This is a genomic window from Streptomyces sp. NPDC048606 (assembly GCF_040650855.1).
Classification (GTDB): Bacteria; Actinomycetota; Actinomycetes; order Streptomycetales; family Streptomycetaceae; genus Streptomyces.
The window spans coordinates 171502-282595 of record NZ_JBEZIB010000003.1 but is presented as its reverse complement, the minus strand read 5'-3'; the positions used below and the strand labels follow the sequence as shown (position 1 = coordinate 282595).

109 protein-coding genes and 1 pseudogene (2 of these 110 running past the window's edge) are annotated in these 111094 nt (G+C 73.6%); 58 read left to right on the top strand and 52 right to left on the bottom strand.

Features of this window, described 5'->3' with window-relative positions; translation table 11 throughout:
• Positions 1-705 carry the 3' portion of an RNA polymerase sigma factor SigJ gene (sigJ, locus tag AB0D01_RS05435; protein ID WP_363053690.1) on the top strand. The gene continues 252 nt to the left of window position 1, outside the view, so 705 of the gene's 957 nt are visible here — the last part of the coding sequence; its start codon lies off the left edge, out of view; the stop codon is at positions 703-705.
• A 279-nt stretch (positions 706-984) separates the two neighbouring features.
• On the opposite strand, the gene AB0D01_RS05430 is transcribed toward sigJ, so the two are convergent.
• Complete coding sequence (locus tag AB0D01_RS05430) at positions 985-1863, bottom strand: NAD(P)-binding domain-containing protein (RefSeq protein ID WP_363053689.1); 879 nt, start codon at positions 1861-1863, stop codon at positions 985-987.
• A gap of 153 nt (positions 1864-2016) precedes the next feature.
• On the opposite strand from AB0D01_RS05430, the gene AB0D01_RS05425 reads away from it, so the two are divergent.
• From AB0D01_RS05425 to AB0D01_RS05400, 6 genes are all read left to right on the top strand, one after another.
• Entirely contained in the window at positions 2017-2601 is a 585-nt protein-coding gene (locus AB0D01_RS05425) for a TetR/AcrR family transcriptional regulator (protein WP_363053688.1), read from the top strand.
• 36 nt (positions 2602-2637) lie between these two features.
• Positions 2638-3096, top strand: a complete 459-nt coding sequence (locus tag AB0D01_RS05420) for a DUF5990 family protein (RefSeq protein WP_363053687.1) — start codon at positions 2638-2640, stop codon at positions 3094-3096.
• A gap of 86 nt (positions 3097-3182) precedes the next feature.
• Positions 3183-4832, top strand: coding sequence for a histidine kinase (locus AB0D01_RS05415; protein WP_363053686.1), 1650 nt, complete (start codon positions 3183-3185; stop codon positions 4830-4832).
• On the top strand, positions 4829-5512 hold the full coding sequence (locus AB0D01_RS05410; RefSeq protein ID WP_363053685.1) for a response regulator transcription factor: 684 nt from the start codon (positions 4829-4831) through the stop codon (positions 5510-5512). Before AB0D01_RS05415 ends, AB0D01_RS05410 begins: the two co-directional genes overlap by 4 nt.
• 197 nt (positions 5513-5709) lie before the next feature.
• Positions 5710-6513, top strand: a complete 804-nt coding sequence (locus tag AB0D01_RS05405) for an ABC transporter ATP-binding protein (protein ID WP_363053684.1) — start codon at positions 5710-5712, stop codon at positions 6511-6513.
• 125 nt (positions 6514-6638) lie between these two features.
• On the top strand, positions 6639-9239 hold the full coding sequence (locus AB0D01_RS05400) for an FtsX-like permease family protein (protein ID WP_363053683.1): 2601 nt from the start codon (positions 6639-6641) through the stop codon (positions 9237-9239).
• Between the two features lie 100 nt (positions 9240-9339).
• On the opposite strand, the gene AB0D01_RS05395 is transcribed toward AB0D01_RS05400, so the two are convergent.
• The 4 genes from AB0D01_RS05395 to AB0D01_RS05380 all read right to left on the bottom strand — a co-directional run bounded on the left by AB0D01_RS05395 (position 9340) and on the right by AB0D01_RS05380 (position 11687).
• Positions 9340-9795 carry a DUF1801 domain-containing protein gene (locus AB0D01_RS05395; RefSeq protein ID WP_363053682.1) on the bottom strand — a complete coding sequence of 152 codons (456 nt, stop codon included), beginning with the start codon at positions 9793-9795 and terminating at the stop codon, positions 9340-9342.
• A gap of 149 nt (positions 9796-9944) precedes the next feature.
• The gene (locus tag AB0D01_RS05390) at positions 9945-10220 is read right to left on the bottom strand and encodes a hypothetical protein (RefSeq protein WP_363053681.1); all 276 of its coding nucleotides are present in this window, start codon (positions 10218-10220) and stop codon (positions 9945-9947) included.
• Positions 10221-10239: 19 nt separating this feature from the next.
• A complete protein-coding gene (locus AB0D01_RS05385) occupies positions 10240-10653 on the bottom strand; it encodes a VOC family protein (protein WP_363053680.1) in 414 nt (137 codons plus the stop codon).
• A gap of 92 nt (positions 10654-10745) precedes the next feature.
• A complete protein-coding gene (locus AB0D01_RS05380; protein WP_363053679.1) occupies positions 10746-11687 on the bottom strand; it encodes an alpha/beta hydrolase in 942 nt (313 codons plus the stop codon).
• A 114-nt stretch (positions 11688-11801) separates the two neighbouring features.
• Here AB0D01_RS05380 and AB0D01_RS05375 point away from each other — a divergent pair.
• Positions 11802-12395: pseudogene (locus AB0D01_RS05375) on the top strand (TetR/AcrR family transcriptional regulator); the annotation flags it as partial.
• A 121-nt stretch (positions 12396-12516) separates the two neighbouring features.
• Here AB0D01_RS05375 and AB0D01_RS05370 read toward each other — a convergent pair.
• From AB0D01_RS05370 to AB0D01_RS05340, 7 genes are all read right to left on the bottom strand, one after another.
• Entirely contained in the window at positions 12517-13788 is a 1272-nt protein-coding gene (locus AB0D01_RS05370) for an ATP-grasp domain-containing protein (protein WP_363053678.1), read from the bottom strand.
• On the bottom strand, positions 13781-15052 hold the full coding sequence (locus tag AB0D01_RS05365) for an MFS transporter (protein ID WP_363053677.1): 1272 nt from the start codon (positions 15050-15052) through the stop codon (positions 13781-13783). The genes AB0D01_RS05370 and AB0D01_RS05365 overlap by 8 nt, the downstream gene beginning before the upstream one ends.
• On the bottom strand, positions 15042-15611 hold the full coding sequence (locus tag AB0D01_RS05360) for an alpha/beta hydrolase (RefSeq protein ID WP_363053676.1): 570 nt from the start codon (positions 15609-15611) through the stop codon (positions 15042-15044). The genes AB0D01_RS05365 and AB0D01_RS05360 overlap by 11 nt, the downstream gene beginning before the upstream one ends.
• 3 nt (positions 15612-15614) lie before the next feature.
• Complete coding sequence (locus AB0D01_RS05355) at positions 15615-16502, bottom strand: arylamine N-acetyltransferase (RefSeq protein WP_363053674.1); 888 nt, start codon at positions 16500-16502, stop codon at positions 15615-15617.
• 50 nt (positions 16503-16552) lie between these two features.
• Positions 16553-17485, bottom strand: a complete 933-nt coding sequence (locus AB0D01_RS05350; RefSeq protein WP_363053673.1) for an iron-sulfur cluster-binding domain-containing protein — start codon at positions 17483-17485, stop codon at positions 16553-16555.
• The gene (locus AB0D01_RS05345) at positions 17482-18483 is read right to left on the bottom strand and encodes a diiron oxygenase (RefSeq protein WP_363053672.1); all 1002 of its coding nucleotides are present in this window, start codon (positions 18481-18483) and stop codon (positions 17482-17484) included. The genes AB0D01_RS05350 and AB0D01_RS05345 overlap by 4 nt, the downstream gene beginning before the upstream one ends.
• Before the next feature lie 433 nt (positions 18484-18916).
• Positions 18917-19522 carry a hypothetical protein gene (locus tag AB0D01_RS05340; RefSeq protein ID WP_363053671.1) on the bottom strand — a complete coding sequence of 202 codons (606 nt, stop codon included), beginning with the start codon at positions 19520-19522 and terminating at the stop codon, positions 18917-18919.
• A gap of 491 nt (positions 19523-20013) precedes the next feature.
• Between AB0D01_RS05340 and AB0D01_RS05335 the strand changes: the two genes are divergently transcribed.
• The 3 genes from AB0D01_RS05335 to AB0D01_RS05325 all read left to right on the top strand — a co-directional run bounded on the left by AB0D01_RS05335 (position 20014) and on the right by AB0D01_RS05325 (position 23284).
• Positions 20014-21396 carry a beta-ketoacyl-[acyl-carrier-protein] synthase family protein gene (locus tag AB0D01_RS05335; RefSeq protein WP_363053670.1) on the top strand — a complete coding sequence of 461 codons (1383 nt, stop codon included), beginning with the start codon at positions 20014-20016 and terminating at the stop codon, positions 21394-21396.
• A complete protein-coding gene (locus tag AB0D01_RS05330; protein WP_363053669.1) occupies positions 21393-21797 on the top strand; it encodes a MazG nucleotide pyrophosphohydrolase domain-containing protein in 405 nt (134 codons plus the stop codon). The genes AB0D01_RS05335 and AB0D01_RS05330 overlap by 4 nt, the downstream gene beginning before the upstream one ends.
• Before the next feature lie 98 nt (positions 21798-21895).
• Positions 21896-23284 carry a hypothetical protein gene (locus AB0D01_RS05325; RefSeq protein WP_363053668.1) on the top strand — a complete coding sequence of 463 codons (1389 nt, stop codon included), beginning with the start codon at positions 21896-21898 and terminating at the stop codon, positions 23282-23284.
• On the opposite strand, the gene AB0D01_RS05320 is transcribed toward AB0D01_RS05325, so the two are convergent.
• On the bottom strand, positions 23266-24114 hold the full coding sequence (locus tag AB0D01_RS05320; protein ID WP_363053667.1) for a YhjD/YihY/BrkB family envelope integrity protein: 849 nt from the start codon (positions 24112-24114) through the stop codon (positions 23266-23268). The genes AB0D01_RS05325 and AB0D01_RS05320 overlap by 19 nt on opposite strands.
• A gap of 111 nt (positions 24115-24225) precedes the next feature.
• Positions 24226-25260, bottom strand: coding sequence for an aldo/keto reductase (locus AB0D01_RS05315; RefSeq protein ID WP_363053744.1), 1035 nt, complete (start codon positions 25258-25260; stop codon positions 24226-24228).
• A 124-nt stretch (positions 25261-25384) separates the two neighbouring features.
• Between AB0D01_RS05315 and AB0D01_RS05310 the strand changes: the two genes are divergently transcribed.
• Positions 25385-26029, top strand: a complete 645-nt coding sequence (locus AB0D01_RS05310; protein ID WP_363053666.1) for a TetR/AcrR family transcriptional regulator — start codon at positions 25385-25387, stop codon at positions 26027-26029.
• Between the two features lie 21 nt (positions 26030-26050).
• Here the strand turns inward: AB0D01_RS05310 and AB0D01_RS05305 are convergent, their stop codons facing one another.
• Complete coding sequence (locus AB0D01_RS05305) at positions 26051-26443, bottom strand: TOBE domain-containing protein (RefSeq protein WP_363053665.1); 393 nt, start codon at positions 26441-26443, stop codon at positions 26051-26053.
• A 10-nt stretch (positions 26444-26453) separates the two neighbouring features.
• Positions 26454-26885 carry an ATP-binding protein gene (locus AB0D01_RS05300; RefSeq protein ID WP_363053664.1) on the bottom strand — a complete coding sequence of 144 codons (432 nt, stop codon included), beginning with the start codon at positions 26883-26885 and terminating at the stop codon, positions 26454-26456.
• Positions 26886-27295: 410 nt separating this feature from the next.
• Between AB0D01_RS05300 and AB0D01_RS05295 the strand changes: the two genes are divergently transcribed.
• A complete protein-coding gene (locus AB0D01_RS05295) occupies positions 27296-28657 on the top strand; it encodes an aspartate aminotransferase family protein (RefSeq protein ID WP_363053663.1) in 1362 nt (453 codons plus the stop codon).
• A 273-nt stretch (positions 28658-28930) separates the two neighbouring features.
• Positions 28931-29848, top strand: coding sequence for a factor-independent urate hydroxylase (gene pucL / locus AB0D01_RS05290; protein WP_363053662.1), 918 nt, complete (start codon positions 28931-28933; stop codon positions 29846-29848).
• A 17-nt stretch (positions 29849-29865) separates the two neighbouring features.
• On the opposite strand, the gene AB0D01_RS05285 is transcribed toward pucL, so the two are convergent.
• Positions 29866-30387, bottom strand: a complete 522-nt coding sequence (locus AB0D01_RS05285; RefSeq protein WP_363053661.1) for a histidine phosphatase family protein — start codon at positions 30385-30387, stop codon at positions 29866-29868.
• A 243-nt stretch (positions 30388-30630) separates the two neighbouring features.
• Between AB0D01_RS05285 and AB0D01_RS05280 the strand changes: the two genes are divergently transcribed.
• The 6 genes from AB0D01_RS05280 (at position 30631) to AB0D01_RS05255 (ending at position 33913) form a co-directional block, all read left to right on the top strand.
• A complete protein-coding gene (locus tag AB0D01_RS05280; RefSeq protein ID WP_363053660.1) occupies positions 30631-30846 on the top strand; it encodes a CbtB domain-containing protein in 216 nt (71 codons plus the stop codon).
• 39 nt (positions 30847-30885) lie between these two features.
• Positions 30886-31641: a CbtA family protein gene (locus AB0D01_RS05275; RefSeq protein WP_363053659.1), complete on the top strand. Its 756-nt coding sequence runs from the start codon at positions 30886-30888 to the stop codon at positions 31639-31641.
• A gap of 43 nt (positions 31642-31684) precedes the next feature.
• Positions 31685-31930 carry a hypothetical protein gene (locus AB0D01_RS05270; protein WP_363053658.1) on the top strand — a complete coding sequence of 82 codons (246 nt, stop codon included), beginning with the start codon at positions 31685-31687 and terminating at the stop codon, positions 31928-31930.
• A gap of 115 nt (positions 31931-32045) precedes the next feature.
• Entirely contained in the window at positions 32046-33164 is a 1119-nt protein-coding gene (locus tag AB0D01_RS05265) for a helix-turn-helix domain-containing protein (protein WP_363053657.1), read from the top strand.
• Positions 33165-33300: 136 nt separating this feature from the next.
• Positions 33301-33636: a hypothetical protein gene (locus AB0D01_RS05260; protein WP_363053656.1), complete on the top strand. Its 336-nt coding sequence runs from the start codon at positions 33301-33303 to the stop codon at positions 33634-33636.
• Positions 33637-33691: 55 nt separating this feature from the next.
• The gene (locus tag AB0D01_RS05255) at positions 33692-33913 is read left to right on the top strand and encodes a hypothetical protein (protein WP_363053655.1); all 222 of its coding nucleotides are present in this window, start codon (positions 33692-33694) and stop codon (positions 33911-33913) included.
• 128 nt (positions 33914-34041) lie between these two features.
• On the opposite strand, the gene AB0D01_RS05250 is transcribed toward AB0D01_RS05255, so the two are convergent.
• Complete coding sequence (locus AB0D01_RS05250) at positions 34042-34449, bottom strand: hypothetical protein (protein ID WP_363053654.1); 408 nt, start codon at positions 34447-34449, stop codon at positions 34042-34044.
• A gap of 162 nt (positions 34450-34611) precedes the next feature.
• Between AB0D01_RS05250 and AB0D01_RS05245 the strand changes: the two genes are divergently transcribed.
• From AB0D01_RS05245 to AB0D01_RS05230, 4 genes are all read left to right on the top strand, one after another.
• The gene (locus tag AB0D01_RS05245; protein ID WP_363053653.1) at positions 34612-35439 is read left to right on the top strand and encodes a hypothetical protein; all 828 of its coding nucleotides are present in this window, start codon (positions 34612-34614) and stop codon (positions 35437-35439) included.
• Positions 35440-35525: 86 nt separating this feature from the next.
• Entirely contained in the window at positions 35526-37523 is a 1998-nt protein-coding gene (locus AB0D01_RS05240) for an FUSC family protein (protein WP_363053652.1), read from the top strand.
• Between the two features lie 156 nt (positions 37524-37679).
• Complete coding sequence (locus AB0D01_RS05235) at positions 37680-38393, top strand: hypothetical protein (RefSeq protein WP_363053651.1); 714 nt, start codon at positions 37680-37682, stop codon at positions 38391-38393.
• Positions 38381-39640, top strand: coding sequence for a HAMP domain-containing sensor histidine kinase (locus tag AB0D01_RS05230; RefSeq protein ID WP_363053650.1), 1260 nt, complete (start codon positions 38381-38383; stop codon positions 39638-39640). The genes AB0D01_RS05235 and AB0D01_RS05230 overlap by 13 nt, the downstream gene beginning before the upstream one ends.
• A gap of 79 nt (positions 39641-39719) precedes the next feature.
• Here AB0D01_RS05230 and AB0D01_RS05225 read toward each other — a convergent pair whose 3' ends face one another.
• A complete protein-coding gene (locus tag AB0D01_RS05225; RefSeq protein ID WP_363053649.1) occupies positions 39720-41807 on the bottom strand; it encodes a PhoX family phosphatase in 2088 nt (695 codons plus the stop codon).
• 295 nt (positions 41808-42102) lie between these two features.
• Between AB0D01_RS05225 and AB0D01_RS05220 the strand changes: the two genes are divergently transcribed.
• Positions 42103-43704: a VWA domain-containing protein gene (locus AB0D01_RS05220; protein ID WP_363053648.1), complete on the top strand. Its 1602-nt coding sequence runs from the start codon at positions 42103-42105 to the stop codon at positions 43702-43704.
• 97 nt (positions 43705-43801) lie between these two features.
• On the opposite strand, the gene aspS is transcribed toward AB0D01_RS05220, so the two are convergent.
• A complete protein-coding gene (aspS, locus tag AB0D01_RS05215; protein ID WP_363053647.1) occupies positions 43802-45631 on the bottom strand; it encodes an aspartate--tRNA ligase in 1830 nt (609 codons plus the stop codon).
• Between the two features lie 136 nt (positions 45632-45767).
• On the opposite strand from aspS, the gene AB0D01_RS05210 reads away from it, so the two are divergent.
• Both AB0D01_RS05210 and AB0D01_RS05205 read left to right on the top strand, forming a co-directional pair.
• Positions 45768-48074 carry a SpoIIE family protein phosphatase gene (locus AB0D01_RS05210; RefSeq protein ID WP_363053646.1) on the top strand — a complete coding sequence of 769 codons (2307 nt, stop codon included), beginning with the start codon at positions 45768-45770 and terminating at the stop codon, positions 48072-48074.
• Positions 48075-48151: 77 nt separating this feature from the next.
• Complete coding sequence (locus AB0D01_RS05205) at positions 48152-49228, top strand: AI-2E family transporter (RefSeq protein WP_363053644.1); 1077 nt, start codon at positions 48152-48154, stop codon at positions 49226-49228.
• A gap of 69 nt (positions 49229-49297) precedes the next feature.
• On the opposite strand, the gene AB0D01_RS05200 is transcribed toward AB0D01_RS05205, so the two are convergent.
• A complete protein-coding gene (locus AB0D01_RS05200) occupies positions 49298-50269 on the bottom strand; it encodes a pirin family protein (protein WP_363053643.1) in 972 nt (323 codons plus the stop codon).
• A 172-nt stretch (positions 50270-50441) separates the two neighbouring features.
• Between AB0D01_RS05200 and AB0D01_RS05195 the strand changes: the two genes are divergently transcribed.
• Positions 50442-50936 carry a hypothetical protein gene (locus AB0D01_RS05195; protein WP_363053642.1) on the top strand — a complete coding sequence of 165 codons (495 nt, stop codon included), beginning with the start codon at positions 50442-50444 and terminating at the stop codon, positions 50934-50936.
• Here the strand turns inward: AB0D01_RS05195 and AB0D01_RS05190 are convergent.
• From AB0D01_RS05190 to AB0D01_RS05170, 5 genes are all read right to left on the bottom strand, one after another.
• Positions 50920-51303: a hypothetical protein gene (locus AB0D01_RS05190; RefSeq protein ID WP_363053641.1), complete on the bottom strand. Its 384-nt coding sequence runs from the start codon at positions 51301-51303 to the stop codon at positions 50920-50922. The two genes, AB0D01_RS05195 and AB0D01_RS05190, sit on opposite strands and share 17 nt — an antisense overlap.
• A gap of 139 nt (positions 51304-51442) precedes the next feature.
• Positions 51443-52402, bottom strand: a complete 960-nt coding sequence (locus tag AB0D01_RS05185) for a winged helix-turn-helix domain-containing protein (protein ID WP_363053743.1) — start codon at positions 52400-52402, stop codon at positions 51443-51445.
• 31 nt (positions 52403-52433) lie between these two features.
• The gene (locus AB0D01_RS05180; RefSeq protein WP_363053640.1) at positions 52434-52892 is read right to left on the bottom strand and encodes an SseB family protein; all 459 of its coding nucleotides are present in this window, start codon (positions 52890-52892) and stop codon (positions 52434-52436) included.
• 48 nt (positions 52893-52940) lie between these two features.
• Positions 52941-53144: a DUF397 domain-containing protein gene (locus AB0D01_RS05175; protein ID WP_363053639.1), complete on the bottom strand. Its 204-nt coding sequence runs from the start codon at positions 53142-53144 to the stop codon at positions 52941-52943.
• Positions 53125-53982, bottom strand: coding sequence for a helix-turn-helix transcriptional regulator (locus AB0D01_RS05170; RefSeq protein ID WP_363053638.1), 858 nt, complete (start codon positions 53980-53982; stop codon positions 53125-53127). Before AB0D01_RS05170 ends, AB0D01_RS05175 begins: the two co-directional genes overlap by 20 nt.
• Positions 53983-54094: 112 nt before the next feature.
• Between AB0D01_RS05170 and AB0D01_RS05165 the strand changes: the two genes are divergently transcribed.
• The 5 genes from AB0D01_RS05165 (at position 54095) to AB0D01_RS05145 (ending at position 58910) form a co-directional block, all read left to right on the top strand.
• Positions 54095-54310, top strand: coding sequence for a hypothetical protein (locus AB0D01_RS05165; protein WP_363053637.1), 216 nt, complete (start codon positions 54095-54097; stop codon positions 54308-54310).
• The gene (locus tag AB0D01_RS05160) at positions 54307-54714 is read left to right on the top strand and encodes an ATP-binding protein (protein ID WP_363053636.1); all 408 of its coding nucleotides are present in this window, start codon (positions 54307-54309) and stop codon (positions 54712-54714) included. Before AB0D01_RS05165 ends, AB0D01_RS05160 begins: the two co-directional genes overlap by 4 nt.
• Before the next feature lie 117 nt (positions 54715-54831).
• Complete coding sequence (locus tag AB0D01_RS05155; RefSeq protein WP_363053742.1) at positions 54832-56658, top strand: acyl-CoA dehydrogenase; 1827 nt, start codon at positions 54832-54834, stop codon at positions 56656-56658.
• A 113-nt stretch (positions 56659-56771) separates the two neighbouring features.
• Positions 56772-57512 carry a hypothetical protein gene (locus AB0D01_RS05150; RefSeq protein WP_363053635.1) on the top strand — a complete coding sequence of 247 codons (741 nt, stop codon included), beginning with the start codon at positions 56772-56774 and terminating at the stop codon, positions 57510-57512.
• A 102-nt stretch (positions 57513-57614) separates the two neighbouring features.
• Complete coding sequence (locus tag AB0D01_RS05145; RefSeq protein ID WP_363053634.1) at positions 57615-58910, top strand: M18 family aminopeptidase; 1296 nt, start codon at positions 57615-57617, stop codon at positions 58908-58910.
• A 78-nt stretch (positions 58911-58988) separates the two neighbouring features.
• Here the strand turns inward: AB0D01_RS05145 and AB0D01_RS05140 are convergent, their stop codons facing one another.
• The 3 genes from AB0D01_RS05140 to AB0D01_RS05130 form a co-directional block, all read right to left on the bottom strand.
• Positions 58989-60827 carry an NHL domain-containing thioredoxin family protein gene (locus tag AB0D01_RS05140; protein WP_363053633.1) on the bottom strand — a complete coding sequence of 613 codons (1839 nt, stop codon included), beginning with the start codon at positions 60825-60827 and terminating at the stop codon, positions 58989-58991.
• A gap of 66 nt (positions 60828-60893) precedes the next feature.
• On the bottom strand, positions 60894-61595 hold the full coding sequence (locus tag AB0D01_RS05135) for a class I SAM-dependent methyltransferase (RefSeq protein ID WP_363053632.1): 702 nt from the start codon (positions 61593-61595) through the stop codon (positions 60894-60896).
• A gap of 92 nt (positions 61596-61687) precedes the next feature.
• Positions 61688-62146 (bottom strand): hypothetical protein, encoded by a 459-nt coding sequence (locus AB0D01_RS05130; RefSeq protein WP_363053631.1) that lies wholly within the window; start codon positions 62144-62146, stop codon positions 61688-61690.
• A gap of 205 nt (positions 62147-62351) precedes the next feature.
• On the opposite strand from AB0D01_RS05130, the gene AB0D01_RS05125 reads away from it, so the two are divergent.
• Positions 62352-63131, top strand: coding sequence for an XRE family transcriptional regulator (locus AB0D01_RS05125; RefSeq protein ID WP_363053630.1), 780 nt, complete (start codon positions 62352-62354; stop codon positions 63129-63131).
• A gap of 120 nt (positions 63132-63251) precedes the next feature.
• On the top strand, positions 63252-64454 hold the full coding sequence (locus AB0D01_RS05120; protein WP_363053629.1) for an acyltransferase: 1203 nt from the start codon (positions 63252-63254) through the stop codon (positions 64452-64454).
• Here the strand turns inward: AB0D01_RS05120 and AB0D01_RS05115 are convergent.
• Positions 64393-65199, bottom strand: coding sequence for a hypothetical protein (locus AB0D01_RS05115; protein WP_363053628.1), 807 nt, complete (start codon positions 65197-65199; stop codon positions 64393-64395). The genes AB0D01_RS05120 and AB0D01_RS05115 overlap by 62 nt on opposite strands.
• Before the next feature lie 32 nt (positions 65200-65231).
• Between AB0D01_RS05115 and AB0D01_RS05110 the strand changes: the two genes are divergently transcribed.
• Positions 65232-65735, top strand: coding sequence for an LURP-one-related family protein (locus tag AB0D01_RS05110; protein WP_363053627.1), 504 nt, complete (start codon positions 65232-65234; stop codon positions 65733-65735).
• A 16-nt stretch (positions 65736-65751) separates the two neighbouring features.
• On the opposite strand, the gene AB0D01_RS05105 is transcribed toward AB0D01_RS05110, so the two are convergent.
• Positions 65752-66096, bottom strand: coding sequence for a hypothetical protein (locus AB0D01_RS05105; protein WP_363053626.1), 345 nt, complete (start codon positions 66094-66096; stop codon positions 65752-65754).
• Positions 66093-66893, bottom strand: coding sequence for a carbon-nitrogen family hydrolase (locus AB0D01_RS05100; protein WP_363053625.1), 801 nt, complete (start codon positions 66891-66893; stop codon positions 66093-66095). Before AB0D01_RS05100 ends, AB0D01_RS05105 begins: the two co-directional genes overlap by 4 nt.
• Positions 66894-67030: 137 nt before the next feature.
• On the opposite strand from AB0D01_RS05100, the gene AB0D01_RS05095 reads away from it, so the two are divergent.
• Positions 67031-67858, top strand: a complete 828-nt coding sequence (locus tag AB0D01_RS05095; RefSeq protein ID WP_363053624.1) for a maleylpyruvate isomerase family mycothiol-dependent enzyme — start codon at positions 67031-67033, stop codon at positions 67856-67858.
• Positions 67859-67913: 55 nt separating this feature from the next.
• Here AB0D01_RS05095 and AB0D01_RS05090 read toward each other — a convergent pair whose 3' ends face one another.
• Together AB0D01_RS05090 and AB0D01_RS05085 are read right to left on the bottom strand one after the other, a co-directional pair.
• Entirely contained in the window at positions 67914-69206 is a 1293-nt protein-coding gene (locus AB0D01_RS05090) for an MFS transporter (RefSeq protein WP_363053741.1), read from the bottom strand.
• A 125-nt stretch (positions 69207-69331) separates the two neighbouring features.
• Entirely contained in the window at positions 69332-69994 is a 663-nt protein-coding gene (locus AB0D01_RS05085) for a GntR family transcriptional regulator (RefSeq protein ID WP_363053622.1), read from the bottom strand.
• 145 nt (positions 69995-70139) lie between these two features.
• On the opposite strand from AB0D01_RS05085, the gene AB0D01_RS05080 reads away from it, so the two are divergent.
• Complete coding sequence (locus AB0D01_RS05080) at positions 70140-71396, top strand: DUF418 domain-containing protein (protein ID WP_363053620.1); 1257 nt, start codon at positions 70140-70142, stop codon at positions 71394-71396.
• Here the strand turns inward: AB0D01_RS05080 and AB0D01_RS05075 are convergent.
• Both AB0D01_RS05075 and AB0D01_RS05070 read right to left on the bottom strand, forming a co-directional pair.
• Positions 71374-71709, bottom strand: coding sequence for a protease inhibitor I42 family protein (locus AB0D01_RS05075; protein WP_363053619.1), 336 nt, complete (start codon positions 71707-71709; stop codon positions 71374-71376). The genes AB0D01_RS05080 and AB0D01_RS05075 overlap by 23 nt on opposite strands.
• A gap of 18 nt (positions 71710-71727) precedes the next feature.
• Positions 71728-73632 carry a C1 family peptidase gene (locus tag AB0D01_RS05070; protein ID WP_363053617.1) on the bottom strand — a complete coding sequence of 635 codons (1905 nt, stop codon included), beginning with the start codon at positions 73630-73632 and terminating at the stop codon, positions 71728-71730.
• Between the two features lie 174 nt (positions 73633-73806).
• Between AB0D01_RS05070 and AB0D01_RS05065 the strand changes: the two genes are divergently transcribed.
• Together AB0D01_RS05065 and AB0D01_RS05060 are read left to right on the top strand one after the other, a co-directional pair.
• Positions 73807-75012 carry a DUF1266 domain-containing protein gene (locus AB0D01_RS05065; protein ID WP_363053616.1) on the top strand — a complete coding sequence of 402 codons (1206 nt, stop codon included), beginning with the start codon at positions 73807-73809 and terminating at the stop codon, positions 75010-75012.
• Between the two features lie 73 nt (positions 75013-75085).
• Positions 75086-75499 (top strand): PPOX class F420-dependent oxidoreductase, encoded by a 414-nt coding sequence (locus tag AB0D01_RS05060; RefSeq protein ID WP_363053615.1) that lies wholly within the window; start codon positions 75086-75088, stop codon positions 75497-75499.
• A gap of 39 nt (positions 75500-75538) precedes the next feature.
• On the opposite strand, the gene AB0D01_RS05055 is transcribed toward AB0D01_RS05060, so the two are convergent.
• The 5 genes from AB0D01_RS05055 to pdhA (AB0D01_RS05035) form a co-directional block, all read right to left on the bottom strand.
• The gene (locus AB0D01_RS05055; RefSeq protein WP_363053613.1) at positions 75539-76303 is read right to left on the bottom strand and encodes a hypothetical protein; all 765 of its coding nucleotides are present in this window, start codon (positions 76301-76303) and stop codon (positions 75539-75541) included.
• Positions 76304-76322: 19 nt separating this feature from the next.
• Entirely contained in the window at positions 76323-77261 is a 939-nt protein-coding gene (locus tag AB0D01_RS05050; protein WP_363053612.1) for a GNAT family N-acetyltransferase, read from the bottom strand.
• 149 nt (positions 77262-77410) lie between these two features.
• Positions 77411-78886: a dihydrolipoamide acetyltransferase family protein gene (locus AB0D01_RS05045; RefSeq protein WP_363053611.1), complete on the bottom strand. Its 1476-nt coding sequence runs from the start codon at positions 78884-78886 to the stop codon at positions 77411-77413.
• 12 nt (positions 78887-78898) lie between these two features.
• Positions 78899-79879: an alpha-ketoacid dehydrogenase subunit beta gene (locus tag AB0D01_RS05040; RefSeq protein ID WP_363053610.1), complete on the bottom strand. Its 981-nt coding sequence runs from the start codon at positions 79877-79879 to the stop codon at positions 78899-78901.
• Positions 79879-81087: a pyruvate dehydrogenase (acetyl-transferring) E1 component subunit alpha gene (gene pdhA / locus AB0D01_RS05035; protein ID WP_363053609.1), complete on the bottom strand. Its 1209-nt coding sequence runs from the start codon at positions 81085-81087 to the stop codon at positions 79879-79881. Before pdhA (AB0D01_RS05035) ends, AB0D01_RS05040 begins: the two co-directional genes overlap by 1 nt.
• A gap of 325 nt (positions 81088-81412) precedes the next feature.
• Here pdhA (AB0D01_RS05035) and AB0D01_RS05030 point away from each other — a divergent pair, with 325 nt between their 5' ends.
• The gene (locus AB0D01_RS05030; protein WP_363053608.1) at positions 81413-82072 is read left to right on the top strand and encodes a response regulator transcription factor; all 660 of its coding nucleotides are present in this window, start codon (positions 81413-81415) and stop codon (positions 82070-82072) included.
• 312 nt (positions 82073-82384) lie between these two features.
• Positions 82385-82810 (top strand): pyridoxamine 5'-phosphate oxidase family protein, encoded by a 426-nt coding sequence (locus AB0D01_RS05025; protein ID WP_363053607.1) that lies wholly within the window; start codon positions 82385-82387, stop codon positions 82808-82810.
• 84 nt (positions 82811-82894) lie between these two features.
• On the opposite strand, the gene AB0D01_RS05020 is transcribed toward AB0D01_RS05025, so the two are convergent.
• Positions 82895-84502, bottom strand: a complete 1608-nt coding sequence (locus AB0D01_RS05020; RefSeq protein WP_363053606.1) for a protein kinase — start codon at positions 84500-84502, stop codon at positions 82895-82897.
• Between the two features lie 227 nt (positions 84503-84729).
• Here AB0D01_RS05020 and AB0D01_RS05015 point away from each other — a divergent pair, with 227 nt between their 5' ends.
• The 8 genes from AB0D01_RS05015 (at position 84730) to AB0D01_RS04980 (ending at position 93868) form a co-directional block, all read left to right on the top strand.
• Positions 84730-86403, top strand: coding sequence for a protein kinase (locus AB0D01_RS05015; protein ID WP_363053605.1), 1674 nt, complete (start codon positions 84730-84732; stop codon positions 86401-86403).
• Between the two features lie 115 nt (positions 86404-86518).
• Entirely contained in the window at positions 86519-87400 is an 882-nt protein-coding gene (locus AB0D01_RS05010) for a helix-turn-helix transcriptional regulator (RefSeq protein ID WP_363053604.1), read from the top strand.
• 205 nt (positions 87401-87605) lie between these two features.
• Positions 87606-88175 carry a hypothetical protein gene (locus tag AB0D01_RS05005; RefSeq protein WP_363053603.1) on the top strand — a complete coding sequence of 190 codons (570 nt, stop codon included), beginning with the start codon at positions 87606-87608 and terminating at the stop codon, positions 88173-88175.
• Between the two features lie 114 nt (positions 88176-88289).
• Positions 88290-88829: a bacterial proteasome activator family protein gene (locus tag AB0D01_RS05000; RefSeq protein ID WP_363053602.1), complete on the top strand. Its 540-nt coding sequence runs from the start codon at positions 88290-88292 to the stop codon at positions 88827-88829.
• A gap of 735 nt (positions 88830-89564) precedes the next feature.
• Positions 89565-90500, top strand: coding sequence for an NTP transferase domain-containing protein (locus tag AB0D01_RS04995; protein WP_363053601.1), 936 nt, complete (start codon positions 89565-89567; stop codon positions 90498-90500).
• Positions 90497-91792, top strand: a complete 1296-nt coding sequence (locus tag AB0D01_RS04990) for a molybdopterin molybdotransferase MoeA (protein ID WP_363053600.1) — start codon at positions 90497-90499, stop codon at positions 91790-91792. Before AB0D01_RS04995 ends, AB0D01_RS04990 begins: the two co-directional genes overlap by 4 nt.
• Positions 91780-92880, top strand: coding sequence for a potassium channel family protein (locus tag AB0D01_RS04985; protein ID WP_363053599.1), 1101 nt, complete (start codon positions 91780-91782; stop codon positions 92878-92880). Before AB0D01_RS04990 ends, AB0D01_RS04985 begins: the two co-directional genes overlap by 13 nt.
• Positions 92881-92890: 10 nt before the next feature.
• On the top strand, positions 92891-93868 hold the full coding sequence (locus AB0D01_RS04980) for an NAD(P)H-quinone oxidoreductase (RefSeq protein WP_363053598.1): 978 nt from the start codon (positions 92891-92893) through the stop codon (positions 93866-93868).
• A gap of 63 nt (positions 93869-93931) precedes the next feature.
• Here AB0D01_RS04980 and AB0D01_RS04975 read toward each other — a convergent pair whose 3' ends face one another.
• From AB0D01_RS04975 to pdhA (AB0D01_RS04965), 3 genes are read right to left on the bottom strand one after another with little or no spacing between them, the layout of a single operon-like run.
• The gene (locus tag AB0D01_RS04975) at positions 93932-95287 is read right to left on the bottom strand and encodes a dihydrolipoamide acetyltransferase family protein (protein ID WP_363053597.1); all 1356 of its coding nucleotides are present in this window, start codon (positions 95285-95287) and stop codon (positions 93932-93934) included.
• Complete coding sequence (locus tag AB0D01_RS04970; protein ID WP_363053596.1) at positions 95287-96303, bottom strand: alpha-ketoacid dehydrogenase subunit beta; 1017 nt, start codon at positions 96301-96303, stop codon at positions 95287-95289. The genes AB0D01_RS04975 and AB0D01_RS04970 overlap by 1 nt, the downstream gene beginning before the upstream one ends.
• Positions 96300-97436: a pyruvate dehydrogenase (acetyl-transferring) E1 component subunit alpha gene (gene pdhA / locus AB0D01_RS04965; protein ID WP_363053740.1), complete on the bottom strand. Its 1137-nt coding sequence runs from the start codon at positions 97434-97436 to the stop codon at positions 96300-96302. Before pdhA (AB0D01_RS04965) ends, AB0D01_RS04970 begins: the two co-directional genes overlap by 4 nt.
• Before the next feature lie 177 nt (positions 97437-97613).
• Between pdhA (AB0D01_RS04965) and AB0D01_RS04960 the strand changes: the two genes are divergently transcribed.
• Positions 97614-98186, top strand: coding sequence for an Lrp/AsnC family transcriptional regulator (locus AB0D01_RS04960; protein WP_363053595.1), 573 nt, complete (start codon positions 97614-97616; stop codon positions 98184-98186).
• A gap of 54 nt (positions 98187-98240) precedes the next feature.
• On the opposite strand, the gene AB0D01_RS04955 is transcribed toward AB0D01_RS04960, so the two are convergent.
• Together AB0D01_RS04955 and AB0D01_RS04950 are read right to left on the bottom strand one after the other, a co-directional pair.
• Positions 98241-98843 (bottom strand): TetR/AcrR family transcriptional regulator, encoded by a 603-nt coding sequence (locus AB0D01_RS04955; RefSeq protein WP_363053594.1) that lies wholly within the window; start codon positions 98841-98843, stop codon positions 98241-98243.
• On the bottom strand, positions 98840-100432 hold the full coding sequence (locus AB0D01_RS04950; RefSeq protein WP_363053593.1) for a 3-hydroxyacyl-CoA dehydrogenase: 1593 nt from the start codon (positions 100430-100432) through the stop codon (positions 98840-98842). The genes AB0D01_RS04955 and AB0D01_RS04950 overlap by 4 nt, the downstream gene beginning before the upstream one ends.
• A gap of 167 nt (positions 100433-100599) precedes the next feature.
• Here AB0D01_RS04950 and paaN point away from each other — a divergent pair, with 167 nt between their 5' ends.
• A complete protein-coding gene (paaN, locus tag AB0D01_RS04945) occupies positions 100600-102282 on the top strand; it encodes a phenylacetic acid degradation protein PaaN (RefSeq protein WP_363053592.1) in 1683 nt (560 codons plus the stop codon).
• Here paaN and AB0D01_RS04940 read toward each other — a convergent pair.
• Genes AB0D01_RS04940 through AB0D01_RS04930 form a run of 3 tightly spaced genes read right to left on the bottom strand, consistent with a single transcriptional unit; the run spans position 102279 to position 105079 of the window.
• The gene (locus tag AB0D01_RS04940; RefSeq protein WP_363053591.1) at positions 102279-103043 is read right to left on the bottom strand and encodes a TrmH family RNA methyltransferase; all 765 of its coding nucleotides are present in this window, start codon (positions 103041-103043) and stop codon (positions 102279-102281) included. The two genes, paaN and AB0D01_RS04940, sit on opposite strands and share 4 nt — an antisense overlap.
• A gap of 48 nt (positions 103044-103091) precedes the next feature.
• Positions 103092-104312 carry an HTTM domain-containing protein gene (locus AB0D01_RS04935; RefSeq protein ID WP_363053739.1) on the bottom strand — a complete coding sequence of 407 codons (1221 nt, stop codon included), beginning with the start codon at positions 104310-104312 and terminating at the stop codon, positions 103092-103094.
• The gene (locus AB0D01_RS04930; protein WP_363053590.1) at positions 104300-105079 is read right to left on the bottom strand and encodes a DUF5819 family protein; all 780 of its coding nucleotides are present in this window, start codon (positions 105077-105079) and stop codon (positions 104300-104302) included. The genes AB0D01_RS04935 and AB0D01_RS04930 overlap by 13 nt, the downstream gene beginning before the upstream one ends.
• A gap of 64 nt (positions 105080-105143) precedes the next feature.
• Between AB0D01_RS04930 and paaA the strand changes: the two genes are divergently transcribed.
• The 6 genes from paaA (at position 105144) to AB0D01_RS04900 (ending at position 110206) form a co-directional block, all read left to right on the top strand.
• A complete protein-coding gene (paaA, locus tag AB0D01_RS04925; protein ID WP_363053589.1) occupies positions 105144-106199 on the top strand; it encodes a 1,2-phenylacetyl-CoA epoxidase subunit PaaA in 1056 nt (351 codons plus the stop codon).
• The gene (gene paaB, locus AB0D01_RS04920) at positions 106196-106480 is read left to right on the top strand and encodes a 1,2-phenylacetyl-CoA epoxidase subunit PaaB (protein WP_363053588.1); all 285 of its coding nucleotides are present in this window, start codon (positions 106196-106198) and stop codon (positions 106478-106480) included. Before paaA ends, paaB begins: the two co-directional genes overlap by 4 nt.
• Positions 106481-106524: 44 nt before the next feature.
• Positions 106525-107250: a 1,2-phenylacetyl-CoA epoxidase subunit PaaC gene (gene paaC / locus AB0D01_RS04915; protein WP_363053738.1), complete on the top strand. Its 726-nt coding sequence runs from the start codon at positions 106525-106527 to the stop codon at positions 107248-107250.
• A complete protein-coding gene (gene paaD / locus AB0D01_RS04910; protein WP_363053587.1) occupies positions 107247-107762 on the top strand; it encodes a 1,2-phenylacetyl-CoA epoxidase subunit PaaD in 516 nt (171 codons plus the stop codon). Before paaC ends, paaD begins: the two co-directional genes overlap by 4 nt.
• Positions 107763-108896 carry a 2Fe-2S iron-sulfur cluster-binding protein gene (locus tag AB0D01_RS04905; RefSeq protein ID WP_363053586.1) on the top strand — a complete coding sequence of 378 codons (1134 nt, stop codon included), beginning with the start codon at positions 107763-107765 and terminating at the stop codon, positions 108894-108896.
• A gap of 170 nt (positions 108897-109066) precedes the next feature.
• Positions 109067-110206 (top strand): acyl-CoA dehydrogenase family protein, encoded by a 1140-nt coding sequence (locus AB0D01_RS04900; RefSeq protein WP_363053585.1) that lies wholly within the window; start codon positions 109067-109069, stop codon positions 110204-110206.
• A 7-nt stretch (positions 110207-110213) separates the two neighbouring features.
• Here the strand turns inward: AB0D01_RS04900 and AB0D01_RS04895 are convergent, their stop codons facing one another.
• Positions 110214-110561, bottom strand: a complete 348-nt coding sequence (locus AB0D01_RS04895; protein ID WP_363053584.1) for a rhodanese-like domain-containing protein — start codon at positions 110559-110561, stop codon at positions 110214-110216.
• A 196-nt stretch (positions 110562-110757) separates the two neighbouring features.
• Positions 110758-111094, bottom strand: the 3' end of a protein-coding gene (locus tag AB0D01_RS04890) for a hypothetical protein (RefSeq protein WP_363053583.1). The gene runs 497 nt beyond the window's last position; only the last 337 of its 834 coding nucleotides appear in the window; its start codon lies beyond the right edge, outside the window; it ends in the stop codon at positions 110758-110760.

The window sequence follows — 111094 nt, the reverse complement described above, 5'->3', positions numbered from 1 at the left end:
GTCGGCGCGTGGATACCCGAGCCGCTGCCCGACCGTACGGAGTGGTCCGTCGGAGCGGCGGGCGGCGGCGGGGCCGAGCCGGCCGACCCCGCCGACCGGGTCACCCTGGACGAGTCGGTGCACATGGCCTTCCTCGTCGTACTGGAGTCGATGACCCCGGCCGAACGCGTGGCGTTCGTCCTGCACGACGTCTTCCGCTACCCCTTCGCCGAGATCGCCGGGATCGTCGGCCGGACGCCGGCGGCCTGCCGGCAGCTGGCTTCGTCGGCCCGTCGGCGCATCGGCGCCGCGCGGACCCCGGCGGCCGCGACGGCCGGGCAGGCCGGCCTGGTGCGGGACTTCAAGGAGGCGTGGGAGGCCAAGGACATCAAGGCCCTCGTCGGCCTCCTCGACCCCGGCGCCACGATGACCGCCGACGGCGGCGGCATGGTCGGCACCGTCCTGCGGCCGGTCGAGGGCGCCGAGCAGATCGCCCGGTACCTGATCCACATCGCCGACAAGGTGCCCGGGATGGCGCTCCTGGAGCGTACGGTCAACGGCCGGCCGGGCCTGGTCGCGCAGCGCGCGGGCCGCACCGTCACCGTGGCGGCGTTCGACCTCGCCGGCGACCGCATCGCCCGCATCTGGGCGGTCCGCAACCCGGAGAAGCTCCGGGCCTGGACCGAGGACGAGGAGGACGAGGAGGGCGAGGGCGAGATGGGCTGAGCGGGGAATCTCGCCGCCGCCTGTGTCCTGCGTACCGTCATCTCGGGCCCCGCGGCGAGCGGGTGACGTGATCAGAGGGGTTCCGGAGGGTGGCGGTGCGGGCCCTAGGGCCTGTCGTCAAACTTCCGTCGTCGCCCGTAGGGCGGCCCCGCGGCGGCTGGTGCGTGCTCTCGGCGTGCCGGGCGGAAGCCCTTGTACTGGACGTACTCGGTCTTCCGCCCGGTGCGGCGAGAGTGCGTGCCAGGCGTCGCGGGGCAGGCGGGAGTTTGACGACAGGGCCTAGGCGGGCTTCGTCATGAGCTCCGCGACGGAGGAGAAGCTGTCCGCGGCGTGGCCGGCCTCCATGCCCCGGCGGAAGAGGTCGACGACCGCGGTCGGGAGGGTGGTGTCGACGCCCGCGTCGGCGTGGGTGTGCAGGACGTGCTCGACGCTGGCCGTGCCCATGGCCAGCCGGTCCACGTCGCCGGTGTGGACGCCGGCGTCGATGCGCTCCGCGTAGAAGGAGAGGAACCCGGGGAGGGAGTTCGCCGTGTCGACGGCGTGCTCCAGGATGTCGCCGGCGGTCAGGCCGTTGGCGCGGGCGAGGGCGGTCGCCTGCCAGTAGCTCAGCATCGAGGTCCAGAACATGGTCATGCCGATCTGGTAGAAGAGCGCGGCCAGTCCCGGGTCCTCCCCCTTGTGGTCCGCCCGACCCGTGACGACCTCCAGCGCCGGCCGGTGGGCGTCGAACGCCTCGCGGGGGCCGCTGTAGAAGGTGGACGACTCGGCCTTGCCGATGCCGGAGGGCGGGACGGTGACGCCGCCGGTCAGCTGGACGGCGCCCCGTTCGGCGGCCCAGCGGGCGGCCTTGCGGGCCTCCTCGGGGGTGTCGGAGCTGAGGTTGACGAGGACCTTGCCGGTGAGCCGGGTGGTGGCGGGCTCCAGTACGTCGTACATCGCCGCGTAGTCCGTGAGGCTCAGGATCACGAGCTCGTTCGCGTCCAGGGCCTCGGCGACGGTCGGCGCGAGGTGGGCGCCGCGGGCCACCAGGTCGGCGGCGCGGGCCGCGGTGCGGTTCCAGACGGTGACCTCGTAGCCGCGGTCCAGGAAGACCTCGACCATCGCGCGGCCCATGGGGCCGAGGCCGATGACGGTGACGGACTGACGGGTGCTGCTCATGACTGATCCCCCATGTGTGGTTGGCGACGTGGTCGCCGACGTGGTCGTCGGCTCGACCGCTGGACTAGAACGAGCGCTCTATCCAGCGGCTGGACAGAAAGTAGCACAGATCTAGAACGAGCGCTCTACTCAATCGCCGGGTACGGTGAACCCATGCAGAACACCACCCGCGACCGGATCGTCGTCGCCGCCGCGCGCCTGCTCCAGCGCCAGGGATACGTCGGTACGGGGATCAAGCAGATCGCCAACGAGGCCCAGGCGACGCTCGGTTCCGTCTACCACTTCTTCCCCGGCGGCAAGGAGACCGTCGCCGTGGCGGCCATCGCGCACAGCAGCGCGGAGTTCGCCGCGCTGCTGCGCGGGGCGCTGGCCGGCGAGGAGGATCCCGCCGAGGCCGTGCTGGCCTGCTCCCGCCAACTCGCCGAGGAGCTGCGCCGATCCGGCTGGATCGACGGCTGCCCCGTCACGGCGGCGGCCCTGGAGACGCTCGGCACCGACTCGGAGATCCAGCGGGCCTGCGCCGACGCCCTGCGCGACTGGACCGCCCTGGTCCACGACAAGCTCCTGACGGCCGGCTTCGACGCGGCGACCGCCCAGGAGATCGCCGGCACGGTCATCAGCACCCTGGAGGGCGCCGAGGTCACCGCCCAGGTCAACCGCAGCGAGGAACCCCTGCACGCGGCGGGCCGGCAACTGGCCCGCCTGGTGCGGTCGTACGAGCTCCGGCCGGCGGGCTGACGGACCGTCCGGGGCGGGTCGGGTGAGGATGGGCGCATGCGGATTCGGATCGAAGCGAACGACCTCCCCGGCCGGGCCTGCGCCGCGCGCCCCGGCTTCCCCGGCTACGGCAACATCCACGTCGCGGTCCAACGGCGCACTCCCCCGGGCGAACTCCTGGACCCGCGGCCCGCGGACGCCGACGCGGCGACGTGGACGCTGGAGTGCACGGCGACGGCGACCGACGCGGGCCACGACCTGCGGGGCCCCTGCGTCCAGGGCCGCCCGGCCGGCCGGTTCATCTACCTGACCTGGGGCGACGTCGACGAGGCCGGGAACTTCGCGATGTTCCGCCGCGCCAAGCTGATGCTCGACGCCATCGACCCGGACACCGTCGCGGCCGCAACGCGCTCCGGCACCCTCCTCGCCCGCCTGGGCCTCACCGACGCCCAGGGCCTCCCCCTGTGTGCCGCCGTCCGCCCCCCGCTCGTCACCTGGTCCGCCCCACCCGCCTGAGCGCCCGGGCCTCTGCCTTTCGGGAGAGGCGGGGTTCGGTCCGTGGGCGCATGTTCCGGGGCGGGTGGGCGTCGATACTGGGCAGCGTGCCGGTCATCAGCGTTTTGCGTCGTTTCGCCCCCGGCCGCGCGGTCGCGGAGACGATCGGCGTGGCCCTCGCCGGGCTGGGGGTGTACGTGGCGCTCGGGCTGCTCCACTGCCTGGAGCATCCGCGGGCGCAGCTCGCGCTGCTCGTCGCCGGGGTCGGGCTGTTCGCGCTGCGGCGCCGGGTGCCGGGCGCCGCCGTGCTGCCGGTGCTGGCCGCGCTGGCCGGGGTCGCGCCCGTCCTCGGGCCCGTCACGGCCGGAGCGGCGTACGCGGTGGCCCGCCGGTCGGTCCGGGCCCGGCTGCTCGCGGGGTCCGGCGCCGCGCTCGTGGCGGCGGCCACGGCGGCCGGGAGCGAGTTCGGGCCCGGTTCCCCGGCGTACGGGCTGGCCCTCGGCCTGGTGCTCGCGCCGACCGCCGTGATCGTGCCCGGCCTCGTCGGCACGGCCCGGGGGCAGCAGGAACGGCTGGTACGGGCGCTGCGCGAGCGCGGTGACGCCGCGGAACGGGCCCGCAGGCTGGCGGACAGCGAGGCCCGCACCCACGAGCGTTCCCGGATCGCCGCCGAGATGCACGACCTGGTGGGGCACCGGCTGAGCCTCGTCTCGTTGCACGCCGGCGGGCTGGAGCTGGCCCTGGAGCGGGCCGCGCCCGAACTGCGCGAGGAGGCGGTGCTGGTACGCCGCACCACCCGGGACGCCATGCGCGAGCTGCGCCAGGCCCTCGGGGTGCTCGGCCCGCTCGGCCGGGACACGGGAGCGCACGCGCTCACCGACGCCACGGGCACCCGCGCCGACGTCGAGGCGCTGCTGGCGGAGTCCCGCGACGGGGGGATCGCCGTACGGCTCGACTGGACCGGGCCGGACCTCGACGCCCGGCCCGCGCCGGTGCGCCGGGCGGTGCACCGCGTCGTGCGGGAGGCGCTGACCAACGTGCACCGGTACGCCGCCGAGGCGCACGTCGCCGTGACCGTGGAGCACGACGCGCGGCGGGTACGGGTCACCGTGTACAACGGCGCCCCGCCGGGGCCCGCGCCCGCCGGGGAGGGCCTCGGCACCGGGCGCGGGCTGGCCGGGCTGCGGGAACGGGTGGAGCTGCTCGGCGGGACGCTGGAGGCCGGCGCGCTGCCGTCGGGCGGGTTCCGGGTGGCGGCGTCCGTACCGGCGGAACCGGGCGAGGGCCCGGAGCCGGGCGGGGACCCGGTACCGGCGGCCCCGCGAGGGGTCGTGGCCGGGACGGGGGCCGGTACGGGGGACGGCGCGGCCGGGCGTCGTACCGCCGGGGCGCTGCTCGTCTGCGGGCTGCTCACGCTGTGCGTGCTGATGGTCCTCGGGGTCGCCTTCGTCTTCGCGGTACGGCCGACCGGTCCCTCGGGGCCGGCTCCGCTGCCGCGCGTCGGCATGACGTACCAGGAGGTGGCGGCGACGGGCGTCCTGGACAACAAGGCCGTGCGGGCCGCCGCCACCGGGCACGAACCGCCGCGCCCGGCCGGCACGGCCGGCTGCGTGTACCCCTTCAACGGGGCCACCGAGCCGGGCCCGGACGGGCTGGTCGTCGCCCGCTACTGCTTCGACGCCGCACAGCGGCTGATCGCCATCGACCGCTTTCCCGTGCCGTCGGTCCGGGACACCACGCCCTGGGAGACCCCGTGACCGAGCCGAACCGTCCGATCCGCGTCCTGCTCGCCGACGACGAGGCGATGATCCGGGCCGGGGTCCGCCTGATCCTGCGGCACGCCGGCGACATCGACGTCGTCGCCGAGGCCGCCGACGGCCGGCAGGCCGTCGACCTGGCCGCCGCCCACCACCCCGACGTGGCGCTGGTCGACATCCGCATGCCGGTCCTCGACGGGTTGGCCGCGATCGCGCCGCTGCTCGCGCTCGATCCCGCGCCGCGCGTGGTGATGCTCACGACCTTCGGCGACGAGGACAACGTCCTGCGGGCGCTGCGGGAGGGGGCGACCGGCTTCCTGTTGAAGGACGAGGGCCCGCAGGAGCTGATCAGCGCGGTACGGGCCGCCGCCGGCGGGGACGCCGTGCTGTCCCCGGGCGTCACCGCCTCGGTGATCGGCCGGATGCTGGACGGCGGCGGCGCGGGTCCGGGTCCCGCCGAGCGCGCGCTCGGGGACGAGCGGATCGCCCGGCTCACCGCGCGGGAGCGGGAGGTCCTCGCGATGCTCGGGGAGGGCCTGTCGAACCAGGACGTCGCCGACCGGCTGGGCATCGGGATCGGCACGGTGAAGACGCACGTGGGCGCGATCCTGGAGAAGACGGGGTCGACGAGCCGGGTCCAGGCGGCGCTCCTCGCCCACCGGTCGGGCCTGGCCTCCTGACACCGAGGACGGGGGCGGCGGACCCGGGGGCGGCGGACCGGGGCGGCCCGGTCGCGGCCTCTGTCCAAAGGCGGGGAGCGGCCCGCCGGCCCGGCCTTTCGACAGAGCCCGGGTCCAGCCCGCAGGCCGATGTCCGCGCAGGTCAGGGCGGTGACGATGGGAAAGTCCCCCGCCCTCGCACCGCTCGGAGCATCCCCGTGTCGCAGTTCTCCCCGTACCCCGGCGCCGCCCAGGCGGCGCGTCCCGTCATCGAACCGGCCGCCCGCGCCACGGGCCTGACGAAGGTCTACGGGAAGGGCGGGACGCGCGTCACGGCCCTGGACGGGGTGAGCGTCAAGTTCGCCCGGGGCCGGTTCACCGCCGTCATGGGCCCCTCGGGCTCCGGGAAGTCCACGCTGATGCACTGTCTGGCCGGGCTGGACACGGTGTCGTCCGGTTCCGCGCGCATCGGCGACACCGAGCTGTCCTCGCTGAACGAGCGGCAGCTGACCGCCCTGCGCCGGGACAAGGTGGGCTTCGTCTTCCAGGGCTTCAACCTGCTGCCCACCCTCACCGCCCTGGAGAACATCACGCTGCCCCTGCGGATCGCCGGGCGGGCGCCCGACCCGGAATGGCTGGAGACCGTCGTCGCCACCGTCGGCCTCGGCGACCGACTGGGGCACCGTCCCGCCGAGCTGTCCGGCGGGCAGCAGCAGCGGATCGCGGTGGCCCGCGCGCTGCTCTCCCGGCCCGAGATCGTCTTCGCCGACGAGCCGACCGGGAACCTCGACTCGCGCTCCGGGGCCGAGATCCTCGGCTTCCTGCGCTACTCCGTACGGGAGTTGGGGCAGACGGTGGTGATGGTCACGCACGATCCGGTGGCCGCCGCGCACGCGGACCGGGTGGTGTTCCTCGCCGACGGCCGGCTCGTCGACGAGCTGCGCGAGCCGACCGCGGGCGCCGTGCTCGACCGGATGCTCCGGTTCGAGGCCGAGGCCGAGGACGCCGGCCCCGGCCACTGAGCCCCGCCCGCCGAGCCTCGCGCGCCGAGCCCGGCCACCGCACCCGCCCGCCGAGCCGCCCGCCGATCCCGGCCCCCGCGCCCGGCCACCCCGTGCCCCTCCCCGCCTCCTCCCGAAAGCTCCCCATGCTGCGAACAGCCCTGCGCAACCTCCTCGCGCACAAGGCCCGTCTGGCCATGACCGTGCTCGCGGTCTGTCTCGGTGTCGCGTTCGTCTGCGGCTCCCTCGTCTTCGCGGACTCCTCCGCCGCCGCCCACCGGGCCGCCACCTCCAAGGACTTCGCGGACATCGCCGTGTCCGTGGGCCCGAAGAGCTCCCCGGCCGAATCCGTCGAGGAGCGGGGCGCGACCGCCCTCGACGACGCGCTCGTAGGGAAGTTGGCCGCCCTGCCCGGCGTCGCCTCCGTACGCCCGAACGCCGACGGCTCGGCCACCCTGGCCGACGCGGACGGCGCTCCGCTGCGGGCCGGGAACGCCCGCTCGAACCTGGCCGGCGCCTACGTACCGGGCGCGGACGGCACGGACGACCGCCACCCGCTCGTCGCCGGCCGCGCCCCCGCCGGTCCGGACGAGATCGTCGTGGACGAGGGCACGGCCGCGGCGGGCCGGCTCTCGCTCGGCGACACGGTCCGGCTGGCCACGGACGGGCCGGTCATGACCAAGCGGCTCGTCGGCCTCGTCCGGTCCTCGGACAGCCGGGTGACCGCCGGCGGGACCCTCGTCCTGTTCGACCGGGCCACCGCGCAGGGGCTGTTCGCCTCCCCGGGCCGCTACACCGGCATCGACCTGGCGGCCACGCCCGGCACCCCGGCGCGGGAACTGTCCGCGCGGGTCTCGGCCGCCCTGCCGGCGGACCGCGCCGAGGCCGTCACCGGCGCCGCGCTGGCGGCCCAACAGGCCGTCCTCGTGGATACGTTGACCCGGGGATACACCAAACTGCCGCTGGTCTTCGCCGGGGTGTCCCTCTTCATCGGGTCGTTCCTGATCGTCAACACCTTCACCGTGCTGGTGACCCGCCGCACCCGTGAGATCGCCCTGCTGCGGGCGATCGGCGCCTCCCGCCGGCAGGTGTCCGGCGCCGTCCTCGTCGAGGCGGCCCTCCTCGGCCTGGTCGCGTCGGCAGCCGGGTTCCTCCTCGGGCTCGGCGTGGCCGCCGCCCTGCCCGGCCTGCTGAGCACCGACCGGGACGCGCTGCCGAACGGCCCGCTGGTGATCGGAGCGCTGCCCGTCGTCGCCGCGCTCGCCGTCGGGGTCGGGGTCACCGTGCTCGCCGCGTGGCTGCCCGCGCGCAGGGCCGCGAAGGTCGCGCCCGTCGAGGCGATGCGCTCGGCCGAACAGCCGCCCTCGACCGGCCGGCAGCGGGTGCGGGGGGCCGTTGGCCTGGCCCTGCTCGCCCTCGCCGCCGCCCTGCTGGTGTCGCTGTCCGGGGCGAAGGACGCTTCGACGGACAACCTCCAGGACGCGATGGTCGCCTGCGGGCTCCTGATCGCCGCGCTGATCGTGCTGGCGCCGCTGCTCGCCCGACCGGTGATCCGGCTGACGGGCGCCCTGGCCGACCGGGTCACGGGCCGGGCGGCGGGCCGCTCCGGGCTCGTCGGGCACCTGGCGCGCGAGAACGCGTTGCGCGACCCGCGGCGTACGGCGGCCACCGCCTCCGCCCTGATGATCAGCACGGCGCTGGTGGCCGGGCTCGCCGTCATCGGGGAGTCCACCGGGCGGGCCCTGGACCGGCAGGCCGCCGCCGGGCTCGCCGCCGACTGGGTGATCGGCACCCGCACCCCCACCCACGGCATCGACGCGGACGCCGTGCGCCGGGTGGCCGCCGTCCCCGGGGTGCGCACGGCCACGGCCGTCGCGGACTCCACGCTCGTCACCGGCGGCACGGTCCGCCGGCTGTCCGGGGTCGACCCGGCCGTCGTGGACCGGGTCATGCGGCTGGACTTCGTCGGCGGCTCCGCCGAGGGCCTCGGGCCGGGGCGGATCGCGGTGTCCCGCAGCCTCGCCCGGGAGAACCACCTCGCGGCGGGCGACCGGCTCACCGCGCGCATGGGCCGCGACCAGGAGCCGCGTCCGTACACCGTCGTCGGCGTCTACGAGGACAACCCGACGGCGGGTGACGCGCTCGGCGACGCCTCCGAGGTGCGGCGCAGCGCCTTCCGGCCCGATTCCGCGCAGCGGGTCCTCGTACGCGCCGACGGCGGGGCCGCGGGCGCGGCGACGGCGGCCGCGACGGCGAAGCGGCTGCGGGCGGCGGTGGGCGACAACCCGCTGCTGAAGGTGCAGGACCGGGCGTCGTTGGTCCGGGAGGCGGCGGGCAGCGTCGGCGACCTGCTGGCCCTGATGTACGGGCTGCTCGCGCTCGGCGTCGCGGTCGGCGCGCTCGGCATCGTGAACACGCTGGCCATGTCGGTGGCGGAACGGACCCGGGAGATCGGCGTCCTGCGCGCGCTCGGCATGGACCGCGCCGGCGTGCGGCGGATGATCCGGTCGGAGGCCGTGCTCGTCGCCGCCTTCGGCACGCTGTTGGGCCTGGTGGGCGGCGTGTTCAGCGCCTGGGCGGTCGGTTCGCTGGCCAACGGGGCGATGAAGGGGTACGCGCTCGTGCTGCCCTGGGGGACCCTCGCCCTGGTCTGCCTGCTGTCGCTCGCGGTGGGCGCGGTCGCGGCGTTCGTCCCCGCGCGGCGGGCGGCGGCGCTGGATCCGCTGCGGGCGGTGGCGGACGCGTAGCGCGCGGGGTTCGGGGCCCGGGGAGCAGCGCTCGGGGTTCGGCGCTCGACTCGCGGCGCGTGCGGCGGTGGTCCGGCCGGACCACCGCCGCACGCCCGACTCAGGCGACGGCCCTGCGGACGAGGGCGGCGACCAGCTCCTCGTCGGCGGCGGTCAGCTCCTTCAGGCCGTACGTGGTGGGCCACAGGTTGCCCTCGTCCAGCCGCGCCTGGTCGCTGAAACCGAGGGTGGCGTAGCGGGACTTGAACTTCTGCGCGCTCTGGAAGAAGCAGACGACCTTGCCGTCCCGGGCGTACGCGGGCATCCCGTACCAGAGCTTCGGGGTGAGGGCGGGGGCGGCGGCGCGGACGATGGCGTGGACGCGCTCGGCGAGGACGCGGTCCTCCTCGGGCATCTCGGCGATCTTGGCGAGCACCTCGCCCTCCGTGTCGGCCTTGGCCCCGCGCGGGCCGCGGCGCGCCGTCGCCTTCAGCTCCTTGGCGCGCTCCTTCATCGCGTCGCGCTCCTCCTCGGTGAAACCGTCGTAGGTCTTCTCGTCCGCGGTGGTGGCCTTCATGGCGGTGTTCCTCTCGGGCGGGGGCGGGCTCGTCAGGGCGGTTCGGGGCACGTGGTGGCGCTGTTCGGTGGCGCCGTGGCGCGGTGGCGCTGTTCGGTGGCGCGTGAGAGCGGTGCGTGGGGCGTACGCGGGGCCCGCGGCCCGGCCCGTCAGGCCGGGCGGGGGGCGGTGACGCCGTGGCGGGCCGCCGTCGCGGCGCGTTCCGCGCGGCGGGCCAGCAGGTAGGCGTGGGGCTGGGCGCCGTACGCGAGGCGGAAGAGCCGGGTGAGGTGGCGGGGCGCCATGTCGGCGGCCCGGGCGAGCGCCTCGACGTCCAAGGGCCGGGCGTGCTCGCGGTCGATGCGGTCGCGGACGCGGCGCAGTCGGGCGAAGTCGCTCCGACGCCGGGCGAGGGTCAGGGCCTCGCCCCATCCGGGGAGGCACATGCGCTGCCTCCGCCCGGCCCTAGCGCAGTTCCTGGATGCGGATCAGGTTGCCCGCCGGGTCGCGGAAGGCGCAGTCGCGGATGCCGTACGGCTGCTCGATCGGCTCCTGGACGACCTCGACGTCACCGGCCGACTGGATCTTCTCGAAGGTGCCGTCGAGGTCCGGGGTGGCCAGCAGGATCCAGCCGTAGGTGCCCTTGGCCATCATCTCGGCGATGGTGCGGCGCTCGTCGTCGGTGATCCCGGGGTCGACGGCCGGCGGGGCCAGCAGGATGGAAGTGCCGGGCTGTCCGGCGGGGCCGACGGTGATCCAGCGCATCTTGCCCTGGCCGACGTCGTTGCGGACCTCGAAGCCGAGGACGTCGCGGTAGAAGGCCAGGGAGGCCTCGGGGTCCTCGTGCGGGAGGAAGCTGGTGTGAATGCTGATGTCCATGGCCGAAACGTTAGTCCGGGCCCCTCCCCGCCGGCTTCTCCATTCGTGACCGGTCGGCGACGATCACGGGATCGGGTGGGGGCCCGTTCGGGCTACCGCGCGTGGTCGAGGGAGTCGACGTCCTCCATGAAGCTCAGCATCCGGGGGTTGACGAAGGCGGGGTGGTCGATCTGCGGGCCGTGTCCGGTCCCCTCGACGATCTCCGCGCGGGCCCCGGGGATGATGCGCGGGACGCGTTCCAGCTGTCGCTTGGGGTGCACCAGCAGGCTGCGCTTGCCCATGATCAGGTAGAACGGCGTGCGGATCGTGCCCAGTTCGGCGTCGCTGAGCGGCAGCGGGGCGGGTCGGCGGATCCGGAAGGCGCGGACCTGGGCCTGGATCCAGACGCGCAGCTCGGGGACGACGAGCACGGGCTGCTCCAGCCAGGAGGCCAGGCGCGGGCGCAGCGCCTTGGGCGCGAAGGTGGCGAAGAGGCTGGCGAAGATCCACACGAAGAAGCGCAGGCCCACCTTCTCCAGTCCGCCCGGGTCGAGGGCGGTGACGGAGGCGAGGCGTTCGGGGCGGCGGTGCACCTGGTTGATGACCAGCCAGCCGCCGTAGGAGGACCCGACGAGGTGGACGCGGTCCAGGCCGAGGCCCTCGAACACCTCCTCCATCCACTGGGCGGCGCGCTCGGGCTGCCACATGGGTTCGCGCTGGACGCTGCGGCCGGGGTCGCCGGGGGTGTCGAAGGCGTAGACGGGGCGTTCGGCGCTGAGCGCGGGGGTGTTGGGGTACCACATCGCGGAGCAGCCGCCGGAGCCGTGGATGAGGACGACGGGCGTACGGGACTCGGCGGCGGGGTCGGTGGGGCCGAACCGGTAGACGCGGGTGGTGCCGAAGCTGGTCTCCACGTCGGTCTCGGAGCGGATGGGCGCGCCCATCGCGAAGAGGGCGTCGCAGGTGGCGAAGTAGCGGTCGCGCAGGGTGTCGTTGACGTAGCGGCCGACGTCGCGGCGCGGACGGGACGGGGACGGGGACGGGGAAACGGGCACGGGCACCTCCTGGTGGATCCGTTCTTCGTGGTACGACTGTATCATCATCTTGGTACGGCGGTACTATGAAAAATGGGAACCCACCGAGGCCGACGAACAGGAGGGCCGCACACCATGCCGAAGCGCGTGGACCACGAGGAACGGCGGGCGCAGATCGCCGAGGCGCTCGTCCGGGTCGCCGGACGGCGCGGACTGCACGCCGTCGGCATGCGCGACGTCGCGGCCGAGGCCGGGGTGTCCCTGCGGCTCGTCCAGTACTACTTCGAGACCAAGGAGAAGCTGCTCCTCTACGGGCTCCAGCACCTGACCGACCGCTTCACCGCCCGCGTCGGCGCCCGCCTCGCCGCCGCCGGGCCCGCCCCGGGCCCGCGTGAGACCGCCGAGGCCCTGCTGCTGGCCTCGCTGCCCACCGACGAGGAGAGCCGCACCTTCCACCTCCTCTACAGCGCCTACGCGATCCTGTCCGTGACGGACGAGTCCCTCGCCGACCGGTCGTTCATCGCCAACCCCGACGCCGCCGAGGACGCCCTGGCCGGGCTGATCGCCCGGGCGCAGGCGGACGGCGCCGCCGATCCCGGAGCGGACGCCCGGATCGAGGCGATCGGGCTGCTCGCGATCGCCGCGACGATGGGCACCGCCATCCTCGTCGGCCAGCGCGGACCCGAATCGGCGGTCGAGGTGCTGCGCCACCACCTGGACCGGATCTTCACCGTCCCCGCCCCGACCCCGGCCCCGGTGGACGGCGACGCGCACCGGTCCGCCCGACACGACGGAGCGGCCCCGGATCGCATGGATCCGGGGCCGCCGCCCACCACCGCGCCCGAGGCCGTCAGTCCTCCGGCCGCACCTCGATGAGGCCGCCGCTGCGGTCCAGCGCGAGGACGTACTCGGTGTCCCGCGCGAGCACGTCCGGGTCCTCGTGGGCGAGGACGACCCGCCCGTAGGAGGTGATCAGGTCGACCGTCTTCTCGATCCGGTCGCCCGGCACCTGCGCGCAGGTGTCGAACAGGAAGCTGTCGAGGCCCCCGCACCGCTCCGCGATCCGGTTCGCGGTGAGCACGCCCGCCGTCGGCGCGAACAGGAAGCACTCCACCACCCCGCGGCGCAGGGTCGGCCGCACCCGGGTCCGCTCCAGGAACTCCGCCGGCGCCACGCGCGAGGCCAGCGTCAGGTCGATCAGCGAGTGCGAGGACGAGGCCTCGACCAGCTTCGGGCCCAGCCCGCCGTGCATCCGCGCGCCCGTCTCGATGAGCACCGGGCCGTCCGCGGTGAGGATCAGCTCGCTGTGGGCCGGACCGTTGTCGATGCCCAGCGCCGCGAGGGCCCGCTCCACGTAGGCCACGACCTCCGGGTGCTCGCCGACGTCCACCGAGGCCATCGCGCGGTAGACCGGGTTCCCGTCGACCGTCTCCTTCTCGTACCGGAACATGTCGACGACGAACGCCTCGCCGTCCAGCGACACCGAGTCGACGACGAACTCCGGCCCCACCAGCCGTTCCTCGACCAGGATCTCGGTGATCGGCACCCCGGACAGGTCGCTGCGCGCGAACAGCAGCTCGCAGGCGGCGCGCACCTCGTCCAGGTCGGCGCAGAAGAACACCCCGTCGGTGGCGAAGGACTTCACCGGCTTCAGGACGTACCGGTCCAGGCCGCTCCCCGCGCACCAGGCCACGATCGACTCGGTGTCCGTGCCCAGGTGGTGCGGGATGTAGGGCACCCCGGCCTCCTTGAGCCGGGCCTGCATCAGGAACTTGTCCCGACGCGGCTCCGAAGGGCCGGAGTTGGGGCGCAGCCCCCAGTGTTCCGCGAGGGCGTCGTAGGCCTCGACGCCCGGCTCGGAACCGCAGATGAGGTGGCGCGGCCGGCCGCCGCACAGGGCCTCCACGGCCGCCGCGGTCGTCGCCACGTCCGTGAAGGGCACCTCCGCGGCGAAGTCGCCGGCCGGGTAGGAGGCGCGGAGCGCGGCGGGGAGCGTCCCGGGGGTCAGTACGGCGACGGCGTCCAGGCCGTGGAGCTCGGCGGCGCGGCGGGCGAGGACCGAGCCGCTGGAGTACGGGTCCACCACCACGAGCCGGCCGGTCGGGTTCGGGGTGTCAGGCATGTGCCGCCTCCTTCTTCAGCGTCGGCCCGTCCCCGTCGGCGGCCGCGTCCTCGGCCTTGCCCTCGGCCGCATCGGCCGGTCGGCCGGGCTCGGAGCCGCGTACGAACGTCATGGCGAGCGAGCCGACCAGGGCACAGCCGGCGGAGAACCACAGGGCCGCCTGCCACCGGCCGTCGTCGAGCAGCCATCCGTAGAGGGCCGCCGCGCCGGCGCCGCCCAGGTAGAACGAGGACTGGCGCAGGCCGATGGAGACCATCTGGCGGGCCGGGGCGAAGCCCGACATGGCGACCGTGTCCAGCAGCGGCATCAGGCAGTAGTTGAACAGCAGGCGCAGCAGGTAGAGCACGACGAAGACGACGAGCGGCACGGTCAGGGACTGCACGAGCAGGCCGACGACCGCGAGCACGCCGAAGATCACCGCGCTGGGGCGCAGGGAGTAGCGCTTGACCAGCACGGGCGCGAAGATCGCGCCGAAGATGCTGACGATCTTGTCGGTGCCGAGGATGAGCGAGATGTCGCTCACGGAGATGTCGTAGACCTGCGCGAAGAGGACGTTGGCGAACCGGAAGAACAGCGCGATCGACGCGCCCAGGAAGCCGGCGGCGAGGAACAGCGCGACGAAGTTGCGGGTCTCCGGCGGTGCTTCGGGCGCCCGTTCCCCGGTCGCGGCGGCGGCCTGCGGGACCGCCTTGCCGGACGGGAAGCGCAGCACGAGCATCACGCACGCCGCGAGGAACGACAGCAGCAGGAAGAAGCGGTACTTCTCCAGGTCGCTCGTGTCCAGCCAACCGCTGACGACGGACACCAGCGCGGAGCCGATGACGCCGGCGCCCAGGTAGCTGATGAAGAACGCGCTGAACAGGCGCGTCCGGGCGGATTCGGGGACCTGCGCGCCCGCGATGGCGTTGCCCACCGACAGCAGGCCGAGCATGCCGGAGAGGATCAGGCTGAGCACGACGGAGGCCGAGGCGACGGAGGAGACGAACGGCAGCCCGGCGAAGGGCACGGTGTAGAGCACCGAGGCGCCGATGAGGAGCGCGCGCTGCGAGGCGTACCGGCGCAGGAACAGCAGCGGGACGACCGCGACGGCCATGGCGCCGGTGGCGATCGCGTAGATCACGCCCGCGTCGGCCTCCTGGATGCCGCGCTCGGCGAGGTAGAAGTTGAACACCACGTCGAAGATGGTGTTCGCGAGCCCCATGAAGAAGGAGGCGGCGAGATAGAAGTAGACGGGCCGGGGCACCGCCGAGAACCTACTGGGCAACGGGAACACGTTCCTGGGTCGGTACGGGAGCGGCTCCGGAGAGCCGCCCGATCAGCTCGGCCGCGTACGGCCACGGGCCGAAGCCGTCCCGCGTGGCGAAGTGGACCCCGCCCGGGATGACCTCGACCTCGCTCCCCCACCGCTTGCCGAGCGCCATGCCCCGCTGCAGCGACAGGAACGGGTCGTCGTCGGAGACGACGAGGTGCGTCGGCAGCGGCAGCGCGCTCGTCGGCAGGGGGGCCTGGGGGGCGATGGCGGGCATCACGTCGGGCGCGTCGACGTCGGCCGGGGCCACCAGAAGCGCGCCGACGACGCGGCGGTCGTAGCGGGTCGCGGCCCACTGCGCGATGGTCACCGATCCGCAGCTGTGCCCGATGAGGAAGACGTCCCCGTCGACGGCGCGCACGGCCTCGTCGAGTCGGGCGACCCAACGGCCGCGGTCGACGACCTCCCAGTCGTCCTGGACGACGCGGGTGAAGTCCGCGTAGGTGTTCTCCAGGTGCGTCTGCCAGTGGTCGGGGCCGGATCCGGTGTAGCCCGGGACGGTCAGGTAGTGCATGGGTCAGTGCCTTTCGGGCGCGGAGGCGTACGCGGGAACGGGCGCGGCGGGGGCGGGAGCCGCGGCGGGAACGGCGGCCGGTGCCGGTGCGAGCTCGTGCTCGGGCACGACGAGGCCGAAGTGTCGTTCGAGCAGCGCGCGCAGTTCCGCGCGGTCCGCGATGGGGGTGGTGGTGCTGACGCCGTCGTGGACGACCGTCAGGAACAGGTCGCGGACGCTGACCCGCCCGGTGGGGGTGGGGACGCTCGCCACCTTGTGCCGGTTCAGCAGGCTGTTGGGGGAGGCGACCGTGTAGAAGTGCGCCATCTCCAGGTCGATGTCCGCCGCCGGGGCGTCCACGAAGCGGTAGATCTCGCGCCACTCGGTCGCGCCCGTCGCGTGCTCGCGGATGGAGACCTCCCACACCGGGGCGCCGCCCTCGCCCGCGGGGGCCACCTTGGCGACCCGGGTGGACAGCGCCGGGTGCGCGAACCCCTCGCCGTCCACCAGCGGGAACGGGCCCCGGGGGCCCTGGGCGCCGTAGCCGATGTCGAACAGCCAGCGGGTTCCGTCGACGGTCACGACGAAGACCTGGTGGGTGGCCGGGCCGAGACCGTACGTCGGGTTGACGCAGGAGGCGAGGCGCACCTCGTGGTCGAATCCGCAGGCCTCGAACAGCCACCGCATCATCTGTCCGGTCTCGAAGCAGATGCCGCCCCGGCGGCCCCGCACGATCGCCTCGTGCAGGACCTCCTCGCCCAGGCCGCGCTCCGCGTTGCGGTGCATGCCGAAGTTCTCGAAGGGGACGGTGTACAGGTGGGCCTCGTGCAGCCGGCGCAGGCAGTCGAGGGTCGGCTCCAGGGGTGTGCTCAGGCCGAGTCGGCCGGCGTAGTCGTCGATGAGCTGGTTCACAGCGGTCTTCCTGGTGATGAGGCGGTGGGCACCGGGCGTTCGGGGGCGGGTCAGACGTTGAGGACGAGCCGCTCGCCGATCGACTTGCTCACGCACGGGATCATGTAGCGCGACTCGTCCTTCTCCTGGTCGGTCAGCACCTCGTCGCGGTGGTCGATGCGGCCGTCGTGGACCTGGACCTCGCAGGTCCCGCAGATGCCCTGCCGGCACGAGGAGGGCACGGGTACGCCGTTGCTCTGGAGCGCGTCCAACAGGGGCTGGTTCTGCCCGAACTCGAAGGTGACGCCGGTCTTGGCGCACTCCACCTCGACGGACGCGGGCACGTCGCCCGCCGACCCCGCCGAGGGGCCGTCGGTGGCCAGGCTCCGGGTGCCGGGGACGAGTTCCACGGCGGCGCGGACCTGCGCCACCATCGCGGGCGGCCCGCACACGCCGAGGGTGGCGCCGGTCGGGATGCCCGTGACGACGGCGGTCCAGTCGGGGCGGCCGTGCGCGGCCGTGTCGAAGACGACGACGGTGCCGTTCTGCGCGGCCGCCAGCGCGTGGAGCCGGTCGAGGAAGGGGAACTCGGCGGCGCCCCGGTCGACGTAGACCAGCCGCCAGTCGCGCACCCGGCCGCTCTCCAGCAGCGCGAGGATCGGGTTGACGCCCACGCCGGCGGCCAGGAAGTGGCTGAACGGGGCGGGGTTCTCGGCGGTGAACCGGCCGCCCGGCTCGCCGACGCGGACCCGGGCGCCGACGTGCAGCCGCGGCGACACGTGGTCGCGCTGTCCGCCGCGCTCGCGGGTGCGGACGGCCAGCTCGTAGCCGTCCTCGTCGGCGGCGACGACGGTGAAGGTCTTCACCCGGGGTCCGACGCGCAGCGTGACGTGCTGACCGGGTACGGCGGCCGGCAGGGGCGCGTCGCCGTCCTGGTGGGTGAGCCAGTACTGGGTGACGGTCGGCGTCAGGGCCCGTGCGGCCGAGACGATGGCGGGCCTCACGCGATCAACCCCGATTCCTGGAAGGCTTCGAGGGTGGCGCCGTGTTCCAGCGCCCCGGCCTCGATGAAGTACTGGAGGGTGGGCGCGGCGCCGCGGCGCACGTCGTCCACGGTCTTCTCGCGGGTGTAGACGTCCGTCATGACCTCTTCGACCTCGTGGCCGGCGAGCCCGGAGGCCCGCAGGCCCAGGGCGGCGCTCTCGTAGTCCGGCTCCAGGAAGGCGAAGATCAGCCGGGGGATGTACGGGCCGGCGAGCTCGCGTTCGCGGCGCGTCATCGCGGGCCACAGGTGGCGCAGCAGCGTCGAGAAGTAGGAGTGGTGCTTGGCCTCGTCGACGGCGTGGTCGGCGACCATCTCGCGGACCCCCTCGGGGAGCCTTTCGTCGCGCGGCAGTTCGTCGAGGATGGAGGAGATGAGCGTCTCGCTGACGATGGCGAAGAGCATCTCGTCCAGGCCGCGGATCTCGCTCGGGAGTTCCTCGTGGATCCGGGCCAGTTCGGCGGTGAACGTCGGCGTGTCCGGCAGCGCCGGTGCGATGCCGGTGCGGGTGCGGACGTCGCGCAGGATCTCGTAGGTGAACTGCGCGTGCCAGGCCTCGTCGGTGACGATCTTGAAGGCGTCCATGCGCATCGGTTCGGGCAGGTCCAGCCCGGACATGCCGCGGCTGATGTGCCCGGTGACCGGGATGACGGCGCTCTGCTCCAGGTCGATCGTGAACTTGAGGTATTCGTAGAGGCGGTGGACGAGCAGCGTCTCGCGGACCTGCGGCCGTGCCGCCCGGAGGATCGGGTGGGCGAGGGCGGGTACGAGTTCGGGGCTGAAGAACAGTTCGCCGTCGCCGTCGAGCACCCGGACGGGGCTGTTGCGGACGGTGGCGACGCGTTCCCAGGTACGGAAGCGGCTGCGGTAGTCGGCTTCGACGAAAGCCTGGTCGAGGCGATTGCGTTGCCGGCGGGCGAGCACGGTCCGGTTGGCCGTGCTCGCGAATTGCAGTGCCATGCTCTAAGACCTTCATGTGACTGCTCAGGCCGTGGTGCGACCTGTAGGTGGACGTCAATGGCAGCGCGGTGCGCGCGCGATCTCAGGAATCGGTCAGGATCTCCGACGGGAAAATGCCCGTACGCGCCCGCGAGGCAACTCGCGTACGCCGGGACGGAGTCGACCGGATATCGGTCGACCTGTGTGAACGATGCGCCGGAAGGCTTTCGGTGGAAAACGCTTTCGGTGGCACGAGGATGGTCGGCGGCTCAAGCGTTCGTCAAGCGGCAGAAGTTTGCCGCTGTACCGACTTGTCCGTTTCCTCAGCATTGGGAATCGGACAAGGAGAACAAACGAAAGGCGACCGGCAAATGTTTGCCGGTCGCCCGTCGGAAGAATGCGGAAGCGGCAGAACTTTGCCGGTCCGCGGCGCGGTTCCGCGTGTACTGTGACGTTATTGCGAGTGGGGAAGGACGGACCCCGACGCGGCGGGGGGCCGCGCGGGGGACGTCGGCACGGGAGGCGTCTGCGGGAGCAGCATCACGCAGCGCAGTCCGTGCTGATAGGCGGGGAGCAGCACCTGGGAGTTGACGGTGATCGGCTCCGGCGAGACGTGCGGCAGGCTCAGCCGGTACCGGTGCCCGTGGCGGAAGGCGATGACCTTCGGCCCCCGCGCCCAGATCCGGGCGCACTCGGGATCCCGCAGGACCTGGTCGAGGAGCTGGTCGAACGACTCCTTGTGCGTGCCCGTGGCCAGGGCGAACCGCACCATGGCGAGGTAGACCTCGGCGTGCCGGCCCCAGTCCAGCATCTGCTCGCGGGCGCTCGGATCGGTCAGCGCCCACCGCATCAGGTTCGCGCCGGGCTCCAGGACCCAGGGGAACCAGGTGGACATGAGGGTGTTGTAGCCGACGATGTTCCAGCAGGCGTCGGTGAGATAGGCGGGGAATTGCGTCTGGGCCGTCACCACCTGCAACAGCGCGAGCTGGTTCTCGGCCGCGCCCTCCTCGTCCGTGAGGGCGAGTCCCGCCCCGTCGAGCGCGCGACTGTAGAGGACCATGCGCTCGTCGGGCCCCAGAACCAATGCCTCGGAAAGCCGACCCAATATGTCACTGGACAGCGAAATGGAATCACCGGATTCCAGACTCCGGTACCACCGTTCGCTCACGCCCATGATTTCGGCGACTTCCTTTTGCGGAATCGCACGGTCCCGGCGCAGTTTACGACCCGCGTCACTCCGCCAGACGCGCAGGAGCTGAGGCAGCTCCATCATCTGGGGAGCGGGCTCGGAATCGGGAGCCCGTCTGTGAACGCCAGTTGTCCCCATCGTTAAAATTCCCCCCGCGATGGTGCTCACCCGTTCAGGGCGTGATCTGGTGTCGAAGTGTACCGCGCACCCCTGTCGCGACCGCCGGCTCGAAGCCCCATTGCGGGGTATCGGGTGACACGCGTCTCAAGACCTTGCGCGGGCGTCCACGACGTGACTTTCATGCAGGCAACTGTCGAGCACGGATCGACAGTTGAAAGCATGGAACAGGAAAGCAGAACCACATGCACCAGCCGCCCACCACCCCCGGCCGGCACGTAGAAGTGACCCACGCGACACCTCGCAGGGTCGTCATCACCGGCCTGGGGGCGATCACCCCGCTCGGCGTCGGTGTCCCCTCCCTGTGGCGAGGGCTCCTGGAGGGACGCAGCGGCGTACGCGCCCTGCCGGACGAGGAGTTCTCCGACCAGACGGTGCGCATCGCCGCGACCGTCCCCGTCGACCCCGCCGACCTGCTGCCCCGCGTACGGGCCCGACGCATGGGCCGCGCCGCCCAGTTCGCGGTGGTCGCCGCCCGCGAGGCCTGGCGCGACGCCGGCTTCGAGGAGTCGGGGACCCTCGACAGCGGCCTCGATCCGAGCCGGGTCGGCGTGAGCGTCGGCACCATCATCGGCGGCGCCCCGGTCCTCGTCGAGGGCGACCGCAGGATGCGCGAGAAGGGCCCCGAGCGGGTATCGCCGCTCACCGCCGCCATGACGGTGCCCTCCCAGCCGGCCGCGCAGATCTCCCTCGAACTCGGGATCACCGGCGAGGCCCGGACCGTCATCAGCGCCTGCGCCTCGGGCACGGAGGCCATCGGAGCGGCCATCGACCGCATCCGCCACGGCCACGTCGACGTCGTCCTCGCGGGCGGCACGGAGGCCGCCGTCACCCCCGCCGTGATGGCCGCCTTCACCGCCATGCGCGCCCTGTCGACCCGCAACGACGAACCCGACCGCGCCTCGCGCCCCTTCGCCAAGGACCGCGACGGCTTCGTCCACGGCGAGGGCGCCGGACTGGTCGTCCTGGAGTCCGAGGAACACGCCCGCGCGCGCGGGGCCCGCGTCTACTGCGAGGCCGCCGGCTGGGGGCTGTCCGCCGACGCCCACCACCTCGTCGCACCCGACCCCTCCGGCGCGGGGATCCTCCTCGCCCTGCGCCGCGCGCTCGCCGACGCGGGCTCCGTCCCGGCCGACGTCGTCCACGTCAACGCGCACGCCACCGCCACCGTCGAGGGGGACCTGGCCGAGGCCACGGCGCTGCGCCGCTTCCTGGACGAACGCGCGGCCGGATCCCCGGACTCCGAGGGGGTGCCGGTCACGGCCGTCAAGGGCAACATCGGGCACCTCCAGGGCGGCGCCGGCGGCGTCGAGGGGGTGGTGGCCGCGCTCACCCTGCACCACGGCCTCGTACCGCCCACCCTCGGCTGCGACGACCGCGACGACGCCTGCGACCTGGACGTGGTGACGTTCGGCCCGCGCGGCCTGCCGACCGGCGGCGACGTCGTCCTCAGCAACTCCTTCGGCTTCGGCGGCCACAACGCGGTGCTCGCACTGCGCCGCGCCGGCGCCGACCACGCCTCCCCCATCTCCGCCACCTCCCCCACGATCGAAGGCAGGGCCGCATGACCACCTCACCCACCCCCCAGGAACTGGTCCGCGCGTTCCACGAGGCCTTCGGGCTGGACCTCGCGACCCGACCGACCTCCGTCGCGCCCGCGTTGGCCGCGCACCGTCAGGTACTGCTCCAGGAGGAGGTGACCGAACTGGCCGAGGCCACCGAGTCCGGGCGGCTCGTCGACATCGCCCACGAGCTGGCCGACGTGGTCTACACCGCCTACGGGACCGCCGCCGTCCACGGCATCGACCTCGACGCGGTGCTCGCGGAGGTCCACCGCGCCAACATGTCCAAGCTGGGCCCGGACGGCCGCCCCGCCCGCCGCGAGGACGGCAAGGTCCTCAAGGGCGAGTCCTACGAGCCCCCGCGCGTGGCCGACGTCCTGCGCGCGCAGGGGCACGAGCCGCGGTAGGAGCCCCCGGGCCGGGAGCGGGCCGAACGCGCCCGCCCCCGGCCCGGACGGGGTAACCGGGCGCGCGGCGGCGCGCGGCCGGGGATCCAATGGACGGCATGAGCGTGCCGTCCGAGAACGTGCCGTCGAACCCGCCGTCGGGCCCGCCGCCGAACCCGTCGTCGGGCCCGTCGTCGAACCCGCCGCCCGGGAACGGGCCGCCCTCCGACGGTCGGCGGGGCGGGCGGGGCGGGCGGGCCGCCCGCGCCGGGCTGTCCGCCGTACTGATCGCGCTCACCTGCCTGCTGGTGCCGGTGTCACTGCTGACGGTGTGGGTCCACGACATCGTGTTGGACGACCGCCGCTACGTGCAGACCGTCACCCCGCTCGCCACCGACCCGGCGATCCGGGCCGCGGCCGTCGGGCGGATCACCCAGGCCGCCGACGTACGCGTGGACGGGCCCCGGATCACCGCCGACCTCGCGGCCTGGTTGCAGGACCGCGGGCTGCCGCCGGCGGTCGGCACCGCGGTCCGGGCGCTCGGCCCGCAGCTCGACGAGGCCACCGACCGGGCCGTCACGAAGGCGGCGACCCGCTTCGTCGAGGGCGACCGCTTCGAGCGGCTGTGGGTCGGGGCCAACCGCCTCGCGCACGCCTCCGTCGTACGGGCGCTCACCGGCCACGGGCGCGGGCCCGTCGAGGTCGACGGGGGCACGGTGACCCTGGACCTCGGCGCCGCCGTGGACGAGGTCAAGCAGGACCTGGTGAAGGCCGGGCTGGCCCCGGCAGAGAAGATCCCCGAGGTGGACAAGCGGCTCGTGCTCTTCCACTCCGACCAACTGGGGAAGATCCGCGGGGCCGTGCACCTCCTGGACGTCGTCGGCAACTGGCTGCCCGTCCTCACCGTCCTGCTGGGCGCGGCCGGGGTGCTGCTCGCCCGGCGCCGGCGCCGGGCCCTGGTCACCACCGCGCTGTGCGCGGCGGCCGCCTGCCTCCTGGTGTCCGTCGCGCTGGTCGTCGTACGCCACGTCTACCTCGACCGGCTGCCCGAGCAGGTGCAGTCGCCGGCGGCCGCGGCGGCCGTCTTCGACACCCTGGTGCGCTTCCTGCGCACCGCCCTGCGCACGGCGATCGTCCTGGGCGTGGTCGTCGCGCTCGGCGCCTGGCTCACCGGGCCCGGCCGGCTGCCGGGCGCCGTGCGGCGCGGCTCCGAGCGCACCGCGGACTCCGCGGCCCGCTGGGGCCTGGCCCACGGGGTGGAGTCGGGCGGCGCGGGCCGGTGGGTGGAGGCCAACCGGCGGTGGCTGACGACCGCCGCGGTGCTCGTCGTCGCCCTGGTCTTCGCCCTGTGGAACCACCCGACGGTGCTCACCGTGCTGTTGCTGGTGCTGGTGCTCCTCGCGGTGCTCGCCGTCCTCGCCCTGCTGGCCGCGGGCGGCCGGGCGGGACCGGCGGGACCGGCGGGACCGGCGGGGCGGACGGGAACGGGTCAGCGGGACTCCTCCTGAGGCGTGCCGAGCAGCCGGGCCGGCCAGGGTTCGCGGGCGATGACCTGGCCCAGGGCGATGGCGACGGTGACGATGGTGAACAGCACGATCAGCCACGACAGCAGGACGAAGACCGCGCCGAGTCCGCCGAACTCCCCCAGGCTGCGGTTGACCGCGGCCGGCATGTAGATCCGCGACCCCAGCGACAGCGCCTGCTGTCCCACCCCGGCCAGCAGCGCGCCGGGCAGCAGCGGCAGCCACGGCACCCGGCCCCCGAGCAGCAGGTGCTGCGTCCACCACCACAGCAGGGTGGCGGCGAGGGTCGCGAGGAGCAACCCGGCGATCCGCCCCGTCCCGAAGGCGTTCAGCACGGGGCCCTGGAAGAGCAGCGCCGTCAGCCACACGACGATCCACGCGACCCACCGCCAGGCGGCGAGCGCGGCCTTGGCCTTGGGCAGGTGCCAGGCCCGTTCGCAGGTGCTCTGGAGGGCGCGGCTGCACGCGGTCGCCGACAGCAGGGTCACGACGATGCCCACCCCGCCGGTGCTCGCCTTGGCCACCTCGTCGGTGGCGGCGTAGACGGCCGTCACCTGGTCCAGCACCGCGTCCTGGAGGCCGACGGCGCTGCGCAGCGATTCGACGAGGTCCTCCTTGAGCCAGTCGGGGGCCAGGGCGGCGATCACGAACAGCGCGGGCACCCCGCCGAGGAAGGCCTGGGCGGCGAGCCGGGTCGCGCAGTCGAGGATCCGTACGCTGCGGAACTGGTCCAGCACCCGGCTCAGCAGCGGGGTGTGCCGGCGCATCCATCCGGGCAGCGGCAGCCGGCGCGCCCCGTTGTCCTGTTCGCTCACGTGACGGCTCCTCGGGGACGCGCTCGCGGGCGGTCCCGGCCGCCCTTCTGCGCCCACCATGACGGACGATGGGCGCGCGGCGCGGGGGGCGCGCGCCCGTCCGCCCCCGGATCAGACGAGCGGGGGGTTCAGGCGGGCGAAGCCCTCCTGGCGCTCGTAGGGGAAGTGGGGGTACGGGGCCGGGCGCCGGCTCACCGCGTCGAGGCGGGCCACCTGGTCGGGCGTCAGGCTCCAGCCGACGGCCCCGATGTTCTGGCGCAGTTGTTCCTCGTTGCGGGCGCCGACGATGACGGAGGCCACGGTGGGGCGGCGCAGCAGCCAGTTGATGGCGACCTGCGGGATCGTGCGGCCGGTCTCCTCGGCCACCGCGTCGAGGACGTCGACCACGTCGTAGAGCAGTTCGTCGTCCACGGGCGGGCCGTAGTCGGCGGTCGCGTGGAGCCGGCTGCCGGCGGGCAGGGGCAGGCCGCGGCGCAGTCGGCCGGTGAGCCGGCCCCAGCCGAGCGGGCTCCACACGAGGGCGCCGACGCCCTGGTCGTGGCCGAGGGGCATCAGGTCCCACTCGTAGTCGCGGCCGACGAGGGAGTAGTGGACCTGGTGGGCGACGTAGCGGGGCAGGCCGTGTCGTTCGGCGGCGGACAGGGACTTCATGAGCTGCCAGCCGGCGAAGTTGGAGACGCCGACGTAGCGGATCTTGCCGTCGCGCACGAGCCGGTCGAGGGTGGAGAGCACCTCCTCGACGGGGGTCGCGGCGTCGAAGGCGTGGAGCTGGAAGAGGTCGATGTAGTCGGTGTCGAGGCGGCGCAGGGCGTCCTCGGTGGCCTTGATCAGGCGGGAGCGGGAGGTGCCCGCGTCCAGGGGGCCGTCGCCGGTGGGCAGTCCGGCCTTGGTGGAGATCAGGACCCGGTCGCGGCGGCCCTTGAGCGCCTGCCCGAGCACCTCCTCCGAGGCGCCGGCGGAGTAGACGTCGGCGGTGTCGAAGAGGTTGATGCCGGCTTCGAGGCAGATGTCGACGAGGCGGCGGGCCTCCTCGGTGTCGGTGGTGCCCCAGGCCCCGAAGAGGGGGCCGCTGCCGCCGAAGGTGGCGGCTCCGAAGCTGAGCGCGGGGACCTTGAGTCCGGACGATCCGAGCTGCCTGTACTCCATGGCTTCCGTGGCTTCCATGACGGTTCCCTTCGGCTTCGACGGATGGACGATAACGGGACCGCAGACCCGTTAAGGTGATCCCAAGGTAACAGCCGCGCGCCATTAATGGAACTGGAGACCCGTTATGAAGTTGTCGGACGATCCCGCCGAACCCGAAACCGAGCCCGAGCCCGAGCCCGAGCCCGGGACGCTGCGCCCCGGCGGGCGGACGGCGCGCGTACGGGCGGCCGTCCTGGAGGCGGCCGGGGACACCCTCGCCGAGCAGGGCTTCCACGGGCTGGACCTCGCCGAGGTGGCCCGCCGCGCGCAGGTCGGCAAGACCACCGTCTACCGGCGCTGGGGCACGGTGGCCGCACTCGTCGCCGACCTGCTGACGGACATGGCCGAACAGTCGCTGCCGCGCACCGACACGGGCTCGCTGCTGGAGGACCTGACGGCCAACGCCGAACTCGTCCGCCGGACCCTGTCCGACCCGCGCCAGGGCGCCCTGTTCAAGGCCGTGATCGCCGCCGCCACGGGCGACGCCCGCACGGCCGAGGCCCTCCACCGCTTCTACGAGGTCCGGGTCGCGGAATGGGCGCCCTGCGCGGCGTCGGCCGTGGAGCGGGGGGAACTCCCGGCGGGCACCGACCCCGCCGAGGTCGTCCGCGCCGTGTCGGCGCCGCTGTACTACCGGTTCCTGACCAGCGCGCTGCCCCTGGACGAGGCCGCGGCGCGGCGCGCGGCGCGGTCCGCCTACGAGGCGGCCCGCGCGGGGGCCTTCACCTGAGGTGCCGGGGGGCCGCGCGCCTCAGACGCGGTCCACGAAGACGCTGGTGGACTTCACCCGGGCGGTGGCCCGCATGCCCACCACCAGGCCCAGTTCCTCCACCGCCTCCCGGGTCAGCAGCGACACCACGCGGTGCGGGCCGGCCTGGATCTCCACCTGGGCCCCGACGCTGCCCAGCTTGATGCCGGTCACGATGCCCGGGAAGGCGTTGCGCGCCGAGGTGTACGGGGCGTCGGCGTCCTCCCCGCCCTCCTGGGCGACCTCGACGCAGAACGCCGCCAGGTCCGTGCCCTCGACGATCCGACGGGTCCCCTCGCGCCGCGTCGGGAAGCGCCCGGCGTCCGCCCACCGCCGGGCGGTGTCGCTGCTGACGCCGAGGAGCCGGGCTGCCTGACCGATCGTGTACGTCTCCATGCGGCGCAGCCTATGCGGGATCGGGGCGCCGCGGACCGTCCGACCCCGGTGGCCGCACGGCCGCCCAGACGGTCTTTCCGGAGGGGTCCGCCGCCTCGACGCCCCAGCCGACGGTGAGCCGGTCCAGCAGGACCAGGCCGTGCCCGCCCGGGCGCCCCCGTTCGCCCGCGGGCCGCCGCCGGGGCGGTTCGGGGCCGTCGTCGCGGACCTCCAGGCGCAGCAGCCCGGGGGCGTGGCGCAGCACCAGCTCGCGCGGTCCGTCCGCGTGCAGGCAGGCGTTGGTGACCAGCTCCGATACGAGCAGCAGGACGTCCTCGGTCTCCTCCGCGTCCGACGGCCACCGCCAGTCGGCCAAGGCGCCCCGGGTGAAGTCGCGGCAGCGGGTGACGACCCCGGTCACGACGCCGCCGGCCAGGACCAGCCTCCGCGTCTGCTCGGCCACAGGCTCTCCCGTCTCCGCGCCGCCCGTCCCCTCGGCGGCGCACCTACCCCCGGCGGAGAAGGCCGAATCCGTACGTTCGGCCACGTGGCCGAGGCCGCGCCGCCTCCGGGGCGCGGGCCGGGGGCGTACCGGCAGCGGCCGGGCGGCGGCGAGCGACCGGGCGGCGTACCGGCGGCCGGGCGGCGGCGAGGGGCCGGGCGGCGGGGGGCCGGGGGGTCCCTCCGCGCCGCCGGGGGCCGCCCCGGACGTCCCGCCGTTCTCCCCCGTGGAGCGGCGGCAGGTCACGACGACGGTAGGCCGGACCCGCCGGGCCCGTCGAGGAGGCCCCTCCCGGTCCGTCAGGTCGGCGTTCGGTCGCGCCCCGCCGGAGGCACCCCGGGGTCCACATCCTGGACAACTACCCTCGGGACATGAACGCAGAAGCCGAGCACCTCGCCGCCGTGAAAGACGCCGTGAAAAGCGCCGACCGCCAACACGTCTTCCATTCCTGGTCGGCGCAGGAGCTCATCGACCCCCTGGCCGTGGCCGGCGCCGAGGGCTCGTACTTCTGGGACTACGACGGGAACCGCTTCCTCGACTTCTCCAGCGCGCTCGTCTACACCAACATCGGCTACCAGCACCCGAAGGTGGCCGCCGCCATCGCGGAGCAGGCGGCGAAGCTCTGCACCGTCGCGCCCGGCTTCGCCGTGGACGTCCGCTCCGAGGCCGCGCGCCTCATCGCGGAGCGCACCCCCGGCGACCTGGACAAGATCTTCTTCACGAACGCGGGCGCCGAGGCCGTGGAGAACGCCGTGCGCATGGCCCGGCTGCACACCGGCCGGCCCAAGGTGATGTCCGCGTACCGCTCGTACCACGGGGCCACGTCGACGGCGATCAACCTCACCGGTGACGCCCGTCGTTTCGGCAACGACAGCGCGACCGCGGGCGTCGTGCACTTCTGGGGCCCGTTCCTGTACCGCTCGCCGTTCCACGCGACGACCGAGGCCGAGGAGTGCGAGCGCGCGCTGCGCCACCTGGAGGACACGATCGTCTTCGAGGGCCCGCAGTCGATCGCCGCGATCATCCTGGAGACCGTCGGCGGCGCCCCCGGCGTGCTGGTGCCCCCGGCCGGCTACCTGGCGGGCGTCCGGGCGCTGTGCGACCGGTACGGCATCGTCTTCATCCTCGACGAGGTCATGGTGGGCTTCGGCCGCACCGGCACCTGGTTCGCCGCCGAGCACTGGGACGTCACCCCCGACCTGCTCTGCTTCGCCAAGGGCATCACCAGCGGCTACGTACCGCTCGGCGGCGTGGCGATCTCCGCCGCCATCGCCGAGACCTTCGCCCGCCGCCCCTACCCGGGCGGGCTCACCTACTCCGGGCACGTGCTGGCCTGCGCGGCGGCCGTCGCCACCGTCGAGACCATGGCCGAGGAGGGCATCGTCGAGCAGTCCGCGCGCACCGGCGCCGAACTGCTGGGCCCGGGGCTGCGGGCCATCGCCGAGCGCCACCCGTCCGTCGGCGAGGTGCGCGGTCTGGGCACCTTCTGGGCCCTGGAGCTCGTGCGCGACCCGGCGACGCGCGAGCCGCTGGTGCCGTACAACGCCGCCGGCGCGGAGGCCGCGCCGATGGCGGCCTTCGGCGCGGCCCTGAAGAAGGGCGGCCTGTGGCCGCTCCTCGCCGGCAACCGCATCCACGTCGCGCCGCCCTGCAACATCGCGGCCGACGACGTGGCCAAGGGGCTCGCGATCCTCGACGAGGCCCTGACCGTCGCGGACGCGCACATGACCTGACCTGCGGGGCTGTACGGACGCCCAATCCGTGGGTGCTGGTGTTCGGATGATCCGTGCGGTGGTTCACCCGCCGTACACATGGTGCAATCCGAGCAGTACTTCTTCAGTACCACTCAGCACCTACGGACCGGGATGCACGTCAGTCCCGGGGCGGCCCCACGGGGTCGAACGGCGGGGAGCGGCACGTCTTCGGTTGGGGCGGGCGCTGGACGCCGGGCGTACGGGATCCAGACGACCGGACTCCGTGTTCCCGAGTACCCGAAGGAAGACAGCATGAGCAAGCACGTCCTGGGCCAGAACCAGTACGGCAAGGCCGAGAACCGCATCGTGAAGGTGACCCGCAAGGGCAGCGACGGTTCCTGGAGCGAGATCCGCGACCTCAACGTGTCGGTGGCCCTGCGCGGCGAGTTCCGCGACGTCCACCTGACCGGTGACAACGCCAACTGCCTGCCGACCGACACCACCAAGAACACGGTGTACGCCTTCGGCAAGGAGCACGGCATCGCCTCCCCCGAGGCCTTCGGCATCCTCCTCGCCAAGCACTTCGTCTCCTCCCAGTCGCCGATCCGCGAGGCGCAGATCCGCATCGAGGAGTACGCCTGGGACCGGATCCCCGTCCCGACGCGCAAGGAGCAGCACTCCTTCGTCCGCAAGGGCCAGGAGGTGCGCACCGCGCAGATCACCTACAGCGAGACCACCGGTCTCCAGGTGATCTCGGGTCTGAAGGACCTGACGGTCATGAACTCGACCAACTCCGAGTTCCACGGCTACATCAAGGACCGGTACACGACCCTCCAGGAGGCGTACGACCGCATCCTGGCGACCAAGGTCACCTCCCGCTGGGCGCACTCGGCGCTGGCCGCCGACGACCCGGAGTTCGACTGGGACATGTCGTACAAGAAGGTCCGCAAGCACATGCTGGAGGCCTTCGCGGAGACGTACTCCTACTCCCTCCAGCAGACCCTCAACCAGATGGCCGAGCGGGTGCTCGACAACTGCCCGCGGGTCAACGAGGTCCGCCTCAACCTCCCCAACAAGCACCACTTCCTCGTCGACCTGGAGCCCTTCGGCCTCAAGAACGACAACGAGGTCTACTTCGCCGCGGACCGCATGTACGGCCTGATCGAGGGCACCGTCCACCGTGAGGGCGTGCAGCCGGTGATCGCGACCTCCGACTGGATCGTCGCCTGATCCTCGCGCACCACAGCTCAGTTCGGCCCGGACCGCGTCGCGGGGTCCGGGCCGTCCTGCTGTCCGGGCCCGCCGAGGAGGAGGTTCCAGCGGCCCGAGCGCCCGGTGAGGGTGGTCACGGTGGACGGTCGTACGTCGAGCCGCCAGAAGGTCTCGGCCGGCAGCGCCAGCGCGGCCACGACCACCGCCCGCACGACGATCGGCTCGACCTCGGCGTGGTGCCGGCCCGGCGCGAGACCCAGGAGGTGGGCGCCCGTACGGGTGATCAGCGCGGCCACCGACTCCCCGCCGCCCGGGGGCTCGTACGCCGGGTCCGTGAGCCAGCGCCGGATGCCCTCGGGGTCCTCGGCGGCGACCTCCTCCAGCTCCCGTCCCGCCCAGCGGCCGGTGGCGGGGCCGGCCAGACCCGGGTGTCCGGGGCAGGGTTCCCCGCGCCCGAAGCGGCCCCGACTGGCGTCGGGATCGAGCGGCGGCGTGGCCAGGAAGAGGCGTACGGAGCCCTGCGGGGCGGGCGCGGCGGGTGGCACGGAAGGCGGCATGACCAGGAGCGTAGAGCGTGCGCGGGGGGCGCGGGGCGGCGTCCGCACGCCGTGGTGTTCAAGCCACGCGCGCGGTACGGTCGCGGACGACATGACGAAGGGACGGCGGAAGTACCGGTGTGAATCCGGCACGGTCGCGCCACTGTGAGACCTCCCGCGGCACCCGGGGAGGGAAGTCAGACCCGCCCCCCTTCCTCGACAGCACCACTGACCGGGACGCGTGTTCCCCCTGGAGGTTCTGCCATGGCCCACTCCGCCGCGCCCAGCTCCGCCCCCGCCGCGATCACCCCCCTCTCCCTCTCCGCCCTGGCCCCGTGGGCGGCGTTCGCCGCCGTCGTCACCCTCGTGCTGCTGTACTTCGTCGGCATCGAACAGGGCGCCACCGCCGTCTTCCAGGGCGAGGGCGTCCACGAATGGCTGCACGACGGCCGCCACCTGCTCGGCTTCCCCTGCCACTGATCCCTGCCGCTCCAGCCCGATCACGCAAGGGACACCCACGTGAACCTCTCCCCCCGCGTCCTGCTGCTCCGGGGCATGCTCGCCGGCCTCCTGGCCGGTGTGGCCGCCTTCCTGGTCGCCTACCTCCTCGGCGAGTCGAAGGTGGACGCCGCCATCGCCATCGAGGAGGCCGGAGCCGCCGTCGCCGGCCACGACCACGGCGACGAACCCCCGGTCAGCCGCGCCCTCCAGGCCACCGCCGGCCTGGGCACCGGCGTCCTGCTCTACGGGGTCGCGCTCGGCGGCATCGCCGCGCTCGCCTTCTGCTTCGCCCTGGGCCGCGTCGGACGCTTCGGCCCCCGCGCCACGGCGGCCCTGGTGACCGGCGCCCTGTTCGTCACCGTGACCCTGGTGCCGTTCTTCAAGTACCCCGCCAACCCGCCCGCCGTCGGGGACCCGGAGACGGCCGCCCGCCGGACCGCCCTCTACCTCCTGATGATCGCGCTGGGCGCGCTGCTCGCCGCCGCGGCGCTGGTCCTCGGCCGTCGCCTCGCGCCGAGGCTCGGGGGCTGGAACGCCTCGGTCGTCGCCGCGCTCGCCTTCGTGGCCGCGGTCGGTCTCTCGTACGTCTTCCTGCCCGCCGTCGACGAGGTGCCCGCCGGCTTCCCGGCGGCGCTCCTCTGGCAGTTCCGACTCGCCTCGCTGGCCATCCAGGCCACGCTGTGGACGACTTTCGGCCTGGTCTTCGGATATCTAGCCGAACGCGCTATTGCCCCCGCCCTCACACCCAAGGAGGCTGTACAGCCGACGAGTTGAGCGTGTTACACCTGTTGCGGGTGTTGAGGGTGGGAGCCGGGACATGCAGTCCGCGATCTGGGCATGGCGGGGCTGGACCGGCGCCGCACCGTTCTGGCTGAACGCGCTCCTGCTGGTCCTGGCCCCCTTCACCGCCGTGACCCTGCTCGCGCAGATCGGCGTGGTCGGGGCCCTGGCCGCCCTCGGCGGACTGGTCCGCCACCTCTGGTTCGGCGACTACGGCCACCCCGCGATGCACCTCGCCGCCGCCCTCATGGGGGCGGCGGCGGTCGCGTTCGTCGTGGTCTGACCCCGACCCTCCGCCCGCCGCCCAGCCCGCCGCCCTCGCGTCCCTCGCCGCCCGTTCCGACCGCGCCCCGTCCTCGGGGGAGAATGACGGTTTGCTACGAACCGGAGGGACCGGCGTGACATCTGGGCGGGACATACCCGAGGAGTACCTGGTCGGGTACGCACGGATCCTGACGGCCGCGGAGGCCACCGGCCGCAGACCGCGCCGGGAGGAACTGGACGCCCGACGCGCCCTCGGCGAGAAGGCCGCCGAGGCCGGTTACGCGCTGCGCACCCTGGTCGGCGCGCACCTCTCCGCCACCCGCACGGCGCTCGCCGGCCGCGTCACCCCCGACCACGTGATGGCCGCCGTCGAACAGTGCGTGGACGCCTTCACCGAGGGCTACGAGCGGGCCCAAAGGCTGGCGGTCCGCCAGGAGGAGGCCGCGCGGCGGGAGTTCGTCGACGACCTGCTGCTCGGGCGCAGCGACCTCGGCCGACTCAGCGAACGCGCCGCCCGCTTCGGCCTGCACCTGGCGCACGCGCACGCCGTGGCCGTCGCCCGGGCCGCCGAACCCTACGAGGACACGGGCACGGCGATCCGACGGGTGGAGGCCGCGCTCCGCGCCCGGTTCGACAGCCGCACCTTCCTCCTCTCCACGAAGGACGGCCGCCTCGTCTGCGTGGCCCCGGGCGACACCGGCGAGGTCCTCGCCCACTTCGCCCGCCTGGCCGTCGGCGTCGACGCCGCGGTAGGCGTGTCGGCGGGCACGGGAGGCGCGGGAGCCGGTACGGCGGCGGGCACCGCGCAGGGGCTCGCCGCCGTCGGCCGCCCCCATCCCGGCCCGGGCGGCGTGGTCACCTCGTACGAGGAGGCCCTCGCCGCGCTCGACCTCGCGGACCGGCTCGGCTTCACGGGACCGGTGCTGCACGCCGCCGACCTGCTGGTCTACCCCGTGCTGACCCGGGACCGGGCCGCGATGGCCGACCTGGTGCTGACCGTGCTCGGACCCCTGCGGGCCGGCCGCGGCGGTCCCGGCCCGCTGCTCGACACGCTGACGGCGTACTTCGACTCGGGGTGCGTGGCGGCGGAGGCGGCGCGACGACTGAGCCTGAGCGTGCGGGCCCTGACGTACCGTCTGGAGCGGATCCACCGGCTGACGGGAGCCGACGCGGGCGATCCGGTGCAGCGCTACACCCTCCAGACCGCCGTGATCGGAGCCCGGCTCCTGGACTGGCCGGAGCGCCCCCTGTAGTCCGTACGGCCGGCGGGCCTGAGCCGACAGGGGTGTCTTCGTCCCCCGGTCGGGGGCTTCTCGGGCGTGGCCCGGGAGTCGCCCGGGACACCGGGGCATGCAATCCCCCATGAGCGGTGCGCGGAAGGCACGGACCGTGCCGGCAAGGGTCCTGACGGTGGTCTGCGTCGCCCTGCTGTGCCTGTTCGGCGCCGGTCCCTCGGCGGTGATCGCCGCGACACCGGTGACGGCCGCGGAGTCGCGTCCGTCGGCACCGACCGAACCCGGCGAGGGCCAGGGCGAGACGGGCACCGAGCCCGCCGGACGGGCGACGGCGAGGACCGTCGTCCGCGGGGCGCCGACCGTACGGCGGCTGCCGCCGAGGACGTTTCACGTGAAACACCCGGGCCCGCACGCCCGGGTGGGTTCCCACGGGCCCGGCGGGCCGGTCCCGTCCGGGCGGACGGTGCGGAGCGTGGTCCTGCGCTGCTGAACGGGCCGAGCAGCAGAGCGACCCCCCACACCCCCGAACACCGTGAGGTTCCGCCATGCCCATCGACCCCTACGCCGCCCTGAACGCCATGCTCCGCGCCGAGGCCACCCGCTTCGCCCCGCCGGCCCGGCGCACCGAACCGGCCGAACAGAGCGGGCCCCAGCCCCTGCCGCAGCAGGCGGCCGCGGTGCAGACCGTGCCCGCCGACGCCGAGCCGGGGGGTGAGTCCCCGCAGGCGCAGGCGAAGGCGCAGGCGCCCGTCGACCCGGCCGCGTAGGCCGGCGGCCGGTCCCCCCGGACCCGGATCACCGGCACCCGGCCCCCGCCCCGCGGAACGGGGCGGGGGCCGGCGCCCCGCGGTCGGCGCCCGGCCGGTGCCCCGGCCGGTGCCCCGATCGGCTCCGGTCAGTCCTCCCGCGTGTAGTAGCGGTAGAACGCGGCGATCCCGACGCCCAGGCCGACGAAGAGGCCGACGGTGGCGCCGCGCAGCACCGACTCGTTGGTGAGGCTGTGCAGGTAGCCCGCCGCGATGCCGCCGAACACGCCGTACGCGGCGGCGTGCACCTCGCGCCCCAGCCTGGGCCCGACCTTGGCGAGGGTGAACATGATCGCCGCGAAGAGCGCGCCGCACAGGATCCCGTAGAAGACGTTGCCCGCGTCGACCGGGCCCATCTGACGCTTGATGAAGGCCGCCCAGACCCCGTAGACGAGGCCGAGCAAGAGCGCGCGGACCAGGCGGTTGCGGTCGGTGTGGTCAGCGTTCACGGATGCCGCCGGACGGTGCCGCCGGACGGTGGGTGCCGCGTGTGCCATGGCGGGCTCCTCTCTTCCACCCTCCAGAGCACACCCACCGCAGGGGAGCGGCAAGTGGATCACCCGCCCGGACGACACCCGCACGCACCGCACCCGTACGCACCGCACCCGTACGCAGCACCCCCGCCGGCGCCGGCGGTGACGACGCCTTTCCCTGGTGACGTGCGCACCTACCTCTCGGCCGCCCTCATCGTACTCGTGGCTCTCCTCGTGCCCGCGAGCGCGGTCGCGTACTGGGCCGACCGCGAGCTGGGCGACGTCGACCGCTACACCGCCGCCATGTCCCCCCTCGCCTCCGACCCCGCCGTGCAGAACGTGGTCGTCACGCAGGCCGGCCGCGCGCTGGCCGGGCAGATCGACGCCGGGCCCTTCCAGGGCGGCGTCGAGGCACTCGTCGACGAGGCCCTGCGGTCCTTCGCCGGCACCCCGGCCTACCGCACGGCCTGGGACGCCGCCAACCGCGCCGCCCACGCGGCGTTCCTGCACGCGCTCACCACCGGTGACGGCGACGCCGTCACCCTCGACCTCGCGCCGGTGATCGCCCGGGTCAAGGAGGAACTGGTGACGGGCGGGGTGCCGTTCGCCGACCGCATCCCCGAGACCCACCTGTCCGTGAAGGTCATGGAGTACGACGACCTCGGCTCGCTCCGGAAGGCGTTCCGCATGCTCCAGATCGCCGGTGTCTGGCTCCCCGCCCTGACCGTGCTGCTCGCCGCGGCGGCCGTCGCCGTCGCCGTCCGCCGCCGGCGGGCCGTCGTGGCCACCGGTCTCGGGCTGGCCGTCGGGGCCGTCCTGCTGTGGATCGCGATCGCCCTGTGCCGCCGCCTCACCCTGGACGACCTGCCCGCCGACGTCGACCGTCAGGCCGCCGCCGCCGTCTACGACGCGCTCACCGCGTTCCTGCGGAGCACCGCCTGGCTGGTCCTCGCCGTCGGGCTCGCCGCCGCTTCGGTGGCCTGGCTGACGGGACGACTGCGCAACACCCCATAAGCTCGGAACATACCCATCCTCCGCCTAGCTCCCCAGAACGACCGATTCGCGAGCGGTGACACGGAAGCCGGTGACACGGAAGCGGAATGACCACCGAACGACGCACCGAGCACATACCGTCCGGGCGGCCCCGGCCCCGGACGCCGGCCCCACCCTCCTGGCTGCTCGCGGGCCTGCGCCCGACGGGAGCCCCGGTCCCCTGGGCGGCGGCCGTCCGCGCCGGCGTCGCGCTCGCCGCGCCCCTCGCCGTCGGCTTCGCCCTCGACGAGCCCGAGTACGGGGCGCTGGTCTCCATGGGCGCCCTGTCCGGGGTGATCGGCGACACCGCCGACGCCTACCGGATGCGGGTGCTGAACATCGGAGTCCCGCAGCTGTTCGGCGCGGTCGGCGTGGCCCTCGGCACCCTGGTCTTCGGACACGGCTGGCTCGCGGTCGGCGTCCTCACCCTGGTCGCCCTCGTCTCCGGCATGATCTCCTCGATCGGCACGGTCGCCTCCGTGTCCGGGCTGCTGCTCCTGCTGAACGCCGTCGTCGGCGCCGGACTGCCGATGCCCCGACCCTGGTGGACGGCCCCGCTGTTGCTCACCGCCGGCGGCCTGTTCGTCCTCCTCCTGACCCTGCTGGGATGGCCGCTGCGCGGACGACAGCCCGAACGGGTCGCCGTGGCCTCCTGCTACCGGGCCCTGGCCGACGCCCTCGAAGCCGCCGGCGGACCGGCCGCGCGCTACGAGGAACACCGGCAACGGGTGACGCAGGCCCTCAACCAGGCCTACGACCTCATCCTGGGCCGCCGCGCCCGGGTCCACGGGCGCAGCCCCACCCTGGTGCGGATGCTCGCCCAGCTCAACGTGCTGATCCCGCTGGTCGAGGCCGCCCCCGCCGCGCACCTGCGGGGCCGCCCGCTGCCCGCCGCGATCCCGGCCGCCGTACGGGACCTGGCCGACGCCGTCGAGAGCGGTCGCACCGCGACCCCCTCCCTGGTCCTGCCCCCGCCGCACACCCCGGCCGAGCGGGCCATGGACGCCGCGCTGCGGCACGCCGCGAAGATCGTGCACCTGCCCGAGCCGGACCCGTACAACGTCGACGACCGCCTCGGCCGGCCCGCCGCCCTGCGGGTCCGGGCCCGGCGCGGGGTGCGCGACATGATGCTGTCCGGATCCTCCTGGCGCTACGGACTGCGCCTCGCCCTGTGCATCGGACTCGCGCAGTCCCTGGTCTCCCTCGTCCCCGTGGAGCGTTCCTACTGGGTGGCGCTGACCGTCACCTTCGTCCTCAAGCCGGACTTCGGCTCGGTGTTCTCCCGCGCCCTGCTGCGCGCCCTGGGCACGGCGGGCGGGCTGGTCCTGGCCGCCGCCGTCCTCGCCGAGGTGCCGCGCGGCTGGTGGTCCGTCCCCGTGATGGTGGTCCTCGGCGCGCTGATCCCGGTGTTCTCCGCCAAGGGGTACGCCTTCCAGACCGCGGCGATCACCCCGGTGATCCTGCTCCTGTCGGACCAGCTCAACCACCAGGGCTTCGACCTCATCCGGCCCCGGCTGCTGGACAGCCTGATCGGCTGCGCGATCACCCTGATCGCCGGCTACCTGCTGTGGCCCGAGAGCTGGCGCACCCGCATCGGCGCCCGGCTCGCCGACACCGTGGACGACGCCGCCCGCTACGTGGAGCGGGCCTTCGCCCCCGTGGCGGACGAGGCGGAGCTGAAGGCCGCCCGGCAGGCCCGCCTCCAGGCCCGCCGCAGGATCTACCGCGACCTGTCCGGGGTGCGCAGCGAGTTCCAGCGGGCCCTGACCGAGCCCCCGCCGACCGGGGCCCGCGCGGCCGCCTGGTGGCCGCTGGTGGTGGCGGTGGAACGCGTCGTGGACGCCACCACGGCCGCCCGGGTCCGGGTCAACCACGGCGCCGAGCCGCCCGCGCCGGCGGAGGTCGAACGGATCACGCGCGAGCTGCGCGGCCTCGCGGCCGGCGTGCGGACCAGCACCACCCCGGTACGGGTCGAGGTGGAGCCCCCCGAGGACCCGTCGAGCGTCCTGGCCCCCGTCCACCAGGAGGTGGCGGCGGCCCGCGCCATCTCCCGCCCCGAGCCCTGAGCCCGTCCGGCGCCCCGGGCCCGGGCGTCCCGCCGGCTGCCCGTTCGGCGCCGGCCACCGGTCCGACCCGGCCCCGAGCCCCGAGCCCGTCCCGCCCCGTCGCCCGAACGGCCCACGGGCCGGGCCGGGGCGCCGCCGGCGGGTGAGCATCGGTACATGCACCGCGCCTCGGCCGTGATGGTCCTCGCCGCCGTAGTGGCGGGGGCGACGGCCGGGTGCGCCGACGTCGAGGGCCTCAAGGACGACGGCGACCTGGGCACCGCCCACGCCCCCCAGACCCTGTGGAAGGACGTCCGCCCCTCCGCACCGCCCCCCGGCCAGGAATCGGGCACGGCCGCCGTGGTCCCCGGCCTGCCCGAGGTGACGGGCGGGGACATGCGCGGCGTCGACGCGCTCGCCGTCGTACGGGCCGACATCACCTCCGCCGCGGAGCAGGACGGCGGCACCGGACGCCTCGTCGACCCCCGGGCCGTCCAACGCCTCGCCCTGTGCACCGACGCCCCCGACGGCGGCCCCGACTGCCCGGTGCGCCCCGCGGCCCTGCACGACGTGACGGGCGACGGCAAGGCCGAACTGATCACCGCCCTCGACGTCGACGGCCGGATCAGCGAGCTGCGCGTCTACACCGTCCGGGCCGACGGCGCCGTCACCCGGATCCTGTCCCGGCGCGGGGTCCTGGAGGGCGTGGAGGTCGCCGCCGAACACCTCGCGGTCCGCGAACCCACCTCGAACCCCCGCTACATCTCCGTCTCCGACTACGTCTGGGACCCCAAGGCCGGGATCATGAACCTGTCCCAGCTCACCCTCGACGAGTGCCTCGCCCTCTCCGACACCCCCCTGAGCCCGGACCGGTCGCGATGCGCCCGATGAGCGGCCTGCGCTGGAAGATCTCCCTCACCACCACTCTGGTGTGCTGCCTGGTGGCCGCGGCCCTCGGCATCCTCGTGCACAACGTGGCCGCCCGGCAGATCGTCGGGGAGGTCCGCAAGGACGCCGACCGCGACCTCGACCACGCCCTCGGCCACTACGAGTACGGCACCGCGCACGGGGACGTGAACGTCGCCCTCGACCCGCCCGGCCTGCCCCCGCCCCTGAAGGCCCTCGTCGCGCGCGGACGCACCGGCAGCATGGTCGGCGTCCACGACGGCGAGCCCGTGATGTGGGCCGCCGGCCCCGCCGACCGGCACGCCCTCGCGGTCTGGATCCCCTACGAGAACACCCGCACCCGGCTGCGCGACATCGACGCCGCCATCCTGGCCTCCTCCGTCCTCGCGGCCGGTGTGGTCGCCCTGGCGGGCCTCTTCCTCGCCAACCGGATCAGCCGCAGGCTCGCCACCACGGCCGCCGTGGCCCGCCGCATCACCGCCGGCGACCTGGACGCCCGCATCGGCCTGCCCGCCGACGACGGCCCCCGCCCGCGCCGCTACCGCGACGAGGTGCGCGACGTCGCCCAGGCCCTGGACTCGATGGCCGCCTCGCTCCAGGAACGGCTGGAGGCCGAGAAACGGTTCACGGCGGACGTCGCGCACGAGCTGCGCACCCCGCTGACGGGATCGCTGGCCGCCGCCGCCCTGCTGCCCGAGGGCCGCCCCAAGGAGATGATCAACGACCGGTTGAAGGCCCTGCACCTGCTCACCGAGGACCTGTTGGAGATCTCCCGGCTGGACTCCGGCGTCGAACGCGCCGACCTCGCCCGGGTGGAACTGGGCCGCGCCGTACGCCGGGCCGTGGCCGCGACCCGGCTGCCGGCCAAGGTCCGGGTGGTGCGGGACCTCGTCGTGCTGACCGACCGCCGGCGCCTGGACCGGATCCTGGCCAACCTGCTCGTCAACGCCCACAAGCACGGCCGACCACCCGTAGAGGTGACGGTGGAGGGCCCGGTGGTCGTACTGCGCGACCACGGGCCGGGCTACCCCGCCGAGCTGATCGAACAGGGCCCGAAGCGGTTTCGCACCGGCGATCCCGGCCGCGGCCGGGGACACGGCCTGGGCCTGACGATCGTCATGGGCCAGGCCGCCGTCCTGGGCATCGAGCCGGTCTTCTCCAACGCCCCGGACGGGGGCGCGGTGACGACGCTGCGCCTGCCCGTCGGCCGCCTGACGGACGACGACGCCTGACGGACGACGACGCCTGACGCGGCGCCCGGCACCCGCGGGACGGGTGCCGGGAGCCGGATGCCGGATGCCGGTCGTCGGATCAGACGCCGATGTTCTTGCCGTCCTTGCGCCACACCGACACGACCGCCGGGCGCACGAGCTTGCCCGGACCGTCGGGCCACACCGACTGCGGCTTCTCGACGGAGGCCCCGTCGATCTCGCCCGGGTGCTGCACCGACACCAGCACCCGCCGGTCCTGGATCAGCGGACCGCAGGTCTCGGCGCCGCGCGGCACCGTCAGGAACTGCTTCAGCTCACCGCGCCGGTCACCGGCGGTCGCGACGCCGAACAGGCCGTCGTGGGAGCCGAGCTGGTTGCCGTCCGTGGAGATCCACAGGTTGCCGTGCGGGTCGAAGGCCACGTTGTCCGGGCAGGAGATCGGGCTGACCCGGTCCTTCGGGAAGCCCGCGAAGTAGGTGGCCGGGTCGTTCGGGTCACCGGCGACCAGGAACAGCCTCCAGGCGAAACCGTCTCCGGCCGGGTCGTCGAAGTTCTCGGCGAGCTCCAGGATCTGCCCGTGCTTGTTCAGGTTGCGCGGGTTGGGCTCGGTGGCGCCCTCCTTGCCCGGCTTGCCGCGGTCGGTGTTGTTCGTCAGCGCGACGTAGACCCGGCCGGTGCGCGGCGACGGCTCGACGTCCTCGGGGCGGTCCATCTTCGTGGCGCCCACCTTGTCGGCGGCCTGGCGCGTGAAGACGTACACCTCCTCGGCGGTCATGCCCTCGACGTGCGAGACGTTGCCGGTGGCGAGCTTGATCCAGACGCCGGAACCGTCGAACTCGCCGTCCGAGGGCAGCTTGCCGGAGCCGTCGACCTCGCCGGCGGGGGCGTCACCGGTGAGCTTGGCGACGTAGAGGGTGCCCTCGTCGAGCAGCGTCAGGTTGTGCTCCTTGGCCGCGCGGGAGTCGCCCCTCTTCATCCGCTTCGAGGAGACGAACTTGTAGAAGTAGTCGAAGCGCTCGTCGTCGCCCATGTAGACGACCGGACGGCCGTCCTCGGTCAGCCGGGGCTGCGCGGCCTCGTGCTTGAAGCGGCCGAGCGCGGTGCGCTTGCGCGGGACCGAGTCGGGGTCGTAGGGGTCCAGCTCGACGACCCAGCCGAAGCGGTGCGACTCGTTGGGCTCCTGCGCCACGTCGAAGCGCTTGTCGAACCGCTCCCACTTGCGCTCGGTGGCGCCCGAGGTCACGCCGTAGCGCTTCAGACGGGCGGCCTGCACGGGGTCGGTGACCTGGCCGGCGTTGGCGAAGTACTGGTTGAAGTTCTCCTCGCCGTGGAGGGTGGTGCCCCACGGGGTGGTGCCGCCGGCGCAGTTGTTGAGGGTGCCGAACACCTTCGTGCCGGACGGGTCGACGGAGGTCTTCAGCAGGGCGCCGCCGGCGGCCGGACCGGTCATCCGGAACTCGCTCTTGGTGTGCAGGCGCCGGTTGAGCCGGTGGCGGGTGACGGCGGCCAGCCGGCCGCTGCGGTGGTCCTCCTGGACGACGACCACGGACAGGCCGTGCGCGGCCCAGGCGATCTCGACCTGCTCGCGGGTCGGGTTGGCCGGGTCGTAGCCCTTGAACATGAGGTTCTCGTCCGTGTACTCGTGGTTGGCCACGAGCAGCTGCTGACGCTCGTAGTCCCCGCCGAGCGGGAGAAGGCTCAGGAAGTCGTTGTTGTAGCCGAACTGGCCCGCCTGCGCGGCGGCGGTCTGCCGGTCCGCGTTGAAGGCCGGGGCGCCCTTGACGATCGGCTCGCCCCAGCGGATGACCACGTTCTGCTCGTGGCCCTCGGGGACGGTCACCTTGTCGTCGGTGTTCGGCGCGACGGACTTGAAGCGCAGGCCGCGGGCGGCCTCGCCGGAACCGCGCTTCGCGGCGTCGACCGGGTCGGCCGGCGCGGCGGTGGCGCTCGGGGCGCCGCCCGCGCCGAGGGTGACCGCGGTGCCGGCGGCGGTCGCGACGGTGACGACGGCGGCGGAGCGCAGCATCGAGCGGCGGGAGTAGGCGCGGGCTATGACGTCGCCGGCGTACTCGTTGTCGCTGGTGTTGGGCACCTCGTGGAAGCAGGCGTCTCCACAGCGGTAGCGGCAGGTGAGAGCGGAACGGCCGCTCCCATGCGGGTTGCCGAGAAGCGGCAGGAGCTTGCGCACGAGGTGTCCTCCGGTAAGTGCACGGCGCCGACAACGTGTCGGTAGGAATCCAGCCGCGACGCTAGGGCCGGGTTGCGCCGATGCGGCGGCGCGGGGATGAACGCTGGATGAACCCGGCACGGCGGAGGGGCAGTTCACCAGGCCGAACCGGTTGCCTGGGGGGCCGGGCGCCACGAAAGGCGCCCCTGCCGAAGTTCCAGCCAAGGGGCCGATAACCTTACGTGTCCACTCTGGGCAGGGATCAACCGCGCAGCACGGACAAATGACGCACGCACTCATGCGAAAGGCCTGGCCCATGGGTATTCGGAGCTTGTTGCGCAAGGTGTTCGGCCGGTCATCGGAACCGGTACCCGAGACGTCCGACGCCTCTACTGCGGCCGTACCGAACCAGGCGGAACGCACCCCCCTGGACGCGGCGGCCGAGCTGGTGGCGGCGTCTTTCGACAACCCGACCGTTCCGCCGCAGTCCGCTCCGCGCGACCGCGAGCCGGGGACGTTGCTCACCGCCCCCGCGACCACCTCGGACCCCACGGTCCCCGAAGCCCGTCGCCCGGTGACGCCGGCGGCGGCCGAGAGCTCCGGCCGGGCCACGCCACCGGCCGCCCGGCCCGCCGAGCCGGCACCCGCTTCGGTGGCCGAAACCGAACCCCCGGCCGCGGGTGCCGCCGAGGCGGCCGTCGATACCGAGGTGCCGGCCGAGGCCGAGGCGGAGCCCGCCCCGCAGCCGGCGGCCGAGGCCGAGCCCGCTACGGAAGCCGCTCCCGCCGCGCAGGCCCCCGTGGAGGTCGAGGCGACGACCGCCCCGCTCACCGAGCCGCTGCCCGAGGCGGAGGCCGAGCCCGCTGCGGAGCCCGTCGTGGCATCCGAGCCCGAGGCCGCCACCGAGCCCGTTGCGGAGCCCGTCGCCGAAGCCGTCGTGGCATCCGAGCCCGAGGCCGAGGCCGCCCCCGTCGCCCCGGCGGAGGCCGTCACCGAGCCGGAACCCGCACCGCAGCCCGAGCCCGCCGCCGAGGCCACCGCCGAGCCGGAGGCCGAGCCCGCAGCCGAGCCGCAGCCGGAAGCCGCTGCCGAGCCGGAGCCCGAGACCGCCCCCGAGGCCGTCACCGAGCCCGTCGCCCCGGCGGAGCCCGAGGCCGTCACGGCCCCCGAGGTCGGCGTGGAACCCGCCGCCACGGCGGAGGCTGCCCCCGAGGCCCCCGAGGCCCCCGAGGTCGACGGCGACGCGGGCGCGCCGCAGGGGCCCGCCCTCGCCGCGGCGGCGGTCCGGCGCCGGGCGCCGGGGGTGTCGTCCGCGTACAAGGCCGCCGGCCAGGTGCTCCGCACCAAGGGCCGGGCCGGGGCCCGCGCGAAGGTGTACCTGGTCCTCGACCGGTCCGGTTCGATGCGCGGCTTCTACAAGGACGGCAGCGCCCAGCACCTCGCCGACCACGCGCTCGGCCTGGCCGCGCACCTGGACGAGCGGGCCACCGTCCACACGGTGTTCTTCTCCACGGAGGTCGACGGCGCCGCCGAACTGACCCTGGACGCGCACGACGCGACCTGGGTCGAGGCCCGCCACGGCGAGCTCGGCCGGATGGGCCGCACCAGCTACCACGTGGCCGTCGAGGCGGTCCTGGCGCGCTACCGCGAGGACGGCGGCACGGGCCCGGCCCTGGTCGTCTTCCAGACGGACGGCGCCCCCGACAACCGTCAGCCCGCCCGGCAGGCCCTCGCGGACGCCGAGGCCTCCGCACCGGAGGTGTTCTGGCAGTTCGTCGCGTTCGGCGACGACGACGCCAAGGCCTTCGACTTCCTGCGCAAGTTGGACGCCGCGAACGCCGGCTTCTTCCACGCCGGACCCACCCCCACCGAGCTGACCTCCGCGGCGCTCGCCAAGGGCCTGCTCCAGCGGTTCTGAACCCGTACGCGGCGAACCCGTCAACGCCGAAGGCGGCGCCCCCTCCACCCGGAGGGGACGCCGCCTTCGGCGTTCAGGATCCTGCCCGACCGACGGGTCAGCCGCGCGGCGAACCCGCGTCCGGCGTGACCGCGTCCGACACCGGACGCTCGGAGGCGGCGGCCTTCGTCTCGACCGGCTTGCGCAGCGCGATGTTCAGCTCGCGCAGGCGGGTCTCCTCCAGCACCGTCGGGGCGCCCATCATGAGGTCCTGGGCGTTGCCGTTGAGCGGGAAGGCGATGGTCTCGCGGATGTTCGGCTCGTCGGCCAGCAGCATCACGATGCGGTCGACGCCCGGGGCGATGCCACCGTGCGGCGGGGCGCCGAGGCGGAAGGCGCGGAGCATGCCCGCGAACTCGCGCTCGACGGTCTCGGCCTCGTAACCGGCGATCTCGAAGGCCTTCAGCATGACCTCGGGCTCGTGGTTGCGGATGGCGCCGGAGGACAGCTCGATGCCGTTGCAGACGATGTCGTACTGCCAGGCCAGGATGTCGAGCGGGTCCTTCTCCTCCAGGTCCTTCATGCCGCCCTGCGGCATCGAGAAGGGGTTGTGGGAGAAGTCGATCCTGCCGGTCTCCTCGTCCTTCTCGTACATCGGGAAGTCGACGATCCAGCAGAAGCGGAAGACGTTCTCCTCGAACTGGCCGGCGCGCTTGGCGGCCTCGACCCGGACCGGGCCCATGATCTTGGAGACCTCGTCGAACTCACCGGCGCCGAAGAACACCGCGTGCCCGGCCGCCAGGCCCAGACGCTCGGTGAGGACCTTGACGTTCTCCTCGGTGAGGAACTTGGCGATCGGGCCGGTCAGGGCACCGTCCTCGCCGACGCGGACCCAGGCCAGGCCCTTCGCGCCGAGCGAGATCGCGTACTCGCCGAGACCGTCGAAGAACTTGCGCGGCTGGGCGGCGGTGTCCGGGACGGCCAGGGCCCGCACGTGCTTGCCGGCGAACGCCTTGAACTCCGAGCCCTCGAACACGTCGGTGATGTCGACGAGCTCCAGCTTGGCGCGCAGGTCGGGCTTGTCGTTGCCGTACTTCAGCATCGACTCGCGGAACGGGATCCGCGGGAAGGGGGAGGTGACCTCGCGGCCGTTGCCGAACTCGGTGAAGAGCTCGGTCATCAGGCGCTCGATCGGCTGGAAGACGTCCTCCTGCTCGACGAAGGACATCTCGACGTCGAGCTGGTAGAACTCGCCCGGCGAACGGTCGGCGCGGGCGTCCTCGTCGCGGAAGCAGGGCGCGATCTGGAAGTAGCGGTCGAAGCCGGAGATCATCAGCAGCTGCTTGAACTGCTGCGGCGCCTGCGGCAGGGCGTAGAACTTGCCCGGGTTCAGGCGGGAGGGGACGACGAAGTCACGGGCGCCCTCGGGGGAGGTCGCGGTGAGGATCGGGGTCGCCATCTCGTTGAAGCCGAGGGCCACCATCTTCGAGCGGATCGACGCGATGACCGCCGAGCGCAGCATGATGTTGCGGTGCATGCGCTCGCGGCGCAGGTCGAGGAAGCGGTACTCCAGGCGCCGCTCCTCGTTCACACCGTCGTCGGTGTTGATCGTGAAGGGCAGCGGGGCGGCCGCGCCGAGCACCTCGACCTCGACGGCCTCGATCTCGATCTCGCCGGTGGGCAGGTCGGGGTTGACGTTCTCGGCGCCGCGGGAGACGACCTTGCCGTCGACCCGTACGACCGTCTCCTTGGACAGCTTGTCCAGGACGGCGGCGGCGGCGGTGCCGGGGCGGGCGACGAGCTGCGTGATGCCGTAGTGGTCACGCAGATCGATGAAGAGGATGCCGCCCAGGTCTCGACGATTGTGCAGCCAGCCGCTCAGCCGGACGTCGGAGGCGACGTCGGAGGCACGGAGCTCGCCGCACGTGTGGGACCTGTACCGATGCATCAGTCATCCAGTTCTACGCGATACCAGGGTGGATTCAACCGTCCCAAGGTTACCGTCCGGGCGCGCCGCCGTGCGGGCGCGCCCGCACGGGCCGGTGAACAGGCAGCTCCGACGGTTGACCTGTAAAGATGACCACGTGCGCACCGAGGACGTCCTGGCCGCCATCGCGACGGGTCTGTGGCGATGGGACAACGCCTCCGGGAAGGTCACCCTCGACGGTGAGGCCGCCCGGTTGCTCGGGCTGCCCCCCGAGCCCGTGACCCTGCCCGAGGTCGCGGTCCGCTCGCGCTTCCACCCGGTGGACTGGAACGAGATCAACGGCATCGTCACCCTCGCGGTCGCCGAGGGCACCCTCGCCGAGGCCCGCCTGCGGATCATGGACGTGGACGGGCGGGTCCTGCGCACGGTGCGCAGCCGCTCGAAGCCGGTGGAGAACCGCGCCCCGGACGGCCGGGTCGACTACGAGCTGATCGGCACCATCCAGGAGATCGCCGAACCCCAGCCGGGCACCACCGCCGCGCACACCCCCATCACCGGCGACTGGCGGCGCTCGCGCGAGGCCTTCCTGCTGGACGCGGGCCGGGCCCTGGCCGAGGCCCGCTCCACGGCGGAGGTGCTGCGGGTGGCGGCCTCGCTGTCCATGCCGGGCTTCAACCCGGACGGGCTCGCCGTCTTCGGCATGGCGGGCGAACGCCTGTCGGTCATCGGCCACCACGGGCACGGCCCCGGGGACGAGGGCCCCTTCGCCAGCATGGGCGTGGACACCGACTACCCGGCGGCGGAGGTCGTCCGGACCGGACGGGCGATCTACCTGCCCACGCCCGAGGACTACAAGCGGCGCTTCCCGGCCACCTGGCCGCTCGCCCAGCGCTTCGGCCGCAGCTCCTGGGCCTTCCTGCCGCTGATCGTCGCCGGGCGCACCATGGGCGCCTGGATGGCGGCGTTCAGGCATCCCGTGACCTTCTCCCCCGACGAGCGGTCCGTCCTGACCACCGTCGCGCGGATGCTGGCGCAGGCCCTCCAGCGGGCGGGGGTGGCCGAATCCGAACGGGAGCTCACCACGGGCCTCCAGCGGTCGATGATGCCGCAGCTCGGGCCCGAGATCCCCGGGATGACGATCGCCGCCCGCTACGTCCCCACCGGCGGCGGGCTCCAGGTCGGCGGCGACTGGTACGACATGATCCCGCTGCCGTCGGGCCGCTTCGCGCTGGTGATCGGCGACGTCCAGGGGCACGACGTACGGGCCGCCGGCCTCATGGGACAGCTGCGGATCGCCGTCCGCGCGTACGCCTCCGAGGGCCACCGGCCCGACGCCGTCCTGTCGCGGGCATCCCGCTTCCTGGCCGGGCTGGGCGCCTCCCAGGACGGCACCGGCCCGCGCCCCGGCACGGGGGCGGGCGGCGGCGCCGGGGCGCCGGACGGGGAGGACGACCCGGACTTCCACAGCCCGCGCTTCGCGACCTGCCTCTACGTGGAGTGCGACCCGCGGACCGGCCTGCTGGAGGTGGCGCGCGCCGGGCACCCCGATCCGGCGGTGCGGATGGCCGACGGCACCGTCCTGATGCGGCCGACGGCCGGCGGGCTGCCGCTCGGCATCGTCCCCGACACCGACTACCCGACGACCCGGTTCACGCTGGAGCCCGGCGAGACGATGATGCTGTGCACCGACGGGCTCATCGAGACGGGCGGTCACGACCTCGACACGGGCTGGGCGCGGCTGCGCGCGATCCTGGAGACGGAGGTCCCCGACCCCGCCGGCGGGCCCGGCGACACCACCGCCGCCGAGGGCCACGACCACGGACCGGGCACCGCCGCCCGGGACGCGGCGCGCCTCGAACGCCTCGCGGACCTGCTGGTCCAGGCCGTCCACGGCCCCTCCTCGCACCACACCACCGGCCCCCTCGCGGACCGCCGCGAGGACGACATAGCCGTGGTGCTGCTGCGCCGCGAGGCCCCGGACCGCGGCCGCGGCGACCGGCCCCCGCACGCGACCCGGCCCGCCCGGCGCACCATGCTGACGGTGGCGCAGGCCGAGCCGGAGCGGATCGCGGGCGCCCGCCGGCAGGTCGGGGAGCTGCTGCACGACTGGGCCGACCCGGAGCAGGTGGACGCGGCGGTGCTGATGGTCTCCGAGATGGTCACCAACGTCCTCGTGCACACCGACGGCGACGCCCTGCTGATGGCGGAGGCCGTGGGCGAGCTGGGCGCGCGCCGGCTGCGGGTGGAGGTCGCCGACGGCAGCGACGAGCTCCCGCACAAGCGCCACCCGGGGGAGATGGCGTCGAGCGGGCGCGGGGTGCTGCTCATGGAGATGCTCGCCGACACCTGGGGCGTCGACCCGCGCGGCGAGGGGAAGTCGATCTGGTTCGAGCTGCACGAGCGCTCCAAACCGATCGAGACGGACATCGAGACGGAGATCGAGACGGACGACGGAACGAGGTAGCGGCCCCGCGGGCCGGGGGGCGACCCGTCATCCGGCATCCGGCATCCGGCAAGCCCGAAAGGTAGGTGGACGCGGCCATGACGACCCCTCTGCTGCCCGAGCCGGTACGGCGCGCGGCGGCCTGGTGCGCGGTGCTGCTGCTGGCCGGCGGTGTCCTCGCCGTCGGCGTCTGGCTGTGCGTGGTCTTCAAGAGCGTCGTGACGCCCGTCCTGGTGGCCGTCCTCGGCACCGCGCTGCTCGGTCCGTTGCACCGGCGGCTGGTGCGCATGGGGGTCGGCCGGTCGCTCGCCGCGGCGATCACCTGCCTCGCGGTGATCGCCGTCGTCGGCGGGGCCGTCTACGTGGTCACCCTCGCGCTGATCGAGACCGGGGACCAGATCATCGCCTCGCTGACGCGGGCCGGCGCGAGCCTCGCGGAGCACTTCGGGGCGGCGGGCACCTCCCTGGAGGACCTGGCGGCCAACTCCAAGGAGCTGCTGGCGAAGTTCGGCGGTACGGCCGCCTCCGGCGTGGTCGCCGGGATCAGCGTGGTCGGCAGCATGATCGCGACCGCGCTGCTGGCCCTCGTACTGATCTTCTTCTTCCTGCGGGACTCCGACCGGGCCGTGGGCACGCTGCGGGCGATCGTCCCGAGCCGGTCGGGGGACCTGATGGAGGCGATGGGCCGGCGGGGCTTCGAGGCCGTCGAGGGCTTCATGCGCGGCACCACCTTCGTGGCCCTCGTCGACGCCGTACTGATCGGGGCGGGGCTGCTGGTGCTGCGCGTGCCGGGTGCGCTGGGCCTGGCGGCCCTGGTGTTCGTGACCGCCTACATCCCCTACCTCGGCGCCTTCCTCTCCGGCGCGGTGGCGGTGCTCGTCGCCCTCGCCGACCGGGGGTGGATCATCGGCCTGTGGGCGCTGGGCCTGGTGGTGGCGGTGCAGATGATCGAGGGGTACGTCCTCCAGCCGATGGTGCAGAGCCGCACCGTGCAGATGCACCCGGCGGTGGTGATGCTGGCGATCACGGCCGGGGCGAGCGTCGCCGGGATCCTGGGCATGCTGCTCGCGGTGCCGCTGGCGGCGGCCGGGTTCGGGGTGGTGTCGGAACTCCGGGGCCGCTACGCGCCCCCGCCTCCCGGAACACCGCCGGCCCCGGCCCCCCGGCACTCCTGACCGTCCCGCGCCGGGCCGTCGATCCCCCGATCGACGGCCCCCGACGGGCGCTGGCGGCCCCTGACGGGCCTACAGCCCGTTCTCGGACATCCCGTGCACGGCCGGGACCGTGCCGAGCCGGCCCTTCTGGAAGTCCTCGAACGCCTGCTGGAGTTCCTCGCGGGTGTTCATGACGAACGGGCCGTAGTGGGCCATCGGCTCACGGATCGGCTGCCCGCCGAGGAGGACGACCTCCAGGTCCGGGGTGTGCGCGTCCTGCCGCTCGTCGGCCCGGACGGTCAGCGAGCCGCCGGCTCCGAAGACCGCGGTCTGACCGAGGTGGATCGGACGGCGCTCCGCGCCGACCGAGCCCTTGCCCGCCAGCACGTAGGCCAGACCGTTGAAGTCCTCGCGCCAGGGCAGCGTGATCTCCGCGCCGGGCGCCAGCGTCGCGTGGACCATCGTGATCGGCGTGTGCGTGACGCCGGGGCCTTGGTGGCCGTCGAGCTCACCGGCGATGACGCGCAGGAGCGCGCCGCCGTCGGGGGAGGTGAGCAACTGGACGGAGCCGCCGCGGATGTCCTGGTAGCGCGGCGCCATCATCTTGTCCTTGGCCGGCAGGTTCACCCACAGCTGGAGGCCGTGGAAGAGACCGCCCGAGACGACGAGGTGCTCGGGCGGCGCCTCGATGTGCAGGAGGCCGGAGCCCGCGGTCATCCACTGGGTGTCACCGTTGGTGATGGTGCCGCCGCCACCGTTGGAGTCCTGGTGGTCGAAGATCCCGTCGATGATGTACGTGACGGTCTCGAAGCCGCGGTGCGGGTGCCAGGGGGTGCCCTTCGGCTCACCGGGCGCGTACTCCACCTCACCCATCTGGTCCATCATGATGAACGGGTCCAGGTGCTGGTAGTTGATCCCCGCGAACGCCCGGCGCACGGGGAAACCCTCGCCCTCGAAACCGGTCGGCGCGGTCGTGACGGCCAGCACGGGGCGGGACACGGCCTCGACCGGCGCGGCCACGCGCGGAAGGGCCAACGGGTTCTCAACAGTCACTGCGGGCATGGTCAGGACCTCCTTCTCGGTTCGAGTTTAGTTGAAACTCGAACTTTCTGCCACACCCACACAACAGCGCACCCGCCCGGGCGATTCCCGAGCGGGTGCGTGGGCCGCGACGCGCCTGTGACCAGGCGTTTTCGGCCATGTTCCGTTGTGTTGAGACGTACGCGTCAACCAGATGGGGTCCGGTGCGGTCTTCCCGGACATGGAGGAGACCCACACCCCCGAAGCCGCCGAGACCCCCGACTCATCCGACGGGTCCGCCGCATCCGCCCCCGACCGTCGGCGGCGGGTGCCCGCCGCGGTGGTCGCCGTCGGCTGGGCCGGCCTGGCCGCCGCCGGGATGACGGCCGCCGGGTACGCGGCCGACCGCTGGGCCGCGACCGGCCTGCCGATGGAGCCCCTGCCCGGCTCGCCCTGGCCCTGGCTGACGGCCTGGGCGGTCCTGACCTTCCTCGCCGCCCTGCTGCTCCAGTGGGCGACCCACGGGATCGACTACGACGGCCGCTGGGGGCTCGTCGCCCTCCCCGGCTTCGCCGGCGTCCGCCTCTCCCTGGCCCACCACCCCGACCCGGTGCTCCTGTACGGGTACGGCCTGGCCGCCCTGGCCCTCGGTGCGGCGGGCATCGCCTGGTGGCGACGGCGCCGCACCGGGGCTACCGGTCGGCGATGACGATCGAGTTGATCGGCGAGAGGTTCTCCGGCCAACCGTCCCCCGGACGCATCTTCGGCAGGCAGTCGGTGCCGTTGGAGTTGCGGCACAGCGCCACCGTCCAGCCGGCCGTCTGGTTGTTGTAGACGATGTGCTGCCCCTCCCAGCCGTAGATCCGGTGGACGCCCCGGCTCCAGAACGTCTTCGACGGCGCCTGGTACCAGTTCGTGCCCGGGTAGAAGCAGACCGCCCCCGACGGGCAGCCGAACGAATCGGCGGCCTGCGCGGGAGCCGCCGCCAGGATCCCCGTGCCCAGCACCAGCGTCGCGCCGGCCGCCAGGGCGGCGACCCTCGTACGGATCGATGACGTGGACGACGTACGGGCCATCACTGCCTCCTCGGTAGGTGGGCGGAGGATTCCCCCGTGGATCCCCCGCCCCGGCGATACTGCGCCGCGCGCCGCCCGGGCCGCGATCCTTTCGGCCGTGCCCGAAAGCTTCGGCCGCCGCCCGCCTCGGCCGCCCGCCTCAGCCGCCGCTGCGCAGCAGGTCGACCCCCAGGCCCGTCGCCGCGTGGAGGACCGCCTTGCCGTCGCGCCGCGTGGTGATCAGCCCGGCCGCGCGCAGGGTGCGGGTGTGCTCGGAGACGGACGGCAGGCTGATGTCCAGGTCCCGCGCGAGCTCGCTCGTCGTGCGCCCGCCGACCAGCGCCTGGAGCAGCGCCGCCCGCGTGCGCCCCAGCAGCGCGTCCAGCGCCCCGCCCGCCGTCCCCGCGTCGACCAGCGGCAGCGGCGTCAGCGCCGGGTACAGCAGCAGGGGCGCGCCGTCCGGTCCGTCGGGCCCCTCGGCGAGCAGCGGTCGGCCGGTCCAGAAGGGCGAGGGCATCAGCCGCAGGCCGCGGCCGCCCAGGTGCACCTCGTAGGCGGGCGGGCCGTCGAACTCCAGCACCGTGCCCGTCCAGCGGGCCGAGGGGTGGGTGCCGGCCAGGCAGGCCTTGATGCCGTGGGCGGCCAGGAGCCGGGCGCGCCAGGCGACGTCGGCCCGGAAGGCCTGCCGTATCCGGGGCCAGTGCGGGGCGACGAGGGCGGTGTGGGCGGTGCGCAGCGCCGCGTCGAGGTGGTCCCAGGCCTCGCGGTCGCCGTCGCTCAGGGCGCGTACCCACCCGGGGCCGCCGGGGGCCCGTCCGGCGGTGGTGTGCCACTGGTCGGGGGTGAGGCGGGCGCCGGCCCGCCGTACGGCGGCGAGGCCCTCCTCCAGGTCGCGCGCGTACGGTTCGACGAACTGCGGGTTCTGGCCGTCGGGTCTCAGGAGGTCCAGCAGCGGGCGGACGGCGCCGGGCAGTTCACGGCCGACGCGGGTGCGCCAGCGGCCGAAGACGGCCCGTTCGTCGGTGCGCTGGGCGGCGACGAGCGTCATGGCCAGTTCGACGAGCGGCAGCGGTTCGGGGGCGAAGGTGACGTCGAACAGGTCCTCCGCCGTGAAGTGCACCCTCAGCAAACGCCCGCCCCCGCCCGCCCGGCTAGCCGTACATGCGGCGCATCGCGAAGTCGACCATCTGCTCGACGGCCTTCGCGTCGAAGACCATCCGGTGGTCGCCCTCCATGTCGAGGACGAAGCCGTATCCGGTGGGCAGGAGGTCGATCACCTCGGCGCCGGTGATCACGAAGTACTTGGACTCCTTGCCGGCGTACCGGCGCAGTTCCTTGAGCGTGGTGAACATCGGGATGACCGGCTGCTGCGTGTTGTGCAGGGCCAGGAACCCGGGGGTGTCGCCGCGCGGGCAGTAGACCTTCGAGGTCGCGAAGATCTGCTGGAAGTCCTCGGCGGACAGCGAGCCGGTGGTGAAGGCCCGGACGGCGTCCGCGAGGGAGGGCGGGGACGGCTCCGGGTACAGCGGCGGCTGCTGCGCGTAGCCCTGCGGGGGCTGCTGCGGGGCGTACTGCTGCTGGGCGCCCGGGTTCTGGTCGTAGCCGTACATGGGCCGAAGCCTACCGAGGCCCCGGGGGCAGGGGAGGCCGAGTTCCGGTCAGCGGGCCTTGAGGGCGGCGACGAAGGGCGCCCAGGCCCCTGCCGACACCAGCAGGACGGGCCCGCCGTGGACCTTGGAGTCCCGCACGGGGACCACCCCGGGCAGGCCGTCGGCCACTTCGACGCACACGCCACCGTCAGTGTTGCTGTAGCTGCTCTTGCGCCAGCGGGCGGCGCTCAAATCAACGTGTCTGCTTGCCATTTCGGTAGTCCTCCGCGGTCGCCTCGATCAGGGCGAGGGACGCCTCCGGTGGTAGTGCGGCAGCCCTGAGCAGATCGTACGACCTTTGGTAGCGCTTCACGATGGCCGGATCGTCGACCGTGACACCACTGTGCAGGGACTCCGTGTAGACCAGCGGTGGCGCGTCACCGAAGGTCAGAATCAGGACGGTACCGGCAGCCATGAAAGGGTGCGCTCCACCATTCCACGGAAGGATCTGTGGAACGATCCGTCGCCGCCTCCCCAAGACCGCTACACGGTTGAGCTGTTCAGCCATGCCTGCCGGCGGAAGGACCGGCAGCGTCAGCAGCGACTCGTGCAGGATCACCCAGTACTCGGAAGCCCTTTGGTCGTCCCCGAAGAGACGGGCTCGCTCCAGCCGGGCATTGACCTTCGCATCGGTCTCCGCCTGGGGCTCCAGCGGACGTTCCGCCCTGAAGAGGGCCCGCGTGTAGGGCTCGGTCTGTAGCACGCCCGGGAAGACGGTCGGGCACCACTCATCGATCGTCTCCGCGAAGCTTTCGGCCTCCAGAACCCTCTCGGCGTACTTGGCCTGGCCGACACTCCGCGCCTTGCGCACGTCCTCGCAGCGCCTCTCGAAGAAGCCGTCCGTCCCCAACACCTGATCCACATGCCGGGCCAGATCCACCGGCATGCGTCGCTGGGCCCGCTCGATCTCGCTCAGGTAACTGACCCCGTAGAAACTGCCGTCCACGGCCTGCTGGAGCGAGAGGCCCGCCGCCTCCCGGCGCCAGCGCAGCTCCTTGCCGTAGAAGGCGGGCACGCTCGCCGAGCCGTCGATGTCCTTGCGTGCGGCCATGTTCGGCCCGCCTTCCACACTTCGTTCAGTGGACCGGGAAACCCTTCCCACGGTAGGCACCCGGGCGCCAGCCTGTGAGGACTTCGTCACAGTCCGCCACGAAAGGCTTGGCATGAGCGACCACCCCCACGACCGCGAGGCGTTCGCGGCCCTCGACGCGCTGCGCACCGCGCTCGCCGCGCACGGGGTCACCCTCCCCTCCCTCGACCTGCACCTGCCGTCCTACGCGGGCCGGTACTCCACCCCGCCCCTGATCGCCCTCGGCAACTGCAACGCGGCCACCGCGCGGCTCCTCGCCGAGGCCCTGACCGCCGGCGGCGGCCGGTGAACGAACTCACGGTGCGGCTGCTCGCGCTGCCCCGCGCCGCCGCCGTGCTGCGTCACGCGGTGCGCGAGCACCTCGGTCCGGACGCCTGCCCCGAGGCGGAGCTGTGCGTCAGCGAGCTGCTGACCAACGTCATCACCCACCTCGGCGAGGGCACCCCCGTCACCCTGCGGATCACCGGCGACGGAAGGGCAACCCGTACGCGGGTCGAGCTCACCGATCCCGACCCGCGCGCGTGGCCCGTGCCGCGTCGGGCGGCCGACGGCGACGAGTCCGGGCGGGGCCTGGCCCTGCTGGAGGCGGTGTCGCTGCGGTGGGGGGTGAGCCCCGCGCCGGGCGGCAAGACGGTGTGGTGCGAGCTGGAGGCGTCGCCCCGGTCCAGTGACCGTCGAGCGTCTCTGGCTTGACCCTGGTCACAGTCGTCAGCGAAGGGTTGATTCTTATTACCCACGGGTAGCATCATGACGTTACCGATTGGTATGTACGAGGAACCTGTCTCCCCGAGCCTTAACGGAGCCGTCGCCATGGGGCACTACAAGTCGAATCTCCGCGACATCGAGTTCAACCTCTTCGAGGTGCTCGGCCGCGACAAGCTGTACGGCACCGGTCCCTTCGAGGAGATGGACACCGAGACCGCCAAGAGCGTCCTCTCCGAGCTGACCCGCCTCGCCGAGAACGAGCTCGCCGAATCCTTCACCGACGCCGACCGCAACCCGCCGGTCTTCGACCCGGCCACCAACACCGCCCCGGTCCCGGCCTCCTTCAAGAAGAGCTACGAAGCCTTCATGGACTCGGAGTACTGGCGCCTGGGCCTGCCCGAGGAGATCGGCGGCACCACCTCGCCCCGTTCCCTCATCTGGGCGTACGCGGAGCTGCTGCTCGGCTCGAACCCGGCCATCTGGATGTACTCCTCCGGCCCGGCGTTCGCCGGCATCCTCTTCGAAGAGGGCAACGAGGCGCAGAAGAAGGTCGCGCAGATCGCCGTCGAGAAGCGCTGGGGCTCCACGATGGTCCTGACCGAGCCCGACGCGGGCTCGGACGTCGGCGCCGGCCGCACCAAGGCCGTCCAGCAGGCCGACGGCTCCTGGCACATCGAGGGCGTCAAGCGCTTCATCACGTCCGGTGAGCACGACATGGAGGAGAACATCCTCCACTACGTCCTCGCCCGCCCCGAGGGCCACGGCCCCGGCACCAAGGGCCTGTCCCTCTTCCTCGTCCCGAAGTTCCACTTCGACTGGGAGACCGGCGAGCTGGGCGAGCGCAACGGCGTCTACGCGACGAACGTCGAGCACAAGATGGGCCTCAAGGCCTCCAACACGTGCGAGATGACCTTCGGCGACCGCCACCCCGCCAAGGGCTGGCTGATCGGCGACAAGCACGACGGCATCCGCCAGATGTTCATGATCATCGAGTTCGCCCGGATGATGGTCGGCACGAAGGCCATCGCCACCCTCTCCACCGGCTACCTCAACGCGCTGGAGTACGCCAAGGAGCGCGTGCAGGGCCCGGACCTGGCGAACTTCATGGACAAGACCGCGCCCAAGGTCACCATCACGCACCACCCCGACGTGCGCCGCTCCCTCATGACGCAGAAGGCCTACGCCGAGGGCATGCGCGCCCTCGTGCTGTACACCGCCTCCGTCCAGGACGCGATCCAGCTCAAGCAGGCCGCCGGCGAGGACGCCTCCGCGGAGATCGGCCTCAACGACCTGCTCCTGCCCATCGTCAAGGGCTACGGCTCCGAGAAGTCCTACGAGCAGCTCGCCCAGTCCCTGCAGACCTTCGGCGGTTCCGGTTACCTCCAGGAATACCCGATCGAGCAGTACATCCGGGACGCCAAGATCGACACCCTCTACGAGGGCACCACGGCCATCCAGGGCCAGGACTTCTTCTTCCGGAAGATCGTCCGCGACCAGGGCGCGTCCCTGAACATCCTCTCCGAGACGATCAAGAAGTTCCTCGCCGAAGGCCCCGGCGGCGAGGAACTCGCCCCCTCCCGCGACGCCCTCGCCAAGGCCGCCGTGGACCTGGAGGCCATCGTCGGCCAGATGATCGTCGACCTCACCGCCACCGGCGAGGACGTCAAGAACATCTACAAGGTCGGCCAGAACACCACCCGCCTGCTCATGGCCTCCGGTGACGTCGTCGTCGGATACCTGCTGCTCAAGGGCGCGGCCGTGGCCGCCGAGAAGCTCGCCGGCGCCTCCGCGAAGGACGTCGCCTTCTACACCGGCAAGATCGCGGCCGCGAAGTTCTTCGCCGCCCAGGTCCTGCCCGGCGTCTCCGTCCAGCGCGCGCTGGCCGAGTCCGTCGACAACTCCCTCATGGACCTCGACGAGGCCGCCTTCTAGGCACCACGCCCTCGCCGAATCGCACGTACGCGGTGTACGTACGCAACGTGGCCGGACCCACCCTGTCGGGGGTCCGGCCACTGTTGTCGGCCGTTCGTGGCACGCTCGTAGACATGAGCCCACAGGAGCAGAACCACAGCAGGGGGTATTCCGTCCCCACCGGGAGGCCGTACGCCCTCAAGGAGCTCCAGGCCAACGTGGGCGCCCTAGGCGACCGGATCAAGGACCTCTACGACGGCGCCCACCCCACCGAGTACGACCCGGTGGCCGACGCCCTCTACGTGGCCTTCCAGACCGCCGCCGGCCTCGCCCCCGCCAAGAGCTACACCGGCTGCCCCGAACACCCCAACGGCGCCCTCGACCCCGAGGCCCCCGAAGGCTGGGGCCGCTGCCTCATCTGCAACGACCGGCGCCGCCTCGGCCGCCGGCTCCAAGGCGGCCGACAGGCCGGCCCCGCCCCCGCCGTCCCCGGCGAACAGCGCCGCCTCGGCTACCCCGTCCCCGAGGGCCCCTACACCCTGGACGTCCTGCGCCGCTTCCTGCGCACCATCGACGAACAGCGCTTCCACCTCACCCTCGGCTCCCCCGACCAGGACTTCGTGCGCCTCGCCGACGACCTCCACCGGGCCTTCATCGTGGCCCGCGAACTGTCCCGGCCGCGCAACGCCTCGGGGTGCTCCGAACACCCCGGCGCGCCCATCGACCCCGATGCCCCTCCCGGCGAGGCCTGTATCTTCTGCGCCGGACGCAAAAGACGCGCGCAGCGCCCGCCGCAGACCCCCGAGATGCTTCCGCGCATCCGCCGGGGCGAGCGCAGGCAGCTCCAGCGCCGTTTCGAGCGTCCGCCGGGCTGAAAATGCCGGGGTCACGGGCCAAACCCCCCGCGTCCCCCAACCCCTTCGGCTATCCGCCGCAGTCCGGCCAAGGCGTACACGACCGTCGTTAAGGTGACACACATGAGTTCTCCCGCCCGCTTCGACCGCGGCCACACCGACGACCTGATGACCTTTCTGACGGCCAGCCCGTCGCCGTACCACGCCGTCGCCAACGCGGCGGAGCGGCTGGAGAAGGCAGGCTTCAGGCAGTTGTCGGAATCGGACGCCTGGGATTCGGGCACCGGAGGCCGGTTCGTCCTGCGCGGCGGCGCGATCATCGCCTGGTACGTCCCCGAGGGCGCGGCGGCGCACACCCCCTTCCGCATCATCGGCGCGCACACCGACTCCCCCAACCTCCGCGTCAAGCCCCTCCCCGACACGGGCTCCCAGGGCTGGCGCCAGGTCGCCGTCGAGATCTACGGCGGCACCCTGCTCAACACCTGGCTCGACCGCGACCTCGGCCTCGCCGGCCGGCTGACGCTGCGCGACGGCACCGAGCGACTGGTGAACGTCGACCGCGCCCTGCTGCGCGTCCCCCAGCTCGCCGTGCACCTCGACCGCTCCGTCAACACCGACGGGCTCAAGCTCGACAAGCAGCGCCACATGCAGCCGATCTGGGGCCTGGGCGACGCGCGCGAGGGCGACCTCATCGCCTTCCTCGAAGAGGAGGAGGGCCTGCCCCAGGGCTCGGTGGCCGGCTGGGACCTGATGGTCCACTCCATCGAGCCGCCCGCCTACCTCGGCCGTGACCGCGAACTCCTCGCCGGACCGCGGATGGACAACCTCCTGTCCGTCCACGCGGGCGTCGCCGCGCTGGCCGCCGTCGCCACCTCCGGCGCCGCCCTGGACCACATCCCGGTCCTCGCGGCCTTCGACCACGAGGAGAACGGCTCCCAGTCCGACACCGGCGCCGACGGCCCGCTGCTGGGCAACGTGCTGGAACGTTCAGTCTTCTCACGGGGCGGCAGCTACGAGGACCGGGCCCGTTCCTTCGCCGGAACCGTGTGCCTGTCCTCCGACACCGGCCACGCCGTCCACCCCAACTACGCCGAGCGGCACGACCCTTCGCACCACCCGCGCGTCAACGGCGGCCCCATCCTGAAGGTCAACGTCAACCAGCGCTACGCCACCGACGGCAGCGGTCGCGCGGTGTTCGCCGGCGCCTGCGAGCGGGCCGGAGTGCCGTGGCAGACCTTCGTCTCCAACAACTCCATGCCCTGCGGCACCACGATCGGCCCCATCACGGCCGCCCGCCACGGCATCCGGACCGTCGACATCGGCGTCGCGATCCTCTCGATGCACAGCGCCCGCGAACTGTGCGGCTCCGACGACCCGTACCTGCTGGCCAACGCCCTCCTGTCCTTCCTGGAGGGCTGAGCACCGACCCGCGCCCCGGACGCTCGTCCGGGGCGCGGGCACGGGGGCGCGGGCACGCGTGCGCGGGACGGACCGCCGCTACGCGTCCAGGCCGGCCAGGACCAGCGGCAGCCGGGCCGCGCCGCCCTCGGCGACGACCACCGGGACGCCCCAGTCCTGCTGGTGGACGTGGCAGGCCGGGTACTCGTTGGCCGGGTCGTCGTCACAGGACGCGGCCATCGCCGAGACGTGCAGCACGCCCTCGGTGACCTCCGGGTTCAACACCAGTTCCCGGAACAGGTCCGTACCCGGGCCCTCCCCCGCCGCGAGGAGCTCCGGCGGGGTCGAGGAGACCAGCAGCCGCGTCGAAGGCCCGTAGCGGGTGTCCAGCTTCTGCCCGGCGGGCGCCTGGAAGACCACGTCGAGACGGAGCGTGCCCGGGGCGACCTCGGTGGCCGCCCGCTGCGTGCGGTGGGCGACCGCGTCGACCCGTACGGCCTCCTCGGGCAGCCGCAGCCGCGTCAGCCGGTGCCGGGCCGACTCGACCACCACGATGTCCTCGCCGACCAGCACCGCGTCGCTCGGCTCGCGCAGATCGGTGGCGAGCGTCGAGACCTGCCCGGAGGCCGGGTCGTAGCGGCGCAGCGCGTGGTTGTACGTGTCGCAGACCGCGACCGAGCCGTCCGGCAGGGCGGTCACCCCGAGCGGGTGCTGGAGCAGCGCCTGCGCGGCGTCGCCGTCGCGGTGCCCGAAGTCGAACAGGCCGGTGCCGACGGCCGTCCGCACGGCGTAGCCGTCGCCGTCGGGCTCCACCCAGCGCAGGGCGCTGGTCTCGGAGTCGGCGACCCACAGCCGGTCGTCCCCGGCCGCGGCGAGCCCGGACGGCTGCGCGAACCAGGCCTCGGCGGCGGGGCCGTCGACGAGGCCCTCGTTGGTGGTGCCGGCGGCGACCTGGACGGTGCCCGCCTCGGGGTCCCAGGTCCACAGCTGGTGCACGCCGGCCATGGCGATCCACACCCGGCCCCGCCACCAGGCGACATCCCACGGGGAGGACAGGTCCACCTCCAGGGCGGGCCCGGAGGTGGGCGAGCCCTGCCACCACTGCCGGCCGGTCCCCGCGACCGTCTCGACGCTCCCGTCGGCCGGGTCGAGGACGCGCAGGGCGTGGTTGACGGTGTCGGCGACCACGACGCGGCCGTCGGGCAGCAGCGCGAGGCCCTGGGGCTCGCTGAAGGCGTCCGGACCGAATCCGCGCTCGCCGCCGCCGACGCGGCGCACGACGCTCTCCCCGTCGGGGGCCAGCTCCACCAGCTGGTGCCGGGTGGAGTCGGACACCAGGAGGTTCCCGGAGGGCAGCGCGAGCGCCTTCCCGGGGAAGCGCAGGTCGGTCGCGACGGGCTCGGGGGCCACGTAGGGCCCGTCACCGCGCCGCAGGGTGCCCTTGGCCTCGTGCTCGGCCTCCAGTTCCTCGACGAGGCGCGCGATGGCGTGCGCGTGCCCCTCGCCGGCGTGCTGGGCGACGACGTACCCCTCGGGGTCGATCACCACGAGCGTGGGCCAGGCGCGGACGGCGTACTGCTTCCAGGTCGTGAGCTCGGGGTCGTCGAGGACGGGGTGGTGCACCTCGTAGCGCTCGACGGCGTCGACGACGGCCGCGTGGTCGGCCTCGTGGACGAACTTCGGCGAGTGCACCCCGATGATCACCACGGTGTCGCGGTGCTTCTCCTCCAGCTCCCGGAGTTCGTCCAGGACGTGGAGGCAGTTGATGCAGCAGAAGGTCCAGAAGTCGAGGATCGTGATGCGACCCCGCAGGTCGGCGAGGGTCAGCTCCTTGCCACCGGTGTTCAGCCAGCCCCCCTTCCCGACCAGCTCGGGGGCACGGACACGGGCACGGCGGGGCGCGGGCGCGGGGGTGGGCGCCGGGGCTGCATCGTTCATGGTTCAAGCTTGCCATCCGCCCGTGAACACCGGATCACGACCGCACGACGTCGTTGTCCTGCGCGCCTACCGGATCCGCTCCACCGCGGACCGGCCTCCTCGGACGCCCCGGACGAACAGGGTTCCTGTGCGCCGACTACCGGGGGGCGGGGCGAGCACGGACGCCGATACGTCCACGAAGCCGTGTTCCTTGAGAATCAGCGCCCACGCATCCGGTTCGTAGTCCCACCGCTTGACGACAGCGGGGTCTTCTTCGGGCCCGCGCGGGATGTATGACGCCTGGCAGCCGTAGCACCCTTCGACCGGGGGCCGCTGGGAGAGGGCGAAGACGCCACCCGGCTTGAGGTTCGCGTGAACCATCGGCAGCAGGAGACCGGGGTCGGTGAACCAGGCGGCGCCGAAGACGCTGTAGACCGCGTCGAAGATCGTGGGCGTGTCTTCGAGGTGGGTGAGCGCGTCGGCCTGGTGGAGTTCCATCCCGTCCACGCCCGGCCACCGCTCGCGTGCCTTGTCGAGCTGCCTGGCCGAGAGGTCGATCCCGACGGACTTCATGCCGAGCGTTGCGAGGTGAGCGGCGTTCCCACCGGACCCGCACCCGAGATCGAGCACGCGGTCTCCCGGGTTGAGGTCGAGCACGTCGGCCCTGGGGCCGTGGTCCTCGTACTGGGTCCAGTTGAACCACGTGCTCTCGCCCTTGGCGTTGACCTTCCGCCGCTGGGGCTTGCTCTGCGAGTACGTGTCCCATGCGGTGCTGCGAGCGTCAGTCACTACCTGTCCGTTCTCGTTCACGGCGACAGCCGCCCGGCACGATACCGGGCGGCTGAAGCTCTCGTGGGTCACTCGCTCCGCTTGAGTCGGAGCTACTTGGCGACGGGGCTGTCGGAGCAGCCCGCGTAGCTCTGGGTGCAGTCGGCCGCGCCGTCGATCGGCCAGAACTCCGGGTCCACGTCGAAGCCGGCCGATCGGATCATCTCGGCCGTCCGACGCATCGCGGCCCGGCCCTCGGCGGGGTCGTGGCCGTTGTCGCGGTCGGGAACGTGGTGGATGAATCCGCTGCCGAGCACCTCGCAGACCCTGGCGTAGTCCTTGGTGTGGAGCACGAGCGCGTGCCAGAAGAGGTCCACGCGAAGGCTGGGCGTGGCCCTCTCCGTGGTGTTCGCGGCGACGGCGAGGAAGGCCGCCACCTGGTCGACGCCGCGCCGGCCCTGGTCGTCGGTCATCTCCGGCCAGGAGTCCTCGCGGACCATGGTGATGAGGTCGGCCCTCAGCTCCGGGGTGATGAGGTCGTACACGGTCTTCGTCGTGTCGATGATCGTCATGTCTGTGCCTTCCTGGTCTGTGAGGAACATCGGGGGCACTTGCAGGGGGGCCGGTCCGGTCGGTGAAGCGATGTTCCCGCCGCCGGTCGGTCGGAACGACGACGCTTCGGGCGTCGCCTGGGCGTCACTCACAGGGGCGCCAATGACGCCCTCCAGGGCGTCAAACCGGTGTCATTGCATGGCTGTTCGGTCTAGCTTTGACGTCATGACGACGACCGCCGTGGTGCCGAATGATGTACTGCGGGCCGTACGTATCGGCCTGCGCCTGAGCCAAGACGACTTCGCCAAGGCGCTCCGCCGGGCAGGTGCGGAACTGGGGGAGCCGAACGAGGCCTCCAAACGGCTGGTGCAGCGCTGGGAGTCCGGCACGAGCAAGACGCCTCGGGGCGTGTACGCCAGGGCCTTAGAACGGGTCACCGGGCGTCCGGTCGAGGCTCTGGGCTTCGCCCTGCCGGTGCCGACGGCACGAGTCCACGCAGACGGGAAGGGAGGACATGACATGGAGACCGTCGCAACCGGTTCCACATCTGCCGCTGTGGGCGCGCAGCCCGCCGCGCAGGGGAGTGAGGAGACGTTTTCGGGGGTGTGGCTCAGCCGCTACGAGTTCTTCTCCTCCAGCCGGGGCGACTCGTACGAGGGCAAGCACCACGTGGTGATCGTCCAGCACGGAAACCGGCTGACCGTTCAGAGCCTCCCCGGGGCGAGCAGCAACCCGGACAGCCCGCTCACCCTGGATCTGACCGTTGATCGCAACGTGGTCACGGGTACGTGGGTCGAGCAGACCGCCGCGGACGGCTACTACAACGGGGCCCGCTACCACGGGGCCATCCAGCTCCTGGTAGAGCCGACGGGGCGGCGTATGGCCGGAAAGTGGGTCGGCTTCGGCAAGGACTTCGACGTGAATACCGGCCCCTGGGAACTGCGGCTGGTGGACCGGTCCACGAGCAAGGCGGCGCTGGAGAGGTACAGCCGGCCGCCGGAGTGAGGGGTCGGGCCCTCGGCGGGCTTTGCAGGGCGTCGACTGCGGCACTCTTGCGCCTACTCCCGGTAACCGGGTGGTAGCGGAACCGAAGCGGAACCGTACGCGCGTGTAAGGTTTCGGGCCGTGTCGAGCAACCAGCTGATATCCGGAATCCACAGTGGGGCGCAGTCGACGGAGCGTGGGGCGGTGGAGCGGCCCGTGGCGCTGCCGTCGCTCACCGGGCTGCGCTGGACCGCCGCCCTGATGGTGTTCCTGTACCACGTGCACATCGTGGAGTACTTCGGCGGACGCGCGAACGACCTGGTCACCTTCGCCTTCGGGATGGGCAGCACCGGGGTCTCGTTCTTCTTCGTCCTCTCCGGCTTCGTGCTCGCCTGGTCGACGCCCTCCTCGCCCGCCGGTCGGGGCATCGTCCGGTTCTGGCGGCGCCGCCTCGCCCGGATCTATCCGCTGCACCTGGTCACCGTCGTGGCGGCCCTCGCCCTCGTGTACTTCCTCGGGGCCGGGGAGCGGCCCACGCCGGGAAGCCTGGGCGCGAACCTCGGACTGATCCAGTCCTGGTTCCCGCAGGTCCCCTACTTCCAGGGGTTGAACCCGGTCAGTTGGTCGCTGGCCGTCGAGGCGTTCTTCTACGCCGCCTTCCCGCTGATGATCGGCCCGCTGCGCCGGCTGGGCCGGCACGCGCCGGTCGTCGTCGCGGGCGCCTGCCTGGTCGTGATCGTGGCGATCCCGACCGTGTGGGAGCTGACCGGCGTCGCCGACGGCCAGGTCTGGGCGAACTACTTCTTCCCCCTCTACCGGCTCCCCGAGTTCGTCCTCGGCATCGCCCTGGCCGAGCTGGTGCGCGCGGGCCGCTGGCGCGGACCGGGTCTGACCGTCTCCCTCGCCCTGACGATGGCCGGGTACTTCCTCGGCTACCAGGCCGACTACGCCTTCCGCACCGTCGCCTGCACCATCGTCGGGTTCTCCACCCTGATCGCCGCCGCCGCCCAGGCCGACCTGCGCGGGGAGCCGTCCCCGTGGCGGGGGCGGATCAGCGTCAGGCTCGGCGAGGTGTCCTTCGCCTTCTACATGGTCCACATCCTGGTGATCCGGGCCGGCGAGAGCCTCTTCGGGGGGCACCCCAAGCTCCCGATGTGGGACGGCGGCCTGTGGGTGCTGGCGGCGGCCTTCTCCGTCTCCCTCGCCCTCGCCTGGGCCCTGCACACGTGGGTCGAGCTGCCCGGCCGCCGGCTGCTGCTGCGGTCCTGGAGGCGGGGTCCGGCTACTTCCCGTCCAGGAACGACGTCAACGACCCCACCAGTGCCGTCACGAAGGACTCCCTGACCTCCTCGGGGAGCAGGTCCAGCGACAGGTACGGGTTGAGGTCCTCCAGTTCGACCAGCAGCAGTTCCCCGGACGGGGCGCGGCAGGCGTCCACGCGCTGGATGCCGTGGTCGAGGGTGTTCCAGTCCACGAAGCGGCGGGCGAAGGCGAGGTCGGCCGCGTCGGGCTCGTAGGGGACCAGTTCCCAGCGGCGTGCCGGGTCCGGGGCGTGGAGGGCGTACTGGAAGGCGTCGTCGACGAAGTAGAAGGACACCTCGTAGGCGAAGTCGACGCGCGGTTGGATCAGGATCTCGCCGGGGGTGCCGCCCGGGCGGTCGGTGAAGACGAGGCCGATGGAGTCGGCGCCCTGCTTGGGCTTGACGGCGTACTCGGCAGCCTCGGGCAGCAGGTGCAGGTCGGCGGGGTCGTCGACGGTCGGGATGACCGGGTGGCCGGCTGCCGTCAGGTCGAGCAGGTACTGCTTCCCGGCCATGTCCCCGCGTCCGGTGAGCGGGTTGTAGACGCGGGTCCCGGTGGCGAGCGCGGCGGCCCGGAACTCCTCCCAGGCCTGCCGGTAGTGCAGGACGGGGCCGCTGTTGCGGACGACGACGGCGTCGAAGCCGGGCATCAGGGCGCGGGCGTCGAGGGGGTGGCACAGGGCCAACGGGAAGTGCTCGCGCAGCCGGTCGGTGAGGAATATGTCCTCGTCGCAGTAGCGGCGTCCGCGGGCCGGGTAGGCCAGGTCGGTCACGTAGAGAAGGCGCATGACGGCAACCTATCGCGGGCAGCGATCACGGTATGAAATACCTGGTTCGGGACAAAATGCTCGCCGTCGGCGATGACTACCTCATCGAGGACGAGGACGGCCGGCACGCCTTCCTCGTCGACGGGAAGGCGCTGCGCTTCCGGGACACCCTGGAGCTGAAGGATCCGCAGGGGCGGATCCTGATCACCCTGCGGGAGAAGCTGTTCGGGCTGCGCGACGCGATGACGCTGGAGCGCGACGAGCTGCGGCTCGCGGTCATCCGGCGCAAGCGGCTCTCGCTGCTGCGCAACCACTTCCGCGTGACCCTCGCGGACGGCACCGAACTGGACGTCAGCGGCCGGATCGCGGACCGCGAGTTCAAGATCGAATACGAGGGGGAGCTGCTCGCGCTGATCTCCCGCCAGTGGTACCGGATCCGCGAGACCTACGCGGTCGAGGTGGTCCGCGAGGACGCGGATCCGGCACTGCTCATCGCGGTCGCGGTGTGCGTGGTGCGCATGGCGGAGAAGGAACGGGAGGCCGCCGTCCAGGCCTGACCGGTCCGCGGCGGCGTCACCGGTCGGTGTCGGCGTCGTCCTCGGCGTGGTGGGCGCGGGCCGCGAGTTGGCCCTGGACGAAGGGATCGGACTCCGGGGCGTACGGGCCGCCGTGGACGGCGAGGTGGTCGGTGAGGCGCTGCCACTCCGCCACGACGGCGGCCTCCGCCCCGGCCCCGCGGGCGGCCTCCAGCGCCTCCTCGGCCTCGTGGTGGCGCATGCCCGCGGCCTCGGCGCGGACCCGGTCGAGGGCCTCGCGCTCCCCGGGGGCGGGGTCGTGCGGCTCCTGCGCGGCCTCCACCGCCTCGGCGTCGGTACCGGCGCCGGTACCGGGCCGCGCGGGCTCGCCGGGTCCGGTCACCGCGCGCCGCCCGGGGCGCGCAGACCCAGGGCGCGGTCCTTGAGCGCCGGGAACTGCTCGCGGGTGTCGGGCACCTTCGCCGGGTCCAGTTCGACGGTCAGGACGTCCTCGCCGGGTCCGGCCTCCGCCAGCACCTCGCCCCACGGGTCCACCACCAGGCTGTGTCCGGACTGCTCGACGCCCGCGTGCGTGCCGGCGAGCGCGCACGCCAGGACGTACGACTGGTCCTCCACGGCCCGCGCCCGGTTCAGCAGGGTCCAGTGGGACCGCCTGCGGGCCGGCCAGCCGGCGGCCACGACCATCGTGGTGGCGCCCGCGTCGACCAGGCCCCGGAACAGCTCGGGGAAGCGCAGGTCGTAGCAGGTGGCGAGGCCGAGGGTCTGCTCCGGCAGGGTGACCGTCGTCAGGGAGTCGCCGGGCGACATCAGCACCGCCTCGCCCTGGTCGAAGCCGAAGCGGTGGATCTTGCGGTACGTCGCGGCCAGTTCGCCCGTCGGGGAGAGCACGAGGGCGGTGTTGTAGAGGGAGCCGTCGCCGGCGCGCTCCACGAGGGAGCCGGCGTGCAACCAGACCCCGGCGTCCCGGGCCGCCTTGGACATGGCCTCGTAGGTCGGGCCGTCCAACGGCTCCGCCTCGGTCTCGAACTGCTCGTAGGCGAAGGCGCCCACCGTCCACAGCTCGGGCAGCACGACAAGGTCGGAATCGGCCTGTTCCCGTACGAGATCGGCCGCTCGGGACCGTCGGGAGGCGACCGACTCCCCTTCGTTCACCGCGATTTGGATCAGCGAGGCGCGCACATTACCACCGTCCTGGCTTGTCAGCCGTCGACTCGGGCCTACGATCGTCACACGAAAGCACTGCCGGTGTGCTCCTGGGCAGCGTAGTTTTGGGCACAGTCCACAACGCGCCACTGAACAGCACGCGAGGGGTCCCGTTGACCGTCCATCCCAGCCTTGAGCCCTATGCCGACGCGTGGACGCATTCCATCGAGGCGATATCCGAGCTGGTCCTCCCCCTCACCGAGGGCCAGTGGAACCTCCCCACCCCGTGCCCCGGCTGGTCCGTCCGGGACGTCGTCTCGCACATCATCGGGATCGAGTGCGAGCAGCTCGGGGACCCGCGTCCGATCCACACGCTGCCGCGCGACCTGCGGCACGTGGTGGACGAGTTCACCCGGTACATGGAGGTACAGGTTGACGTCCGGCGCCACCACACGGCGCCGGAGATGACCTCGGAGCTGGAGTACACGGTCATCCGCCGGGCGCGCCAACTGCGCAACGAGAAGCGGGACCCGTCCGCGCTGGTGCGCGGTCCGCTGGGCGACCAGGTGACGTTGGAACAGGCGCTGCGGATGCGGGCCTTCGACGTGTGGGTCCACGAGCAGGACCTGCGGGCGGCCCTGGGCGCGCCCGGGAACTGGGACTCGCCGGGCGCGTTCGTGGCGCGGGACCTCCTGCTGGCGGGGCTGCCGAAGGCCGTGGCGAAGGGGGCGGGGGCGCCCGCGAACTCGGCGGTCGTGGTGGACGTGCACGGGCCGGTGGAGTTCATGCGGACGGTCCGGGTGGACGCGACGGGCCGCGCGACCCTGGAGGAGACCCCGTCGCTCGGCCCGGCGGTGACGCTGACCATGGACTGGGAGACGTACGTACGCCTCGCCGCGGGCCGGGTCCGGGCGCGGTCGGTGGCGCCCGAGCGGCTGAAGGTGGAGGGCGATCCGCAGCTGGCCGAGGCGCTGCTGGCGGCGTTCGCGGTGACCCCGTAGGGCCCGGCGGAACCGCGTAGGGACCGGCGGAACCCCGTAAGGGCCCGGCGGGACCTCAGACCCCGGCGGGTCGGGTGGTGGGGGCCGCCGCGGGCACCTGTGCCTCGGCGCGCTCGCGGGGGACGGCGCGCTCCCTCGCCCGCTCCCGTTCCCGCTCCCGTTCCCGCTCGCGGTCCAGCGCCCGGCCGCGCAGCCGCAGGATGTTCGCCACGCCCAGGGCCTCCAGGACGAACACCGCCGAGAAGGCGATCCGGTAGTCGTCGTCGGTGGCGTCGAGCAGGACGCCGACGGCCAGCAGGGTGGTCATGGACGCGAGGAAACCGCCCATGTTGGTGATGCCGGAGGCGGTGCCCTGGCGCTCGGGCGGGTTCGCGGGCCGGGCGAAGTCGAAGCCGATCATCGAGGCGGGCCCGCAGGTGCCGAGGACCACGCACAGGGTGATCAGCAGCCACATCGGCGCCCGGCCGCCCGGGTACGCGAGGACGGCACCCCACAGCGCGGCGGTGACGGCGACGGTGGTGAGGGCGAGCGGGATCCGGGAGGCCTGGCGGCGGCCCACGACGTGCCCGTAGACCAGCCCGAAGGCCATGTTCGAGGCGACGACCAGGGTCAGCAGCCCGCCCGCGGTGGTCCGCGACAGGCCCTGCGCCTCGACGAGGAACGGCATGCCCCACAGCAGGAGGAACACCATCGCGGGGAACTGTGTGGTGAAGTGCACCCACAGCCCGAGCCGGGTGCCGGGCTCGCGCCACGAGTCGGCGATCTGGCGGCGTACGTAGCCGCCCCCGCCGCGGCTGACGGGCGGCGGCCCGTACCCCTCGGGGTGGTCGCGCAGGAACAGCACCAGCGGTACGAGGACCACCAGACCGGCCACCGCGCTGCCCGCGAAGGCCGGCACCCAGCCGACCCCGTGCAGGACGGGCGCCAGGACGAGCGTGGAGACGAGGTTGCCCGCCATGCCGACCAGCCCGGCGAGCTGCGCCATCAGGGGCCCGCGCCGGGCCGGGAACCAGCGGGTGCCGAGCCGCAGCACGGAGATGAAGGTCATCGCGTCGCCGCAGCCCAGCAGGGCACGGGCGGCCAGGGCCATGCCGTAGGACGGGGAGAGGGCGAAGCCGATCTGCCCGGCGGTGAACAGCACGACGCCCAGGGTGAGGACCTTCTTGGTGCCGAGGCGGTCCACCATCAGGCCCACGGGTATCTGCATGCCCGCGTAGACCAGCAGTTGCAGGAGGGAGAAGGCGGCCAGGGCGGAGGCGTTGACCTGGAAGCGGTCGGCGGCGTCCAGGCCGGCCACGCCCAGGCTGGTGCGGAAGATGACGGCGACGAAGTAGACGGCGACGCCGATGGACCAGACGGCGACGGCCCGCCGCCCGCCCGGCGGATCCGCGTGGACGCCGGGCGCGGACGCGGACGCGGCGCCGGGGGAGGGGGAAGCGGAGGAGGAGGCGGCGGAGGCGCCGGAGGCGGTGGTCACCTGACCGGCCCCCGCACCATTTCGCCGACCCGGATCACGTGTCCGCGTACCGCCTCGGCCACCGCGGCGGCCTCCCCGGCGCGCAGGGCCCGCAGGATCTCGGCGTGGTCGGCCAGCGTCCGCTCCACCCGCTCGGGATGCGCGTGCAGCAGGGCCACGCCCATCCGCAACTGCCGGTCGCGCAGCTGGTCGTAGAGCCGGCACAGGATCTGGTTGCCGGCGTTGCGCACGATCTCGGCGTGGAAGCACCGGTCGGCGGTCATCATCGCGGCCAGGTCCCCCTCGGCGGCGTGCCGGCGCTGGAGCGCGAGGAGTTCCTCCAGCCGCTCCAGCAGCGCGGGCGGTGCGGGCACGGCCCGCGTGGCGGTGAACTCCTCGACCAGCAGCCGGGTTTCGATCACGTCGGTGATCTCCTGCGCGGAGACCGGCAGGACCAGGGCGCCCTTCTTCGGGTACAGCTTGAGCAGCCCCTCGGTCTCCAGCCGCAGCAGCGCCTCGCGGACGGGGGTGCGCGAGACGCCGACGGCTTCCGCCAGACCGCCCTCGGTCAGCAGGGTGCCGCCCTCGTAGCGCCGGTCGAGGACGCCTTCCTTGACGTGCTGGTAGACGCGTTCGGCCGCGGTGGGGGCGGGGGGCGCCGGCGGCGCGGAGGCGAGCATGCGCACAGCATAGATACAAGAAGGGTGCAAGGCGGGTCCCGTCCGGGATGTGGACGCGCCGGCCCGGCCCCTGCATCGAAGGGTGTACGCGGTCTTCGTCCACCGGCAGGAGGATTCGGGCCGCCCCCGCCGGGACGCTGGTTCCATGGCCCACAACGCCCCGCCCGACGCCCACGCCTCCGCTCCCGGGTCCACGACCGCCCCCTCCGCCGACCCGACCGGCTCCCCGACGTCCGACCCGAACCGCTCCCCGTCCGGCTCCCGGATCCCGCTCCTCGACGTCCTGCGCGGCGCCGCCATCCTCGGCACGCTCATGACCAACGTGTGGATCTTCGCCTCGCCCGGCTCCGAGTGGGCCGTGGTCCAGGGCGGCCTGAACCTGCCCGACCCGCTCGCCGACCCCCGGGCCTCCACCATCGCCGAGGCCGTCTTCCGCTTCCTCGCCGACGGCAAGTTCCTCGCCCTGCTGACCATCCTCTTCGGCGTCGGGCTCGCCATCCAGTACGACTCCGCGAAGCGCCGCGGCGACCCCTGGCCGGGCCGCTACCCGCGCCGGGCGGCGTTCCTCTTCCTGGAGGGGACCGTCCACTTCGTCCTGATCTTCGCCTGGGACGTGCTCATGGGGTACGCCGTCACCGCGCTGCTCGTCGCCTGGCTGCTGGCCCGCTCCGAGCGGGTGCGGAGCATCGCCCTGTGGACCGCCGCCGGCCTGCACCTGACCCTGGTCGGCCTGATCACCCTCGCCACGCTCGCCGACCCCGACGAGGGCCCCGAGGCCCCCGACCCGGACGCCGTCGCGCTCTACGCCCACGGCGGCTGGGGCGACCAGATCCGCTTCCGCCTGGACAACGCCCTCGTCCTGCGCATCGAGCCCGTCTTCTCCTTCGGCCTGCTCGTCTTCCTCTTCCTGCTCGGCGTACGGCTGCACCGCGCCGGCGCCTTCGCCCCGACCGACACCGGCCGCCGGATCCGCGTCCGCATGGCCGCCTGGGGACTGGGCCTCGGCCTGCCCCTCGGCATCGCCGCCGACCTCGGCGGATCCGACTTCTTCGCGCTGGGCCGCTACGGCATCGCCCCGCTGGTCGCCGTCGGCTACATCGGCCTGATCGGCGTCGTCCTCGACCGGTTCCGCCTCCCCGGCGCCCGCTCCCTCGGCGCCGTCGGCCGCACCGCCCTGTCCGCCTACGTCGGCCAGAACCTGCTCTGCGCCCTGCTCTGCTACGGCTTCGGCCTGGGCCTCGCCGACCGCCTCGGCGGCACCGGCCCCTGGTGGGTCATGGGCCTGTGGGCCGGCGTCTCCCTCACCCTGGTGCTCTGCGCCCGGCTGTGGCTCGCCCGCTTCGACCGGGGACCGCTGGAGGCCCTCCAGCACCTGGCGCTCAGCCCCCGTCGCCGGCGGTGACCACCACCTCCAGGACGAACTCGTCGTACGGGGCCTCCTGCGGGAAGGGCGGCCGGACCTGCGCGAAGCGGATCCGGGCCCGCCCGCCCGCACGCCGGCCGCGCACCACCCAGGTCCGCTCCACCGGCTCCCCCGGCGCCACCGGCTCCCCCGACGCCGCCCCCTCGCCCGGCGCGGACGCGGCCTCGCCCACCGTGACCGCGTCCGCGTCGCCGGACACCTGCCAGGTCCACACGTACCCGCGCGCCCCCCGACCGGTGAGCCTCAGCTCGTACGAGCCACCGGCGGCCAGGGCGATCGTGCGCACTTCCACCCGCGAGGACCTCCCGGCTCAGACGGGGCCGATCACCGGCCCCTCGTGCCAGCCCGCGCCGTCGCGCCAGTGGTGCTGGAGCAGGCGGTCGGTGCGCAGGACGACGACTTCCAGGTTGAACCCGAAGCTGCCCTGGAGCATCCCGGTGACGGCCAGGACGTCGCGGCCGAAGGTCGCCGAGCGCGTCCACGGCGCCCCGGAGGCGTTGCCCCGCCACCAGTGCTCGACCCGCCCGTCCCCGACCGCCACGCACAGCTCGTAGTTCCCGGCGGTGTCCTCGTCCGCCGCCCCGTACTGGCCCTCGATCATGCAGGGCGCCGAGGTGACGCCGCCCCCGAAGACCTCCCCCGGCCGCCACACGAACCCGTTCGCGTCGTCGCGCCACCACAGCTGCATCCGGCCGTCCGTCCGGGCCGCGACCAGGTCGAGGTGACGGGCCCGCGTCTGCACCAGGGCGGGCCCGTAGTGGGCGATGCCGGAGGCGAAACGACCGCCGTCGTTCCAGGTCCAGGGGGCGCCGTTGATCCGCCACCAGTGGTTGAGCCGGCCGTCCGCGGTGCGGACCACCACCTCGAAGTTGCCGGGCTTGCCGTAGTCGCTCTGGATGAACGCCGGCGTCGAGCCGACGGCCGCGTCCCCCGGCCCGAACGCGCCGCCGTCGCGCCACACCCCGACCGCCTGCTCGTAGTACCAGTGGCGCAACCGGCCGCCCGTGGTGACGTGCAGCGACTCCATGTTCCGGTTGTAGGTGGTGCCGGTGAAGGCCGGCAGGCCCGACGCGTCCCCGGCGAAGGTCGCCTCCGGCGTCCAGGCGAAGGGCGGTTCGCCCTCGCGCCACCAGTGCCGCAGCCGGCCGCCGCCCGCCGTCGCCGCCAGCTCGAAGTTGCGGTGGGCCCGACCGTTGCCGCTCTCGTACACGTTGCCCGTGTGCAGCCGGCGCTTGCTCCACGGGTCGATGTTCGTGCCGAGCAGCCCGCACTTGGCCCAGTGGTCGATGTTGGCCTCGCCGTAGGCGATCCGGCCGTAGCCGCCCACGTGGTGCTCCGGCCCCCAGGAGTTCTTGAACAGCCAGCAGCCCGCCGCGTCGTCGTAGCCGACGACCAGCACGCAGTGGCCGCCCGCGAGCCGGTCGACGGTGCGGTGGTAGACGCCCGAGCCGAGCGCGAAGAAGTCCTCGTGGACGTCGAAGCAGGCCGTCAGCGGCCCGACCGTGTCCAGCCACACCTTCTGCTGCTCCACGTCCCCGAGCCGGACGAAGTCGCTGATGCGCACCGTCCGCCCCGAGCGGTCCCAACTCGGCGTGTACTCCGCCCGCCAGGCCTTGCGGCGCCGGACGGGCAGGCCCGCCGGCGGGGTGTCGTACGGCCAGCAGTCCGGATCGGCGAGACCCCCGTTGAACACGATCCAGTCGAGGGCCGTCTCCGGGTCGCCGCCCTGCCCGCACGCGAGCCTGAGCCCGTCGCGGACGTCGCCCTCGGAACGCTCCGCCCACACGTCGTGCTCGATCCGGGCCATCGACTCCACGAGCCCGACCGCCCCGAACGCCCAGGAGGTGCCGCAGGGGTTCTGGTCCTTGACCTTCGTCAGCCACGGCCACCCGAAGCGCTCGCGCCAGTCCACGGCGGCGGGTCGGGCCGTCCCGGACACCGCCGCCCCGGACACCGCCGACCCGGCGGCGAGCAGCCCGTGCGCGGCCCTGCGGCGGTTCAGGTGCGGGTTGCCGCTCTCCGCGCCGATCAACGCCCGCAGGTCGACGAGGCCCGCCTTGGCGGCGGGCGTCAGTTTCGCCCCCGGGTCCAGGCCGAGCGCCGGCCTCGGCAGCGGATCCCCGTCCGCGAGGTGCTCGGCGACCGACCACCTCGCCCCGCGCTCCGCGAGCCGCGCCCGCAACTCCCCCACCGTCCGGACGTGCTCCTCCGGCATACCGTGCCCCCCACTCGGTCGTGCGCCACGGGAGCGTCTCCCCGTCACGGGAGCCCGTCAAGGGGGTCCGTACGGTCGCACGGGAACACGGGGGTCGTACGCCGCGTCCGGGCGACCGGCGGGCGGACCGGGCGGGCGGAGGGGCCTGCGGGAGCGTCCCGATAGGGTCCCCGTATGGATGGCTGGACGGCGCCGAGCGCGATCGAGCGAGAGCTGTACGGGGCGAAGTGCCGCGGCGACTGGGGCGCGTACCTGGACGCGCTCGCGCGGGCCCGGCTCTTCCTCGCGCAGCCCCGCGCGCGGGCCGACGCCGAGCCCGGCAGCGTCCGCTTCTTCCCGACCCCGCGGGGCGCCCTCGTCGTCCAGACCGCCGGGACCCTTCCCGCGCCCACCCCCGAGACGGTCTACGAGTCCCAGGGCCTGGGCTGGTTCGCGAAGGTGTGGACCCCCGCCGACCCCGCCCACCTCGCGGTGAACCCGGGCACGCCCTGCGAGGCCTACCTCACCACCACCCCCGCCGACCTGGCCCGCTGGCGCGCGCACGCCGAGGCCGCGCCCTCCTTCGGGCTGCCGCCGGGCGGCGTCCACGCCCTGTTCACCGGCGGCCCCCTGCACGGGGCGGTCGCGCACGGCCTGGCGGTGGGAGCCCACATGGCCGTGTCCAACGGGGAGTTCTGGAACGCCCTCGCCTACCACGGCAACGGCTACGGCCGTCAGCGCGCCCGCCTGCGCGACAGCTGGGACATCACCGACCGCGAGGGCTGGCTCCACACCCTGGAGCAGCTGCTGACCGCCCGCGTCGTCAGCCCGGTCTGGGAGTACGCCCTGCGCGTGCGCCGCGTCCTGGCCTCCGACTTCGCCGGGCCCGTGGACACCGAGCACTGGAGGCACGCCGCCGAGGCGGCCCTGCGCCGCAGCGCGGAGCTGTCCGCGGAACCGCGGCTCACCCCCGACGGGGTCACCCTCGCCCGGCCGCGCCCCGGCGCCGAGGTGGAGGGCGAGATCGCCGGGGTGCGCCGGCTGATCGGCCGCATCGCCCGCTACGAGCAGCGCTTCCGGGCCGACGGGCTGCTCCCCGAGGACGGCTGGGTGCGTTCGGTGGAGGCCTGGGACATCGGGCGGGCCTCCCAGATGGCCCGCTGGGGACTCGGCGCCCGCTACGGCGACCTGGAGGAGGCGGAGCGAGGGGTGCTGCGCGCCGGGGAGGCCGCGCGGCGCACGTACCGGTCGTGGGAGGAGTTCTCCGCCGGGTACGCCCTGGGCCGGTGTCTGCACTTCGACGAGGAGGCGTTCGGGGAGTGGTACACCGGCGCCCTCGCCACCCACCTGACGCTGACCACCGACCCCGCCGGTCCGTGGCGCAACATCCCCTGGCGGTAGCGGACTTCCACCCCCCTCGCGGCCGGCTCGAAAGGAGCGGTGTCGGGCTCGGTCCCGAACTACCCTCGGCCGCATGACCCTTGTGCTGAACGACGCCGTGCGCCGCCTGCTGGACACCCCCCACCCGGCGGTGTTGACCACCCTCAACCCCGACGGCAGCCCGCAGAGTTCGGTGATCTGGGTGAGCCGGGACGGCGACGAGCTGCTGATCTCCACCGAGCGCGACCGCGCCAAGGCCCGCAACATCGCCCGCGACGGCCGGGTCGGGCTGACGGTCTTCGACCTGGCCGACCCCTACCTCTACGCGGAGATCCGCGGCTCGGCGACGCTCACGGAGGACGCGGACCGGGCCGTCGCCGCCCGCATCGCCACCGAGTACGTCGGGGCGGAGGCCGCCAAGGAGTACCAGGACACCTCGGACGGGGCCGTACGCGTGGTCGTGCGCATCACCCCGACCAAGGTGCTCGGCAGCGCCGCCAAGGCCTGAGCCGGCGGGACGGAGCGGAGCGGAGCGGGCCGGGGTCGGCTACGGCAGACCCGCGCGCACCCGTGCCCAGGCGTCGACGGTCTCGGTCAGCGCGTCCCCCTCCGGCAGGTGCGGCCGGGCGGCGTCCGTCCACCGCAGCAGCCCCTTGATCCGGCGCAGGTGCACGATCCGCGGCCGGGGCAGGTCCCGCCAGGCGCGGGCCTGCTCGGCCGCCTCTCGCGGGGTGAGGTCGATCAGGGCGAGCACCTCCCGGCACAGTTCGGCCGGATCGCCGCCCGGCCCGGGGCCGAACTCCCGCAGCAGGTAGCCCCGTACGCAGGCGAGCTCGACGCCGCGCGCCGGCGCGGAGGCGTCCTCCCACCGGGCGCAGCGGTCCGCCGCCTCCAGCGCGATCCGGCCCCAGCGCAGCCGGACCTCCCGCGGCAGCCGCTCGTCGCGCATCCCGGCGAGGGCGAGGCCGCGCAGGGTCCGGGGGCGCGGCTCGTCGCGCAGCGGCGGGTCGGTCGCGAGCCAGGCCTCCAGCTCGGGGAGGGTGTGCCCGTCGGGCGGTACGGAGGTGAGCACCTGTCCCCGGCTGAGCAGCGCGACCACGGGGCCGGCGAGGCGGACCCTGGCGGTGTGGCCGGCGTCGAAGAAGTCGACGGTGCGGCCGTAGCGCTCCATGGCGCGGAGCCAGACCCGGTACTCCCCGGCCGCGTACACCTGTCCGGTGCGCGCCACGCCGCCGACGCACCGGACGAGGCAGACCCCGCCGCCGGCGTCGGACTCCTCCACGGCGTACACCTGAAGCTCGGCGATCGGCATGCCGGGAGGCTACCGCGCGTCAGGGCCCGGGCGGGGCCTCCAGGACGAGACGGATCTCGGTGACCTCGTAGCCGGCCCGGTCGAAGGCGGCGGCCATCGGGAGGTTGACGGTGTCGGTGGTCGCGGTGACGCGTTCGGCGCCCTCGGCGGCGTGGAAGCGGGTGATCTCGGCGAGGATCTCGTCGATCAGGCCCCGGCCGCGCAGTTCGGGGACGACGCCCAGGTAGCCGACGTTGCGGTGGTAGGGGGTCGCGGAGGGGATCGCCATCCCGGCGAGGGTGCCGTCGGGCAGGTGGGCCAGGCGCCACCAGGAGCGTTCGCCGGGGCAGTCGCGGTAGAACTCGAAGTCCTCGCGGGCGAGTTCCTCCTCGGTCATGGAGGCGAGTTCGTGGCGGGTGGCGAGGTCGAGGCTGCCGCGCGAGAGCCGGACGAAGGCGTCGAGGAACTCCTCGTCGGTGCCCTCGCGGAAGACGAGCGCGCCGGTGGGGGCGGTGGTGCCGGCGGCGGGGGTCCACTCGTAGCGCAGGCGCTCGATCTCGCGGGTCAGGCCGGTGCGGTGCGCGGCCTCCCGGCGCCAGGCCACCGCCTCGGCCAGGGCGGGGTCCTCGCGCCAGCCCCGGGGCAGGGAGACGTTGTAGCCGGGGCGCTTGCCGAAGGCCTCGTGTCCGGCGGCGAGCAGGGCGCCGGCGACGGCCGCCGGGTCGGTGACGCCGGCGCGGACCTGGAGGCAGTCGAGGGCGATGGGGCGTTCGCTGTCGGCGCGGCCCCACCACAGGGCGCGGGCGAGCACTTCGCCGTCCTCGTCCTCGGCGAACCAGGTCCACTCGGGGCGGAGGCGGTTCTCGGCGAGCTCCTCGCGGATCCGGTCGGCGGGGAGGGCCTCGACGGGGCCGTCGGCCGGGTGGGCCAGGGCGCGGTCGAGGTCGGTGGGGTCTGCGGTGGCAGGGCGGAATCGCATGGGCCGATGATCACACCGGACGACGTCTCCGGCCAGGGATTTCATGGTCCGTCGGCGCCGGCCCGTACGGGGCGCCGGGGTGCCCGCACGCACGGGGCCGGTCCCCCACGTGCGTGCGGGACCGGCCCCCGGGTGCGGCGACTACCGGGTCAGGACCAGGTGACCAGTCGGCGCGGGTGCTCCAGGACGGCGGCGATGTCGGCCAGGAACTTCGAGCCGAGCTCGCCGTCGATGAGGCGGTGGTCGAAGGACAGCGCCAGCGTGGTGACCTGGCGCGGCTTGACCTTGCCCTTGTGGACCCACGGCTGGAGCTTGATCGCGCCGACCGCGAGGATCGCGGACTCGCCGGGGTTCAGGATGGGCGTACCGGTGTCGACGCCGAAGACGCCGACGTTGGTGATGGTGATGGTGCCGTTCTGCATGTCGGCCGGGGAGGTCTTGCCCTCGCGGGCCGTGGCGACCAGCTCGGACAGGCCCGTCGACAGCTCGCCGAGGGTCTTGGCGTGCGCGTCCTTGATGTTCGGCACGATCAGCCCGCGGGGGGTGGCGGCCGCGATGCCCAGGTTGACGTAGTGCTTGAGCACGATCTCCTGGGCCGCCTCGTCCCAGGACGCGTTGACGTCCGGGTTGCGGCGGATGGCGATCAGGACGGCCTTGGCGATCAGCAGCAGCGGGTTGATCCGCAGCCCCGCGAGGTCCGGGTCGTCCTTCAGCTCCTGGACGAGCTTCATCGTGCGGGTCACGTCGAGGGTGATGAACTCGGTGACGTGCGGCGCGGTGAAGGCCGAGGTGACCATGGCCTGCGCGGTGACCTTGCGGACGCCCTTGACGGGGATCCGGGTCTCGCGGGCCGCCCCCTCGGACGGCGCGGAGACCGCGGCGGCGGCGACCGGAGCGGCGACGGGCGCCGACGCGGCGGCCGGGGCCTCGGCGACCGGGGCGGCCTGCGGGGCGAGCGCCGCGGCGGCGGCCGCGTGCACGTCCTCGCGGGTCACGACCCCGCCGTCACCGGTGGGGACCACCGCGGCCAGGTCGATGCCGAGGTCCTTGGCGAGCTTGCGCACCGGCGGCTTGGCCAGCGGGCGCTCGCCGGCGACGTGCCCGTTGCCGTTGAGCACGGCGGTCGCGGGGGCCGCGGCCGGGGCGGCGACCGGCGCGGCCGCCGGGGCGGGCTGCTGCGCCGGGACCACGGGGGCGGCGCCTTCGACGGCCTTGCGCGGCCGGCGCTTGGTGGACGCCTGGGAGACCCCGTAGCCCACCAGGACCGGCTGGCGCCCCTCGGCGACCGGCTCCTCCACGGCCGGGGCGGCCGGGGCCGGAGCGGCGGGCACGGCCGCCTCGACGACGGCCTGCGCGGCCGGGGCCGCGTCCTCGTCGCCGCCGGGACCCGTCCGTACGGAGATGATCACCTGGCCGACGTCGACCGTGACGCCCTCGTCGAACAGCAGCGCGTGCACCACCCCGTCGAAGGGGATGGGCAGCTCCACGGCCGCCTTCGCCGTCTCGACCTCGCAGACGACCTGGCCGTCGGTGACGGTGTCACCCGGCTGGACGTACCACTTGAGGATCTCGGCCTCGGTGAGGCCCTCGCCCACGTCGGGCATCTTGAATTCGCGGATCGTCATGACGCGGGTCTCCTAGTACGCCAGCGAGCGGTCGACGGCGTCGAGCACCCGGTCCAGGCCGGGCAGGTACTCGTCCTCCAGGCGGGCCGGCGGGTAGGGGGCGTGGAAGCCGCCGACGCGCAGGACGGGCGCCTCCAGGTGGTAGAAGCACCGCTCCGTGATGCGGGCGGCGATCTCCGCGCCCACGCCGAGGAACACCGGCGCCTCGTGGACCACCACGAGCCGGCGGGTGCGCTCGACGGAGGCCTGGAGCCCGTCGAAGTCGACCGGGGACATCGAGCGCAGGTCGACGACCTCCACCGACTTGCCCTCCTCGGCCGCCGCGGCCGCCGCCTCCAGGCAGACCTTCACCATCGGGCCGTACGCGGCCAGGGTGAGGTCGGTGCCGGAGCGGGCGACGCGCGCCTTGTGCAGCTCGCCGGGGATGGCCTCGACGTCGACCTCGGCCTTGTCCCAGTAGCGGCGCTTCGGCTCGAAGAAGATCACCGGGTCGTCGCTGAGGATGGCCTGCTGGAGCATCCAGTACGCGTCGGAGGCGTTGGACGGCGAGACCACCTTGAGGCCCGGCACGTGCGCGAAGAGCGCCTCGGGGGACTCGCTGTGGTGCTCGACGGCGCCGATGCCGCCCGCGTAGGGGATGCGCACGACGACCGGCAGCTTGATCTTGCCGAGCGCGCGGGCGTGCATCTTCGCGAGCTGCGTGACGATCTGGTCGTAGGCGGGGAAGACGAACCCGTCGAACTGGATCTCCACGACCGGCCGGTAGCCGCGCAGGGCCAGGCCGATGGCGGTGCCGACGATGCCCGACTCGGCGAGCGGGGTGTCGATGACCCGCTCCTCGCCGAAGTCCTTCTGGAGCCCGTCGGTGATGCGGAAGACGCCGCCGAGCTTGCCGACGTCCTCACCCATGATCAGGACCTTGGGGTCGGTCTCCAGGGCCTTGCGCAGCGACTCGTTGAGCGCCTTCGCGATCGACATCTTTTCGACAGCCATCAGTGGCCCTCCTCGAAGGACGCGAGGTAGGCGGCGAACTGGGCGCGCTCCTCGTCGACGAGCGCGTGCCCGTCCGCGTAGACGTTCTCGAAGATCGCCATGGTGTCGGGGTCGGGCATGGCGCGCACGACCTCGCGCACCCGCTTGCCCAGGGTCTCGCTCTCCGCCTCCAGCTGCTCGAAGAACGCCTCGTCGGCGCCCCCGCTCGCCAGCAGGTGGGCCTTCAGGCGCAGGATCGGGTCCTTCGCCTCCCAGGCCGCGGTCTCCTCGTCGCGCCGGTACTTCGTCGGGTCGTCCGAGGTGGTGTGCGCGCCCATGCGGTACGTGAACGCCTCGACGAGGGTCGGGCCCTCGCCCCGACGGGCCCGGTCCAGCGCCCAGCGGGTGACCGCGAGGCAGGCCAGGACGTCGTTGCCGTCGACGCGGACGCCCGGGAAGCCGAAGCCCTGGGCGCGCTGGTACAGCGGGACGCGCATCTGGCGCTCGGTGGGCTCGGAGATGGCCCACTGGTTGTTCTGGCAGAAGAACACCACGGGGGAGTTGTAGACCGCCGAGAAGGTGAACGCCTCGGCCACGTCGCCCTGGCTGGAGGCGCCGTCGCCGAAGTAGGCGATGACCGCCGAGTCCGCGCCGTCCTTGGCGACGCCCATGGCGTAGCCGGTGGCGTGCAGGGTCTGCGAGCCGATGACGATCGTGTACAGGTGGAAGTTGTTGGTGGAGGGGTCCCAACCACCGTGGTTGACGCCGCGGAACATGCCGAGGAGGTTCGTCGGGTCGACCCCGCGGCACCAGGCCACGCCGTGCTCGCGGTAGGTCGGGAAGACGTAGTCGTCGTCGCGCAGGGCCCGGCCGGAACCGATCTGCGCGGCCTCCTGGCCCAGCAGCGAGGCCCACAGGCCCAGCTCGCCCTGACGCTGGAGGGCGGTGGCCTCTCCGTCGAAGCGGCGGGTCAGGACCATGTCGCGGTAGAGCCCGCGCAGGTCCTCGGTGGTGATGTCCGCGACGAAGGGCGCGAACTCCGCGAGGTCGGGATTGTCCTTGACCTCGACGCGTTCGCCCTCGGGCGTCAGCAGTTGTACGAGCTGAGGCTCGGCGTCGTGCGGCTGTGCGGTGGCAGCGGCGGTCTTGCGGGCGCTCGCCGCGCCTGCCGCCCGCTTGGTGCCGCTGCTGCGTCGCGGCTTGCGCGCGGCAGTGCTCTCCACGGTCACGTGTGCTCCTCCGTCGGTCCGGCACCCGGGTTCTCCGGGGACCAGTGCGGCTCACCTGTATCCGGTTCCCGCGCACGGGGTGGGTGCGCGGCGCGTTGGGATTCAGGCGTGACAGGTGCCCCGGCGAGTGCCCTGCGCAAAGCACGTTACCCAGTGCGTCGCATAACTGCGAAACCCCGTTTGACCTGCGATTTTGCTTGGATATCCAACTAAATCGAGGGTTGCGGGAACAACCACTGGTCACAGCCTTGCAGGGGGCCGGAACAACGGCACGTTATCCCGGGTAACTCCGCCAGGGAAGGGGTGAGTATGTGAAACTGACTCCATGCGTGAAACCGGAAAAATCACGGTATTCCTCCTGGACGACCACGAAGTGGTACGTCGGGGTGTCCATGAGCTCCTGTCCGTCGAGGACGACATCGAGATCGTCGGCGAGGCCGGTACGGCGGCGGACGCGCTCGTGCGCATCCCGGCCACCCGCCCGGACGTGGCCGTCCTCGACGTGCGCCTGCCGGACGGCAGCGGGGTCGAGGTGTGCCGCGAGGTCCGTTCCCAGAACGAGGACATCAAGTGCCTGATGCTCACCTCGTTCGCCGACGACGAGGCGCTCTTCGACGCGATCATGGCAGGTGCCTCGGGGTACGTCCTCAAGGCGATCCGCGGGAACGAGCTGCTCAGCGCCGTGCGGGACGTCGCGGCCGGCAAGTCGCTGCTGGACCCGGTGGCCACCGCGCGGGTGCTGGAGCGCCTGCGTGACGGCAAGAACGGCAAGGGCGACGACCGCCTCGCGAACCTCACCGACCAGGAGCGCAAGATCCTCGACCTGATCGGCGAGGGCCTGACGAACCGGGTCATCGGGGAGCGCCTGCACCTGGCCGAGAAGACCATCAAGAACTACGTCTCCAGCCTGCTGTCGAAGCTGGGCATGGAGCGCCGCTCCCAGGCCGCGGCCTACGTGGCGCGCCTCCAGGCCGAGAAGCGCTAGCCGCGCCGGAGCACGGCGCCGGCCGCCCGCCCGGGTGGCTCCGGCGCCGCTCCGGGCGCCCGCGAGGCGACTCCGGGCCCGCCGGCCCCGGCTCCGGCCCCGCTCCAGGCCCGCGCGAGCCGACTCCGGCCCCGCGCCGCCCCGACTCCGGCCCCGCGCCGGCCGCGCTCCGGTGATCCTCGTGCCGCGCTCCGTCGCGCACCGTGGTCGCGCGGTTCCACACGACACACGGTTCAATTCGGGACCAACGTCCCTGATCATGGGGGCGGGATCCCCTTCCCCGGGCGCCGGGCGCCGGTGGAGAGTGGTCCCATGTCCCCTGAGGAACTCCACGCCATCGAACTGCTGCGCCAGGTGCCCTACGGCCGAGTCGCCACCAGCATGCGCGCGCTGCCCTTCCTCGCCCTCGCCCGCCACATCGTGGTGGACGGCAGGGTCGTGCTGAGAATGCACTCCGGGTTCGGCTACCACCAGGCCTGCAACGGGAGCGTCGTCGCCTACGGGGCGGACAACTTCAATTCCCAGGACCCGACGCTGTGGTCCGTCCAGTTCACCGGAACCGCGCGGATCGTCGAACCGACCACCGCCGAGCTGGAGCTTTTCGGTCCCGGACCGCATTTCGTCGACGGCTCCGTCTTCGACCCGGTGTACATGCGAATCGAACCCCAGCTCGTCACCGTGCACACGCTCGCCGGAAATCTGAACCAACACGACAGGCAGTACCACCACGCGCTCTGATCAGCGGTTTTCAACGAAGTGTCGACAAAAGGAAGGGCCCGGCGGAATTGATTCCGCCGGGCCCCTCTTTCGTGTGACGGCCGACTAGGGCGGCGTCTGGCCGCCGGTGGGCACGCTCGGCTCCTTCGTCGGCGGCGTCGGCGGCTCCTTCGTCGGAGGCTCCTTCGTCGGGGGCTGCGTCGCCGGCGAGGTCTTCGGGTCCGGCGAGGTGCTCGGCGTCGAAGGCGTCGGGTTGGTCGACGGCGTGTACTTGCTGCGGCTCGGCGTCGGGACGTACGTCTCCTCGCGCGTGCCGCCCGAGGGGGTGCTCGGCTGCGAGGAGGGGGTCTCCTCGGTGGAGTCCGGGCTGCTCTGGCCGCCGCTCGGGGTGCTCTGGCTGCTGGAGGGCTTCCCGCCGTCGCCACCGCCGCTGCCGCCGCCCACGGTCTTCACCGCGTACGCCACACCGCCGGCGATCGCGAGGACCGCGAGCAGCGCGAAGAGCAGCACCTTCCAGCGTCCGCCGCCGCTCGGGCGGTCGTCGTAGCCGCCGTAGCCGCCGTGACCGCCGTTGCCTCCGCCGTTGCCGCCGTGACCGCGTCCGCCGCCGCCGGGGAAGGCGGAGCCGTCGTCCGGGTTCAGCGGGGGCACCATCGGCTGCTGGAACTGCGAGGTCGTCGCGTGCGCGGGGTACTGGCCCCCGTTCGCGGCGGGCATCGCCGCGGTCGGGGCGGCGCCGGGCTGGCCGTGCGGCAGCGCCATGGTGACCGGACCGGTGTTCCAGGTGCCGGTGTTCGGCCCCTGGTCCTGGAGCATCTGGAGCGCGTACTGGACGAGCCCGCGCATCTCCTCGGCGCTCTGGAAGCGGTCGTCGGGGTCCTTGGCGAGGGACCGCATGACGAGACCGTCGAGTTCCGCCGGGATGTCGGCGCCCTCGGGGAGCCGCGAGGGCGGCACCGGGATGTCCTGGACGTGCTGGTAGACCACCGACAGCGGGGTCTCCCCGGTGAAGGGGGGCCGCAGCGCGAGGAGTTCGTAGAGGAGGCAGCCGGTCGCGTACAGGTCGCTGCGGTGGTCCACGGCCTTGCCGAGGGCCTGTTCGGGCGACAGGTACTGCGGGGTGCCCATGACCATGCCGGTCTGCGTCATCGTCGACTGCGCGCCGTGCAGGGCGCGGGCGATGCCGAAGTCCATCACCTTGACCGCGCCGGCGTGGGTGATGATGACGTTCGCGGGCTTGATGTCGCGGTGCACGATGCCGTGCTGGTGGGAGTAGGCGAGCGCTTCGAGGACGCCCGACACGATGATGAGCGCCTGCTCGGGACCCGGGGCCTCGGCGCTGATCAGCAGATCGCGGATGGTGCGGCCCTCGACCAGCTCCATCACGATGTACGGGACGACGTTCGGGCCGACCCGGTCCTCGCCCGAGTCGTACACGGCGACGACCGCGTGGTGGTTCAGCCCCGCGACCGACTGTGCCTCACGGGTGAAGCGGGCCTTGGACACCGGGTCCTCGGCGAGGTCGGCGCGCAGCAGCTTCACGGCGACGGTGCGGCCCAGTCGCACGTCCTCGGCGGCGAAGACCTCCGCCATGCCGCCGCGGCCCAGCCGGTGCGTCAGGCGGTACCGGCCGTCGCCCACGAGGCCGCCCGCGCCCCAGTGCTCCGGACCTTCGGCCATCCCGGCGCCGTTTCCCTCGGGTTCGGGTGCCATCAGTCCTCGCCGTCGTCTCTCTCGTCCGCTCTAGCGGTGGGTCCTCATCGGGTGCTCCGATGAACGCTACAGCCTCCACACCGGTCACCGTTCGGACAAAGGCACCCCGTAGCAGCCCGGTCACGGAACGGGGACCTGGCTTGACGTGTGCTTGCCCTCCGGCAGACTGGGCGCCACATGCGCTCAGCCAGACGCGTAGGGACACAGCCCGAGGGGAAGCAACAGTCATGAGCCAGGACGGCACGCAGGGCCGGTACGCAGGCGGCTCCCTGGCCGGTGGCCGTTACCAGCTAAGGGATTTGCTGGGCGAGGGGGGCATGGCCTCCGTCTACCTCGCGTACGACTCCGCGCTCGACCGACAGGTCGCCATCAAGACACTGCACAGCGAGCTCGGGCGCGAGGCGTCCTTCCGCGAGCGCTTCCGGCGCGAGGCGCAGGCTGTTGCCAAACTGTCGCACACCAATATCGTCTCGGTCTTCGACACCGGCGAGGGCGAGGTGTCCTTCGGCGGCGGCGCGGCCGGGGACAACACGGTCATGCCGTACATCGTCATGGAGTACGTCGAGGGCCGGCCGCTGGGCTCCGTCCTGGAGGCGGACGTCCGCCAGTACGGCGCGATGCCGGCCGAGAAGGCGCTGAAGGTGACGGCCGACGTGCTGGCCGCGCTGGAGACCAGCCACGAGATGGGCCTGGTCCACCGCGACATCAAGCCCGGCAACGTGATGATGACCAAGCGCGACGTGGTCAAGGTGATGGACTTCGGCATCGCGCGCGCGATGCAGTCCGGGGTCACCTCGATGACGCAGACCGGCATGGTCGTCGGCACCCCGCAGTACCTGTCGCCGGAGCAGGCGCTCGGGCGCGGCGTGGACGCCCGTTCCGACCTGTATTCGGTCGGCATCATGCTGTTCCAGCTGCTGACGGGCCGGATCCCCTTCGACGCGGACTCCCCGCTGGCGATCGCGTACGCGCACGTCCAGGAGGAGCCGGTCGCCCCGTCGAGCGTCAACCGTTCCGTCACCCCGGCCATGGACGCCCTCGTGGCGCGGGCCCTGAAGAAGAACCCGAACGAGCGCTTCCCCACGGCCGCGGCCATGCGCGACGAGGTCCTGCGGATCATGTCGGCCGGTGGGACGGGCGCCCCGGTGATCGTTCCCGGCGCCGCGCCGGGCGGCAGCGGGGCGGGCGTCGGCTCGGCCGTGTTCCCGCCGGTGGACTCCGGCTACCAGAGCGTCCCGCAGTCGCCCCAGCAGCCCTACCAGGCCCCGCAGACGCCGCCGCCTTCCCCGTACGCGCCGACGCCCCCGCCGCAGCAGGGCGGTTACGCCTACCCGCAGCCGGCCGGGCACGGCACGGCGCCGCTGCCGCAGCAGCAGCAGCCGTACGCGGCGCAGACCCCGCCGACGTTCAACATCTCGCCCGCCGCCCCGTCGGGCGGCGGGGCGTCCGGCGGGAAGCGGAACACGCCGGTCGTCGTCGGGGCGATCGTGGTGGCGCTGCTGGCCGTCGGCGGTCTGATCGCGGTCGTCAACATGGGCGGGGACAAGGGCGACAAGGACGACACGGCCTCGCCGTCCACCTCGGCGTCCGCGTCCGGGTCGGCGGTGCCGGGCCACAAGGGTCCGGACCCGACGCGCACGATCGACCCGGAGAAGTGCAAGAACGCCTCCAAGTCCTACAAGGACGCGAACAAGGTCGTGGCGCCGGACTTCCGGTACAAGAACCTGCGCTCGGTCAAGGAGTGCATCCAGGCCGCGGGCTGGCGCTTCGAGATCCAGGAGCGCGACGAGGCGGTCTACGGCCAGGACACCGTCCTGGAGCAGCTGCCCGCCTCGGGGACGGACGTGTCCAAGGCGGACACGGAGTTCACGCTGATCGTCTCCACGGGCGACCCGCAGTAGCGGTCGTACGGCCGGCGCGCCGTCGCGGACCGGGGGGATCCCGGTGCGCGGCGGCGCGGTCGCCTGGCCCCGGCAGGGCCAGGATCGAACCGCCGCGGCCGGCCACAATCCTCGTATGAGCACAGCGATCGCCATGGGCGAGTTCCTCCGCTCCCGCCGCGCCCTGCTGAACCTCCGGGACGTCGCCCTGCCGGACTTCGGGGGCCGGCGCCGGGTCGCGGGCCTGCGCCGCGAGGAGATCGCCCAGCTGGCCGGGGTGAGCGTCGACTACTACACGCGGATGGAGCAGGGCCGCGTGTCCAACCCCTCGGACGCGGTGCTCGACGCCCTCGCCCGCGCCCTGCGGCTGGACGGGGACGCCACGCGGCACCTGCACCGGCTCGCCCGGCCGCGACCCTCCGGCCGGCAGGCCCCGCGGCGCCCCGAACCGCCACAGCGCGTGCGCCCCATGTTCCGGCGGCTGTTGGACGATCTGGTGGACATGCCGGCGTTGGTGATGGGCCGTCGCATGGACGTCCTGGCCTGGAACGCGGCGGCGGTCGCCCTCTTCGGCGACTACGGGGCCCTGGAACCGGCGGAGCGCAACGTCGCCCGGATCACCTTCCTCGACGGGGCCTCCCGGGAGCTGTACGCGGACTGGGACTCCTGCGCCCGGGAGAACGTCGCCTACCTGCACCTGGACGCGGGCCGGCACCCCGACGACCCCCGGTTGGCGAGCCTGATCGGGGAACTGTCGATGCGGAGTGCGGACTTCCGGCGCTGGTGGGCCGAGCACCCCGTGCAGGACAAGGCCTCGGGCACCAAGCGGTTTCGCCATCCCGTGGTGGGCGACGTGGAACTGGCCTACGAGACCCTGCGCGCCACGGACGACCCCGAGCAGTCCCTGATCACGTACGCCGCCGAGCCGGGCAGCCCCTCGCACGACGCCCTGCGGATGCTGCTGGCCTGGGCCACCGACGCCCCCGACCCCGCGCCGGTCGACGGCCGGGTGCGCTGACCGCCGCCCCGCACCCGGGCGGGTGGTGCGCACCCTCCTTCGCGCGGCCCGAGATGCCGTGTTTGCCCCGTTATGTGAATCTGAGCTCGTCGCGGCACCGCCACGCCCCGGTGGGGCGGCTCCCCGACACCTCGGTACCTCGACAGCGCGGTACCCCGGAACCTCGGCACCTACGCAGCGGGCGCCGGGAACGGGAGGGCTCCCCGTGACCGCATGCCTCCGCGCGTCCTGCCGGGCCGCCTGGCCCGCGCTGGCGCTGGCCGCGCTGCTGCTCTCCGCGCCCGCGAGCGCGAGCCCCGCCCGCGCCCCCGGCCCCGCCGCGCCCGCGCGCGCCGTCGCGGTGGCCGACGTACCCGAAGAGGCCTACGAGGAGCTCGCCGGCAGCGCCGCGGGCGTCGGCCGGGAGCGCCCCGGACGGGCCGCCGGCGAGCCCGCCGACCCCGAGATGGTCACCGCCTCCCGCCCGCTGCGCCCCTACCCGCACACGCCGCCGCGCACCCGGCCGGAGCCGTCCGCGCCCGCGGCGACGGCCACGGCCACGGCCACGGCCACGGCCACGGCGCCGGGCGCCGCGCCGAGCGGGGCGCCGGACACGGCGTCGGGCACGGAGTCGGGCGGGCCCTCGGGACCGCCGGAGAACGTCACCGCGCTCGGCACCGCGCCCAACGAACGCGCCGCCGACCTCGCCGCGCACATGCTGCCGCTGGGCACCGGACTGACCCTGATGGGCCTCGGGCTCGGCTACATGGGCGTGCGGCTGCGCCGGGGCCGCTGAGGGTCCGCGGGCCGCCGCGCGCGAACCGCCGATGTTGGCGGCCCCGTACAGGGTGGATCACGCCCGTACGGGGGCACACCGTGTGAGGACGAAGGTGTGCGAGAGAATGTCGGCATGGAGATGCCGAGGAGTGAACGGTCGCAGGACAGTCCCCCGCACGTCCTGATCGTGGGACAGGACGGGACGGCGGTCGGCGGCGCCGATGACGAGTCGCGCGAGGTTCCGGTGACGGACATGGTCGAACAGCCCGCCAAGGTCATGCGGATCGGCAGCATGATCAAGCAACTTCTGGAAGAGGTGCGCGCCGCTCCTCTGGACGAGGCCAGCCGGGTCCGTCTGAAGGACATCCACGCGGCGTCGGTGAAGGAACTGGAAGACGGCCTGGCGCCGGAGCTGGTGGAGGAACTGGAGCGCCTCTCCCTGCCGTTCACCGAGGAGGCCATCCCCTCCGAGGCGGAACTGCGCATCGCGCAGGCCCAGTTGGTGGGATGGCTGGAGGGCCTGTTCCACGGCATCCAGACGGCCCTGTTCGCGCAGCAGATGGCGGCGCGGGCCCAGTTGGAGCAGATGCGCCGCGCGCTGCCGCCCGGCGGCTCGCACGAGGACGACGAGGACGGCCCGCACGGGGCGGTCCGCTCCGGCCCGTACCTCTAGGAGTTCCTCCGGGGATCCCACCGGGGTGCGGGATCGCCGCCGGGGCCGAGGGCCCGCGGCTCCGCGCCACCGCGAAGGCGGGGCCGGGCGGCGCCCGGTGGGGCCGGTCGGGCGGTCCGGAAGGGCGGCCCGACGAGACGGCCCCGCTCCGTCGGGGGTCCGTGCACGGGCCGCGGGCCCGAGGGTCCCCGGAGTCCCGATCCACCTCCGCTCGCGCCCCGCTCCGGCGGGGCGCGCGCGTTCCCGCCCGACCCTCCGACGCCCGCCGCCGATCCGGCTCCGGTCGGCGTCGGTCCGGCTCCGTTCCAACGTCCGTCGGCGTCTGTCCGGTGTCGGCCCGGCCCCTGCCGGCTTCGACCCGCCGACGCCCGCCTACGACCCGCCGCCGATCCGGCTCCGATCCGGCTTTGGTCGGCTCCGGTCCGGCTCCGGTCGGCGTCCGTCCGGTGTCGGTCCGGCCCCTGCCGGCTTCGACCCGCCGACGCCCGCCTACGACCCGCCGCCGATCCGGCTCCGATCCGGCTCCGGTCGACGTCGGTCCGGTGTCGGCCCGGCCCCTGCCGGCTTCGACCCGCCGACGCCCGCCTACGACCCGCCGCCGCCCCGCCGCCGATCCGGCTCCCGTCGGCGTCGGTCCGGCCCCGGTCGGCCCCGGTCGGCGGACTCCCGCGCGGCCGGTAAGGATCCGGTAAGCGGCGCCCCCCGACGGCGCCTTCGGCCCCGCATACTCGGGGCATGAGCTACGACGCGATCGTCCTGGCCGGCGGGGCCGCCCGCCGCCTCGGCGGGGCCGACAAGCCCGCCCTCCCGGTCGGTGGCCGCGCCCTCCTCGACCGGGTCCTGGACGCCTGCTCGGACGCCCGCACCACCGTCGTGGTCGGCACCCGCAGGGCCACCTCGCGCCCGGTCGACTGGGCCCTGGAGGACCCGCCCGGCGGCGGCCCGGTCGCCGCGCTGGACGCCGGGGTGCGCCGCTGTTCCGCCGGACTGGTCCTCGTACTCTCCGCCGACCTGCCCTTCCTCGACCGGGACACCGTCCACGCCCTGCTGACGGCGGCGACGGACGGGACGGACGGCCCGGGCGGGGCGACCGGATCGGACGGCCCGGACGGGGCCCTGCTCCGCGACCCCGAGGGCCGCGACCAGCCCCTCGTCGCCGCCTACCGCGCCGAGCCCCTGCGCCGCGAACTCGCCCTGCTCGCCGCCGAACACGGCGACCTGCGCAACCTCCCCCTGCGCGCCCTCACCGCCGAGTTGGCCCTCGTCCCGGTCACCGCCGCCGCCCCGCTCGCCTCCTTCGACTGCGACACCTGGGAGGACCTGGCGGCGGCCCGCGCCCGGATCAGGGAGCATGGGGACGTGCTGGAGCAATGGATCACCGCCGCCAAGAACGAACTGGGGATCGACCTCGACGTCGACACCAAGACCCTGCTCGACCTCGCCCGTGACGCCGCCCACGGCGTCGCCCGACCCGCCGCTCCGCTGACGACCTTCCTCGTCGGCTACGCGGCCGCCCGCGCCGAGGCCACCGGCGCCGACCCCGCCCACGCCGTCGCGGAGGCCTCCCGCAAGGCCGCCGACCTGGCCCTGCGTTGGGCCGCCGAGTCCGACGCGACGCGGCCCGGCACGCCCACCGGCACCACCCAGCCCGAGGAGACCGGCTCCGGATGACCCGTACCGACGCCGACGGCGACCTCGACGAGGCCCTCGCCCTGGTCAGCCGGACCTCCCCGAACACCGCCGAGGGCGGCGACCGGCGCGCCACGCCCTGGCTGCGCGCCCGCGAGAACGCCGTGCGCGCCGGTTCGGGCGTCCGGGGCCGCACCCACCGCGTGCCGCTCGCCGACGGGCTCGGCGAGGTCCTCGCCGCCCCCCTCGACGCCCTCGGGGACCTGCCCTCCTTCGACACCTCCGCCATGGACGGCTGGGCCGTCGCCGGACCCGGCCCCTGGACCGTCCGCCCCGGCGGCGATGTCCTGGCCGGCGCCGAACCGCCCGCGCCCCTCGCGGACGGCGAAGCCGTACGCATCGCCACCGGCGCCCGGGTCCCCGCCGACACCACCGCCGTGATCCGCAGCGAGCACGCCCGCGAGACCGGCAGCCAGCTCCACGCCCGGCGCACCGTGAACACCGGCCAGGACATCCGCCCGCGCGGCCAGGAGTGCCGCTCGGGCGACCTGCTGCTGCCCGTCGGCTCCCTCGTCACCCCCGCCGTCCTCGGCCTCGCCGCCGCCGCCGGCTACGACGAGCTGGTCACCCGGCCCCGGCCCCGCGTGGAGATCCTCGTCCTCGGCGACGAACTGCTCACCGAGGGCCTCCCGCACGACGGCCTGATCCGCGACGCCCTCAGCCCCATGCTCGGACCCTGGCTCGCCCGCGCCGGCGCCGAGGTCATCGGCACGCGCCGGCTCGGCGACGACCCGGCGGGCGCCGAAGCCCTCCTGCGGGCGGTCACCTCCTCCACCGCCGACGTGATCGTCACCACCGGCGGCACCGCCTCCGGCCCCGTCGACCACGTCCACCCCGTGCTGGAGCGCGCCGGAGCCGAACTGCTCGTCGACGGGGTCACCGTCCGCCCCGGGCACCCGATGCTGCTGGCCCGCCTCGGCGACCCGGCCGACGGCCGCCACCTGGTCGGGCTGCCCGGCAACCCCCTCGCCGCCGTGTCCGGGCTGCTCACCCTCGGCGAACCGCTGCTGCGCGCCCTCGCCGGCCGCCGCCAGCGCCCGCGCTACACGGTGCCGGTCGAGGGCGACGTGCCCGGCCACCCGCACGACACCCGGCTGGTGCCGGTACTGCTGACCGACGAACACGCCGTACCGCTGCGGTACAACGGCCCGGCGATGCTGCGCGGGGTCGCGGCCGCCGACGCGCTGGCCGTCGTACCGGCGCACGGCGCACGATCCGGGCAGGAGCTGGAGATCCTGGACCTGCCGTGGGCCTCAGGGGGATGTTTCACGTGAAACTGCACGGCCAGGACGCCATGGCGCGGGGCGCCGACGAGAAACTCGTCTCGCGCCGCGTCAAGCTCCCCAAGCGCGTGGTCGAGAAACCGCTGCGGCAGGTCACCCGACGGCTGTTGATGGCCCTGTTCGTGCTGTGCCTCACGGTCCTGATCGTCTGGCTGGACCGCGAGGGCTACCACGACAACGCCAACAAGCAGGTCGATCTCCTCGACTGCGTCTACTACGCGACCGTGACCCTGTCGACGACGGGCTACGGCGACATCGTCCCGTACAGCGACAGCGCGCGGCTGGTCAACGTCCTGCTGATCACCCCCCTGCGCGTGCTGTTCCTGATCATCCTGGTCGGCACCACCCTGGAAGTGCTCACCGAGCGCACCAGGGAGGAGTGGCGGCTGAACCGCTGGAGGAACAACTTGCGTGAGCACACGGTCGTCGTGGGCTTCGGCACGAAGGGCCGCTCGGCCCTCCAGACGCTGCTGGCCACCGGCCTCCCCAAGGAGCAGGTCGTCATCGTCGACCCCAGCGCCAAGGTGATCGACACGGCCAACGCGGAGGGCTTCACCGGGGTCGTCGGCGACGCCACGCGCTCCGACGTGCTGCTGCGGGCCGAACTCCAGAAGGCCCGCCAGGTCGTCATCGCCACCCAGCGCGACGACACGGCCGTGCTGGTGACCCTGACGGCCCGCCAGCTCAACCGGGGCGCGAAGATCGTGGCCGCCGTCCGCGAGGAGGAGAACGCGCCGCTGCTGAAGCAGTCCGGCGCGGACGCGGTCATCACGAGCGCGAGCGCGGCCGGACGGCTCCTGGGCCTGTCCGTGCTCAGCCCGAGCGCCGGGACCGTGATGGAGGACCTGATCCAGCAGGGCAGCGGCCTGGACCTCATCGAGCGTCCGGTCAGCAAGGCGGAGGTCGGGCGCGGGGTGCGCGAGACGGAGGACCTCGTCATCAGCGTCCTGCGCGGACACCGCCTGCTCGCCTACGACGACCCGCACGCGAGCCCGCTCCAGGCGACGGACCGGGTGATCACCATCGTCCGGGCCGTGCCCCCGACGGGCCCTCAGGTCACCTTCGGCGCACCGGAGTAGATTCCGCCCCATGCATGCGATCACCATCGAGCAGCCCGGCGGCCCCGAGGCCCTCGTCTGGGCCGAGGTACCCGATCCGGTGGCGGGCCAGGGGGAGGTGCTCGTCGAGGTCGCGGCGAGCGCCGTGAACCGCGCCGACGTCCTTCAGCGCCAGGGGTTCTACGATCCTCCGCCGGGCGCCTCGCACCACCCCGGCCTGGAGTGTTCCGGGCGCGTCGTCGCCGTCGGACCGGGCGTGTCCGGCTGGGCGGTGGGCGACGAGGTGTGCGCGCTTCTGGCCGGCGGCGGGTACGCGCAGCGGGTCGCCGTACCGGCGGGACAGCTGCTGCCGGTCCCGGCGGGGGTGGACCTGGTGTCGGCCGCCGCTCTGCCCGAGGTGGTGGCGACGGTCTGGTCGAACGTCTTCATGGTCGCGGGGCTGCGCCCCGGTGAGACCCTCCTGGTCCACGGCGGGTCGAGCGGCATCGGCACGATGGCGATCCAGCTCGGCAAGGCGGTGGGCGCGCGGGTCGCGGTCACGGCGGGCGGCGCCGACAAGCTGGCCCGCTGCGCGGAACTGGGCGCGGACGTCCTCATCGACTACCGCGAGCAGGACTTCGTGGAAGAGCTGCGGGCCGCCACCGGCGGAGCCGGGGCGGACGTGATCCTGGACATCATGGGCGCGAAGTACCTGGCCCGGAACGTGGACGCGCTGGCCGTCAACGGCCGCCTCGCGGTCATCGGCCTCCAGGGCGGTGTGAAGGCCGAGCTGAACCTGGGCGCGCTGCTCGCCAAGCGGGCGGCGATCACCGCGACCTCGCTGCGGGCCCGCCCGCTGGAGGAGAAGGCCGCGATCGTGGCGGCCGTACGGGAACACGTGTGGCCCCTGATCACGGCGGGGCGCGTGCGTCCGGTCGTGCACGCCAGGTACCCGATGGCGGACGCGGCGCAGGCGCACCGCGTCCTGGAGTCGAGCGCGCACGTGGGCAAGATCCTCCTCACCCCCTGAGCGTCGGGTGCGCCGCCCCGACCCCGCCGGCGTGGGGTCGGGGCGGCGCACCGCCGGGGGCGGCTACAGCCCCCGCAGCAGCACCGCCGGATTCTCGACGCAGTCGGCGACGTAGCGCAGGAACCCGCCCGCCGTACCGCCGTCGCACACCCGGTGGTCGAAGGTCAGGGACAGCTGTACGACCTGCCGCACGGCCAGCTCCCCGCGGTGCACCCACGGCTTCGGGATGATCCGTCCGACGCCGAGCATCGCCGCCTCGGGGTGGTTGATGATCGGCGTGGAGCCGTCGACCCCGAACACCCCGTAGTTGTTGAGGGTGAAGGTGCCGCCCGTGAGGTCGGACGGGGCGAGCTTCCCCGCCCGGGCGAGCTCCGTCAGCCGGGCGAACTCCGCCGACAGGGACTCCGGGCTGCGGGTCTGCGCGTCCCGGACGACGGGCACCATCAGGCCCCGCTCGGTCTGCGCGGCGAAGCCCAGGTGGACGGCCGGGAGCCGGACGATCTCCTTCGCGGCCAGGTCCACGGTGGAGTTGAGCTCCGGGTACCGGGCGAGGGCGGCCGTGCAGATCCGGGCCAGCAGCGCGAGCACGGAGATCTTCGGGCCGTCGACGGCGTTCATCGCGGCCCGCGCCGCCATCAGCTCGGTGGCGTCCGCGTCGACCCAGCAGGTGGCCTCGGGGATCTCCCGACGGCTGCGCGACAGCTTCTCCGCGACGGCCCCGCGCAGTCCCTTGAGCGGGATCCGCTCGCCCTGCGCCGCGGGGGCGGGGGCGGGGGTCGGCGCGGGGGCCCGGAGCGCGGCCAGGGCCGCCTCGACGTCGGCCCGCAGGATCAGGCCCTGCGGCCCGGAGCCGTGCAGGGCCCGCAGGTCCAGCCCGTTGTCCTTGGCCAGCTTGCGCACCAGCGGCGAGATGACCGCCACCGGGCCGGCGACGACCTCGGGAGCCGCCACGGCCGGGGCCGGGGCCACCGCGACGGGGGCCGGAGCCGGGGCCGCGACGACCGGGGCCGGGGCCGCGACAGGCGCCGACACCGCGGCGGTGACGGGTCGCACCCGTCGCCGACGCGCCGGGCGCGAGTGGTCCGAGCCGTAGCCGATCAGGGGCCGGGGCGAGTTCTCGGAGCCCTCCGCCTCGCCGGGGCCCGCGTCGGACCCGTCGGCGGGAGCCGTCGCCGACCCCACCGCCACGGTGATCAGCGGGGCGCCGACCGGCAGCTCCGTGCCCTCCTCGCCGAAGCGCGCGGTGACCACGCCCCCGTACGGGCACGGCACCTCGACCATCGCCTTGGCGGTCTCCACCTCGACGACGGGCTGGTCGATCTCGACGACGTCGCCGACGGCCACCAGCCACCGCACGATCTCCGCCTCGGTCAGCCCCTCCCCGAGGTCGGGCAGCTTGAACTCCAGTACCTGCGGCATCAGTTCTCCCACTGCAGGCGGGCCACGGCGTCCAGGATCCGGTCCACTCCGGGCAGGTGGTGCTTCTCCAGCATCGGCGGCGGGTAGGGGATGTCGAAGCCCGTCACGCGCAGCACGGGGGCCTCCAGGTGGTGGAAGCAGCGCTCCGTCACGCGGGCGGCGATCTCCGCGCCCGGTCCGCCGAAGCCGCCGGCCTCGTGGACCACGACCGCGCGCCCGGTGCGGCGTACGGAGGCGACGACGGTCTCCTCGTCGAAGGGGACCAGCGAGCGCAGGTCCACGACCTCCAGGTCCCAGCCCTCCTCGCGGGCCGCCTCGGCCGCCTCCAGGCAGATCGGGAGCGAGGGGCCGTAGGTGATCAGGGTGGCGCCGGTGCCCTGTCGCCGCACGAGCGCCCTGCCGATGCCGGGGACGGCCGCGGGGGCCTGCGGCGACCAGTCGGCCTTCGACCAGTACAGCCGCTTGGGCTCCAGGAAGACCACCGGGTCGTCGCTGGCGATGGAGGCGCGCAGCAGCCCATACGCGTCCTCGACGGTCGCCGGGGTGACGACGGTGAGGCCGGGGGTGGCCACGTAGTAGGCCTCGGAGGAGTCGCAGTGGTGTTCGACGCCGCCGATGCCGCCGCCGTAGGGGACGCGGATGGTGATCGGCAGGGGCATGGCGCCGCGGGTGCGGTTGCGCATCTTCGCCACGTGCGAGATCAGCTGCTCGAAGGCGGGGTACGCGAACGCGTCGAACTGCATCTCCACGACCGGCCGCAGCCCGTACATGGCCATGCCGACGGCGGTGCCGAGGATCCCGGCCTCGGCGAGCGGGGTGTCCGTCACGCGGTCCTCGCCGAACTCCTTGGCGAGGCCGTCCGTGATCCGGAAGACGCCGCCCAGGGTGCCGACGTCCTCGCCCATGACGTGGACCGTCGGGTCCTCGGCCATCGCGTCGCGCATGGCCCGGGTGAGCGCCTGCGCCATCGTCGCCGGCTTCACCGCCCGATCGGTCCGCTCGGCCACCGTGCTCATGCCTGTCCCTCGGCTTCCAGTTCGGCGCGCAGCAGTTCCGCCTGCTCGCGCAGGACCCCGGTCTGCTCCGCGTAGACGTGCGCGAAGAGGTCCATGGGGTTCACCACCGGGTCGGCGTTCATCCGCTCGCGCAGGGTGGCCGCCATGGCCTCGGCGGCGTCGCGCGCCTCCTGGATGCCGGCGTCGTCGAGGATCCCGCGCGCGGTCAGCTCGCGCTCCAGGAGCAGCACCGGGTCGTGCGCCTTCCAGGCCTCCACCTCGGAGTCCGAGCGGTAGCGGGTGGCGTCGTCGGCGTTCGTGTGGGCCTCCATCCGGTAGGTGACGGCCTCGATCAGGGTCGGGCCGCCGCCGGAGCGGGCGCGCTGGACGGCCTCGGTGAGGACCTCGTGCATGGCGGCCACGTCGTTGCCGTCGACCAGCCGGCCCGGCATGCCGTACCCGACGGCCTTGTGGGCCAGGGTCGGGGCGGCCGTCTGCTTGGCCAGCGGGACGGAGATCGCGAAGCCGTTGTTCTGGACGAGGAAGACCACCGGGGCCTGCCAGACGGCCGCGAAGTTGAGCGCCTCGTGGAAGTCGCCCTCGCTGGTTCCGCCGTCGCCGACCATGGCGAGCGCCACGACCTCGTCGCCGCGCAGGCGCGCCGCGTGCGCCAGGCCCACCGCGTGCGGCAGCTGGGTGGCGAGCGGGGTGGACAGCGGGGCTATCCGGTGTTCGCGCGGGTCGTACCCGGTGTGCCAGTCGCCGCGCAGCAGCGTCAGCGCCTGTACGGGGTCCAGTCCGCGGGCCACGGCCGCGAGGGTGTCGCGGTAGCTCGGGAAGAGCCAGTCCTGCTCCTCCAGGACGAGCGCGGCGGCGATCTCGGCCGCCTCCTGCCCGACGGTGGAGGGGTACACGGCGAGACGGCCCTGCCGGGTGAGCGCGGTGGCCTGGGCGTTGTACCTGCGGCCGCGGACGAGCTCGGCGTAGTACCGGCGCATCAGCGCGGGGTCGAGGCGGTCGGCCGCCGGTGTGCCCAGGACCCGGTACGGCTCCGGGTCCGGAAGCAGCGGGGCGGCCTCCGTACGGGGCCTCCAGGCGGGCGGCGGGGTGACACGGTGCGACGCACCGGCACCGGGCAGCTCTTGGACCGTCATGGCGGCGTACACCTCCTCGTGGGAAGCGGGCAGGGACGTCTCGGGTGTGAGGCGCCTCACCTACCGATTGTTCGGTCGTTGGCGCAATTTGGCTACAGGCGGCTCCAGGCTGTGGACAAAGTGGCGGCGGGGCCGTGGGATGGGTGCAGGACGTCCAGGAGAGGGAGGCAGTGGGCAATGCCGGATGAACAAATGGCCGGAGCGGGCTCCGCACCGGTCGCGCCGGGCAAAACCCCGGGAGTCCCACCGGTACCGGCCGTCGCGCCCAGGCCCCTGGATCCGATCGACCGCTCGATCATGCGATTGCTCCAGGCGGACGGTCGCGCGTCGATACGCTCCGTGGCCGAGCAGGTGCACGTGTCCCGGGCGAACGCCTACGCCCGCATCAACCGGCTGATCGACGACGGGGTGATCCGCGGGTTCACCGCCCGGGTCGACCACGAACGGGCCGGGCAGGGAGCCTCGGCGTACATCACCCTGAAGATCGTCCAGAACTCGTGGCGGACGGTCCGGGAGAAACTGCGCGAGCTGCCCGGCGCCGCGCACATCGCGCTGGTCAGCGGGGACTTCGACGTCCTCCTGCTGGTCCACACCCCGGACAACCGGACCCTGCGCGAACTCGTGCTGACCCGCCTCCAGGCCATCCCGGAGGTGCTCTCCACGCGCACGTTGCTGGTGTTCGAGGAGACGGACCTGCTGGACCCGGGCACCGACCGCGTCGCCGGCGCGCTCGCGGAGGAGACGCCCTGACCGGCCCCGACGGGACCCGACGGGCCCCGGGGCGCCACGCCGTGACCCGCGGCGCTACGCCGTGCTCTGCGGCCGGGTCGCGCGCAGACCGTCCAGGGCCATGCTGACCACCGCGTCCGCGAGCTGGTCGGGGGTGGTTCCCGGGTGCGGGCGGTACCACTCGACCAGGGAGTTCACCATGCCGAACAGCAGCCGCGTGGCGAGCCGGATGTCCACGTCCGCCCGCAGGTCCCCCTCGGCCGCGGCCGCCCCCAGCAGCTCCGCCACCCGGTGGTCGAACTCGCGGCGGCGCTCCAGCGCCCAGCGCTCGGTGCGGGTGTTGCCGCGCACCCGCAGCAGCAGGGTGACGTAGGGAAGCTCCGCGACCAGGACCTCCACCGTGCGCCGGGTGACGTGCTCGACGCGCGCGACCGCGCGACCGCGTACCGCGTCCGGCTCCTCCAGGACGGCGAAGAGGCCGTCCAGCGCCCGGCTGACGGCGCGCAGGAGCAGCTCCTCCTTGCCCGCGACGTGGTGGTAGATCGAGGACTTGGAGATCCCTGCGGCCTTCGACAGGTGCTCCATGGAGGTGCCGTCGTAACCGCGCTCGTTGAAGACCTGGACGGCGACGGAGAGCAGGGTCTCGGGGGTGTAGGTGTCGCGCCTGACGGTCGTCATCGCGCCTCCCCCTCGCCCCGGTCGGCGTCGTCGAATTCTTCGGCGTATTCGGCGTCTTCGAGGTCGTCGACGTCGTCGAGGTCCCCTTCGGCCGTGTCGTCCCCGGCGTAGCCCAGCTTGAACAGGGCCAGCGAGGGCGCGTAGCGGCCTCCGGGACAGCGTTCGTCGAGGTGGTGGAGCAGGTCGTACGCCCAGTCGCGGCCGACCCGCCCGTGCCATTCGGTCGGGCCGAGCGGGTAGTTGACGCCGAGCCGCATCGCGGTGTCGACGTCCTCGGCCGAGGCCGCGCCGCGGGCGACGGCGTCGGCGGTGAGGTCGATCAGCATGGCGACGGTCCGGGCGACGATCATGCCGGGCACGTCGCCGATGACGGAGACCTTCTTGCCGAGCGCCTGGAAGAGGCCCACGGCCTCGGCCAGGGTGCTCTCGCTGGTGTCCTCGCCCGCGGAGAGGGCGATCCGGCCCGCCTCGCGGTAGTCGAGCGCGAGGTCGAAGTAGACGACGTCCGTGAACTCCACCGAGGTCTTGCCGTCCGCGAGGACGAGCTGGCCCTCGCCGGGGAGCTGGATGTACGGGCCGCCGTGCCCGACGGCGGTGACCGCGATCCCGGCCTCCTCCATCAGCTCCGCGAGCGCCGCCGCCGGACCGAGGTCGCCGACGACGGTGACCTTGTCCGGTGCCCGCTCGGGGCCCGCGGTGTGCGGCTCGGGGCGCGTCGCGTCGTCGCCGTACGGGAACCAGCCCCGCCCGGACTTGCGGCCCAGGCGGCCCGACTGCACCAGGCGGCGCTGGGCGAGGGAGGGGGTGAACTTGGGGCTGCGGAAGAAGGACTCCCACACGGAGCGGGTCACGGCCTCGTTGACGTCCTGGCCGATCAGGTCGGTCAGCTCGAACGGACCCATCCGGAAGCCGCCGCTCTCGCGCAGCACGGCGTCGATGGTCGCCGGGTCGGCACCCCGCTCCTCGTACACCGCGAAGGCCTCGGCGTAGAAGGGGCGGGCGATCCGGTTGACGATGAAGCCGGGGGTGTCGGCGCAGCGGACGGGGCTCTTGCCCCAGCCGAGGACGGTGGCGTACGCGCGGTCGGCGGCGGCCGGGTCCGTGGCGAAGCCGCTCACCACCTCGACGAGGGGGAGCAGCGGGGCCGGGTTGAAGAAGTGCAGGCCGAGGAAGCGGCCGGGGTGCGCGAGGCCGGCGGCGAGTTCGGTGACGGAGAGGGAGGAGGTGTTGGTGGCCAGGAGACAGTCCGGGGCCACGACCCCTTCGAGGGTTTCGAAGAGCCGGCGCTTGACGGCGGTGTCCTCGACGACGGCCTCGATCACGAGCGCGGCGTCGGCCAGCTCGGCCGGGGCGCCGGCCGCGGCGATCCGCCCGACCGCGTCATCGGCCTCGGCCCGGTCCAGGCGGCCCTTGGCGACCAGCCGTTCGACGCGGTCGCGGACGGCGGCCACCGCGGCGGCGGCGGCCGGGGCGTCGATGTCGTGGATCAGCACGGGGTGACCCGCGAGGAGGGCGACCTGGGCGATGCCCTGCCCCATGGTGCCCGCGCCGACGACCGCCACTGTGCGGGACCGCTCGATTGCTGTCATGTGCTGATCCTCCCGCACCGGGTTGTCCACAGGTCCGCCGGGCCCTCTTGTACCGACCGATCGTTCGGTTACTCTAACTCCAGTCTGCTCTTCTTCACCCGCCCCCGCCTGATCCCAGTCTGCGAACCAGCCTGATCTTGCCCGGCTCAACGAGGAGTTGGTCCCTGATGGCCGCCGAGCTCACCCTTCCCCGGCTGACCGAGAAGCACCGGTCCACCCTGGACCAGGCGCTGGCCGCCCTGCGCAGCCGCGCCTACTGGTCGCCGCATCCCGAACACCCCAAGGCCTACGGCGAGACCGCCCCGGCCGACGGCCTGGCCGCCTTCGAGGCCGTGCGCGGCACCCGATTCGACCTCGGGCAGCCCGGCACCGACGGCTGGGTCGGCGGCGAGGTCTCCCCGTACGGCCCGGAGCTCGGCGTGGAGTACCCGCACGTCGACCCGGACGTGCTGCTGCCCGCGATGCGGGCCGGCATGGGCGCCTGGCGGGACGCCGGGCCCGAGACCCGGGCCCTGGTCTGCGTCGAGATCCTGGCGCGGATCGGCGCGCGCACGCACGAGTTCGCGCACGCGGTCATGCACACCAGCGGCCAGGCCTTCATGATGGCCTTCCAGGCGGGCGGCCCCCACGCGCAGGACCGCGGCCTGGAGGCCGTGGCGTACGCCTACGAGGAGCAGACCCGCGTCCCGGGCCGGGCGGACTGGTCGAAGCCGCAGGGCAAGCGGGACCCGTTGGAGCTGGGCAAGACCTTCACCGCCGTGCCGCGCGGCATCGCGTTGATGATCGGCTGCAACACCTTCCCCACCTGGAACGGCTACCCGGGCCTGTTCGCCTCCCTCGCCACCGGCAACCCGGTCCTCGTCAAGCCGCACCCGCGCGCCGTGCTGCCGCTCGCGCTGACGGTGCGGGTGGCGCGCGAGGTCCTGGCCGAGGCCGGGTTCGACCCGAACCTGGTGGCCCTGGCCGTCGAGCGTCCGGGCGAGGGCATCGCCAAGACCCTCGCCCTGCGCCCCGAGATCAGGCTGATCGACTACACCGGATCCACGGAGTTCGGCGACTGGCTGGAGACCAACGCCCGCCAGGCGCAGGTCTACACGGAGAAGGCGGGCGTCAACACCGTCGTCATCGACTCGACGTCCGACTACAAGGGGATGCTGTCCAACCTGGCCTTCTCGCTGTCCCTGTACAGCGGCCAGATGTGCACGACCCCGCAGAACCTGCTGATCCCCCGCGACGGCATCGAGACGGACGCCGGCCACAAGGGCTACGACGAGGTCGTCGCGGACCTCGCGGCCTCCGTCGCCGGGCTGCTCGGCGACGACGCCCGCGCCAACGCCCTGCTGGGCGCGCTGGTCAACCCGGACGTGAAGGCCCGCCTGGAGGCGGCGGCCGGGCTCGGCGAGGTGGCGCTGGCCTCCCGCGAGGTCGTCAATCCGGAGTTCCCGGACGCCGTCGTGCGCACCCCGGTGATGGTGAAGCTGGACGCCTCCAAGCCGGACCCGGAGGCGGCGTACCTGTCGGAGTGCTTCGGCCCGGTCTCCTTCGCGGTGGCCGTCGACTCCACGGCGGACGCGCTGGAGCTGCTGCGCCGGACGGTGCGGGAGAAGGGCGCCATGACGGTCGGCGCGTACACCACCTCCCCCGACACCGAGCGGGCCCTGGAGGAGGTCTGCATGGAGGAGTCGGCGCAGCTGTCGCTGAACCTGACGGGCGGGGTCTACGTGAACCAGACCGCGGCCTTCTCCGACTTCCACGGCTCGGGCGGCAACCCGGCGGCGAACGCCGCGCTGTGCGACGGCGCGTTCGTCTCGAACCGCTTCCGCGTGGTGGAGGTCCGCCGCCAGGGCTAGGTCGTCTCGTCCCGGGGTCCGCCCCAGTGGAAGAGGGTCATGGCCACGCTGGTGGCCAGGTTGTAGCTGGACACCTGCGGGCGCATCGGCAGGGACACCAGGTGGTCGGCGCGGGCGCGCAGCTCGGGCGAGATCCCGTGGCGTTCCGAGCCGAAGGCCAGCAGGGCGTCGTCCGGGAGGGTGAGGGCGCGGATGTCCTCGCCCTCCGGGTCGAGCGCGTAGACGGGCCCCGCCGGCAGCTCGTCCAGCGCGAGCCGGTCCACGGTGGTGGCGTAGTGCAGTCCCGCGCCGGCGCGGACGACGTTCTGGTGCCAGGGGTCAAGTTCCCCCCGGGTCACCACGCCGGTGGCGCCGAAGCCGGCGGCGAGGCGGACGACGGCCCCGACGTTGCCGAGGTTGCGGGGGTTGTCGAGCAGCACGATCGGCGCGGTGCGGGGCGTCCGGGCCAGCGCGGCCAGGCCCGCCGCCCGGTCGGGGCGCAGGGCGAGCGCGGCGACCCCGGTGGGGTGGACGCGGGGCAGGAGTTCCCTCAGCGCTCCCGGGCGCACCAGCCGTTCCACGGCCGGGGCCACGTCGGGGGCCAGCCCGGCGGCGAGCGCCCGTACGGCGCCCGGGTCGTCGGCGACGGCCACCAGCACCTCGGCGCCGAAGCGCAGGGCGTGTTTCAGCGCGTGGAACCCGTCGAGGACGATCACCCCGTCCCCGCCGACGGTCTCCCGCCACTGCCGCGCACCTTCGTCGGGACCCCACTGCTCGCTCATGGCCCCGACCCTACGACCTGCCGGGCGCGCGCCCGCGGTCGAGCGGCCTCAGCGCGCCCCGACCCCCGCCTGCGCCCCCGCATCCGCCTGCGCCTCCGCCGCGACGGCGGCCGGCGCGGGTCCGGTCCCGCGCGGTCCCCACCACCCGGCGGCGACCCCCGCCACCGCGCCGGCCCGCGCACCCGCCCAGACCAGCGCGGCGGTCGGCAGGAACACCGCGTCGGCGGCGATCATCGCCAGCGAGAAGAACGGCAGCCCCAGCAGCACCGCGATCCCCAGGTGCTCCAGCATCATCACGGCCAGCAGCACGTTCTTGACCCGCCGGTTGAACAGCGTGAACGGGAACGCGACCTGCACCGCGACCGTCCCGTAGGTCAGCAGCATCACCAGCGTCCCGCTGCCCGCGAGCACCTCCGACAGCCCCGGCCACGGGGTGAAGTAGTCGAGGCCGAGCGGGTAGTACAGGGCGGTGCCGTCCTGCCACCGCGAGCCCTGGATCTTGTACCAGCCGGCGGTGGCGTAGATCAGGCACACCTCCGCCATGATCACCAGCATTCCGGCGTTGTGCAGCAGGTTCGCGAGCACGTCGAGGAGCGCCCGCCGCTCGCCGCCGCCCGCGGGGTCGTCGTACCGCTCGACCAGCCACCACAGGCCGGCGCCCACCCACAGCGCCACGAAGGCGGCCGTCCAGCCCGCGCCGAACCCGCCGGCGAAGACCCCGTACACGAGGAACCCGCCGAGCACCGCCCACAGCGCCGGCCCCGCCGCCCCGGCCGCCGCGGACCCGCGCAGCCGGATCCGGCGGGCGTCCAGCGACCACACCCGCGCGCAGCGCGTCAGCACCAGGTAGATCGCCATCAGGTGGATGACGTTGTCGCCGCCGTCGCCCATGAAGACGCTGCGGTTCTGGAGCGAGAGCACGCCGACCATGAAGACGACCGAGGTGCCCCGCGTCCGCCAGCCGAGCAGGAGCAGCAGGCTCGCCAGCACGGACAGCGCGTAGACGGTCTCGAACCAGAGCGTGGAGTCGGACCACAGCAGCACCGTGAAGGCACGGTTCGTCTCGACCAGCCGGCGGGCCAGCTCCCAGCTCCACGGCCCGTCCGGGCCGTACAGCTCGTGGCGGTTGGGGAACTCGCGCAGCAGGAAGAACAGCCAGGTGCCGGCGAAGCCGATGCGGACCACGGCGCTCTGGTAGGGGCCGAGGGCCCGGCCGGTGACCTGCGCGAGCGCCGTGCGCAGGCGTTCCGCCGTGCTCAGACGTTCCACCACGGCAGCTCCCGGAAGTAGGTCTGGGTGTCGGTCTTCTCCTCGCTCCAGGCCGGCGCCGGGACGGCCCGCGTCGCCGAGCGCAGCTGGATCCGTACGATCCGCTCCCCGTCCCCGTAGGAGGGGGTCAGCCGGTTCAGGGCGATCCGTCGCAGGTACTGCTCGGACAGCTCGCCGCGCTCGCCGTTCGGTCGGTTCTCCTCGTCGTGGGAGCCGGTGAAGAAGTCCCAGGCCCGGCGGAGCTCGTTCTGCTCCGTGTGGCTCGGCAGGAGGCTGTGGCGGATGGCCGCGCCGTCCTCGGCGGACAGGTCGCGCCACGGTTCGGTGACCAGTTTCCCGTCGGTGCCGCGGACCTGGGCGCGGACCTCGACGGCGATGTTCTGCTGGAGCGGGTTCGGCGCGAACAGCTTCCAGTTCTGTTCGAACTCGGGGTAGATCCATCCGTCGATCACGTCGGCGTGGCGCTTGCTGACCGTGTTGGACGGGGCCACGTGCAGGAAGACCAGCGCCAGGTGGGCGCAGGCGGCCACGGCCACGACGGCCAGGGCGAACGCCGCCACGACCCGGTAGGGGGCCGAGAGGCCCGCGATCCCGGGCGCGGGGGGCGCCGGCGGTGCCTTCGGCACGGGCGGCGACGGCGGCGGATCGATCGACGGAAGGGCTCCTTCCGCGGCCTCGTGCTCGTTCGAATCCATCCCGCCCCGATCATCCGACGTCCACAGGCTTGCCCACAGAGGTTGACACCCTACGGGCCGCCGTCTCACCATTGAAGCGAATGAACCGAACGATCGGTCGGTCGGGCGGACGGCAGACTCAGGACAGGGGACCGGGATGGTCGCAGTGACCCCGGAAACGGGCCCGAGCAAGAACACGGCACCGGCGACGGGCGCGGTCGGGGCACGCACGGCCGACCTCGGGTCGGACCTCGGCGCCGACACCGACCTGGGCGCGCAGTTGCTGGCCGCCTTCGACGCCGCCGTGGCGGCGGACGAGCGGGTGGAGCCGCGCGACTGGATGCCCGACGAGTACCGCGCCTCCCTGGTCCGTCAGATGGCCCAGCACGCGCACTCCGAGATCATCGGCATGCAGCCCGAGGCCAACTGGATCACCCGGGCGCCCTCGCTGCGCCGTAAGGCGATCCTGATGGCCAAGGTGCAGGACGAGGCGGGCCACGGCCTCTACCTCTACAGCGCCGCCGAAACCCTCGGCACCAGCCGCGACGAGCTGCTCGACAAGCTCCACACGGGCCGGCAGAAGTACTCGTCGATCTTCAACTACCCCACCCTGACCTGGGCCGACGTCGGCGCGATCGGCTGGCTCGTGGACGGCGCGGCGATCACCAACCAGGTTCCGATCTGCCGCTGCTCCTACGGTCCCTACGCCCGCGCCATGGTCCGGATCTGCAAGGAGGAGTCCTTCCACCAGCGCCAGGGGTACGAGCTGCTGCTCGCGCTCTCCCGCGGCACCGAGGCCCAGCACGCGATGGCCCAGGACGCCGTGGACCGCTGGTGGTGGCCCTCCCTGATGATGTTCGGTCCCCCGGACGACGAGTCGGTCCACAGCGCGCAGGCCATGGCCTGGCGCATCAAGCGGCACTCGAACGACGAGCTGCGCCAGCGCTTCGTCGACATCGCCGTCCCCCAGGCCGAGTCCCTCGGCCTGACCCTGCCCGACCCGGACATCAAGTGGAACGAGGAGCGCGGCCACCACGACTTCGGCGCCATCGACTGGGCCGAGTTCTGGGACGTGCTCAAGGGCAACGGCCCCTGCAACGAACAGCGCATCGACCAGCGGCGCCGGGCCCACGAGGAAGGCGCCTGGGTCCGCGACGCGGCCGCGGCGTACGCGAAGAAGCACACCGGCACAGGACGAGAGGTACAGGCATGACGCGGAACTGGCCCCTGTGGGAGGTGTTCGTGCGCTCGCGCCGCGGCCTCTCGCACACGCACGCGGGCAGCCTCCACGCCCCGGACGCGGAGATGGCCCTGCGCAACGCCCGCGACCTCTACACCCGGCGCGGCGAGGGCATCTCGATCTGGGTGGTGCCCAGCACGGAGATCATCGCCTCCTCGCCCGACGAGCGGGACCCGTTCTTCGAGCCGTCCGCCGACAAGCCCTACCGCCACCCCACCTTCTACGAGATCCCCGAGGGGGTGCGTCACCTGTGAGCGACACCGCCGCCACCACCGCCGACGCGACCACCACCACCGGGATCGACGCCGCCACCGCGGCCGCGGCCGTCGCCCTCGGCGACGATGCGCTGATCCTCTCCCACCGCCTCGGCGAGTGGGCCGGGCACGCCCCCGTCCTGGAGGAGGAGCTCGCCCTCGCCAACATCGCGCTCGACCTCCTCGGCCAGGCCCGCGTCCTGCTGTCCATGGCCGGCGACGAGGACGAGCTCGCCTACCTGCGCGAGGAGCGGTCCTTCCGCAACCTCCAGCTGGTCGAGCAGCCGGGCGGCGACTTCGCCCACACCATCGCCCGCCAGCTCTACTTCTCCCTCCACCAGCACGAGCTGTACACGGAACTGGCCGCCGGGGACGGCCCGTTCGCCCCGCTCGCCGCCAAGGCCGTGAAGGAGACCGCCTACCACCGCGACCACGCCGAGCAGTGGACGCTGCGCCTCGGCGACGGCACCGAGGAGAGCCGCCGGCGGATGCGCGCCGCGCTGGACGCGCTGTGGAAGTTCACCGGCGAGCTGTTCCGACCCGTCGAGGGACTGGGCCTGGGCCCGGAGACCATGGCCGCCCTGGAGCGGCGTTGGCTGACCGCGCTGGGCGCCCTGCTGGAGCGGGCCGGCCTGGAGCTGCCCGAGGGGCCGCGCAAGGGCGCCTGGGCCGCCGGAGCGGGCCGTGAGGGCCTGCACACCGAGTCCTTCGGGCGGATGCTCGCGGAGATGCAGCACCTGCACCGCAGCCACCCGGGAGCGTCGTGGTGAGCGCCACCGACACCCCGGCCGCGGCCGGCAGCCGGCTGGAGGCGGAGCTGGCCGCGCTGGCGGGCTCCGTCCCCGACCCGGAGCTGCCCGTGCTGACCCTGGCCGAGCTGGGCGTCGTACGCGGGGTGCGGATGCACGAGGACGGGCACGCCGAGGTCACCCTCACGCCCACCTACACCGGCTGCCCGGCCATCGAGGCCATGTCCGCCGACATCGAGAAGGCCCTCGTCGGGCACGGCATACCGCGGGTCCGCGTCACGACCGTGCTGGCCCCCGCCTGGTCCACCGACGACATCACCGCCGAGGGCCGCCGCAAGCTGGCCGAGTTCGGCATCGCCCCGCCCCGTCCGCACTCCGCCGGCGGACCGGTCCCGCTCACCCTGTCGGTCCGCTGCCCCCACTGCGGGTCCACCGACACCGAGCTGCTGAGCCGGTTCTCCTCCACCGCGTGCAAGGCGCTGCGCCGCTGCGTGGCCTGCCGCGAACCGTTCGACCACTTCAAGGAGCTGTAGATGGCCGTCCCCGTGCCCCAGGCGCCTACGGCCGGCTCGCGCCCCGCACGCCACGGCGCGTTCCACCGGCTGACGGTGGCGGCGGTCGACCGGCTCACCGACGACTCGGTGGCCCTGACCCTGGCCGTTCCCGAGGAGCTGCGCCCCGAGTACCTGCACGCCCCCGGCCAGCACCTGACGCTGCGCCGCGGCGGCGCCGACGGTACCGAGGTGCGCCGCTCCTACTCGATCTGCTCCCCGGCCCCGGCCGCCGACGGCCCGGGTCCCGCCCTGCTGCGGGTGGGCGTCCGCCTGGTGGAGGGCGGCGAGTTCTCCACCTTCGCCCACAAGGAGATCGCCGCCGGGGACGAGCTGGACGTGATGGTCCCGGCCGGCCGGTTCGTCCTGGACCCGGCCGCCGCCCCGGCCGACGCGCACTACGCGGCGATCGTCGGCGGCAGCGGCATCACCCCGGTGCTGTCGATCGCCGCCTCGCTGCTGGCCGCCCGTCCCGACGCCCGGTTCTGTCTGGTGCGCGGCGACCGCAGCGCCTCCTCCACGATGTTCCTGGAGGAGGTGGCCGACCTCAAGGACCGCTACCCGGACCGCTTCCAGCTGGTCACCGTCCTCTCCCGCGAGGAGCAGGAGGCCGGTCTGCCGTCCGGCCGGCTCGACGAGGCACGGCTGGCGGCCCTGCTGCCCGCGCTGCTGCCGGTCACCGAGGTGACGGGCTGGTTCCTGTGCGGGCCGTTCGGGCTGGTGGAGGGCGCGGAGCGGGCCCTGGGCTCCCTGGGCGTCGTACGGACCCGGGTGCACCAGGAGATCTTCCACGTCGACGGCACCGCCGCGCCGGCCCCCGCCCGCGCGGACGCGCCGACGCACGCCCGGGTCACCGCCCGCCTCGACGGCCGCTCCGGCACCTGGCCGGTCCGGGACGGGGAGTCGTTGCTCGACGCCGTGCTGCGGAACCGCGCGGACGCCCCGTACGCCTGCAAGGGCGGCGTGTGCGGCACCTGCCGGGCCTTCGTGGTCTCCGGCGAGGTGCGGATGGAGCGCAACTTCGCGCTGGAGGAGGACGAGACGGAGGCCGGGTTCGTACTGGCCTGCCAGTCGCACTCCGTCACGGAGGACGTGGAGATCGACTTCGACCGCTGAGGCACCGGCCGCGAAGCACAGGGCGCGAAGCACGCGACGCGAAGCGCGGGGCGCGGCCACCGGGACGTGGGGCACGTACCGGTGGCCCGCCCCTGTGCATTTACGAGAACCTGTTCTATCTTGACGCACCGTCAGACCAGATCGATCCGGTGCGCGCGGGAGGACAGGCAGTGGACTTCACCTTCACCGAGGAACAGCGGGCGGCCGTCGAGGCGGCGAAGGCCGTGTTCGCGGACGTGGCCCCCGACCGCGTGCCCAGCCCGGCCCTCACCCCCGGCGCCGTCGCGCAGGACCTGGACCGGCCGCTGTGGGCCACGCTCGCCGGATCCGACCTGCTGAGCCTGGTCCTGGCCGAGGAGCACGGCGGGGCGGGCCTGGACACCATCGCCCTGTGCCTGGTGCTGCGCGAGGCGGCGAGGGTCCTGGCCCGGGTGCCCCTGCTGGAGCACTGCGCCACCGCCATGGCCCTCCAGGCCCACGGCGGCCCCGAACTCACCGCCCTGCTGCCCGACGCCGGAAGCGGCCGGCTGGTCCTCACCGCCGCCGCGCACGGCCGCACCGGCCACGACCCGGCCGAACTCGCCGTCACCGCCCGCCGCGAGGAAGCCGGTTGGGTCCTGGACGGGCTCCAGACCTCCGTCGCGTGGGCGCACTGCGCCGACTGGATCGCCGTACCGGCCCACACCGGGGAGGGCGGCGCCGTCCTCGCCCTCGTCGCCCGCTCCGCCGAGGGGCTCACCCTCGCCGAACAGTTCTCGACCAGCGGCGAGCGCCTCGCCGAACTCACCCTGGACGGCGTCCGCGTACCGGCCTCGCACCTCGTCGAGGACCCCGCCGCGTGGGAGCGGCTCCGCCAGGTCCTGGCCACCGGGACCTGCGCCCTCGCGCTCGGACTGGGCGAGAACGTCCTCGACATGACCAGCCGCTACACCGCCAAGCGCGAGCAGTTCGGCTTCCCGGTGGCCACCTTCCAGGCGGTCGCCGTCCAGGCCGCCGACCGGTACATCGACCTGCGCGCCATGGAGGCCACCCTCTGGCAGGCCGCCTGGCGGCTCGACTCGGCCGGCGAGGGCGCCGGAGGTCCGCTGCCCGTCGCCGGGGACGTCGCGGTGGCCAAGATCTGGGCCTCGGAGGGCGTGCGCCGCGTCGTGCAGACCGCCCAACACCTGCACGGCGGCTTCGGCGCCGACACCGACTACCCGCTCCACCGCTACCACGCCTGGGCCAAGCAGCTGGAGCTCCAACTCGGGCCGGCGGCGGCCCACGAGGAGGCGCTGGGCGACCTGCTGGCCGCCCACCCCCTCGCCTGAACCGGGGCTACAGCACGAAGGCCGGGCTCCCGTTGTCCGTCACCATCGGGCGCCCGGCACCGTCCCAGGCCTGCATCCCGCCGTCGATGTTCACGGCGTCGATCTCCTGGCGCACCAGGTACTGGGTCACCTGCGCCGAACGACCGCCGACGCGACACATCACGTACACCCGGCCGTCCTGCTCAGCGAGGGCCTCGGTCAGCTCGCCGTAGCGGGCGACGAAGTCGCTCATCGGGATGTGCAACGCGCCCTCGACGTGCCCGGCCGCCCATTCGTCGTCCTCACGGACGTCCAGGACAAAGCCTTCGGCGGGCACCGCCGCGGCGGCCACCGAGGGAAGCGGTCCGAGGTTCATAGCTGTCGCCTTCTCTCTACACGGATACGGCTGCCAACCTATCCGACCCGACCCACGGGCCCCCGGGCCTCGACCGGGACACCGCCCGCCCCCGACCGCCGGAACCCGGCGAGGCCCACCGACGGCCGCCCGGCGCACCGGACGACCGCCTGAGGCACCGGACGACCGGCCGGGGCCCGTTGGGCCCCTGAGCCCGCTACGCCGGTCCGGTCAGCTCCGCCAGCTCCGACTCCCGCTCGGAGACCTGCGCCAGCAGCTGCTCGGCGATCTCCTCCAGCAGCCGGTCCGGGTCGTCCGGCGCCATCCGCAGCATCGACCCGATCGCGCTGTCCTCCAGCTCCCGCGCCACCAGCGCGAGCAGCTCCTTGCGCCGCGCCAGCCACTCCAGCCGGGCGTACAGCTCCTCGCTCTCGCTCGGCCGCGCCTCCTGCGGCGCCGGACCGGCCTCCCACTCCTCGGCCAGCTCGCGCAGCAGCCGCTCCTCGCCCCGCCCGTACGCGGCGTTGACCCGCGCGATGAACGCGTCGCGACGC

Bases quoted from the DNA above. Each gene is read 5' to 3' on its own strand.
- AB0D01_RS05330 (WP_363053669.1), top strand. From the start codon at position 21,393: ATGACCACCTCACCCACCCCCCAGGAACTGGTCCGCGCGTTCCACGAG.
- AB0D01_RS04975 (WP_363053597.1), bottom strand. From the start codon at position 95,287: ATGCCGCAGGTACTGGAGTTCAAGCTGCCCGACCTCGGGGAGGGGCTG.
- AB0D01_RS05155 (WP_363053742.1), top strand. From the start codon at position 54,832: ATGGGGCACTACAAGTCGAATCTCCGCGACATCGAGTTCAACCTCTTC.
- AB0D01_RS05335 (WP_363053670.1), top strand. From the start codon at position 20,014: ATGCACCAGCCGCCCACCACCCCCGGCCGGCACGTAGAAGTGACCCAC.
- AB0D01_RS05295 (WP_363053663.1), top strand. From the start codon at position 27,296: ATGAACGCAGAAGCCGAGCACCTCGCCGCCGTGAAAGACGCCGTGAAA.
- AB0D01_RS05370 (WP_363053678.1), bottom strand. From the start codon at position 13,788: ATGCCTGACACCCCGAACCCGACCGGCCGGCTCGTGGTGGTGGACCCG.
- AB0D01_RS05015 (WP_363053605.1), top strand. From the start codon at position 84,730: ATGAGCCAGGACGGCACGCAGGGCCGGTACGCAGGCGGCTCCCTGGCC.
- AB0D01_RS04940 (WP_363053591.1), bottom strand. From the start codon at position 103,043: ATGAGCGAGCAGTGGGGTCCCGACGAAGGTGCGCGGCAGTGGCGGGAG.
- paaN (WP_363053592.1), top strand. From the start codon at position 100,600: ATGGCCGCCGAGCTCACCCTTCCCCGGCTGACCGAGAAGCACCGGTCC.
- AB0D01_RS05235 (WP_363053651.1), top strand. From the start codon at position 37,680: ATGCACCGCGCCTCGGCCGTGATGGTCCTCGCCGCCGTAGTGGCGGGG.
- AB0D01_RS05420 (WP_363053687.1), top strand. From the start codon at position 2,638: ATGCGGATTCGGATCGAAGCGAACGACCTCCCCGGCCGGGCCTGCGCC.
- AB0D01_RS05385 (WP_363053680.1), bottom strand. From the start codon at position 10,653: ATGGACATCAGCATTCACACCAGCTTCCTCCCGCACGAGGACCCCGAG.
- AB0D01_RS05205 (WP_363053644.1), top strand. From the start codon at position 48,152: ATGACGACCCCTCTGCTGCCCGAGCCGGTACGGCGCGCGGCGGCCTGG.
- paaA (WP_363053589.1), top strand. From the start codon at position 105,144: ATGGTCGCAGTGACCCCGGAAACGGGCCCGAGCAAGAACACGGCACCG.
- AB0D01_RS05360 (WP_363053676.1), bottom strand. From the start codon at position 15,611: ATGCACTACCTGACCGTCCCGGGCTACACCGGATCCGGCCCCGACCAC.
- AB0D01_RS05110 (WP_363053627.1), top strand. From the start codon at position 65,232: ATGAAATACCTGGTTCGGGACAAAATGCTCGCCGTCGGCGATGACTAC.
- AB0D01_RS05040 (WP_363053610.1), bottom strand. From the start codon at position 79,879: ATGGCTGTCGAAAAGATGTCGATCGCGAAGGCGCTCAACGAGTCGCTG.
- AB0D01_RS05310 (WP_363053666.1), top strand. From the start codon at position 25,385: ATGAAGTTGTCGGACGATCCCGCCGAACCCGAAACCGAGCCCGAGCCC.
- AB0D01_RS05080 (WP_363053620.1), top strand. From the start codon at position 70,140: ATGGCCCACAACGCCCCGCCCGACGCCCACGCCTCCGCTCCCGGGTCC.
- AB0D01_RS05430 (WP_363053689.1), bottom strand. From the start codon at position 1,863: ATGAGCAGCACCCGTCAGTCCGTCACCGTCATCGGCCTCGGCCCCATG.
- AB0D01_RS04960 (WP_363053595.1), top strand. From the start codon at position 97,614: ATGCCGGATGAACAAATGGCCGGAGCGGGCTCCGCACCGGTCGCGCCG.
- AB0D01_RS05055 (WP_363053613.1), bottom strand. From the start codon at position 76,303: ATGCCGATCGCCGAGCTTCAGGTGTACGCCGTGGAGGAGTCCGACGCC.
- AB0D01_RS05240 (WP_363053652.1), top strand. From the start codon at position 35,526: ATGACCACCGAACGACGCACCGAGCACATACCGTCCGGGCGGCCCCGG.
- AB0D01_RS04990 (WP_363053600.1), top strand. From the start codon at position 90,497: ATGACCCGTACCGACGCCGACGGCGACCTCGACGAGGCCCTCGCCCTG.
- AB0D01_RS05145 (WP_363053634.1), top strand. From the start codon at position 57,615: ATGAGTTCTCCCGCCCGCTTCGACCGCGGCCACACCGACGACCTGATG.
- AB0D01_RS05190 (WP_363053641.1), bottom strand. From the start codon at position 51,303: ATGGCCCGTACGTCGTCCACGTCATCGATCCGTACGAGGGTCGCCGCC.
- AB0D01_RS05425 (WP_363053688.1), top strand. From the start codon at position 2,017: ATGCAGAACACCACCCGCGACCGGATCGTCGTCGCCGCCGCGCGCCTG.
- AB0D01_RS05050 (WP_363053612.1), bottom strand. From the start codon at position 77,261: ATGCGATTCCGCCCTGCCACCGCAGACCCCACCGACCTCGACCGCGCC.
- AB0D01_RS05400 (WP_363053683.1), top strand. From the start codon at position 6,639: ATGCTGCGAACAGCCCTGCGCAACCTCCTCGCGCACAAGGCCCGTCTG.
- AB0D01_RS05070 (WP_363053617.1), bottom strand. From the start codon at position 73,632: ATGCCGGAGGAGCACGTCCGGACGGTGGGGGAGTTGCGGGCGCGGCTC.
- AB0D01_RS04955 (WP_363053594.1), bottom strand. From the start codon at position 98,843: ATGACGACCGTCAGGCGCGACACCTACACCCCCGAGACCCTGCTCTCC.
- AB0D01_RS05020 (WP_363053606.1), bottom strand. From the start codon at position 84,502: ATGGCACCCGAACCCGAGGGAAACGGCGCCGGGATGGCCGAAGGTCCG.
- AB0D01_RS04930 (WP_363053590.1), bottom strand. From the start codon at position 105,079: ATGGTGAGACGGCGGCCCGTAGGGTGTCAACCTCTGTGGGCAAGCCTG.
- AB0D01_RS04970 (WP_363053596.1), bottom strand. From the start codon at position 96,303: ATGAGCACGGTGGCCGAGCGGACCGATCGGGCGGTGAAGCCGGCGACG.
- AB0D01_RS05305 (WP_363053665.1), bottom strand. From the start codon at position 26,443: ATGGAGACGTACACGATCGGTCAGGCAGCCCGGCTCCTCGGCGTCAGC.
- AB0D01_RS04895 (WP_363053584.1), bottom strand. From the start codon at position 110,561: ATGAACCTCGGACCGCTTCCCTCGGTGGCCGCCGCGGCGGTGCCCGCC.
- AB0D01_RS04980 (WP_363053598.1), top strand. From the start codon at position 92,891: ATGCATGCGATCACCATCGAGCAGCCCGGCGGCCCCGAGGCCCTCGTC.
- AB0D01_RS05280 (WP_363053660.1), top strand. From the start codon at position 30,631: ATGGCCCACTCCGCCGCGCCCAGCTCCGCCCCCGCCGCGATCACCCCC.
- AB0D01_RS05230 (WP_363053650.1), top strand. From the start codon at position 38,381: ATGCGCCCGATGAGCGGCCTGCGCTGGAAGATCTCCCTCACCACCACT.
- AB0D01_RS04995 (WP_363053601.1), top strand. From the start codon at position 89,565: ATGAGCTACGACGCGATCGTCCTGGCCGGCGGGGCCGCCCGCCGCCTC.
- AB0D01_RS05150 (WP_363053635.1), top strand. From the start codon at position 56,772: ATGAGCCCACAGGAGCAGAACCACAGCAGGGGGTATTCCGTCCCCACC.
- AB0D01_RS05165 (WP_363053637.1), top strand. From the start codon at position 54,095: ATGAGCGACCACCCCCACGACCGCGAGGCGTTCGCGGCCCTCGACGCG.
- AB0D01_RS05045 (WP_363053611.1), bottom strand. From the start codon at position 78,886: ATGACGATCCGCGAATTCAAGATGCCCGACGTGGGCGAGGGCCTCACC.
- AB0D01_RS05390 (WP_363053681.1), bottom strand. From the start codon at position 10,220: ATGTGCCTCCCCGGATGGGGCGAGGCCCTGACCCTCGCCCGGCGTCGG.
- AB0D01_RS05255 (WP_363053655.1), top strand. From the start codon at position 33,692: ATGCCCATCGACCCCTACGCCGCCCTGAACGCCATGCTCCGCGCCGAG.
- AB0D01_RS04985 (WP_363053599.1), top strand. From the start codon at position 91,780: ATGTTTCACGTGAAACTGCACGGCCAGGACGCCATGGCGCGGGGCGCC.
- AB0D01_RS05220 (WP_363053648.1), top strand. From the start codon at position 42,103: ATGGGTATTCGGAGCTTGTTGCGCAAGGTGTTCGGCCGGTCATCGGAA.
- AB0D01_RS05030 (WP_363053608.1), top strand. From the start codon at position 81,413: ATGCGTGAAACCGGAAAAATCACGGTATTCCTCCTGGACGACCACGAA.
- AB0D01_RS05115 (WP_363053628.1), bottom strand. From the start codon at position 65,199: ATGCGCCTTCTCTACGTGACCGACCTGGCCTACCCGGCCCGCGGACGC.
- aspS (WP_363053647.1), bottom strand. From the start codon at position 45,631: ATGCATCGGTACAGGTCCCACACGTGCGGCGAGCTCCGTGCCTCCGAC.
- pucL (WP_363053662.1), top strand. From the start codon at position 28,931: ATGAGCAAGCACGTCCTGGGCCAGAACCAGTACGGCAAGGCCGAGAAC.
- AB0D01_RS04950 (WP_363053593.1), bottom strand. From the start codon at position 100,432: ATGACAGCAATCGAGCGGTCCCGCACAGTGGCGGTCGTCGGCGCGGGC.
- AB0D01_RS05025 (WP_363053607.1), top strand. From the start codon at position 82,385: ATGTCCCCTGAGGAACTCCACGCCATCGAACTGCTGCGCCAGGTGCCC.
- AB0D01_RS05270 (WP_363053658.1), top strand. From the start codon at position 31,685: ATGCAGTCCGCGATCTGGGCATGGCGGGGCTGGACCGGCGCCGCACCG.
- AB0D01_RS05010 (WP_363053604.1), top strand. From the start codon at position 86,519: ATGAGCACAGCGATCGCCATGGGCGAGTTCCTCCGCTCCCGCCGCGCC.
- AB0D01_RS05325 (WP_363053668.1), top strand. From the start codon at position 21,896: ATGAGCGTGCCGTCCGAGAACGTGCCGTCGAACCCGCCGTCGGGCCCG.
- AB0D01_RS05140 (WP_363053633.1), bottom strand. From the start codon at position 60,827: ATGAACGATGCAGCCCCGGCGCCCACCCCCGCGCCCGCGCCCCGCCGT.
- AB0D01_RS04905 (WP_363053586.1), top strand. From the start codon at position 107,763: ATGGCCGTCCCCGTGCCCCAGGCGCCTACGGCCGGCTCGCGCCCCGCA.
- AB0D01_RS05340 (WP_363053671.1), bottom strand. From the start codon at position 19,522: ATGGTCCTCTACAGTCGCGCGCTCGACGGGGCGGGACTCGCCCTCACG.
- AB0D01_RS05175 (WP_363053639.1), bottom strand. From the start codon at position 53,144: ATGGCAAGCAGACACGTTGATTTGAGCGCCGCCCGCTGGCGCAAGAGC.
- AB0D01_RS05180 (WP_363053640.1), bottom strand. From the start codon at position 52,892: ATGTACGGCTACGACCAGAACCCGGGCGCCCAGCAGCAGTACGCCCCG.
- AB0D01_RS05065 (WP_363053616.1), top strand. From the start codon at position 73,807: ATGGATGGCTGGACGGCGCCGAGCGCGATCGAGCGAGAGCTGTACGGG.
- pdhA (WP_363053740.1), bottom strand. From the start codon at position 97,436: ATGACGGTCCAAGAGCTGCCCGGTGCCGGTGCGTCGCACCGTGTCACC.
- AB0D01_RS05125 (WP_363053630.1), top strand. From the start codon at position 62,352: ATGACGACGACCGCCGTGGTGCCGAATGATGTACTGCGGGCCGTACGT.
- AB0D01_RS05170 (WP_363053638.1), bottom strand. From the start codon at position 53,982: ATGGCCGCACGCAAGGACATCGACGGCTCGGCGAGCGTGCCCGCCTTC.
- AB0D01_RS05195 (WP_363053642.1), top strand. From the start codon at position 50,442: ATGGGGTCCGGTGCGGTCTTCCCGGACATGGAGGAGACCCACACCCCC.
- AB0D01_RS05000 (WP_363053602.1), top strand. From the start codon at position 88,290: ATGGAGATGCCGAGGAGTGAACGGTCGCAGGACAGTCCCCCGCACGTC.
- AB0D01_RS05085 (WP_363053622.1), bottom strand. From the start codon at position 69,994: ATGCTCGCCTCCGCGCCGCCGGCGCCCCCCGCCCCCACCGCGGCCGAA.
- AB0D01_RS05315 (WP_363053744.1), bottom strand. From the start codon at position 25,260: ATGGAGTACAGGCAGCTCGGATCGTCCGGACTCAAGGTCCCCGCGCTC.
- AB0D01_RS05285 (WP_363053661.1), bottom strand. From the start codon at position 30,387: ATGCCGCCTTCCGTGCCACCCGCCGCGCCCGCCCCGCAGGGCTCCGTA.
- AB0D01_RS05395 (WP_363053682.1), bottom strand. From the start codon at position 9,795: ATGAAGGCCACCACCGCGGACGAGAAGACCTACGACGGTTTCACCGAG.
- AB0D01_RS05130 (WP_363053631.1), bottom strand. From the start codon at position 62,146: ATGACGATCATCGACACGACGAAGACCGTGTACGACCTCATCACCCCG.
- AB0D01_RS05060 (WP_363053615.1), top strand. From the start codon at position 75,086: ATGACCCTTGTGCTGAACGACGCCGTGCGCCGCCTGCTGGACACCCCC.
- paaB (WP_363053588.1), top strand. From the start codon at position 106,196: ATGACGCGGAACTGGCCCCTGTGGGAGGTGTTCGTGCGCTCGCGCCGC.
- AB0D01_RS05200 (WP_363053643.1), bottom strand. From the start codon at position 50,269: ATGCCCGCAGTGACTGTTGAGAACCCGTTGGCCCTTCCGCGCGTGGCC.
- AB0D01_RS05250 (WP_363053654.1), bottom strand. From the start codon at position 34,449: ATGGCACACGCGGCACCCACCGTCCGGCGGCACCGTCCGGCGGCATCC.
- AB0D01_RS05345 (WP_363053672.1), bottom strand. From the start codon at position 18,483: ATGGCACTGCAATTCGCGAGCACGGCCAACCGGACCGTGCTCGCCCGC.